Below are 115343 nucleotides of genomic sequence, written 5' to 3'. Positions count from 1 at the left end.
CCCTGGTGGTTGTTGCCTATCTCCGCGACGAGAAAGCAGGGTTCGCCGTGACCGATACGCCGGCCCGAAGCCAGACGGATGCTTTGCTCAGTGCTCATAGGCTCACCATCTCCATCCCCCGGGCGAGACACAGGGGCTCTAATTGTTGACGGATCTCGTCCCGTCGCCCGAAGGACGTGATCAAGACGGCCTGGCAGTCCACCATCTCAAGGACATGGGGCGGTGACACGACGTAGCCGTGAAACAGCGTGCCCTGCTTGGCCGGATCATTGTCCACCACGGCCAGGACCTTGACGGGCATGCCGCCAAGAACCGACAGGGCCACCTCGCAGGTTTCCGAGGCACCGAAAAGGGCGATCCGTTCGATGTTGTCGCGGGCGAGCCCCCCCAACCGCGCCCCGACCTGCCGCTTGAGGGCGGTGTAGATGCGGATGGCCTCGCTGGAAAAGTCCCGGGCCATGTCGGCCCGCAGGGCCTGGCCATCGGGCGTGGGGACATAGTGGTAACTCTTGCCGTTTCTGGCCTTGAAACGGATCAGCCCCCGCTCCTGCAACTCGCGCAGGTGCTGGTTGACCACCGCGCCGCTGACGCCGAGCTTGCGGGCCAGGTCGCGCTGGGAAAGGCCACTGTTGTGGCAAAGCGCGTCCAATATGGCCAGCACCCAGGTGTCGCGGCTGGGGGCGAAGTACTGGGTATCCAGGGGCAAGGCAGGCAAACTGCTCATAACGCGATCATTTTGTTGCACAAGCCTTTTCCTATCAGGGTCATCCCGCCAACACAACCCACCACGACAAATCCCGTCGTCACAACTGGCGAAACCCGTCCCCGGCCTTGTCCCGGATGGAAACGATCGTTCGCCTTCCAAACAGTTATCGGACACAGGCCGGAAAATCTTTACCGCGCGGCGCCCCCAGCAACAGGGCCGCATCGAGCATGGCCCGGGCCACGACATCCTGGGTCCGAGCCCGGCGCCGTCGCAGGGCCTTTTCCAGGCCGGCGGCGTCGCCATCCTGGCGCGGCAAGGCGTTATTTTGCAAGGTCCGGGCCAACCAGCCCGTAACCTCCCGCGCCTCGGCTGCGTCGCGGGCAAAGCCGGACAGGCCGGCCCCAAGCGCCCGGCCCCAGGCCGCCTTTCCCGGCCGGATCGCCTCGCGGGCGGCCGTTTCCCCGGCCCGGGCGCCAAAAACCAGACAGGCCGCCACCATGGACCCGCCCAGGCGATTGGCCCCGTGCATACCCGTGGCGCATTCGCCCACGGCCCAAAGCCCCGGCACATCCGTCCGCCCACGCTCGTCGATACGCGCTCCGCCATTGGTGGCATGGGCAAAAAGGGCCACCGGGAACGCCTCCCCGGCCCGATGCACGGCCACCACCCCATCGGGGCCGGCGGCATCGAGGAGCCAGCGGTCCAAGGCCGCGTCGGCAAAGCCATGCCCCAGGGGACAATGGCCGGCCCGGCCAGCGGCCAGCCTGGCCACGGCCTCTGGGAGCGCCGCATCGATGCGGGAGGTGGGTCCGAGCAGCTCCCACACAGGCCAGAAACGCCGGTCGGACAGGTGCGCCCACATCCATTGCAGGAAGGTGGTATTGGCCATGGCCGCCCCAACGGCGGCCAGCAGGCCGTGGCCGAAACCGACGCTTCCCGACGCCCCCTGGTGGCGGGTGAAAAGCGGGGCCGTGCCGCCCATGGCCGCGACCACCGCCCCGGCCGGCTGGGCGAAAAGCCGCCCCGAGGCGTCCTCGAGGAGCGCGCCGCAGACGGCCCCGCCGCCGTCGGGGTCGCGCAGCAGGCCGACGGCCGTGTTCCGGGGCAGATAAAGGCCCCCGGCCGCCGTCACCCGGTCGTGGAAAGCCCGGCCGAGGCCCGGCAGATCGGTCACCACGGCGGCCCGACGGGAATCGGGGCTGAAGCAGGAACCGTAGAGCCGCAAGGCCCCGTCCGGCTCGCGCTCGAAGGCCGCCCCCATGGCCTCCAGTTCACGGCGGCGCGGCAGGGCCTCGGCGGCCAGGGCCGCGACCAGGGCCGGATCGTAAAACCCCGGGCAGGCCAGGGCCGCGACCTCGCGGCAAAAGGCCTCGGCCGCGGCGGCACCGTCCGGGGCATGGATGCCCAGCCGCCCATTGACGTTGCAAAAGGAGGAACCACACGGCCCCAGGCCGGGCATGGCCACGGCCACGGCCGCCCCTGGCCGTGCCGCCAGGGCGGCCAGGGCGGCGCGCATGCCCCCAAGGCCGGCGCCAAGTACCAGGACATCCACCGGAGGCGACACTTCGGGCAAGGCAAGGGGGTGGGTCATGGGCCGCTCCGGGCTGCTTCGTCAAAAAAGCGGCGCCCCTTCCGGCGCGCCAACCGTTTGCCGCCACGGCCCGGGCTCACGGCCGGCCGCCCGGCTTGCGGTAAAAGACGCTGTACCCGGCGCCCGCGTACCCCTCTTCCCAGTCCGCCAGCCGGCCCATGGCCGCCCAGGCCTTTTCCGTTTTCTTGAGCACCACGATGTCCGCGCCGTAGCGGTCCAAAAACGCCCCGGCCTCCAGGCGGCCGCCCAGGAAGGCGAAATAGGCATCCGTATAGGCATCGTCATAGACTGTCTCATAGCGCCCGTCCATGCCGACCCGATAGGCCGGCGGCAGCGCCCACAGCAGGTACTCGCCCCACTCGAACTGGGGCATGATCCGGCCGGCCTGGCGCGTGCGCCGGATGTGGCGCATTCCGTCCAGGGGATAGGCGGTGACCCCCTGGCCGGGCGTGAAGGCCGCCATGTCCACGACCTGAAAAGAGACGATGTCCCGCTGCCACAGCCGCGTACCCTGCCACAGGCAATAGGCCGCCCCCAGCACCAGACAGCACGGCGCGAGCACGCGCCGGTACGGCCGGACCCGCTCCAGGAGCCGTTGCAGGTACGGGTCGACATAGGCCGGCACGTAGAGGACCACGGCCAGGCACAGGTAGGTCAGCAGGCGTACGGACTTGGCGGCGGCAAAGAGGAAACCGAAGAGCATCAGCAGCGACACGCCATCCCGACGGCCCTTGCCCAACAGGGCCGCCGCCACGACGATCAGGCCGAGGGTGGCGAAAAAAACGCCGAACTCCGGCCTGGCCGCGACGAAATGGAAAATGTTTTGCCACTCCAGGATGTCCGGCCGGGGATGCTTCCAGGCGTAGAGGAAAAACGTCCACATGGACGGGCCGTAGGGATTTATGAAGGTGACGGCGAAGCAGGCCAGCCCCAGGGCGCCGATGCCCACCCCCCGCCGGAAGTCGCGGTCCAGCAGCGCCCCGGCACCGTAGGCGCCAAAGGCCAGAAAACCCACGGCCACCTCGCCGTGCAGATTGGCCCAGAAGGCGAAAAGGGGCACGAGCAGCAGGCCGGGCAGCATACGCTTGCCCCGGCAGCGTTCCAGGGCCAGGACCGTCAGGACGAAAAAGAGGTGCGAAAAGACTTTGGCCCGGGTCGGGCTGGCGTTCATGGCGAAGACCGGCATCACGTAGGCGGCGGCAAGCCAGACAGCCGCCCGGCCCGCCCCGCGCAGCCGGGACACGGCAACCGCCAGGTACAGCGTGGCCAACAGCGCCGCGTATTTGAGGTATTGCAGGGCCTCGAAGCCGAAGACGCCCACGACCTTGTCGAAAAGCACGCCCAGCAGCCATTCGTGGTAGACCCAGACATCCTTGACCGGCGTGAAGGCGAAGACATCCTTATAAGGAAAGCCCCCCTCCCGAAAAAGCCGGCCAAAGGCGAGATAGCCCCACAAGTCGGGGTCGCCGACGGTCATGGCCGTCCTGCCGAGGAGCATAAGGCCCAAAGCCGCCCACAGGACGCACCGGCAGGCCGCCTCGATAAGGCGTTGGGTGTCTTGCGGCAACCACCGCGACATGGCCACTCCTTTCCCCGCCTGGCGGGGGTTGGCCCAGGGGCCGGACAACCGGCCGCCGCACCGGGAAAACGCGGCCGGGCATTGCCCGTTGGGCTACTTTGCGGCATACGGGAGACATATACGACACGAAACGAGGTCGCCTTGCCCCCATCCGCCCGCGAACTGCTGGCCCGCCTGGCCCCGGATTTCCCCGTCCGCCACGCCGGGGAAATCTGCACCGACACCACGGAATTCATGCGCATCGGCTACGGCGACGTCATCGCCGTGGGCGGGCGCCATTTCCTGGTCCTGCGCGACGAGGCCGAACGCCGCTTCGGCCTGGAGGACCCCAAGTACTGGGTCAAACGCTGCCGCGACCTGGATACCGGGGGCCGCAACCTGGTCAAGCTCGTGTTCCACGAGTCCTTTCCCATGACCATCGGCTCCATGGTCGTCAATTGCACCCGGAGCCCGCGCAAGGAATCGCGCATCCTGGATCTGGTACGCGGCGACGACCGGTTCATGCAAGGGGTGACCATCCCCGACACGGCGGGCAATCCGGTGCGCATCCTGGACGTGGTGCCGGGAAAACGCCTGGACGAAAAGATCGAGGCCCTGGACATGCCGCACCGGGACTATTTCCTCGAGCTTTTCCCGGACGTGCTGGCCCGGTTCATCGAGGCCTGCCAGGCCATCGCCTGGCTGCACGCGCACAACGAAAAGCACGGCGACGTGCGGCGCGACCACCTCTACGTGCGCTACGACACCGGCACCTACACCTGGATCGATTTCGACTACACCTTCGACTTCCAGGACAGCCCCTTCGGCCTGGACCTGTTCGGGCTGGGCAACATCCTCCAGTTCCTCGTCGGCATGGGCCAGCACACCACCCAGTCGGTCTCGCCGGAGGTGCGCGCGCGCATCGTCCCCGAGGACTGCTCGATCATGTTTCCCAACCGCATCGTCAACCTGCAAAAGCTCTTTCCCTACATCCCGGACGCGCTCACCACCGTGCTGGCGCATTTTTCCCTGGCGGCCAACGTCTTCTACGACGCCACGCCCGACCTCATCCGCGACCTCGCCAAGGCCCACGACGCCGTCGAGCGCCTGCGCCGAAGCCCTGCCTGACGGAGCTGCCATGAACATCGAAAAAATCCTCATCGCCTTCGACGGCTCGGAAAACTCCCACCGCGCCGTGGCCTACACCGCCGCCATGACCGGCCCCGGACCCGAGCGCCGCATCACCGTGGCGGCCATCGAGCGGCCGCCGGACCGCGACCTCTATCCCGATGACGCCTCCTGGAAAGCGGAATGCGCCCGGCGCGTGACCCACATCCGCGCCGCCCTGGACGCCGCCAGGGACAGGCTGCTCACGGCCGGCATACCGGCGGCGCGGGTGGAGACACGGTTCGTGGAAAGCTGCCGTTCGCCGCTTCGCGAAGCGCGGGAATGCAGCATCGGCACGAGCATCGCCCTGGAGATCCTGCGCCTGGCCGAGGACGGCGGCTTCGGCACCCTGGTGGTCGGCCGCCGGGGCGTGTCCAAGCAGGAGGAATTCCTCTTCGGCAGCGTCTCGACCAAGATCATCCAGGCGGCCAAGGGGTTGGCCGTGTGGGTGGTGGCCTAGAAACCGGTTCCCACCCGAGGGGCGGCGGGGTCATCCGGACCTGAAGGATACAGGAGCCAGACCCGCCGCTTGGCCGCCTTTTTCCCGAAGACCCGGTCAAAGGCCACGGCAAAGGCCGGATCGCCGTAGCGCATGGCGGCCAGGCGCAGGAGAAGCGCCGTGCCGCCGGCATGGCCCACGGGCGTGATCTGCCGGTACGGCCAGGGCGCGCCCTCGCCGAGAAAGGGCAACAGATACGCAAGCGCCCGCCGGGGATCGCCGCCGCCCGGCGCGGCGACGCGCCACAGGTCGAGGCCCAGCCTGTCGCCGAGAAGCATCAGGCGAAACAGCGCCTCCAGGTTGCTCAGGCTGTAGCTGAGCGATCTGGTGCGGGCCAGTTCGAGGGGCTGGGCGCCGTCCGGGGCGATCTGGCCGGCCAGCCGGGCCGGAAACCGGGCCAGGGCCTGGCGGGCCACTTCGGGACGGCCGCAAAAAAGGGCCAGGCCGGCGACCTGCACGTCGTACCAACTGCCGTGATTGTTGGCGGCATCCCTGGCTTGGCCGCCCTCGGGACTCTCGAGTAGCCAATCCAGGTAGGCGGAAAACCAGGCCACAAGCCCGTCCCTATCGGCCTGGCCAAAGGCCGGGGAGCCGGCCAGCAGCATTGCCGCGTCGCACAGTTCCGGCAGGCGGCGGGCGTCGATGATGCCGAATCCCGAGCCGTGTGGCCTGCCCGGGCGCATCTGGGCAAAGCGCAGGTGCGGCCGCATGGCCGTGGCCGGATCGAGGAAAAAGGTGCGCAGCAGCAACGCCGCCCGCTCGGCCAGGGCCGCCTGGCCGGTATAGTAATAGCCCAGGGCCAAGGTATCGACCGCCTCGACGAGCCCTTCGAGGGCGGCCACGTCGCCCTGACGCGAAGCCGGGTTGACCTCGCCGTCGCGGTGGACCGGCGGCAAGCCGTCGGCCGTGCCCGGATTGGGCCACCAGTACGGGGCCACGCTGGCGAAATCGTGGATATCGCCACCCGGAGGCGGTTGCCCCTTGGCCGTCACCGTGAAGGGCCCGGCGGCCAGGGCTTCGGTGCATTCCTCGGCCAGCCGGCCAAGGGCCGGGCCCATGGCCGGATCGCCGGCACGCGCCGCCTCCCGCCCCCGGGCCAGTTCGTCCCCCGACAGGAACACGAACCCGCCGCCCTGCCCGGCCAGGGCGGCCACCGCCCAGGCCAGCCACAGCAACAATGCCAGCGGCAGCGCACGGACGCGCCGACGCAGGCTTTCCGGCAACGGGAAACGCTTGGGCCGCGCCGTCATGACGCGGTTGCACTGCGGCCAGTCAGTTGCCGCGCCAGGTTCAAGGCCGCCCGCAGGCTGCCCGTGGCCGCCCGGCCCGTGCCCACCAGTTCGAAGGCCGTGCCATGGCCCACGGAGGTGCGCACGAAGGGCAGGCCCAGGGTCACGTTGACCGTCTCGTGGAAGTGCAACATTTTGAGGGGAGGCAGGCCCTGGTCGTGGTACATGGCCAGGATGGCGGAAAATTCGCCCGAAACGGCCCGGTGGAAGACCGTATCCGCCGGCAGCGGCCCCACGGCACCGATGCCCTTGGCCCGGGCCGCCTCCACGGCCGGGCGCACCACGGCCTCGTCCTCGCTGCCGAGCAACCCCCCTTCCCCGGCATGGGGATTGAGCCCGCACACGGCCACGGGCTTGGCGGCAAGCCCCAGCCGCTTCACGTACTCCCAGGTGAGCGCCAGGCACAAGGCCACTCGGTCGTAGGTCACAAGCGCAGGCACCTTGGCCAGGGGCGGATGGGTGGTGGCGAGGCTGACCCGCAACACCGGGCCGCACAGGTGCATGCACACCCCGGCCCGGCCCACCCCCGAACGCTCGGCCAGAAATTCCGTATGCCCCGGAAAGGCGAAGCCGGCGGCATTGAGGGCCGCCTTGGACAGCGGCCCGGTGACCAGCCCCCAATCGGGATGGCGGGCCAGGATGCCCACGGCGTATTCCAGGGACTGCCCGGCGGCCAGCCCGCCGGCCGGCGTTTCCCGGCCGGGCGTGGCCGGAAGCCCGTCCAGGCGCGGCGGCGTCAGCAGATAGACACCCGGGGCGCGGCCGGCCAGGGTGTCCGGCGCGGCGGCGTCAAGGGGCGTCCAGAACGAGGCCAGGCCAAGGCGCTGGCAATGCGCCCGCAAGGCCGCCTCGGGGCCGATGAGGCCGATGGGATTGGAGGCGGCGAGGCCAGGCTCGTCGGTAAAAAGCCGGCAGACGAGTTCCGGGCCGATGCCGTTGGCGTCGCCGAGGGTCAGGAGCAACGGCGGCGTGAACGGCGCGGCGGGCGCCGGGGCCATGGAGGGCGCGGCGGTTGCGGCGGACGTGGGGGACACGGGCTGCCTGGCGGACGTGGGAGGCGTGGGAGGTATCGGGGCGGATGTCGTCATGGGTGATGCGCCAATAAAGGTTAGGGTTGCGGGGATGAGAGAAGAGGGATGAGGTATGGGGTATGGGATGTCCTGGCCATGGGCACGTTTGTTTGTGGCGATGCCAAATGAAAAATGAAAAGACGCCTGGCCTGTCGGTTGGCCGGGGTGGGTTTGGGCCGGGGCGCAAGGCGCATATTGGAAGAATACGCCTCCCGCCCCGGCCCAAACCCACCCCGACCCTGTTGCCTTCGCCCAGCAACGGCCACGTGAAGAGGCAACCGAGCCGTCCCCCCAAAGGGTAGGCAAGTCCGTCCACGTCCGCAAGAGAGGAGGCAGACGGCGGCACTGCGTTACGACAGCATCCCCCTTCCAGGGGGTCCGGGGGGGATGCTCCCCCCCGGTGGAGGTGGACTTGGGAAGGAGGCAACGCCTCTTCCCAGATCCTACTCCGGCGTGAAGGCGACGGCGGCCAGGGGGGGCAGCGTCAGGGAGAGGTAATGGGGCCAACCGCCGTAGGTGGTGGGCCGGGCCATGATGCCGCCGTCGTTGCCGACGTCCGTGCCGCCGAAATAGGCGGAATCGGAATTGAGGATTTCCTTCCAGAAGCCCGGTGCGCGACAGCCCACGGCGTAGTTTTCCCGGGTCACGGGCGTGAAGTTGAAGGCCCACAGGATCTGGGAGCCATCGGGCGCCTTGCGCAGGAAGGTGATGACCGAGGAGGCGTAGTCAGAGAGGTCCACCCACTCGAAGCCCGTCCAGTCGTTGTCGCGGGCGTGCATGGCCGGGTAGGCCCCGTGCAGGGTGTTGAGCGCCCGCACCAGGTCCATGGCCCCCTGATGGTTGGGGAACTGGGTCAGCACCCAGTCGAGCTCCTCCCGGGCGTTCCATTCCTTCCACTGGCCGAATTCGCAGCCCATGAACAGCAGCTTTTTTCCGGGGTGGGCCCACATGTAGGACAAAAAAAGCCGCAGGTTGGCCATCTGCTGCCACTGGTCGCCCGGCATCTTGCCAATAAGCGAGCCCTTGCCGTGGGTGACCTCGTCGTGGGACAGGGGCAGGACGAAGTTCTCGTGAAAGGCGTAGAGCATGGAAAACGTCAGCTGGTTCTGGTGATAGGAACGGAAGACCGGGTCCTTGGCGAAGTAGTCCAGGGTATCGTTCATCCAGCCCATGTTCCACTTGAAGGTGAAGCCGAGTCCCCCGGTGTAGACCGGGCGCGAGACGCCGGCCCAGGAGGTGGACTCCTCGGCGATCATGGCCGCGCCGGGGAAATGCTCGTGGACCACGACGTTGAGCTCGCGCAGGAAATCGATGGCGTCGATGTTCTCCTTGCCGCCGTACTTGTTGGGGATCCACTCCCCTTCCTGCCGGGAGTAGTCGAGGTAGAGCATGCTGGCCACGGCATCGATGCGGATGCCGTCGATGTGGAATTCCTTGAACCAGTACAGGGCGTTGGCGAAAAGAAAATTGCGCACCTCGTGGCGGCCGTAATTGAAGACGTAGGTGCCCCAGTCCGGGTGTTCGCCCTGGCGCGGGTCCTCGTGCTCGTAGAGCCCGGTGCCGTCGAAGCGGCCCAACCCCCAGGAGTCCTTGGGGAAATGCCCGGGGACCCAGTCGAGGATGACGCCGATGCCGGCTTGGTGGCAGGTGTCGATGAGCAGGCGCAGGTCCTCGGGCGTGCCGAAGCGCGAGGTCGGGGCGAAATAATGCCCGGTCTGGTAGCCCCAGGACTCGTCCAGGGGGTGTTCGGCCAGGGGCATGAATTCGATGTGGGAAAAGCCCAGGTCGCGCACGTAGGGCACGAGGTGTTCGGCCAGGTCGCGATAGGAATAAAAAGAACCGTAATCCTTGGTCTTCCAGCGCCAGGAACCGGCGTGGACCTCGTAGACCGACACGGCGTCGTCCAGGGGCAGGCCTTTTTCCCGGCGGGCCTCCATCCAGGCGGCGTCGCTCCAGGCGTAGTCGTCGAGGTTCCAGGCCCGTGAGGCCACGCCCGGGCGCATCTCGGCGAAAAAGGCGAAGGGGTCGGTTTTTTCCACGGTTTCGCCGTCCTTGCCGGTCACGGCGAACTTGTAGAGCGCGCCGTGGGCAAACCCCGGGATGTAGCCGGCCCACACGCCCGAGGCGGCCACGGGGTGCAGGCCGTGGGCGTCCGGCGCCCAGGCGTTGAAATCGCCGACCACGGACACGGCTTGGGCATTGGGGGCCCAGACGGCGAAGCGGTAGCCGGGGCCCTCGGGGCCGTCATGGGGATGGGCGCCGAGGACGCGGTAGAGGTCCCAGTGCTGCCCCTGGCCGAAGAGGTAGATATCGAGTTCGCCGATGGTCACGGGCAGGCAGGGGGAAACGGTCGCTTGGCTGGCTGGCATGGATGGCTCCTTGGTTGGGCCGGCGGGAGGTCCGAGGCGCACAGTGGGCGCTGGTGGCGACGGTGCGATGTCGCTGCCGCGTCGATCGCGCCGCGCCCGCCGCGCCCGCCGGGCAGGCGACGGGGCGCCCTGCCCCGTGGTGCGCGCCAAGGTTGCTGGCGCTAGATGTCCGCGCCCAGTTCCCTATACAGGCTGATATAGTTTTTCGCCGCCTTTTCCCAGGAATAGTCGGCCCGCATGGCCCGCTTGACCATGCCGCGCCACTCCCCGGGCTGCTCCCACAGGGCCACGGCGTCGCACACGGCCCGGAAGAACTGGTCGGGGTCGGGTTCGCGGAAGGTGAACCCCGTGGCCTGCCCGTCGGGCCAGGGCACGATGGTGTCGCGCAGCCCGCCCACGGCCGTGGCCACGGGCGGGGTGCCGAAGCGCAGGGCATACATTTGCGTCAGCCCGCACGGCTCGTAGCGCGAGGGCATCAGGAAAATGTCGGAACCGGCCTGGATGCGGTGGGCGAGGTCCTCGGTGTAGCCGATGCGCACGACGAGCCGGCCGGGATAGGTCTCCATCATGTCGAGCAGCACGGCCTCGTAGTCGAGGCTGCCCTCGCCGAGCACCACCACGGCCACGTCCTTTTCCATCAGCCGGCCCATGATGTCGATGAGCAGGTCCACGCCCTTCTGGTCGCGGATGCGGCCGATGAACCCGAGGATGGGCCGCTTGAGGAAGCGGCGGTCGAGGCCGAGTTCGGCCACGAGGTTGCGCTTGCAGATATCCTTGCCCGACAGGTCGTCGGGGCTGTAGATGCTCGGCAGGTAGCGGTCGTTGATGGGGTCCCAGACGGTGTAGTCGGCGCCGTTAAGTATGCCGCGCAGCCGGTCGGCCCGCTTGGTCAGGATGCCCTCCAGGCCGCAGCCGAACTGGGGATAGAGGATTTCCAGGGCATAGGTGGGGCTGACGGTGGTGATGATGTCGGAGTAGGCGATGCCGGCCTTGAGCAGGTTGAAATCGCCCCAGAACTCGGCCCCGTCCATGGTCCAGGCCTCGCGCGGCAAGCCGCAGTCCCAGAAAAGCCGCGAGGCGAACCGGCCCTGGAAGGCCAGGTTGTGGATGGTCATGACGGTCTTGGTGTCGCGCCAGTACGGGGCGCCGGGGCGCAGGAAGCGCAGGTAGGCCGGCACCAGGGAGGCCTGCCAGTCGTGGGCGTGGACGATGGCCGGGGCGCCGTCCAGGCGGCTGGCCCAGGCCATGGTCGCCCGGCAAAAGAAGATGAAGCGTTCGCAGTTGTCGAAATAGTCGCCGTCGTGGGTGTTGTAGTAGAAGCGGCGGTCGAAGTATTCGCCGCGCTGGACGAAATAGACCGGCACGTCGTCGCAGGTGGCGGTATAGATGTCGGCCGTGATCGGCGCCCAGGGATAGCCGACGCGGAGCTTGGAATAGATCAGCCGCAACTGGTGGTCGCCGGTATTGAGCCGGCCGTAGTAGGGCGCGATCAGGGCGACGTTGACGCCCTGGCGCTTGAGTTCCTTGGGCAGCGCGCCCATGACGTCGCCAAGACCGCCGGTCTTGGAAAAGGGATACATCTCCGAAGCGACAAAGAGGACCTTGTGATGAAACTTCATCGCGCTCCTCGGCCTGGCCGGTTGCGTTGTCGGGCGCAAAAGGCCCTGTCCCTGGCGAAGACGGACGCCCATGCCGCCCGCGCGTCATGGCGTCCCTGGAAATCGGCGGTTCGCCCGGTTCCTTGCCGTTACCGAAACATCTTTTTATAAAGGATTGACGTTGGTAAAAAGCCTCGCATAATCATTGACGATGCGCTCGTGGTCGAAGCACAGCGGCCTGGGCCATTGGCCGATGGGAAAAACGGCCACTTCCCGGGCGTCGTCGCCGGCGGCCAGTTCGTCGGGGTCGAGGGCCTGGGCGAGATAGACCACGCTCAAGGTGTGCTGCCTGGGGTCGCGGGCCGGGTCGGAATAGACGCCCAAAAGCCCCGTCAGCTCCACCGTGAGGCCCGTTTCCTCCTTGGCTTCGCGGATGGCGGCTTTTTCGGCGCATTCGCCATAGTCCACGAAGCCCCCGGGCAAGGCCCAGCCATGAGGTTCGTTGAGGCGCTTGACGAACACGACGCCGCGCCCCGGAATGTGGATGAGGGCATCGACGGTGGGCACGGGATTGCGGTAGTGGACCACGGGCTGGCCGCAATGGGGGCAGGGTTTGGTGAGGGCCATGGGTCATCGGCTCCGGCAGGGCCCGAGGCGTCCTCCTGGCGGCCCGCCGGTCGGGCGGATGGGAAAGAGGCCTCAAGCGTTTATAAAAAAACGTCTTTTCTTAGCACAGAGAGTACGCGAAATGCCGCCCCCTGACAAGGTCGTTTTGGAACATGCCGGGGCTCTTGGGGATTTTCTTCTGGCCTGGCCCTTTTTCCTGTCCCTGGCCCGCCACTTCCGGGAAGTCCCGATCCATCAGGCCGTGCCGGCGGCCCATGCGCCCTTTCTGGCGCCCTGGGCCAGGCCCTGCCCGCCGGACATCCGTCGGGCCCTGGATGCCCGCTTCGCCGGCGAGGCCTGGCCGACGGCCCTGGAAAACACGCTGGTCGTCCGCCCGGGCCTGGGCAAGCGCCCGCCCGTGGCCGACAGCCCGTGGTTCTGGTTCGCTCCCGGCCTGACCCCGGGGAGCGACATCTCCCCGGCCGAACACTACCGCCAAGCCCTGGACGCGCGGGGCATTGCCTTTGCCGCCGATTTCGCCGGCGTTTTTCGGCAACATTTCGGCGGCCATGCGCCCCGGGGCGACACGGTGCTGCTGTTTCCCGGGGCCGGGCACACGGACAAGGCCTGGCCCCTGGGCCGGTTCGAACAACTGGCCGCGTTGCTGCGGGAACGCGGCCTGCGGCCGGTTTTCGTCATCGGGCCGGTGGAACGCGACCGCGGCCTCGACCTGGGGGAAAGCGACATCGTGGAGCCGCAAAACCTGGAAGCGCTTTCCCGGGTGCTGTGCGCGGCCCGCTTCGCCCTCGGCCCGGACAGCGGCCCCATGCATCTGGCCGGGTTGCACGGCGTGCCGGGGCTGGCCCTTTTCGGCCCGACCTCGCCCCGCCAATGGGGGCCGTTTGGCCTGGACGTGGTCACGGCGGGCCTGGCCTGCGCGCCCTGCACCGCCGTGACCTCGGGCGCCTTCGCCCCGGGCTGCCAGCGGCCGTTGCCGTGCCTGGCCGGGCTCACGGCCGAAGGCATCCTCACCCGCCTAGAAGGCCTCGGGCTCGTAGCCGGCCGCCCGTAGCGCGGCCGCCGTCACCGGCCCCTGGCGGAAAATCCGCAGCCGCCGGCCGCCGAGCAGCCCGGCCACGGTGGAGGCCAGCCCGCCGCCGGGCGGCGGCCCCGCGGCGACGAGCCCGCCCGCAGCGGCAACGACCGCCGCATCGAGGTCCTCGGCCCGGGCCGCCGGCGCCTCGCCGCTGACATTGGCGCTGGTGGCCACCAGCGCCCCGCCGGCCAGCCGGCACAAGGCCGCCGCCGCCGGGTGCGGCGTGAAACGCACCGACACCATGCCCAGCCCGTCCTTGACCGGTGCCGGCAGCGCCTGCCGGCACGGCACGACCAGCGACAGCGGCCCCGGCCAGAACCGCCCGGCCAGCTCCCGGAAATCCTCGCCGAGCGGCCCCTCCAGGAACCCCCGCGCCGCCACCCCGGCAAACTGGGCCATCTCGCCGATGACCAGCGGCAGGGGCTTGGTCGCCGGACGGGCCTTGATGGCCGCGATGCGGGCCAGGGCGTCCGCGTTTGCCGCCAGGGCGCCCAGGGCGAAAAACGTCTCCGTGGGATAGACCAGGCAGCCCCCGGCCCGAAGCAGCCGGGCTGCGGCGGAAATGTCGAGGCAGGGCAGAGGTGGTTCGGGGGGCATGGGGGGCATGGGGGGCATGGGCAAGAAGCCTCCGGCGACCAGGAGGGACACGGCCCCTCCTGGACCTCCCGCCTGGGGGGAAGTCGCATGGAGCGCCGCGGTCCGGTCGATGGACTTTTTAACGGGGTTTCCGTAGTGCGGTAGGCATCCTATCATTATCAGCCGCAAGGGAAAAGGCCATGCCCGCCGCGACCGTTTTCACGCCACCGCCCCTGCCCGCGCCCGGGCCGGGCTTTCTGGCCGAGGCCCTCAAGGCCCTGCCCATCTGGGCGCTTTCGGGCGAACAGAAGGAATTGCGCCTGTCCCTGTGCCGCATCCTGCTCGGCCAGGCCGACCCCGACTGCCTGGCCGCTGCCAAGGGCCTTTTGGCCTTGAGTTTCCAGGAAGACCCCTTCGACGCGGCCAGCCTGGCCCTGCTGGCCGAGGTCCAAGGCAGGCAGCCGTTTCTGCCGCCACGCGGCGCGGCCATGGCCCGTGTCGTCGCCGCCGCCCTGGCGAACATCCCGGACGACATCCCCTTCGAGGCCATCCGGGCCAGCGGTGATACGGACCTCGTCGCGCGCTACCTGGAAGTGGCGGCCAAGGACAAGGCGCACGCCCTGGCCCGCCTGGCCCCGGCTTTTGGCAGCCTGTGCCGGCTGCCCGACGCCGGCCTGGCCAGGCGGCTGCTCGACGGCTTCGCCCCGCACCTGCCCGCAACACTTTTCGCCCGCCTGTCGGCGGAACTGGCCTTCCTGCGCGGGACGCCCGAAGCCGCCCTCGAGGCCCTGGCCGGCCTGGACCCCACGGCCTGGGGCCTTTTCGCCGCCATCGCCGCCTCCCGCGCCCTGGAGCGCCTGGACGCGCGGGAACAGGCCCTGGCCGCCTGCCTGGCCGCCCGGGCCGCCCTGCCCCAGCACGTCAACCTGACGCTGCGCGCCTTCGAACTGGCGCGACCGCGCCCCGCCACCCCGCCGGCCCAGCGGGACGAGGCGGCGGTGTGCCTGTATTCCATGAACAAGGCGGAACTTTTCCGGGAGTGCCTGACGCACCTGGCCGCAACGGACCTCGGCGGGGCGCGCATCGCCGTGCTCAATAACGGCTCGACCGACGACACGGCCGCAGTCGTGGCCCAGGCCGCCGGGCTGTTCCCCGAGGGGCGTTTCCTGTCCGTCGGCCTGCCGGTCAATATCGGCGCGCCCGGCGCCCGCAACTGGCTGCTGTCCCTGCCCGAGGTGGCCGCCTGCCGGCACGTGGCCTTTCTCGACGACGACGCCTTTCCCCAGGCCGACTGGCTGCCGCGCCTGCTGGCCACCGCCCGCGACCGGCCCGAGGCCGGGACCGTGGGCTGCGCCATCGTGGACATGGAGGCGCCCCACGACCACCAGGCGGCCGATTTCAACCTGTTCCCGCCGCAGATGGGCGAGCAGAGCCTGCCGGAAACCAACGAACGGCTGTTCGTATGCGAGCCCTGCCGGGGCGCGGCCGATTACGGCCTGTACGCCTACGTGCGGCCGTGCCTGTCGGTTTCGGGCTGCTGCCATCTGCTGCCCCGGCGCACCATCGAAACCGTTGGCGGCTTCGACATCCGCTTCAACCCCACCCAGTTCGACGACCTCGACCGGGACATCCGGTCGTTTCTGGCCGGCGCGCCCTGCCTCTACGACGGCACGGTGCGCGTGGGCCACAAGCAGGGCTCGAGCCTGGCCATGGCCCAAACGCAGGCCCAGGTGGCCCACATCGTCGGCAACAAGATCAAGCTCGAATACAAGGTGTCCGACGCCGAGGCGGACCGGCTGTGGCGGGAAAACCTGGCCCTGCTCGGCCGGGACCTGCTGGCCAAGGACGCGGCCGTCGGCGAACTGGCCCGCAGCGTCGCGGCCAAACCGACGGCCTGACCGCGCCCCGGACAACGGAGCAGCCCATGCCCCTTCTCGATGACCGTTTTTTCGACCCCCTGCCCACGCCGGCCGAGATCGCCGGCTGGGACGCGGCCAGCCTGGCCGAATGCGGCATGTCCTTCCTGGCGCTCATGGAAAACGCCAGCCGCGAGGCCATGCACGCCCTTGTCGGCGAAATCGGCGAGGTGCGCGGCAAGGACGTGCTGCTTCTGGCCGGCCCGGGCAACAACGGCGGCGACGCCGTGGCCCTGGCCCGGCACCTGGCCGGCCGGGGGGCCAAGGTCCGCCTGGCCCTGGCCCGGCCGCGCGGCAACTACAAGGGCGCGGCCGGCTACAATGCCCGGCTCGCGGCCAAATTGGGGCTGCCCATGCTGCCTTTGGCCAAGGTCGATTGGCAAAAGGCCACGGCTCCGGACGTGATCGTGGACGGCCTGCTCGGCACGGGCTTTTCCGGCCAGTTGCGGCCGGAACTGGCGGCCATGGTCGAGGCCGTCAACGCCCTGGCCGGCCGCTCCTATATCTTCGCCCTGGACATTCCGTCCGGGCTTTGCGGCCAATCGGGCAGGCCCTCGCCCGTGGCCGTGCGGGCAACGGCCACCGTGGCCTTCGAGGCGGCCAAGACCGGCCTGGTCACGGCCGAGGCCGCGCCCTACGTGGGCAAGCTGCTCGTGCGCGAGATCGGCATTCCGCCCATCGTCAAGGAGCGCCATCCCTGCCGGGCCTACCGCATCGCCCCGGGCATCGCGCGGGCCTTGGGCGCGGTGTCGCCCACCCTGCACAAGGGCAGCGCCGGCCGGGTGGTGGTGGTCGGCGGCAGCAGGGGGCTTACGGGCGCGCCGCTTCTGGCGGCCCTTGGCGCCTTGCGTTCGGGCGCGGGCCTGGTCAGCGTGGCCTGCCCGGGGGCGGTGGAGATAGCGCTCAAGGCCGGCTTTCCCGACGTCATGACCATGCCCATCGGCCCGGGCGGGCATTTCACGGCCGACGACGCCTCGGCCGTGCGGGAATTCTGCGCCGGGGCCGGGGCGGTGGCCCTGGGACCGGGCCTTGGCCGGCACGAGGACTCGGCGGGTTTTCTGGAGGCGCTATTACCTTTGCCCTGCCGGCTGGTGCTCGACGCCGACGGGCTCTATTTCCTGGCCCACAACCCGGGGCTGGCCGCCAGGCTGTCCCCGGAAACGGTCCTCACGCCCCATCCCGGCGAGGCGGCCAGGCTTCTCGGCACGGACATCGCCACGGTCGAGGCCGACCGTTGCGCCTGCGCCCGGGAACTGGCCGCGCGCTTCGGCGCCGTGGCCGTGCTCAAGGGGCCGGCCACGGTTGTCGCCGCGCCCGACGGCACGGTGGCCGTGTCGCCGGTCATTGCCCCCAACCTGGCCGTGGGCGGGTCCGGGGACGTCTTATCCGGGCTTGCCGCCGCGCTTTTTTGCGGTCCGTATTCCCCCTTGCTTGCCGCCTGCCTTGCGGTGTATTGGCATGGGCTCGGCGGCGCGCGCCTGGCCGCCGCCTACCCCAGACGGGGCAACCTGGCTTCGGAAATCGCCGACATGCTGCCCCTGGCCTTCACGGAGTGACCATGCTTACAGCCAAGGACGTGATGACATCCGCCGTCGTCACCATCACCGAGGACACGGAAATCAGCGTCGCCGCCAAGCTCCTGTTCGACCAGGGCTTCAACGGCGTCCCCGTCCTCGACGCCGCCGGCGCGCTGACCGGCATCCTGTGCCAGGCCGACCTGGTGGCCCAACAGAAAAAGCTGTCCCTGCCCTCGGTCTTTTCGCTGCTCGACGGCTTCATTCCCCTGGGCTCCATGAAGGACCTGGACCGGGAAGTGGAAAAGATGTCGGCCCTGACCGCCTCCCACGCCATGACCCGGCACCCCACCGTGGTGACGCCGGAAACCGGCATCGACGAGGTGGCGACGCTTATGACCGACAAGGGCTTCCACACCGTTCCCGTGGTCGCGGCCGGCAAGGTCGTGGGCATCATCGGCATGCGCGACATCCTGGGCACGCTGCTGGAGAGGAAATAGCCCGGCCGCGATGGACCCCAGCCAACCGCTCGACCTGACGCTTCACGACGAGGCGTCCACCCTGACCCTGGGCCGCGCCCTGGCCGGCGCCCTGGCCGGGGTGGACAGCCGCGCCGCCCTGCTCTTGCGCGGCGGGCTGGGTTCGGGCAAAACCACGCTGGTCCGGGGACTCGCCCTGGCCCTTCCCGGTGGGGAAGAGGCCGAGGTGGCCAGCCCCAGTTTCAATATCGTCAATATCTATCCCACGCGCCCGACCGTCCGCCATGTGGACCTCTACCGGATTCCCGGCGGCGATCCCTGTGTCGAGGAACACCTGGAAGCCGGGGCCGAGCGCGACGACCTCGTCATCGTGGAGTGGGCCGAGTATCTTCCCGTCCTGGCCGTGCCGCCCGACCGGCTGGAAATCGAGTGGCTGCCGGCCGAGGCGGGCCGGCGCTGCCGGCTGACGGCGGCCGGCCCGCGCGGCCGGGCCGCCCTGGCCGCCCTGGCCGGGCTTTTGCCCGGGAGGCAAATGTGACGACGGCCCGGGGGAGCAAGGCCCCGGCCGTCCTATCGGAGGAACCCATGCGGATTATGGTGCAAAAATACGGCGGCACGTCGGTCAAGGGCCTGGAACGCATGCGTCTGGTCCTGGACCGGGTCCGCAAGTCCCATGCCCTGGGCTACAAAATGGTGGTGGCCCTGTCGGCCATGTCCGGCGAGACCAACCGGTTGCTCGCCCAGGCCAAGGAATTTTCCGCCGACCCCGACCCGGCCGAACTCGACGTGCTGGTCACCACCGGCGAGCAGGTCTCGGTGGCGCTTTTCACCATGCTGGCCAAGGACGCCGGGCTGCGCGCCCGCTCGCTTTTGGGCCACCAGATACCCATCACCACCAACTCCAACTTCACCCGAGCCCGGATCATGGAGATCGACGCCCATCGGATCAGGGCCATGCTGGAGGACTACGACCTGCTGGTGGTGGCCGGGTTCCAGGGCGTGGACTGCCACGGCCGCGTCACCACGCTGGGGCGCGGCGGCTCCGACACCACGGGCGTGGCCCTGGCCGCGGCGCTTTCCGCCGAGGTCTGCGAGATCTACACCGACGTCAACGGCGTCTACACCACCGACCCCAACCTGTGCCGCACGGCCCGCAAGCTCGACCGCATCACCTACGACGAGATGCTCGAGCTCTCGAGCCAGGGCGCCAAGGTCCTGCAGATCCGGTCGGTGGAGTTCGCCAAGAAATTCAATGTCCCGGTTCGGGTCCGTTCGACCTTCACCGACGACCCGGGCACACTGGTCACCGCGGAGGATACGGAAATGGAAGACGTCCTGGTTTCGGGAATCGCCTACGACAAGGACCAGTGCCGCATCACGGTCAGAAACGTCATGGACCGGCCCGGGGTCGCCGCCGCCATCTTCTCCCCCATCGCCGAAGCCGGCATCCTGGTGGACATGATCATCCAGAACACCGGCCGCGACGGCCGCACCGACATGACCTTCACCATTTCCCGGTCCAACCTCGACCGGACCATGGCCATCCTCGACAACCTGCGCCCGGTCATCGGCGCCGAGGAAATCCAGCACGACGTCAACGTCTGCAAGGTCTCGGTCATCGGCGTCGGCATGCGCAGCCATTCGGGCGTGGCCTCGACCATGTTTACGCTCATGAAAAAAGAGAACATCAACATCCTCATGATCGCCACGTCCGAGATCAAGATTACCTGCCTCATCGAGGAGAAGTACCTCGAACTGGCGGTGCGCACCCTGCACGACGCCTTCGGTCTGGCCGAGGGGCCGGCCAAGGCCTGCGCCTAGGCGGCGCGGCGTCTCGCAGACCCCGATACAACCCGCTCCCGGGCCGTGGCCGCGACATCCGGCCACGGCCCGGGCGACACGGCCGGCCGCGACCGTCCCCTCACCGGCTCCCGCGGCGGCGCTCCAGGATCCATCATGGCACCCGTGCTTTTATACGACACCACCCTTCGCGACGGCACCCAGGCCGAGGACATCAGCCTCACCACCGAGGACAAGCTGCGCATCGCGCTCAAGCTCGACGAACTGGGCCTGGCCTACGTCGAGGGCGGCTGGCCGGGATCGAACCCGACCGACAAGCGGTTTTTCCAGGAGATCCAGAACTACAGCCTCAAGTGCGCCAGCATCGCCGCCTTCGGCAGCACCCACAACCACCGGGGCACGGCCGAAACCGACCCCAACCTCAAGGCCCTGGCCGAGTCCGGCGCGCCCGTGGCCACCATTTTCGGCAAGTCCTGGGACATCCACGTCACCGAGGCCCTGGGCACCACGCTCGCCCGCAACCTCGACCTGGTGGGCGATTCCCTGGGCTGGCTGCGACCGCGTTTCCGGGAAGTCTTCTTCGACGCCGAGCACTTTTTCGACGGCTACAAGGCCAACCCCGACTACGCCCTGGCCGTGCTGCGGCGCGCCCAGGCCGCCGGGGCCGACGTGCTGGTGCTTTGCGACACCAACGGCGGCACCCTGCCCTCGGATTTCCGGGCCATCACGGCCGCGGTCATGGCCGCCCTGCCCGAGGCCACCTTCGGCGTCCACTGCCACAACGATTCGGGCGTGGCCGTGGCCAACTCCATCGAGGGCGTGGAACTCGGGGCCGCCCAGGTCCAGGGCACGGTCAACGGCTACGGCGAGCGCTGCGGCAACGCCAACCTGTGCTCCATCATCCCGTCGCTGATTCTCAAGCGCGGCGTCGACTGCCTGCCCCCCGGCAAGCTGGAACTGCTCACGCCCACGGCCCATTTCGTGTCGGAGATGGTCAACCAGCAGCCGCCCTCCTGCCAGCCCTACGTCGGCGACGGCGCCTTTGCCCACAAGGGCGGCATCCACGTCTCGGCCGTGGTCAAAAACCCGCTGACCTACGAGCACGTCACGCCCGAATCCGTGGGCAACGCCCGCCGGGTGCTGCTGTCCGACCTGTCGGGCCAGAGCAACATCCTGTACAAGGCCCGGGAATTCGGCTTCGAGCTGGACAAGAACGATCCCTTCGTGCTGGAGCTTCTGACCACCATCAAGGAGCGCGAGGCCCTGGGCTACGAATACACCGCCGCCGAGGCCTCCTACGAACTGCTGCTCAATCGCGTCCTCGGCCGGGCCCGCAGCTATTTCACCGTCACCCGTTACCGGGTCCTCGACGACAACGCCTACGAGTGCCTGGAACCGCTGACCGAGGCCACGGTCATGATCAAGGTGGGCGGCCGGGTCAAGCACACCGCCGCCACCGGGCGCGGCCCCATAAACGCCCTGGACAAGGCCATCCGCAAGGCCCTGCGCGGCTTCTACCCGCGCCTGGCCGAGATGCGGCTGCTCGACTTCAAGGTCCGGGTGCTGTCCGGCACGGTCGAGGACGAGAAATGCGGCAAGGGCGGCTGCGGCACGGCCTCCCATGTCCGGGTGCTGGTGGAATCCGGCGACGCGGCCAAGCGCTGGGTGACGGTGGGCGTGTCCCACAACGTCATCGAGGCCAGCTTCCAGGCCATGGAGGACGCCATCAACTACAAGCTTTTCAGCGACGACAAGGCAAAGCTCACCAAGGCCCTGCGGGGATAGCGCGCCAAGGCCCGGGACCGCCGCCGCGCGGCCCGGGCTTTTTTCGGGACGGACAACGACATGGGTCTGGTGCGATTTCTCCTGGCCGTAACGGTGGTCATCAACCACACCGGCCCGCTTTACGGCCTGGTCTTCACCGACGCCTACATGGCCATCAAGGTCTTCTTCATCATCTCGGGCTTCTACATGGCGCTCATCCTGTCCGAGAAGTACACCGGCCCGGGGCGCTGCCGGCTTTTCTACACCAACCGCTTCCTGCGCCTGTTCCCGGTCTACTGGGTGGTGCTTTGCGTCTCCCTGGCCGTGTCCCTGGCCTTCAAGTACGGCCTGCACACCGCCCTGCTGCTCGGGCCGTGGCAGACCTGGCTCGGGAGGCTCAGTCCCGGCACCGTGGCCGCGCTGGTGGCGGCCAATGTCGGCATCCTCGGCCAGGACCTCCTTTTTTTCAGCCACCTCGACCCGGCCACGGGCACGCTGTCCCTTGCCGCCGACGCCTTGTACCGGGCCGTCCCGGCCTGGTTTTTCCTGCTCATCCCCCAGGCCTGGACCATTTCCCTGGAACTGGTCTTCTATATGCTCGCGCCTTGGCTGGTTCGCCGCTCGACCGGCTTCCTGGTCGCGGCCATCACCGCAAGCCTGGCTCTGCGGGCCGGGGTCTACCTGGCGGACTTCCCCTTCGACCCCTGGAAGCAGCGGTTTTTCCCGGTGGAATGCGGCTTTTTCCTGTGCGGCATCCTGTCCTACCGCCTGTACGCGCGCCTCAAAACCGTGGCCGTTTCCCGGCGCGTCCTGTGGGCCGTGTCCGGGCTCTACCTGGCGGCCATCTGCGTCTACCAGTTCCTGCCCGGGGCCAAGGGCAAGGAATTCTACCTGTACGCGGCGACCATGGCCTCGATTCCCTTCCTGTTTTTGCTGACCAAAAAGATGCCCCTGGACCGGGCCATCGGCGAGCTGTCCTATCCCATCTACATCTCCCATTGGACGGTCATCATGGTGGCCGAGTATTGCCTCGGCAAAAAACACCTGCCCGTGGTGGCCTTGGCCGCGACCATCCTGTTTTGCCTGGCGCTCAACCGGCTGGTGGCCGACCCCATCGAGCGCCTGCGCCAGAGGCGGGTGCGGCGCGCCGGCTAACAGGCCGCCATGAAAAAGCATCTTTTGCTCGGCGCGGCGGCGTGCTAGTGTCGTTCGACCAGCAACCCGCAACCTCGAGGAGCAAAGCCCATGGTCGCAATCAAGACCATCGTGTGCGCCCTGGATTTTTCCGAAGTCAGCCCCAAGGTGGCCGCCTACGCCAAGACCCTGGCCGAGGCCTGCGGCGCCAAGGTCGTGGCCCTGTACGTGGCCCCGTCGCTCACCCAGTACGTGGAGTTCCACGTCCAGGCCAGCTACATCGACGACTTCGTCACCGGCATCGTCAGCGGCGCCTCGGACACCATGGACGCGTTTATCAAGGAATACTTCGCCGGTGTTCCCGTGGAAGGGCGGGTGGTGTCCGGCTATGCCGCCGAGGAGATCGTGAGCGTGGCCGAGGACGTGGGGGCCGACCTCATCGTGCTCGGCACCCACGGCCGCAAGGGTATCGACAAGATCCTTTTTGGCTCGGTGGCGGAAAAGGTCATCAAGACGGCCAAGGTGCCCGTGCTGTCCATGCGCCCGGAGACCAAGGCCCCCTAACGCCGCCTCGCGCCCGGTAGGGAAGCAACACCAGGCCGCCGGGAGTGCCCTGCCGTGCCGCAAGACGTCGCCTGCCTGCCCAGGCGCCACGGGAAAGCGCCTTACCGCATCGCGGTCCTCCACGGCGGCCCCGGGGCGGCCGGCGCGATGGCCCCGGTGGCCCAGGCCCTATCCCGGCAAGCGGGCGTACTGGAGCCGTGGCAGACGGCCGATTCCGTGGACGGGCAGATCGAGGAGCTGGCCGCCTGCCTGGGCGCGGCGGCCACGCCCCCGGTGGCCTGCGTCGGCCATTCCTGGGGCGCCTGGCTGGGCGTGCTGGTGGCCGCGCGCTATCCCGAGCTGGTGTGCCAGCTGATCCTGGTCGGCTGCGCCCCGTTTACGGAACGGTATGCCGCCGGCCTGACGCGCAAGCGCCTGGAACGCCTGGCACCCGAGGCGCGCCGGGAAGCCGAAGCCCTGCTGGCCGACGCCAACCCCAGCGATGCCGGCCTGGCCCGCCTTGGTGCCCTGTTCGCCCGGGCGGACGCCTACGATCCCCTGGATGATGGCGACGCGGTCGGCACCGGTTCGGGGGCGGGCCTGCGGGCGGACATTTTCGCCGCCGTCTGGCCCGAAGCCGCCGCCCTGCGGCGCAGCGGCCAGCTCCTGGCCCGGGCTCGCCGCCTGCGCTGCCCGGTGACCGCCATCCATGGCGCGCACGATCCCCATCCCGTTGCCGGCGTGTGCCGGCCCCTGGCGGCGTTGCCGCGCTTTCGTTGCGTCACCCTGCCGTGTTGCGGCCACACGCCCTGGCTCGAGCGCCAGGCGCGGGAGCCGTTTTTCCGGGAACTGGCCGCGGCCCTGGCGGCCTGCGCTCCTGCGGCCGGGGCCTGACACCCTTGCCCCGGCCTTGGCTGGCCGGCGCGCCTTTACACTCTTGACAACCTCCTTCATGTTCGAAAAAGGGCATTCATCCCCAACCCTTCACGCCTTTCGCGGAATTCCCCCTCGGCGGTCTCCACGCGTAACAACCTGATTATACAAAATTTAATGTTTGATATTATTTCCTTTTTCGCAGATTCCTTTTTTTGTCGTTGCTTTTTGCACCAGAAGCGTTAAGGGGTACCGGAGTCGAATTTTACTTTTTTTGTTAAACAGGAGCCCCCATGGACAAGTCGACCCTGGAAAAAGTCTTTGAATACGCTTCCTCCCCAGTTCACGGCACCCTGTCGCGCAAACTGCGCAAGGGTGTGAAAATTCAGGTCAACGATGGCACCGTTTTCGAGAACGCCACCCTGTTCCTCGGTGATGCCTTCGTGCGCGTCACCTCGAAAATCGGCGAGGAAACACGCAACACCTACTATGCCTGGGACAAAATCTGTTGCGTGACCACCATCGGCAAGGTCGAAGACTAGGACCGGCCGGCCAGGACCCGGGCCCACGCCCGGCCCCCGGCCCCGGTGTCCCTGAATTTGGTCCGCGCCGGCACCCCTCTCCCGACGTGGGCCATGCGCCGCCCCACCTCTCCACGGGGCGGCGTACTTTTTTCAAATCTGCAAATTCGCGCCTTCAGCTGGCCGCATCTTGCCCTGTTGTGGAAAATGATTATCACTATCGACAGAGGAGAGAGACCCTGGTGCACGGCCAAGGAGAACGCCATGGAGCGCTTGAGCACAACCTATAAGGGCTACCGGATCGAACTGACCCCGGGCGGCGAGTATTGCGCGAGTTTCAGCGCCGATATCCGCGACGGTTCCGGACGGGTCGTGTCGCACCTGGGCACGGCCGGCAACACCGAGGACCGGGCCGTTTCCCGCAGCCGGGAATGGGTCGATTTCGAGGAAGCCTACGCAAGCGGCCACTAGCCAAGCGCCCGGCGGCCCAGGCCGCCCCTGGCGCTTGTACCCGTATGATGCTACCCCCGGGGCCGACATCGACCCCGGGGAGAATACATGCCAGCCATTCCCGTCACCGTACTGACCGGCTTTCTCGGAGCCGGCAAGACCACCCTGCTCAACCGGATCCTCTCCGAGGACCACGGACGCAAATGCGCCGTCATCGTCAACGAATTCGGTGAAATCGGCATCGACAACCAACTGATTGTCTCCTCCGACGAGGAGATCTACCTGATGAACAACGGCTGCGTCTGCTGCTCCGTGCGCGGCGACCTCATCCGGGTCCTCGGCGGGCTGGCCAGGCGCCGCGGCGCCTTCGACGCCATCCTGCTCGAAACCACCGGCCTGGCCGACCCGGCCGCCATCATCCAGACCTTTGCCATGGACGAGGACACCGGCGACGCCTTCGTCCTCGACTCCGTGACCACGGTGGTGGACGCCGCCCACTTTCCCCGCCACGCCGCCGAGAACCGCCAGGCCCTGGAACAGGTGGTCTACGCCGACCTGATCCTGCTCAACAAGGCCGACGCCGTCAGCCCCGAAACCCTGGCCGCCATCGAGGGCCAAATCCGGCGCATCAACGACGTGGCCGAAATCGTCACCACCGTGCGCTGCGACCTGCCCGTGGCCAAACTGCTGGATCGCCGGGCCTTCGACATCGGCCGGCTGCTGTTCGGCCATCCCGCCCTGTCCGGCCCGGCCGGCGGCGGCCACGAACACGACCACGGCATCCAAAGCCTGAGCCTGAGCCTTGCCACGCCGCTGGACCCGGAAAAGCTCGGCGCGTTTTTGTCCACGCTCCTTCGCGAAAAGGGCCAGGACATCTACCGCTGCAAGGGCATCATGGACGTGGCCGGGGCCAGGCAGCGCTTCATCTTCCAGGGCGTGCACATGTACCTGGAAACGGCCTGGGGCCTGCCCTGGGCCGAGGGCGAGGCCAGGGAGAGCCTGGTGGTCTTCATCGGCCGGGGCCTCGACCGGGAAACCCTGGCCAGGGGGCTGGCCGGCTGCGCGGCCCAAAAAGGAGGCCCGGCATGAACTTTCGCCCCGACGACGCCGTCCCGGGATTTTTCACCGCGGCCCTGGGCGCCTACGTTTCCGGCTGCGCCCTTTCCCCGGACGGGGCCACGGCCGCCTACGCCCTGGGCGACGGCACCCTCGTGCTGTTCGACCCGGCAACGGGCGAGGCCAGGGCGGTTGCCGCCCACGCCGGCGCGGCCCTGTGCCTGGCCGCCACGCCCCAGGGCTTTGTCACGGGCGGCGACGACGGCCGCCTCGTCCTGACCCGGCCGGACGGCCGGACCACGGAGCTGGCCCACTTTCCCGGCCAGTGGATCGAGCATGTCGGGGCCAGCCGCGACGGGGCGGTCGTCGCCGCCGCCCGGGGCAAGGCCGTGGTGCTCTTTGCCGGGGAGGGCCTCGCCCCCCATGTCCTGCCGGAGCTGCCGGCCACCATCGGCGGGCTGGCCGTGTGCCCCGACGGCCGGGCCGTGGCCGCCGCCCACTACGATGGTGTTACGGTCTACGCCCCGCCTCGGCCGCAGACGCGCGGCAACACCTTCGACGGCCCGGGCGCCAACCTGACCCTGGCCTTCTCGCCCGACGGCGCCAAGATGGCCTGCGCCACCCAGGACAAGAGCGTGCGCGTCTACGACCTGGACCAGGCCGCCGGCTATCTGCTGGAGGGCTATCCGGCCAAGGTGCGCTGCCTGTCCTTTTCCCCGGACGGCAACATGCTGTGGACCGGCGGCGAACAGGCCTTCGTCGGCTGGCCCGTGGACGCGGCCGCCGATCCGGCCACCCGCGAGGCCGTGGTCTTCGGCGCCTTCGAACACGGGCTGCTCGGGGCCGTGGCCGCCCATCCGGTCCTGCCGCTGGTGGCCGGCGGCTTCGACGGCGGCGTGATTTTTCTCGGCAGCCCCGAACGACGGGGCGCGGCGCCGCTGCTGGTGCTGGAAAACAGGCGCGTCACCGGCCTCACCTGGTCGGCCGACGGCCGCCGGCTGGCCGGCGGCGGCGATGGCGGCGCGGCCTTTTACATGGACATGGCCGGCTAACGCGGCGTCCCTTCAAAAATACGCTGTAATTTTTGAAGGAAAATAATCATTCTCGAATGTTATACCTAAATAACGCTCTGTCCTTTCAAGGGATGCACTACTAGCTCGGGCCGGCCGGGGGCGGCCCCCCCGGCTCCCGGCCGGCCAGCAGTTCCCGGACGGCCCGCTGCAACTCGGACAGGTCTTCGAGCACCTTGGCGGCGCCCTGGCGGCAGGCGGCGACATCGTCGGCCAAGGCGGCCGCCTGGAGGCGGCGGGCATTCTCGGCCAGCCCCCGGGCTCGCAGCGGCACGGCCATGCCAAGCAAGGCATGGGCCTGGTCGCCGGCGGCCCGGCAATTCCCGGCCCCGGCGGCCATCTCCAGGGCCACGGCCACGGCCGGGCTTTCCTCCAAAAACAGCCGGCAGATCTCCCGGGCGAATTCGCTTTTGCCCCGCTTCTCGTAATAGGCCATGTCCATGGGCTCCGGGCGGGAGGCCGCCACGGCCGTAGCGCCACGGCCGGTGCGTTCCAGGACCCGGCGCATGACCAGGAACAGCTCCTCCACATCCACGGGCTTGGACACGTAGTCGTCCAGGCCGGCCGACAGGAAGCGCTCCCGGTCGCCCTTCATGCTGTAGGCGGTCAGGGCCACGATGGGCAGCCCCCGGGCCGCCTCGCCGACCGCGCCCCCCCGGATGCGCCGGGTGGCCTCCAGGCCGTCCATCTCCGGCATCTGGATGTCCATGAGCACCATGTCCACCGGCTCCAGGCCAAGGACGGCCAGGGCCTCGCCGCCGGAACCGGCCAGGCGGACATCGCAGCCGGCCTCGGCCAGAAAATGCTTGAGAAACAGGCGGTTGACCTGGTTGTCTTCGGCTAGCAGCAGGCGCAGGCCGGCGAAGCTGCCAACGGTTGCCGGCTTGTCCCGGCCCTCCCGGTCCGGCGCGGCCTCCAGGGCCGGGCGCAGGGAGACCGTGAAGCGAAAATCGCTGCCCTCGCCGGCCCGGCTGGTCAGGCCGATGGTGCCGCCCATCATCTCCACCAGCCGCCGGCTGATGGCCAGCCCCAGGCCCGTGCCGCCGTAGAGCCGGGCCCGGGGGGTCTCGAGCTGGGAAAAGACCTGGAACAGCTCGCCCTGCCGCGCTTCGGGGATGCCGATGCCGGTGTCGCGCACCGAGCAGGTCATCAGCAACGGGTCGCCCGGCCGCTCCAGGCGCACGGTCACGGCCACTTCGCCCCGGTCCGTGAACTTCAGCGCGTTGCCGACCAGGTTGCGCACCACCTGGGCGATGCGGTCAGGATCGCCGTGCACGACCTCGGGCAGGGCCGGCTCCAGGCGCAGCGAGAGCTTGAGCCCCTTTTGCCGGGCCGAGAAATGGAACGGCTTCAGGGCCCGGTCGAAGGCCTCGCGCAGGTCGAAATCCACCGGCGAAAACTCCATCTTGCCGGCCTCGATCTTGGAAAAGTCCAGGATGTCGTTGACGATGCCGAGCAGCGACCGGGAGGAGTCGAGGATCATTTCCAGGTGTTCGCGCAGGTCCTGGCGCGGCGCCTGGCCCAGGGTCATCTGGGCCAGGCCGATGATGCCCGACAGGGGCGTGCGGATCTCGTGGCTCATGTTGGCCAGAAAGCCGCTCTTGGCCTGGCTGGCCGCCTCGGCTTCGCGCCGGGCCCGCTCCAGGTCGGCCTCGCGGCGACGGTCCTTGACGTGGCCGAGCACGCCTTCCCCCAGCAGGCTCAAACGGCCCACATCGGCCTCGCCATAGGCCTCGGGCTTGTCCACCACGGCCAAAAGCAGCCGCAGGCCCGGGCCGTCGGCCACCGGGACGACCAGGGAACGCCTTTTGCGGCCCGCCGCGCCGGCCATTTCCGGGCCGGCGGCCACATTGTCCACCACGGGCTTGAGCGTTTCCCACTGGGCCCCGAAAAGGCCCACGGCATCGAGGCTCAGGGCCGCGGCCCCGGCCGGCAGGCCAAAGGCGGCCAAGGCGGCGGGATCGGCGGCAAGCAGCGAGAAACCGCCCTTGCCCGCGTCGTACAAGGCGCAGATGCCGGCCTGGCTGCCGGTCAGGGACAGGGCCTGGGACAGGGCGTAGGCGCCCAGTTCCTCCAGGCTGGCCTCGCGCATGCGGCCCAGGCGCAGCAGGGCTTCCAGGGTGCGGGTATGCAGGGCCCGTTCCTCGGCCAGCCGCCGGGACTCGGTGACGTCGAGCAGGTGGCAGATGAAATACAGCGGCCCCCCCTCGGCGTCCCGGGCCAGCCGGGCCGAAACCCGGCCCCAGATCTCCCGGCCCGAGGCATGGACGTAGCGCGTCTCGTACCGGAAATGCTCGCGCTTGCCGGCCAGGGCCAGGGCGATGAGCCGGGGGCTTATGCCCCGGTCCTCGGGATGGGTCAGATCGCCCACGCACATGGTCAAAAGCCGTTCCCGGGGCAGGCCGAAAAAGCGGCTCACCGCCTCGTTGACCCGCAAAAACCGCCCGTCCACGGCCACGATGCACAGACCCTCGCTGGCCCCCTCGAAGGCCATGCGCAGCAGGTCCTCCCCGGCGGCCAGGGCGGCCTCAGCCCGGCGACGCTCGGTCACGTCCGTCACGGCGGAAATCGTGCGCACGAACCGGCCCGCCGCGTCGCACTCGCCGGTCCCGGAAATGAGGACGTCCAGGATGCGCCCATCCCGGGCCACCATCCGGTAGTTGACCTCCATGTGGCCCGGTGCGGCCACGATCCGGGCCAGGGCTTCCCGGAAGGCCTGGCGCGAGTCCGGCGTCAGGAAATCCCCCAGGTTGCGGCCGAGCACCTCCCCCTCGCCGTAGCCAAGCGTGGCCAGCCAGCGGGCGTTGACCGAAAGCAGCCGGCCGGCCGCGTCCACGGAATGCAACATGACGGGGACCTTGTGGTAAAACGTCTCCAGGCGCGCCAGCGCCGCCCCGCGCCCTTGCCCTGCGTCCATGCCGCCTCTCACCTCCCGCCTGATCTTGCCCTCTTCCCCTAGCCCAGCCACGGGCCGATGACAACTCGCCCGTGGCCGAAAACGGCCCGAGGCAGCGTCCGCTTGTCCCCGGGACGGCTTTTGGTCTACACTGCCGCCGCCGGGCCGACCGCCGACCCGATCCGACTCCGGAGGACCCCATGCAAAAAACCCAATGCCTGATCATCGGCGCCGGCCCGGCCGGCCTGTCCGCGGCCATCTACACGGCCCGGGCCGGCATGGACACCGTGGTCGCCGGCTGCGAACCGAAAATCGCCGGCGATTACGACATCGACAATTATTTCGGCTTTCCCGAGACCATCTCCGGCCGGGAACTCATCGAGCGGGGCCTGCGCCAGGCCCAGCGCTTCGGCGCGCGCATCGTCTGCCAACGGGTGCTTGCCGTGCACATGGACGCGGACGGCGCCTTCGAGGTCAAGACCGACCAGGACACCTTCGCGGCCCAGGCAGTGGTCATCGCCGCCGGCGTGGCCCGGGTGCGGCCCGGCATCGCCAACCTGGCCGCCTACGAGGGCAAGGGCGTGTCCTACTGCGTCAGCTGCGACGGGTTTTTCTTCCGGGGCCGCACCGTCGCCGTGGTGGGCGAGGGCAACTACGCCGCCAACCAGGCCCTGGAGCTGACCAACTTCACCTCGGCCATCACCATCTACACCCAGGGCAAGGAGCCGGCCATGGGCGAAGTTTTCACCGGCAAGCTGGCCGAGGTCGGCATTGCCGTGTCCACGGCCAAGGTCGACCGCCTGACCGGGGAGGCGGCCCTGACCGGCCTGGTGCTGGCCGATGGGGGCGAAGCCCCGGCCGAGGGGCTTTTCGTGGCCATGGGCCAGGCCTCGGCCCTGGATTTCGCCAAGACCCTGGGGGTGCTGGCCAAGGGGGCGTTCATCGAGGCGGACAGCGAACAGAAGACCAACGTGCCGGGCGTGTTCGCGGCCGGGGACTGCGTGGGGCATTTCATGCAGATCAGCGTGGCCGTGGGCGAGGGGGCCAAGGCCGGCCGGGCGGCCATCGCCCATGTCAAGGAGCGGGCGGGCAAGGCCGACGGCTAGTGCGGCGCCCCATAATAAAGGAGACGGTTGCCCAATAACAGTCCGGGAAAAGCCTCCGGCGGCCAACGGGCTTGCGCCCCTTGGCATCCCCCGCGCGGGCAACACCGCCCGATGCGCCTGTTGCGGCAATCCGCCCACGCTGTTCCGGTGACGGCGCGCGAGGCGGCCGGGCGGCCCAGGCCCTTGACAGCAGGCTTCGATTCGGCTTAAGAAATAGAGTTTGCGAATACGGCATGGGCCTATAGCTCAGTTGGTAGAGCCACCGGCTCATAACCGGCAGGTCCCAGGTTCGAATCCTGGTAGGCCCACCACGAAGGATACATGGCCACCCCCACGCTTGCCACCGCCAACGTTTCCCCCGCCAGCCGGGCGGCGACCATGACGCAACAAAGGCGCTTGCGGGCCGCCTCGGTCCTCCAAGGCGCCTTTTTCATGGCCCCATGCGCGTAAACGCCCTCCTTGCCGTCATCGAGGCCACGGCCGACCCCGGCCGCGCCGCCTCCTGGGACCGCTCGGGCGTGCAGGTCGCCGGCACGGCCGCGGACTGCGACAAGCTGGCCGTGGCCCTGGACCCGAGCCCCGAACTGGCCCGCCAGGCCCTGGCCTGGGGCGCCCAGGTCATCCTCACCCACCACCCGGTGGGCCTGACCCCGCGCCTGCCCGACCGCCTGGACGATTTCCACCGCCTGCTGACGCTGGTCCTGTCGCGCGGAGCCTGGCTCTACGCCGCCCACACCTCCCTGGACACGGCCATGGACGGGCCGCCGGCCTGGCTGGCCGAGGCCCTGGAACTGACCGGCCGGCGCATCCTGGAACCGGCCGGCCGCACCCCGTACCTGGCCGCCCGCTGGCGGGCCGCCTCGCCCCCGTCGGGCCGGGCCGCCCTTGGCGGGCTGACCGGGGTTTCGGTCATGCTGCTGGGCAACGACTTGCTCGAGGTCGTCTTTCCCCGGCGCCTGACGGCCCGGGTCCGGGCCATGGTGGCCACGGCCTGCCCCGACGCCCGACTGGTTTGCCAAAGCGTCCTGGACGAACCGGCCGAGGCCTACGGCTACGGCCTGGTGGGGACCCTGCCCGCCCCCCTGTCCCTGGACGCGCTCCTGGACCGGCTGGCCGCCCTGCTGCCCCGCCGCTTTTTCCTGCTTGCCGGCAGCAAGCCCGAAACGGTGTCGCGCGTGGCCTATTGCCCCGGTTCCGGCGCGGACATGGCCGGGCGCGCCTTTGCCGCCGGGGCCGAGGCCTACCTCACCGGCGACCTCAAATACCATCAGGCCCTTGAGGTGCCGGCCGGCCGGTGTGTCGTCGATGTGGGGCATTTCTCCCTGGAAGAGGTCATGATGCGCCGCTTCGCCGAGTCCCTGGCCGCCGAACTGGGGCCGGACGGGCCGGCCGTGCGCTATTTTCCCGGAAACGACCCGTTTTCGGCGCATGTCCCCGGGGGTGCTCTGCCCCGGCGGACCGAATAACAACGCGGAGAACTCGCATGTATTTGAAACAGATCGAACAGCTGGTGGTCTTACAGAAGGTGGACGACGAGATCGTCCTGCTTCAGGATGAACTCAAACGGGCTCCCCAGCGCATTATCGAGCTCGAAAAGCGCCGCCAGGAGATCGAGGACAACGCCGAAATCGTCCGCGACAAGCTCAAGTACCTGACCGACCAGCAAAAGCGCCTGGAAACCGAGATCGAAACCGATTCCATGCGGCTGAAAAAAAGCAAAAGCAAGATGATGCAGGTCGGCAACAGCAAGGAATACCACGCCATGATGCGTGAGATGGACAACCTGGAGAAGCAAAACCGCGGCCGCGAGGAAGAAAAAGTCACCGTGGCCGAGGAGCTGGCCCGCCAGAACCTGGAGCTCAAGTCCACCGAGGAAAACTCCCAGGAGCTCGATACCGAGCTGGCCGGCGCCCGCCAGAGCCTGGACGAGCGCCTGGCCGTGGCCAAGGCCCGCCTGGCCGAACTCGACGCCCGCCGCCGCGAAGCCGGCACCGCCGTGCCCAAACCCATCCTGCAGCGCTACGAATTCATCCGCTCGCGGCTCAAAAACCCGGTCATCGTGCCCGTCAACGCCGGCATCTGCTCCGGCTGCCACATCTCCATCCCGCCCCAGTCGTTTATCGAGCTGCAAAAGGGCATCCAGATCTTAAGCTGCCCCAACTGCCAGCGCCTGATCTACTGGAGCGACCACATCGCGCCCGAGCCCGAGCCGGAAACCGATCAGCCCGGGGCCGACAGCCCGGCCGAAACCCAAGCCCAGTAATTCCAGGGGACGCCGGCGGGCCAACGTCGGCGTCCCTACTCCCATGCCCGCCCCGGTCAAACCCATCGTTATCGGCCACCGCGGCGCCTGCGGCTACCTCCCCGAGCATACCCTGGCCTCCTACGAGCGGGCCATCGACCTCGGCGCGGACTCTATCGAGCCCGACCTCGTGGCCACCAGGGACGGCGTGCTCATCGCCCGCCACGAGAACAACATCGCCGAAATCACCGACGTGGCCGCCAAATTCCCCCAGCGCCAGGCCGTCAAGCACATCGACGGCCGAGCGGTGGCAGGCTTTTTCACCGAGGATTTGAGCCTGGCCGAGATCAAGTCCCTGCGGGCCAGGGAGCGCCTGCCCTTCCGGGACCATGGGCACGACGGCCTGTACGCGGTCCCCACCTTCGAGGAGATCATCGCCCTGGTTCGGCGCAAGCAACGGGAGACCGGCCGGGTCATCGGGATCTATCCCGAAACCAAGCACCCCACCTATTTCCGGTCCATCGGCCTGCCCCTGGAAGAGCCCCTCGTGGCCGAGCTTCGCGCCAACGGCTACGACGCGCCGGACGCGCCGGTGTGCATCCAGTCCTTCGAGCTGTCCAACCTGCGGGCGCTACGCCCCCTGACCAAGGCCCGGCTGGTCTTTTTGTACGAGGCGGCGGACAAACGGCCCTACGACGGCGTCCTTTCCGGCGACGGCCGCACCTACGGCGACCTGCTCGCCCCGGCCGCCCTGGCCGAAATCGCCGCCTTCGCCCAGGGCATCGGCCCCGTTAAAGGGCTTATCCTCCCGCCCAACCCGGACGGCAGCCTCGGCCCGGCCACAACGCTCGTGGCCGACGCCCATGCCGCCGGGCTGTTCGTCCACCCCTACACCTTCCGCAACGAACCCCGCTTCCTCGCCCCGGAGTACGGCGGCGACCCGGCCAAGGAATACCGGCGCTTCTTCGAGCTCGGTGTGGACGGCTTGTTCTCGGATTTCCCGGACACGGCCGTGGCCGCCCGGGACGCGTTCCTGGCCAACCGCTGAGGCGCCGGCCACCGCGGTCCTTCGGGCTTGGCCATACGCTCCGGCCTGGCCTTACGCATACGCTCCGGCCTGGCCTTACGCATACGCTCCGGCCTGGCCTTACGCATACGCTCCGGCCTGGCCTTGCGATCCGGCCTGACCTGACCGTCCCTCGTGGTGCGCCTTGCCCGGGAAACATGCGCGGCCGCAACTTGATGCGAAGCCGGGTACCCGGGCATTCGGCTTCGTGTTGCCGCATCCCCCCGCGCCGCCATACCCTCGCGGCGGCCGGCCCTCCCCCTGGAGATGGCATCGCCATCACCGCAACAACGACGTCATGCCGGTATCCGGCATGTATATCGACATTTCGTAATATGCCTACGGGACGTCGCGTCAAGTCGACACGCCGCCGAGATAACCACAAGGCGCAACAAGCGCTTGCTCATCCTTCACGAAACTTGCTAGGTGAAAAAGAACAAGCTTTCCGTCCAGGCAACGCACCAGCGCGCGATAGGGTGCTCACGAGGGAAAACACCTTTCCAACGACAGGAGATGGCCATGCACCGATCGGTCCGGACCCTTGTCTTTTTTGTCTTGTTGCTGTGTTGCGTCGCCATTCGCCCCGGCGTCGCCGGGCAATGGGAGGTCGCCTGGCGCACAACCGGCCTCGATGCCCCGGCGGCCGCCATCCATGACCCCGCCACGGGCGCCGTGTACGTGTCCAGCCACGACAGCCCGGGCGGCTCCGTGGCCAAACTCGATCCCGCAACCGGCGCCGTGCTCAGCCGCCATTTCATCGGCGACGGCACGGCCGCAAGCCCGCTGACCGCCCCCAAGGGGCTGGCCGTGCTCGGCGAAGTCCTGTTCGTGGCCGACGGCGACAGCCTCAAGGCCTTTTCCCTGCCCGGGCAGCAGCAGACGGGCGCCTGGACCGTCACGGGCGGGCAACTGAGCGACGTGACCCTTGGCCCGGGACGGGACCTGTTCGTCTCGAACACCATCGACGGCGAGCTCTACCGCCTGACCTGGAGCAACTATACCTACACCCTGTCGCTTTTTTACGGCCCCCTGGCCGCGCCCGGCCCCCTTCGCCTCATGGGGCCCAACCTGCTTGTCGGGCTTGGCTCCGATGCCGACACGGCCGTGATGAAGGTCGATATTTCCGTCCACGAAGCCTTCCCCTACGTGGACAGAAATCCCGGCGACCTCACGCCCGGCGGCCTTGACTGCGACGACGCCGGCGGCATCTTTTTCACCAGCGGCCCGGACATCCGCCAGGCCGACCGCGACGGCGCGAGTACGGTGCTTTTGAGCGAATCCGGCAGGCCGGCCGGCCTGTCCTATGCCAAGGCCCTGGGCCTGCTGCTCGTGGCCAATCCCGAGGCCGGCAGCGTGACCGCCTACCGCCTGACAAACCTTCCTCCCACGCCGGTTGCGCCAGGGTTGCATCCCTTTGCCGCCGGCGGCGAACATGGCCTGGCCCTGCCCGGGCGACGCGAACTGCGCGGCTTCGGCTACAACAGCTACAACCAGGCCTCCATCACTTCCACGGCCAACGCCGTAGCCCCGCCCGAGCGCCTCGACGCCTCGGGCGACTGGCGCCTGCTGGCCGGCGGCTGGCAGCACAGCCTCGGGATCAAGGCCGACGGCAGCCTGTGGGGCTGGGGCTGGAACTGGTTCGGCCAGCTTGGCCTGGGCAGCCAGGGCACGAGCCACCAGACCGTGGCTGCCCTCAGCCGGGTGGGGACGGACACGGGCTGGACGGACGTCTCCGGGGGCGACGCCCACACCCTGGCCATCCGCAACGGGGCGCTTTACGCCTTCGGCTGGGACGATTTCGGCCAGATCGGCGCCGAGCACGACCCCATCACCCCGGATAACCGGCCCACTCCGGTCCTGGTCGATGCCGGCGGGGAAAACCCCTGGGCGCAGGTCGCTGCCGGCGGCGAGCACAGCCTGGCCCTGCGGGCCGACGGCTCCTTGTACGCCTGGGGCAGCAACGACCGGGGCCAGCTCGGCCTTGCCCGGCAAAGCCTCATCGACTACCGCGCCGAGCCGTCCCTGGTGGACGCCGGGCCGTGGCGCAAGGTCTGTGGCGGCGGCAGCTTCGGCGCCGGGGTCAAGGCCGACGGCAGCCTCTGGGCCTGGGGCGAGAATACCTATGGCCAGCTCGGCCAGGGCAGCACCGGCGGCTTCCTCGACCATCCGACAAGGGTGGGAGCGGACAGCGACTGGACCGATCTGGCCTGCGGCAAGAACTTCGTGCTGGCCCTGCGGGGCCAGGGTTCGCTGTGGGGGTTTGGCAGCAACAACAACGGCCAGTTGGGGCTCGGCGACCTCAATGACCGGGCGGCGCCTACGCGCGTCGGGCTGCGCGACGATTGGCGCGCCCTCGCCTGCGGCTTCAAGCACAGCCTGGCCATGGCCCGCGACGGCAAGCTCTACGGTTTCGGCGACAACGGCCTGTATCAGCTGGGCCTGACGGGCGTGATCACCCAGCGCACCCCCACGCCCCTTGGCCTGGGGCTTCTGCCCCAGGCGAGCGCGGCGCTCCTGATGCTCCTGTCGGCCGAATGACGCGCCGGCCCGGGGCGCCAAAACGAACGCCGGCCCGGGCATCCGTCCCGGACCGGCGTTCGGTCGTGAAAAAAGCGGCGGTATGGCGGCGGCCGCCAGCCGGAGTGCGGACTACAGCAGCGTCTGCAACAGCCCCATGGGCGTGCCGGAGGGCAAGGGCAGGCGCTTGTCCGGCAGCAGGCGCAGGGCCAGCAAGGTCAGCCACTGGCGGGAGAAGGTCACGGCCTCGAAGGTCAGGTAGCCGCGCCCCGAGCCGTCGGTGGCCAGGCCGTAGCCGAAGACCGTGACCCGGATGGGCTCGCGCTCGCCGAGCGGCAAGACCGAAACCGTGATGCTGCGGGCGGCGGAATCAAGGGCCAGGTCCTCGACCTCGCCGTATTCGCGCAGGTACTGCCTGGCCGAGGACAGCAGCAGCTTGGAGAGGGACTTGTCCTTGGCCCCGGCAAAATCGATATTGAGGTTCAAACCCATGGCCGTTACCAGGAAAGGGCCAGGGTCACGTCGTCCAGACAGTTCTTGAGCCCCTCGCCGCAGGGCTGGATGATGTAGTTGCCGTCGAAGCAGGCCAGGCAGTACGGCGGTTCCCCGCTGTTGCCGCGCACGGATTCGAGCAGGCCCTCGATGGACAGGTAGTGCAGCGAATCGAGGCCGATGAACTTGGCGATCTCGTCCACGCTCTGGTGGGCGGCGATGAGTTCGCCCTTGGACGAGAAGTCGATGCCGTAAAAGCAGGGATAGCGGATGGGCGGGCAGGAGACCCGCATGTGGATCTCGCGGGCACCCAGTTCCCGCAGCCGCTTGACCCGGGTGCGGATGGTGGTGCCGCGCACGATGGAATCCTCGACGATGAGGATGCGCTTGCCCTTGATCATGCTCTTGACCGGGTTGAGCTTCACCCGGACGCTGAAATCGCGCATGTCCTGGGAGGGCTGGATGAAGGTGCGGCCCACGTAGTGGTTGCGCACCATGCTCATCTCGAAGGGCAGGCCCGAGGCCTGGGAATAGCCGATGGCGGCGTAGAAGCCGGAATCGGGAAAGGGCATGACGTAGTCGGCGTCCACCGGCGCTTCCGCGGCCAGCGTCGACCCCATCTGCTTGCGCCGCTCGTAGACCACCTCGCCGAACACTTCCGAGTCGGGCCGGGCGAAATAGATGAGCTCGAAGATGCACTGGCGCACGGGCTGGGGGTCGCTGATGCGGTAGGATTGCAGCCGGCGGTCCTGGATGACCAGCATCTCGCCCGGGGCGACCGACCGGATGGCCTCGGCCTCCATGAGGTCGAAGGCGCAGGTCTCGGAGGCCAGGACATAGGCGTCGCCCATGCGGCCGAGCATCAAGGGCCGGATGCCGTGGGGGTCGCGCACGGCGATGATCTTGTCGTTGGCCAGAAGCAGGATGGAATAGGCGCCCTTGACCTTGGCGCAGGCCTTGATGACGGCCTCTTCCAGGGAGTTGCCGTTTAAGTACTTGGCGATCAGGTGGACGAAGACTTCCGAGTCGATGGTGGTCTGGAAGATGGAACCCGTGGCTTCCAGTTCGGCCCGCAGCTCCATGGTGTTGACCAGGTTGCCGTTGTGGGCGATGGCCAGGTGGTAGTCGCCGAAGCGCACGAGAAAGGGCTGGCAGTTGCGGAGTAGCGACGCGCCGGTGGTGGAATAGCGGATGTGCCCCACGGCGACCGTTCCCTTGAGCTCCTTGCCCAGGTGGCGCTCGGAGAACACGTCGGCGACCAGGCCCATGCCCCGCTGTTCGCGGATGCGCGTGCCGTCCCAGGTGACGATGCCGGCCGATTCCTGCCCCCGGTGCTGGAGGGCGTAGAGGCCGAAATAGGTCATCCGTGCCGCTTCGGGATGGCCGTAGATGCCGAACAGTCCGCAGTATTCCTTTTTCATGACGCGTCGCCCGGGCCTAGTTGGCCCCGTAATACTCCTGCAAGCTTTTGACCGAAAGCCCCTGCCCCTTCATCGCCCGGATGGCTTGCGCCATGGCCTTGGCCCCGGCCGCGGTGGTCGTGTAGGGGATGCCGTAGAGAAGCGCCGTTTGGCGGATGACCAGGGAGTCCCGCACCGTGCGCTTGTCCGAAACGAGGTTGACGACCAGGTGGATTTCCCGGTTCTTCATGTGGTCGACCACGTGGGGCCGGCCTTCGAAAACCTTCATGACCGGGGTCACGGCGATGCCCTTGGCCTGGAGGTAGGCGGCCGTGCCCTTGGTGGCCATGATGTTGAACCCGACTTCGCTTAAAATTTGCGCCGCCGGCAGCACGTCGTCTTTGGCGTCGTCGGCCACGGAGATGAAAACCGTCCCTTCCAGGGGCAGTTTCTGGCCGGCGCCGAGCTGGCTTTTCATGAAGGCCAGGCCGACGGACTCGTCGATGCCCATGACCTCGCCGGTGGAGCGCATTTCCGGCCCGAGCAGCACGTCCACGCCCGGGAAGCGGTTGAACGGGAAGACCGATTCCTTGACCGAGTAGTAGCCGGTCTTGCGCTGAGACCAGGGGTCGAGGTCGGCCAGCTTGCGGCCCATGATGACGTTGGTGGCCAGTTTGGCCAGGGGCACGCCCGTGGCCTTGGACACGAAGGGCGAAGTGCGCGAGGCGCGCGGGTTGACTTCGAGGATGTAGATGTCGCCGTCCTTGACCGCGAACTGGATGTTCATCAGCCCAATGACGCCGAGTTCGGCGGCCAGGGCCTTGGTCTGGCGCTCGATCTCGGCAATGAGCTCCGGCGAGAGGCTGTGGGGCGGCAGCACGCAGGCCGAATCGCCCGAGTGGATGCCGGCTTCCTCGATGTGCTCCATGACGCCGGCCACGTAGGTGTCCGTGCCGTCGGACACGGCGTCCACGTCCACCTCGATGGCATTGACCAGGAACTTGTCGATGAGGATGGGGTGCTTGCCCGAGGCGACCACGGCGACCTTGAAGTAGTTCTCCAGGTCCTTGCGGTCGTAGACGATCTCCATGGCCCGACCGCCCAGCACATAGGAGGGCCGCACCACCACCGGATAGCCGATGCGTTCGGCGATCTCGGCCGCCTCGTCCACGGCGAAGGCCGTGCCGTTGGCCGGCTGGCGCAGGTCGAGCTTGGTTAAAAGCGCCTGGAAGCGCTCGCGGTCCTCGGCCCGGTCGATGCTGTCGGGCGAGGTGCCGAGGATACGCACCCCGGCGTTTAAAAGCGGCACGGCCAGGTTGAGCGGCGTCTGGCCGCCGAACTGGACGATGACGCCCTCGGGCTTTTCGTGCTCGAGGATGGACAGCACGTCCTCGAAGGTCAGCGGCTCGAAATAGAGGCGGTCGGAAGTGTCGTAGTCGGTGGAGACCGTCTCGGGGTTGGAGTTGACCATGATGGACTCCACGCCCATGTCGCGCAGGGCGTAGGAGGCGTGGCAGCAGCAGTAGTCGAACTCGATGCCCTGGCCGATGCGGTTGGGCCCGCCGCCGAGGATGACCACCTTGCGGGTGGGCTTGGCGGCCACTTCCTTGCCGGTCTCGTAGGTGGAATAATAGTACGGGGTATAGGCCTCGAACTCGGCGGCGCAGGTGTCGACCAGGTAGTAGGTGGGGTTGATGCCCATGGCCTGGCGCAGTTTGCGGGCGTCGAGGCTGGACGGCAGCCCGAACAGTTTGGCCAGTTGCGGATCGGAAAAACCGTTTTTCTTGGCGGCCAGCACCAGTTCCTGGCAGTCCGCGTCGGCCGGGGAAACCTTCTCCCTGGGGAAGGCCTCGATGGCCGCCTCCATGTCCACGATCTCCCGCATCTGGCGCAGGAACCAGGGATCGATCCAGGTGGCCTCGAAGATCTCCTCCAGGCTCACGCCGCAGCGCATGGCCTGGCGGATCTGAAACAGGCGCCTGGAATTGGGCTTGCGCATGTCGGCCAGGAGTTGTTCGCGGTCGGGATCGCAGGCCGGATCGTCGGGGCCCAGGCCCATGGCGCCGATCTCCAGGGAGCGCAGGCCCTTTTGCAGGGCCTCCTTGAAATTGCGGCCGATGCTCATGGCCTCGCCCACGCTCTTCATGGCCGTGGTCAGGTAGTCCTCGGAGCCGGGGAATTTTTCGAAGGTAAAACGCGGGATCTTGACCACGCAGTAGTCGATGGTCGGCTCGAAGGAGGCCATGGTCTCGCGGGTGATGTCGTTGGGGATCTCGTCGAGGGTGTAGCCCACGGCCAGCTTGGCGGCGATTTTGGCGATGGGGAAGCCCGTGGCCTTACTGGCCAGGGCCGAGGACCGCGACACGCGCGGGTTCATCTCGATGACCACCATCTCGCCGTTTTCCGGGTTGACGGCGAACTGGACGTTGGAGCCGCCGGTCTCGACGCCGATCTCGCGCATGATGGCCAAAGACGCGTTTCGCATCTTCTGGTATTCGTCGTCGGTGAGCGTTTGCGCCGGGGCGACGGTGGCCGAGTCGCCGGTGTGCACGCCCATGGGGTCGATATTTTCAATCGAGCAGATGATCACGCAGTTGTCGGCCCGGTCGCGCATGACCTCGAGCTCGAATTCCTTCCAGCCGAGCACCGAGCGCTCCAGCATGATCTCGCTTTTCATGCTGGCGGCCAGGCCCACGGCGGAAATTGTCTCCAGGTCTTCCATGTTGTAGGCCACGCCCCCGCCCGTGCCGCCGAGCGTGTAGGCCGGGCGCACGATGATGGGGAAGGGGATGCGCTTGCCCCACTCGCGCACGTCGTCCATGTTGTGGCAGATGCCGCTTTGGGGGATGGTCAGGCCGATGTTTTCCATGGCCTGGCGGAAAAGCTCGCGGGACTCGGCCTTCTTGATGACGTCCTGGGACGCGCCGATGAGCTCCACACCGTGTTCGGCCAAAACGCCCATCTCGGCCAGGGCCAGGGCCGTGTTGAGCCCGGTCTGGCCGCCGAGGGTGGGCAGGACGGCGTCGGGCTTTTCCCGGGCGATGATGCGGGCCACGGTGCCGGGCTCGATGGGCTCGATATAGGTGCGGTCGGCCAACCCGGGGTCGGTCATGATGGTGGCCGGGTTGGAATTGACCAGGACCACCTCGTAGCCTTCTTCCTTGAGGGCCTTGGCAGCCTGGGAACCGGAATAGTCGAACTCACAGGCCTGTCCGATGACGATGGGCCCCGAGCCGATGATCATGATCTTCTTGATGTCCGTCCGTTTGGGCATGGCGTGGGTCTGCGGGGTAAAAGGTGGTGAGCAAAGGCCTCGAACCCGGTAGGAATAAGCCGTTTCGGCCCGGTTCGCAAGGGGTTTGCGCGCCGGCCCTCCCCGGGAGGGCCGGCACGGCCCCAGCCGGCCGAAATGGCGTCAAAAGGCGTGTACCCGGCGGCCAGGCCCCGGATGGCCCGAAGGCTAGCGGCTTTTGACGCGCTGCACGGCGACCAGGGATTCGAGATTGAACTTTTTCACCCGGTAGCCCATCTGGCGGGGGGTGATGCCCAGTTCCCTGGCGGCCTTGTGCTGGATGCCGCCGCTGCGGCGCAGCGCGTCGATGATGACGGATTTTTCCAGGCTCTTGAGCGACGGCGCGCCCTCGCCTTCCTCGCCGTCCCCGGCATAGGCGTCCTCGCGCGACGCGATGGTCAGGTAGGGGCGGATGAGGTCGGCGTCGATGCGCTCGTTTTCGGCCAGGATCACCAGCCGCTCGACCAGGTTCTCCATCTCCCGGACGTTGCCCGGCCAGTCGTACTCCTTGAGCACGGCCAGGGCCTCGGTGGAGAAGGTCAGCTTTCGCGCGTATTCCTTGGAGACCTTGTTGAGGAAGTGGATGATCAGCGAGGGGATGTCTTCCTTGCGCTCGCGAAGGGGCGGGGCGTTGAGGGGAAAGACGTTGAGGCGGTAGTAGAGGTCGGGCCGAAAGGAACCCTCCTCGGCCAGGGTGGCCAGGTCCTTGTTGGTGGCGGCGATGATGCGCACGTCGGCCTGGCGGGTCTTGTTGCTGCCCAGGCGCTCGAATTCCTTGTCCTGGAGCACGCGCAGGAGTTTGGCTTGCAGGCCCAGAGGCAGCTCGCCGATCTCGTCGAGGAACAGCGTCCCCTTGTTGGCTTCCTCGAACCGGCCGGGCTTGGTCTGGTCCGCGCCGGTGAAGGCGCCCTTTTCGTAGCCGAACAGTTCGGACTCCAGGAGGTTTTCCGGGATCGAGGCGCAGTTGACCTTGATGAAGGGAAAATCCTTGCGCTCGGACAGGTCGTGGATGATGCGGCCAATGAGCGTCTTGCCGGTGCCGGATTCGCCTAAAAGCAGCACCGTGGCCCTTGTCGGCGCGACCTTCTCGATCTGGCGCTGGACATCCTGCATGGCCAGGCTCTTGCCGACGATGTACAGCCCCTGGGTTTCCTGGGACAACTTGTACTTAAGCGAGACGTTTTCGCGCTTGAGGTTGGCGACCTTGGCCTCGTACTTCTGGTTGAGGCTCATGAACTGGGCAATCAGCGTGGCCACGACGGTCAAGAAGGCCACGTCCTCCTCGTAGTCCACCTCGTCGCCGAACAGCCGGTCGACGTTCAATACGCCGATGGGCTGGCCGTTGAGCAAAATGGGCACGCCGACGAAGGAGATGCGGTCGCGCTCGATCTTGCGCGACTGGGTCTTGTCGAGGAACAGCGGTTCCTCGCGGATGTCCGGCACCACGTAGGGCTTGGCGGTCTGGAAGATGAGCCCGGTCACCCCCTCGTCCAGGCCGTAGACGCCCCGGCTTTTTTCCTCGGCCGACAGCCCCTGGGAAACGCTGATGACGAGCTTGCCCGTGGAGCGGTCGACCAGGGTGATGGTGGCCCGTTTCATGGAAAGCTGTTCGGCCAGGATGCGCAGGATATCCTGGAGCGACTGTTCGAGGTCCAGCGCCTTGTCGATGATGCCGCTTATGGCCGAAAGACAAGACAGCTGGAGATTTAGCGTTTTTGAAGCCATCGGGAAAGGTCCGCCATCTGGATGGTCACGGATTCGGGACCCGTGCCGCCGGGTCCGTTGCGTCTGGCCACGGCGGTTTCATACCGCAGCGCCTCGAAAACATCCTGCTCCATGGCCGGAAAAAATACACACAATTCCTCAAGCGTCAATTGCTCAAGGGGCTTGCCCGCCGATTCGGCGTAGGCCACCGCCCGGCCGGTGATGTGGTGGGCCTCACGAAAGGGCACGCCCTTGGCCGCCAGGTAATCGGCCAGCTCGGTGGCGTTCAGGTAGCCCTGCGACAGCGCCTGGCGCATGCGCTCGGGCCGGAAGACAAGCCCCCTGAGCATGCCGGCCATCACCCGAAGGCTCGCCCGCACGGTGTCGTCGGCGTCGAAAAGCGGCTCCTTGTCTTCCTGGAGATCGCGATTGTAGGTCAACGGCAAGCCCTTGACCACCGTGAGCAGGCCCATCAAGTCGCCGTAGACCCGCCCCACCCGGCCGCGCATGAGCTCGGCGGCATCGGGGTTCTTTTTCTGCGGCATGATGCTCGACCCGGTAGCGTAGGTGTCGGGCAAGGCCACGAAGCCGAAACGCGGGTTGGCCCACAGGATGATCTCCTCGCAAAAACGGCTCAAATGGGCCATGACCACCGAGGCGATAAAGAGGGCTTCCAACACGAAATCGCGGTCGGAAACGGCGTCCATGCTGTTGGCGAAGGCGTGGCTGAAGCCGACCGAGCGGGCCACGGCCCCCGGGTCGAGGGGATAGGTCGTGCCGGCCAGGGCGGCCGCGCCCAGGGGCGAGACCTTCACGCGCCGCAGCGCATCGTCCATGCGTTCGCAGTCGCGCCGCAGCATCCAGGCGTAGGCCAAAAGGTGCTGGGCCAGGCTCACGGGCTGGGCCGGCTGGAGGTGGGTGCAGCCGGGCAGGAGCGTGTCCTTGTGTTCCTCGGCCCGGGCCATGAAAACGCCGATGAGTTCCCGGGCCAGGCGGCCCCAGGTCTCCAGGCTCTCGGCCACGTAGAGGCGAAAATCCAGTGCCACCTGGTCGTTGCGGCTGCGCCCGGTGTGGAGCTTGCCGCCAAGGGGCCCGATGAGTTCGGTCAGGCGCTGCTCCACGTTCATGTGAACGTCTTCGAATTCCATGCGCCAGGGAAACGCCCCGGCCTCGATCTCGTCAAGGACCTGGTCGAGCCCGGCCACGATGCGCTCGGCCTCTTCGCCCGCCAGCACGCCGCGCTTGGCCAGCATCTTGGCGTGGGCCTTGGAGCCGGCGATATCCTGGCGGTACATGCGGCGGTCGTAGGAAACGGATTCGCTGTAGGCCTCCATCAAGGCCCCCGTCCCCTCGCCAAACCGCCCACCCCACATTTTCGTGGACATATCGATTTCCTCCGGGAAAGGAGAGGAACCAGGGGGAGGGAACCCCTTTTTTGCAAAAAAGGGGTTCCCTCCCCCTGGACCCCCTCCCTCCCTAAAAAACTCTCAAAGGGGGATACGGTCTCCCCTCTTCCCCTGCGGCGCTTCGCCGCTGGCGCACCTTGTGGGCGCGATTTCGGGCAACGTGCTGGCCGGCTTTGCGGCCTGCGGGTTGCCCGAAATCGCGCCCACAATCCGGTCGTCGTCCCGCCGCCCGGCGGTCCCGACCCAACCCCCGCCCGCCCCGTCGGGGAGGGTCCGGGAGGGGATCATCCCCTCCCGGCGGGTCCAGGGCAGAGCCCTGGCCGCCGGAGGCATTCTTCTCTTGTCTGTCTTGCCTTGCCTTGCCTTGCCGCCCTACTCGCCCAAACCCCGCAACCGCAGCCCGACCAGCCGGATGAACCCGGTGGCGTCGGCCTGGTTGTAGACCTCGTCCTTTTCGAAGGTGGCGAGCTTGGGGTTGTACAGGCTGTTGGGCGACTTGCGGCCCAGGGGATAGGCCTGGCCCTTGTACAGTTTGACGCGCACGGTGCCGGTGACACGCCGGGACGCTTCGTCGATCATGGCCTGCAGGGCCTTGCGTTCCGGGGCGTACCAGAAGCCGTTGTAGACCATCTCGGCGTAGCGCGGGATAAGCGAATCGCGCAGGTGCATGACTTCGCGGTCGAGGCAAATGCCTTCCAGGTCGCGCTTGGCGACGTGCAGGATGGTGCCGCCCGGGGTTTCGTAGATGCCGCGGGACTTCATGCCGACGAAGCGGTTTTCGACCATGTCGATGCGGCCGATGCCGTGCTTGCCACCGAGCGTATTGAGTTTTTTGATCAGCGCCGCAGGCGAGAGCTTCTCGCCGTCAACGGCCACCGGATCGCCGTGCTCGAAGTCGATGGTGACGACGTCGGCGGTGTCCGGGGCTTTTTCCACGGGCACGGTCAGCAGGTAGGTGTCCTGGCTCGGCTCGTTCCAGGGGTCTTCCAGTTCGCCGCCCTCGAAGCTCAAGTGCAGGAGGTTGCGGTCCATGCTGTGGTCCGAGCCCTTCTTGTCCGAGGGCACGGGGATGCCGTTTTCCTTGGCGAAATTGAGCAGGTCGGTGCGCGAGGCGAAATCCCATTCGCGCCAGGGGGCGATGGTGCGCAGGTCCGGGGCGAGCACGCCCGTGGTCAGTTCGAAGCGGACCTGGTCATTGCCCTTGCCGGTGGCGCCGTGGGCCACGGCCTGGGCGCCCTCGGCCCGGGCCACCTCGACCAGGCGCTTGGCGATCAGCGGCCGGGCGATGGAGGTGCCAAGCAGGTAGCGGCCCTCGTAGACGGCCCCGGCCCGCAGCATGGGGAAGATGAAATCCTTGGCGAATTCCTCGCGCAGGTCGTCGATGTAGGCTTTGCTGGCGCCGGTGCGCAGGGCCTTGTCCTCCAGGCCCTCGAGCTCCTCTTCCTGGCCCAGGTCGCAGGTGACGGTGATGACCTCGCAGGCGTAGGTCTTCTTGATCCATTTGAGGATGACCGAGGTATCGAGGCCCCCGGAGTAGGCCAGCACGACCTTCGTGATGTTGCTGCTCATGGCGATGTCCTTATCGAACGGGCGGTTAGCCTTTGGTAAAAATCCATTCCAGAATGGCCTTCTGGACGTGCAGGCGGTTTTCGGCCTCGTCCCAGACGATGGAGGCCGGGCCTTCCATGACGGCGTCGGTGATCTCCTCGCCCCGGTGGGCCGGCAGGCAGTGGAGCACCTTGGCCCCGGGCGCGGCCAGGGCGAGCAGGCCGTCGTTGATCTGGAAACCGGCAAAGGCCTTGGCCCGCTTTTCGCGTTCGGCTTCCTGGCCCATGGAGGCCCAGACGTCGGTATACAGGTAATTGGCGCCGGCGGCCGCCTCCACCGGGTCGTTGACCACGGCGACATCGGCACCCTGGCCGCGCGCCTTGTCCACGATGGCCGGGTCGGGCTCGTAGCCCTTGGGCGCGGCCACCACCACCCGGATGGGGAAACGGGCGGCGGCGTTGATAAGGGAATGGGCGATGTTGTTGCCGTCGCCGACAAAGGCCACGGTGAGCCCGTCCAGGCAGCCGGACTGCTCGCGCATGGTGAGCAGGTCGGCCATGATCTGGCAGGGATGGTATTCGTCGGACAGGGCGTTGACCACGGGGATGGAGCCGTTTGCCGCCAGTTCCTCGAGCTTGTGGTGGCCGAAGGTGCGCACGATGAGGCAGTCGGCGTAGCGCGACAGCACGCGGGCGGTGTCGCGGATGGGCTCGTCGCGGCCGAGCTGGGAATCGTTTTGGGTCATGAAGATGGGCCAGCCGCCCAAGTGGCGCACGGCCACCTCGAAGGAAACGCGGGTACGGGTGGAGGCCTTTTCGAAAACAAGGATGCAGGTCTTGCCGCCCAGCAGGTCGCAGCGGTAGTCGGCGGCCTTCATGGCGGCGGCCCGGTCGAGGATCGCGGAGGCCTCGTCGCGGCTGAAATCCAGAATGGTCAGGAAATGCTGGGGCATAGCGGTATCCTTGGGGCGCGAAATCCCTGGTGGTGGAAAAAGGATGTTATCTACTCCTTTTGACTGGGCCTTGTAAAGGCGCTTGCCCGGCTCGCGGCGCGGGAACGTTGACCCCGACGCTGAAAAAAGGCTACTTTGGAACATGGTCCCATCCGCCCCGGCCATCGGCAGGGCCGGGGCGCACGCGGCACTTCCGCCGGGACCAAAGGGGGAGGAACGTTCATGAAGGCGGCAAAAAATTGGTGTTTGCTGGCGATGTTGGGCGTGGTTGCCGTGCTTTCGGGCTGCGTGGTCGCGGCCGGTCCGGCCTATTACGCGGCGCCGCCGCCCTGCCCGGCCGGCTACTACTGGTCGCCGGGCTACGGCTGCGTGGCCGCGCCGGTGGATGTGGTCGTGCCGCCGGACCCGGTCTACGCCGTGGTCAACATCGACGGCCTGAACCTGCGCTCCTGCCCGACCACCCAGTGCGGCGTGGTGACGGGCCTCAGTCGCGGCGAGCAGGTGCAGGTCCTGGCCCACGAGGGCAACTGGACCCATGTCTGGGCGTTCACCCGCAACCTGGAAGGCTGGGTCGCCTCGCGCTACCTCGACTGAGGCCCGCCCGACACGGCACAACCCCAACCGGCGAGGTTTCCATGGCAACCGCAACACGCATCTTCGTTTTCATGGCGGCCGCATTGTTCCTGGCGGCCGTGTCCACGCTCCCGCCGGCCCTGGCCGGCGACACCACGGTGCTGTTGGCCCAGCAGGGTCCGTTGGGCACACCGCCCCAGGCTGGCCAGGGCGGCAAACGGCAACCCCAGGGCGGCCAGCAACCGGCCCAGCCCGGCACCATGCAGCCACAAGCCCAGCCCGGCGCCATGCAGCAACCGGCCCAGCCCGGCGGCGACGCCAACGGCTGCATGCAAAGCTACCAGCGCTGCGTCATGATGTGCGCCGGGGTGGCCAACTGCATCAACAACTGCAACGTCGGCTACGCCGTGTGCACCCAGCCCCAGGGCGGCCGCCCGGGCGGCAGCTGATCCGATTGGCCCGGCCCAAGGGAGCGGCAGCCGGGGTGGGATGAGAAATGGGCCAAGCGGGACAAGCTGATCCGATTGGCCCGGCCAAGGGTGCGGCAGCCCTGGCTGCGCTGGCGGCTACCGCTCCCGAAAGACAAGCGCCCGCCCTCCCGGCATCCGGAGGGCGGGCACTTCGTTGCAGGACCCATCGGGCTGCTCGTGTCGCGCCCGCGCTCGGGACTGAGCGCATTGCGACACAACACCCGAGAATAATACCTTTTTTCAACAAACACCAACGTGTTTTCAGGGGCGCGCCAGTCCCACTGTTGCGGTCCCCCGGCAAAGCGGGGGCCCATGGGATTAACGCCTGAGCTCCTCTTCCGGCAGGAGCTTTTCCAGGTCGAGCAGGATCAGCAGGCGGTTTTCCAGCTTGCCGACGCCGCGGATGTATTCGGAATCGATGCCCGACACCACCGGGGGCGGCGGCTCCACGGTGTCCGATTGCAGCCGCAGGACCTCCGAGACGGCATCCACCACGAAGCCGACGGTGGTGCCGTGCAGGTCGAGGACGATGATGCGGGTCTGCCTGTCGTGGTCACGCGAGGCCATGTCGAAGCGGCAGCGCAGATCGATGACCGGGATCACCTTGCCCCGCAGGTTGATGACGCCCTCCACGTGCGGCGGGGAATTCGGCACCTTGGTGATGTCCATGATGCGGATGATTTCCTGCACCTTGAGGATGTCGATGCCGAACTCCTCCTCGCCGATGGCGAAGGTGACGAGTTGGAGCAGCTCGTTTTCCAGTCTCTGGCTCGTGGTGACATCCATGGGAATCCCGCCTGTTACCTGTTGCGACCGGGCAATCCCGGCCGCGAGGGCAAAGCCATCGCCCGCCGGCCCGCGGGCAGGGCGACGCCCGCGCCGGCCTGGCCGGACTGGCCCTGCATTTCCAGGATCATGGCATCGAGCTCCTGGGCCTGTTGGGCCATGTCGGAAACGGCGTCGGCGGACTGGCGCAAGGCGTCCAGGGTCTCGGCCGCGATACGGTTGACCTCCTCGACGGAGCGGTTGATCTCCTCGCTGGCCGAGGACTGCTCTTCGGAGGCCGTGGCTATGGAATGCACCTGATCCGTGCTCAAGTCAACGAAGCGCACGATCTCGGTCAGCACATCGCCCGAGGAGCGGGCCAGGTCCGTGGCTTCGTCGATCTTTCGGACGGTCCGGTCGACATTGTCGATGTTCTTGCGGGTACCGTTTTGGATCTGCTGGATGGCCTCGCCGACCTCCTTGGTGGCGGACATGGTCTTTTCGGCCAGCTTGCGGACCTCGTCGGCCACCACGGCGAAGCCGCGGCCGGCCTCGCCGGCCCGGGCGGCCTCGATGGCGGCGTTTAAGGCCAGCAGGTTCGTCTGGTCGGCGATGTCGGAAATGACGTTCATGACGTGGCCGATGCCCTCGGCCTGCTTGCCCAGGGAGGTCATGTCCGCCTTGAGCTCCAGGGACTGGTGCTGGACCTCGCCGATGCCGGCAAGGACCTTATTGACGATATTGGCGCCTTCCTGGGCCTTGTTCTTGGCCTTTTCCGACGTTTCGGTGGCCTGGGAGGCATTCTTGGCCACTTCCAGCACCGTGGCGTTCATTTCCTCCATGGCCGTGGCGGTCTCGGACAGGCGCTTGGACTGGTCTTCGGCGCCGTGGCTCGATTGCTCGATCTGGGCCGAAAGCTGCTCGGAGGCGGAGGAAACGACACTGACCACGGAAGACAGCCGGTCCGCGGCCTGGAGCATGCCTTCCTCCTTGGCCCGTTCGGCCTGCTGCTTGGCGGCCTCGGCCTCCTGGGTGGCGACCCTGGCCTTGCTGGCCTCCTCGGTGGCGTTGCGGCTTTCCACGGCCGCCTCCTCGATCTTCGTCTTGAGCGTGGCCACCATCTTGCGCAGGGCCTCGGCCAGGACGCCGATCTCGTCCTTCTGGTCGATATCCAGGTTGCGGCCGAAGTCGCCGCCGGCGATGGCCGTGGCGAATTCGACGCCCTTGACCACGGGCCGGCTGATGAGCGAGGCGAGGCCGATGGCGATGACCAGGCCCAACAGGACCGCGACGGCCACCGTGACGACGATGATGGTGTTGGCCTGCTGCGTCAGTTGCTGGGCGGCGCCCTTGGCCTCGTCGAGCTTCTTGTATCCGGCCTCCTCGGCGGCCAGGGCCTGCTTGATGACGTTCTCGCCCAACAATTGCATGTCGTGCAGGATCGCCTTGAGATTGTCATCCGTGGCGATCCAGCGTTCGGCGGCCTTCTGGTAAACCTCGGTGGCCTTCTCGGCCTCCTTGATGAGCTTCAATTGCTCGGCGTCGGTCGTCACGGTTTCCAGTTTTTCATAAAGCTTCATCAGCTCGGGCAGGAGCTGCTGCATGAGCTTGTAGGCTTTTCGATCGCTGTAGTTCACCTCTTCCTTCTCGGCCCGCATGATCTTGAGGGCCGTTTCGTAGATATTGGTCGTCACGATGTACCGTTGGACATACTGATCCAAGGCGGCCGCGTCGGCCCCGCCTTTCTTGGCCTTGGTATAATCGGCCACCTGGATCTCCAGGAATTTCTTTGCCGCGTCGCCAACGATGTTGCCGTTCTTGATCATCTCCTCGACGGCCAGTTTGTTGTTCTTGAACCCAGAAACACAGGCATTCATTTTATCTTCATATTCTTTTGTCGCCCGGCGCGCTATTTTCGACTGATCAAATAACGAGCCGAGGCCATACTTCCCTGCAATATCATCAACCTTATCTAAATACGTGTATAGTGTTTTCAGATGCTTTTCGACATCACTACGTACGGATTCCGATTGCTCAGTAATATAAATACGCCAACTCAAGCGCGTTTCTAAAGCAGCTCTTTCAACACCTGTCGCATATTCCACGGCTTTTGCATCGATATCTGTTATAAAAACCAACGCGCCAGAAACTTTACCTATATAGATATAAGACAATATACCAAATATAATTGTAATGGCAACGAGTGCCAAGGCCCCTCCAAGTATCTTCACCTTGATTTTTAAGTCACGAAATCGCATATATTCCCTCATTGCTAAAATGTTAGCGAATAACATCTTCAAAAAACGGTTCTTGATGTATAAACGGCTAGCACGATCCCTGCCTCGTGTAAAGCAATATTTAGGCAATTTCAGCAACACAACACGCAATAATCATGCCGATTCCAGTCGGCTCTCCTGCAAAAAGACCGCGCCACACACGTTCCGCGGCCATTTCCGTGCGCATCACGTTGCAAAACGCAACATCTTAAGTCTCGCAAGAACCTCAAGGAACCAACAGACCGTCCGGCGCATGCGCCCTGTGCCGGCCATGCGGACAGCGCCGGGCGATGGGCCGATGCGGCACCGGAGCCGTCAGGGGGTCGCGTCCGCCGCGTAGACGGCCGTGGCGATCTCGGCGGGAAACCGCCCGGACATGCCGTCCGGGGTGGTGTTGGTCAGCACCACCACGGACAGGCCGGCCTGGCGGTCCAGGAAGAAATGGCTGCCGTACACGCCGCTCCAGGCCCACTGCCCGACGTTTGCCGGCTGGCCGGCCTGCCGCTCGACGAGCACGGCGGCGCCGAAGCCGAACCCGCGCCCGTGGCCGGCCAGGGCCGGTCGGAGGTCGCCGATCTGGTTGGCCGTCATGGCCCGGGCGGTCTGCGGGGCGAGCACCCCGCCGCCGTCGCGGCGCACGGCCTCCAGGAAACGCAGATAGTCGTCGGCCGTGCCGACCAGGCCCGCGCCGCCCGAGGGGTAGGCCTGGGCGTCCGTGGCCCGGGACGGGGAAAAGCGCACGCCCGAGGCCTTGTTGGCCATGACCTCGGGATCGGCCATGCGGTGCGGCCCGCCCGGTCCGGCCGCGTAGGGCACGGACAACCGTTCCCTGCTCGCCGCGACGAAGGCCGTGTCGGCCATGCCCAGCGGCCCGGTCAGCACCCGGGCCACCACCTCGGGCAGCTCGCCGCCGCCGGCCGCGGCCACCACCGCGCCGAGGACATCGATGGACAGGGAATAGCCCCAATCCGTGCCGGGCGGGAAAGAAAGCGGCACCGTGGCCAGCCGGCGCAGGTTCTCGGCCAGGCTGATGCCCGGCCGGTCCAGGCCGTCCGAGACGCCGGCCCGGGCCAGCGGCCCGTCCGGCGGCTCGAGAAAGCCGTAGGACAGCCCGGCGGTATGGGTGAGCAGTTGGCGCACGGTAATCGTGGCCGGACTGCCGTCGGCCAGGCGGGCCTGGAAATAGGGCAGCCACCGGGTCACCGGATCGTCCAGGGAGAGCCGGCCCTGGTCGGCCAGGGCCAGGGCGGCGGCACTGACCAGCGGCTTGCTCATGGAGGCCAGGCGGAAGAGGGTGTCCGGCCGGGCCGGCCGGCCGGCCTCCCGGTCGGCCAGGCCGAAGGCCTTGCGGTAGGCCACCTGCCCGTCCCGGGCCACCACGACCACGCCGCCGACGATCCGGTTTTCCGCCACGGCCTGGGCCACGACCGCGTCGAGCCGCGCGTTGAGTGTGTCGGCCCGGGACTCCCCGGCGAGCGGGCGCGGCAGGAGGGCCAGCACCACCAGCAGCAGCAGCGGCCAGCGGCCAAACATTCGTTTCGGGTCACGCATGGGTTTCACCTCCACAGTCGGGGCACCATTCAGCGATGCCGTAGGGCGTCCCGTGCCTGGGGATTCCACCTCCACTGCCGGGGCACCATTGCCGCATCCAGCCCTGCGACGGCCACGGCACCTCGCCGGCCACCGGCGGCGCCCAGGGCAACGCGGGCTCAAAAGTGCCGGGCAAGGTCGGCGCCTGGGGCCTTGGCCCGGGCACGTTCACCGGGTCGACCACGGCGTGAGCCCGCCGCACCGTGGGCAGCCTCCCCAAGGGCTGGCCGCGCCGCCTGGCCAGCCCTTCAGCGCCCGGCCAGGGGCACGGGGAAGAAAAAAGCGTCGATGCCCTCCCGGGGCGCCACAGCGGCCGGATCGCCCTGGCCGGGCACGGTCTCGATCCAGTTGACGGCCCCGGCCAGATGTTCCTGGGAAAGGCGCTCGTAAAACGCCACCTGGCCGGCCCCGGGCTGGCCTTCGCGGCTGTCCCAGAGCAGGTCGAAATAGTGCCGGTAGGCGGTGAAAAGCTGCCGCGCGGCGGCCTTTTCGCCGCTCCAGGCCCCGCTGCCCGGCCGGGCCGAGACGATGGTCCCGGCCTGCCACAGCCGGCCGCTGCCCTGGCCAGGGGTGTCCAGGTTCGACGAGGTCACGTAGATACGCCGCGCCTCCTCGTGGCCGGGCACGTCGAGGAGCAGGAACTTGTTGTGCATGTCGCGCGGCGTGGTCGGGTTGACGGCGATGCCCGCCGCGTCGAGCACCGGCCAGACCCGGGCCATCTCCAGGGCGTAGGTGTTGCCCGTGGCCGGATCGGTGCGGCGGATGGCGGACGGCCCCCGCAGCAAGGCGGCCGTGGCGGTCCGGGCCGCCTCCCCGCCGCTTTGGAACTGCCACAGGAAACGCACGGACAGCCGGCCCGGCCGGGTCGTGGCCAGGCGGACGTCACTGGCGCGGTCCTCGATCCGCCCACCGGCAAAGCCCTCCTCCACGAAGCGAAACAGGTTCTCCACGAACCAGGCCGTCTGGCCGATCTCGAAGACGGCGATGTCCAGGCGCACGTCACGGCCCAGGCGCAACTGGGCGGCGGCATCGAAAAGCGCCGCGTCGTACCAGTTGACCACGCCGTCGTCGTGCTGGCCGGCGTACGGGGCGTTGAGGTAGCGCGGCCAGGCCTGGCCGGACGTGGCCGGGCCGCCGCCGACAAAGCCCTGGCCCCGGCCGGCGTAGAAGGACACCAGGTAGTCGCCGACGGGCACGGGCGCCATGTCCGTGCCGCTCGAATCGGCGCCGCCCCGCCCGCCCGGAAACAGCCCCAGGCCGCTGCCCGCGCCGGCCGCCCGGGCCAGGGCGGCAAAGGCGGCGTACAGGGCCGGCCGGCGCTCCACGAAGCGCAGGGCGTTGTTGCCCTTGCAGGTCAACCCCACGGTCTGGAGGTTGAGCGAACCGTGGACGGTGGTGTGCTCGTCCTTGCCGTCGGAAAGCTGGAGCACCTTGGCGTGGGTTTCGGGGTTGCCCCAGTGGCCGTGCCGCTTGCCCTCCATAACCAGGGCGGCCGCCCCGGCCCGGGGCAACAGCGCCCGGATGCCGTCCGGCGAGATGTTGCCCACGCCGTAGCGGATGGCCAGCGACGTCACGGTGGCCAGACTGTCAAGCAGTTCGAACACCCGGCGCGTCACATCGCCGGCGGCGGTGGTGCCGCCCCGGTTCTTGACGAAATCCACGCCACTGCCCGGCACGACCGCGCAGAAATAGTCGGTGTTGCAAAAGCCCATGTGGATGTCGCAGGCATAGGTGCCCTGGCGGCCGGCAAAACGCAGCAGCGGCCAGACCCAGGGATTGTAGCCGGGGTCGTTGGGCAAAAATGTCGCCCCGACCGGCCAGTCGGGCCCGGTTTTCCCGGGGGAAGCCCCGGGCAATCCCCTGGGCACGGCCAGGGCCGTCGCAAGACAGGCCAGGATCAGGAAGAAAATCCGTCGCATACGAGGCCTCGCTTGGCTTGGGGCGATCGTTCCGCGCGCCGCCTTAGGATCCAGCCGCCGCCGCGCGCACGAAACGGCGGCCGGACGTCTTCGGGACAGGTCCCCATGGGGGACGCCGTCGCGCGACCGGGCGCAGGCGACTGCTTCGCCCCCCGACCGGGCGCTCCTCCCACCGCGCAGGCCTTTGGAGGCACGGCTGCGGTCACGGGTTGGTGTCAACGACGCTCGCTGCCGCGCGGGCAAAGCGAAGGGCCTGCCACCCCGCCGCGTTTCCTTCGTCAGTTTCGCAGGGGCGTGGCCTGGGCCGTGGTGTCGGGATAGTCCACGCCAATGAAGACCGGAATGGTCTGGATACCCTTGGCCGAGGAAAAGGCCTTGGCCAGGTCCACGTAGCGCCAGTTCTTGTTGCCCATGCTGCGGTAGTAGTAGCGCAGGCGCGACGTGTCGGCCACCACGGACCAGATGGTCTTGTCGAAGCGCTCCTCCTTGCCCTCGTAACCGCGCACCGAGCCGAGCGGGATATCCACGTTGTCCAGGATGGTGATGGCCTGGTTGAGCCCCGCGTCGGCGCCCTTGGCCGGCAGGACGGCCTGGCTTAAGGCCACCATGCGCACGAAGCGGCTGGGCGGGCTGTAGTCGCCCGGCAGGCCGTACAGCCCCGACCCCTGGCCAAACGACTTCAGGGTCAGGCCCTTGAGTTCCTTTTGGGGCACGTTGAAGGTGGACAGGTTGATGTAGTTGTCGAGGTTGGTGAGCATCCAGTCGAAGGTGGGGGAATTGGTCATCACACCCAGCGGGTTATCGTAAAGCGCCACCTTGCCGGCCGTGTACTCGATGACCACGCAGTCGCCCGAGGGGTCGTGGACCACGTAGTGCAGGGGCAAGGGGCCGGCATCGCCGACCGGGCCCTGGCAGACGCGCACGTCGCGGTAGCCCTGGCGCACTTCGGCCACGCTGCCGAACTGGGACAACAGCCAGGTGCCGAACTCGTACTGGGCCAGGGTCTTTCCGGCCTTGGCGCGCTCGAAGGGTTCGTAGGCGGCATAGCCCGGCAAAAAGAGCTGCCCCACCACCAGGCCCTTCTCGTTCATGCCGTCCGAGGCCAGGGGCTGGCCGAAATCGAACATGCCGACAAAGGCGTATTTGTTTTTCCAGGCTACGCCCTTGGCCGCACCGTCGGGCAGGGTGCCCCGGAAGGCCGTGCCCCGGGGCACGATGCCGAGCACCGTCTGCAAGGTCCATTCGCCCTCCATGGTCCGGGCGTAGAAGACCTGGTTGTCGGCGGTTTTGATGTGCACGCTGGTGCAGGCCGGGGCCTTGGACACGGGGAAGGCGAGCAGCGTCAACAGGAAGAGCGAGATGAAGGCGCGCCGGCGCATGGACATTCCCTCCGCGACAGGTTTTGGGGGACAACACGCCCGGCAACCTGGCCGGGCGCCTCTTGCCAAGCCGATGGGGACAGCGCCGCCAATGCAACACTCCCATTCGCATCCGCATGGCGGCAACAAAGCGGCAACGGTCCGAAGCATGGCTGCTTGAGCATGCCGTTTCGCGGCAACTCCATGACGTTACTCCGGAGCCGGCCGGATTGTGCAGCAAAAAGGCTTTACCGGCAACACCCCAACCCGTTGCCGCACACCCTTGCCCCGTCAGCCAGGGAGGCCGCGCATTTCATCCTGCTCCCTGCCCAGCCCCGGCTGTCCGACCGGCTGTACCAACCGCGACCTTGCCGCGCCGCTCTTGCGTTCCCCGTGGCGCGCCACCCCGTTCAGCGGCGGGAAGCCCCCGTAGCCCGCACTGGACCACAGCCCGACCTGCGTCGCCGGCCGGCGAACGTCCAGGCCTGCCTGCGTGCCCCAGCGGGATGGCGGCAAGCCGTGCCGGCGCGGCCAGCGTCAGCCGTCCTCCAGCAACAGCGTGGTGGCGGGCACGGACGGGGCGACCCGGACGAATTGTTCGTAATTTTCCAGGAGCAGCTTTGGCGAGGCGGTGTCCATGTCCGCGAAACGCACCGGCAAGAACATGGGAAAGTTCTCGGGATAACCCGGCAGCAGGGCGACAAAGGCATCCGCTTCGCCGGTCGGCACCAGGGAGGCGCGCATCCGGCGCGGCCCCATCACCACGGACAAGCCCCCGTCGGCCATCTCCACCGCGAACAGGCCGTACGCCGGATGGACATAGGCGCCGACATAGCGTTCCGGGGCGCGCGTGGCGGCCGGTTGGGCCCGGGGCGGCGGCACCACCGAGGCGGCCGGGGCCGGGGCGGTCACCTCGCCGAGCCGGCGGATGTTGGATTCGAAATCCTCCGCCGGCACCGTGCGGTTGACGAACAGATCGTAGAACTTGACCGCGATGCGCAGGCTCACCTGGCTTTTGGCCGTGGTGGCCTCGGTCTTGAAATAATCCGACCCGACGTTGGTCAAAACCACGATGCCGCCGGAGCCCAAGCCGTCGTCATTGCCGAAAACGAGGCCCACGGACGAGGTGAACCCCACGTCGCCGCCGCCATGGTAGTAAAAAGGACGCGGCGTGTAGCCGAGGTAGCCCCAGCCGGAAGCGTACAGGAACGGCCCGGCGTATTTCCCGTCGAGGCTCTCGGTCCAGGGGGAAATGACCGTCTTGGGCGCGAGCAGGGCACGCAGGGTGTCCTTGCCGATCAGGCGCTGGCCGTCGATGGCCCCCAGGCCCAGATTGAAGCGCAGCCATCGGGCCATGTCGTTGGCGCTGGAACGGATGGAGCCGGCGCCCTGGCCAAGGTCGAAAATGAAGTTGTTCCCCCAGTCGGCCGGCAGGACGTCCAGGCTGCCGTCCGGGGCGATGGTGTGGCCGAGGGCGGCGTTGCCCTTGGCGTTCATTGCGGCCTGGGTGGTGACGCTGCGGCGCATGCCAAGTGGCGTGAACAGGCGCGCCGCCAGGTCTTCGGCCCAGCTGCGCCCGTTTATGGCCGCCACGAGGGCCGACGCCGCCATGTACATGTCGTTTTGGTAGGCATAGGCGGTGCGGAAACTCGTCAGCGGCTTTTCGTGGCGAATGGCCCCCACCGTGGCGGCCGTGGGAAAGCCCAGGAGGATCATGCTGGATAGGGACTGTTCCCGCAGACCGGTCCGGTGGTTGAGCAGGTCCCCGGCCTGGAAGTTGGCGTTGACCCAGGGGTCGTACATGCCGAAGGCCGGCAGGTACCTGGCCGGAGGATCGGTCCAGGCCAGCCGGGCCTCGTCGACCAGCATGCCCATTTGCGTGGCCACGAAGGCCTTGGAGCAGGAGCCGATGTGGAAAAGCGTATCGGCGTCCACCGGCGCGGCCGCGGGTCCGTTGCTGACGGCGCCAAAACCCTTGGCATAGACCAGTTGCCCGTCCTGGACGACGGCCATGGCCAAGCCAGGCACGCCTTGCGCCGTCATCTCCTGCACGGCGTAGCCTTCCAGATCGGCCAGCCAGTCGGCCCGGGGCGCCCCGGGATGCAGCAACAAGGGCAGGATCGGGACAAGCGCCAACAACAAAGCCTGTCCCCATGGCCTGTTGCGAGGTGCCATACGCAGTTCCCTCACGGCATGTCGGCATGATGCCTGTTACGGAAAGGATAGCGTTTTCCCAAACCCCGCGCAATGCCGGCAGCATCGGTGCGGCCGTTTTTGCATCCCCCACCGTCGAGGCGTAGTGAAAGGCGCCCCCGTCCATCCCGCGTCCCCATGCATGGACGACAACGCGCCAACCCGCCGTCACGCAGTCCCTGCCCGCCTCTCGGCCAACGGAAACATTTCTGACGGCTGCATCGACCGGGAGCATACGACCCAGGCCGACGCAAGACGAGCCAGTCGCGGTCGTTGCTTCAATGGCAACGGTCGTTGCCGGCCGCAGCGGCCGGTCGCCCTTCCCGGCTGGCGAGCGCCGTTCCGGGATGCAGCCAACCACGAAAAGGACGGTGACTTTTCCGCTATTTCCTACTATAATATTCGAATCAACGATCATTTCTTGATGCCATTTTATTCCTCCGGCGGCCCCATCGACCGTTGCGCCGGAAACAGACGTCAAAGGAAACGCTTGTGTCGGCCGCCTTGCCCACCGCCCCGACCATGCCCAACTTCGCCAGTTGGCTGGCGATCGCCCTGCTCCTCTGTGTCCTCACGCTGACCGGGTGTTCCGGGGACGACCAGGCCGCCTACGCCCCGACCTATTCCAGCACGCCGCCGACGCTGTCCACGCGTTGCGTCCTCGGCGTCCACCCTTTGCATAACCCGCAGAAACTCTTCGAAATTTACGAACCGCTGCTGCGACACCTCAACGCGCGCCTCGGCATCCCCCATGTCCGGCTCGTCCTGGAAGCCTCCAACACCTATCAGGATTTCGACGCCAAACTGGCCCGGCGCGCCCTGCACTTCGCCCTGCCCAACCCCTACCGGACCCTCACCGGCCAGGACTGCGGCTACCGCATCTTCGCCAAGATGGACAACGACGAGGACTTCCGGGGCGTCATCATCCTGCGCAAGGACAGCGACATCCGCGCCGTGGCCGATCTGCGCGGCAAATCCATCTCCTGCCCGGCCCCGACCGCCCTGGCCGCCACCATGATGCCCCAACTCTACCTGCGCCAACACGGCCTGGCCTCCCTTGACGAGGTGGAAACCCTCTATGTGGGCACCCACGATTCGGCCCTCATGAACGTCCTTTTGGGCCGAACGTCCGCCGCCTCCACCTGGCCTCCAGCCTGGCGCGCCTTCCTGGCCGAGCGGCCCGAGGCCCGGGGGATACTGGAAGTGCGCTGGCAAACGGACACCCTGCCCAGCAACGGCCTGCTCGTGCGCGACGACGTCCCGGCCGCCGTCGCCGACAGGGTGCGCGACCTGATCCTGGGGCTGGACGCCTCGCCGGAAGGCCGGGACATCCTGCGCCGGATCGGCATCCCCCGTTTCGTGGCCGCCGACAGCCAAACCTTCGCTCCCGTCGCCGCGTTTCTGCGGGAGTTCGAAGGCCTGGTCCGGCCCCTGCCGGATTGAGTCGGGACAACCTGGAAACGGCACGGCGCGCCGCCGGCGGCGCCTGGACCCCGATCTGGGCGGAACACCAAGGAACTATGACGGTCATCGATCTCACCCGAAACATGACGGTAGGCCTGCGGCGGTCCCTGGGCCGCGCCGCCGAGGCCTTCTGGTTCCGGTCCGTGCGCCGGCAGTTGGTGCTGGGCGTGGCCGTGGTGCATGCCGTGCTCATGACGCTTTTCATCGTCGACCTCACCGCGCGCCAGCAGGACTTCCTCCATCGGGAGAGCCTCTCCCGGGCCGAGGGCCTGGCCCACGTCCTGGGGGTCAACAGCCTCACCTGGTCCCTGTCCGGGGATTACGTGGGGCTTGGCGAAAACATTTCCGCCTTGAAGGACTTCCCGGACCTGGACTACGCCATGCTCCTGGACCCCGACGGCCGGGTCCTGGCCCACACCAACCCCGGCCTGGTGGGACACTACGTCAGCGACGCGCCGAGCCGGGACATGCTGACCAAGAACGCCCCGGTCCGCCTGGCCGTGGACAGCCGGACCATCGACATCGCCGTGCCCATGGTGCTTGGCGACACGACCATCGGCTGGGCCAGGGTGGCGCTCAATACGAGGGGACAGCGCGTGGAGCTGGCCCAGGTCAGGCGCAACGGCCTCCTGTATACCCTTTTGGCCATCATCGCCGGTACGGTGCTGGCCCTGGTCATCGCCCGGCGCCTCACTTCCGGCCTCACCGGCCTGATGGCCGTGTCGGCCCTGGTCCAGCAGGGCCGGCGGGACGTGCGCGCCGACGCCGCGCGCCGGGACGAGATCGGTTCCCTGGCCCGGGATTTCAACACCATGATCGCCGCCGTGGCCGCGTCGGAGCACAAGCTGGCCGCCTCCCTGGAATGGAAGCGCGTCATCCTGGACACCAGCGCCGCCGGCATCCTGGTCATGGACGCGACAGGCCACGTGATGGAAATCAACGCCACCTTCGCCGACATGTTCGGCTGCAACCCCGGGGACATCCTCGGTCACGACACGGCCAGGCTCCACCCGAGCCGCGAGGCGTTCCTGCGCACCCGGCAGGCCGTCCGGGAGCGGCTGCGGGAAAACCCCACCGTGGATATGGAGCTTGGCCTGCGCACCGCCGCCGGCCGCCCCATCTGGTGCCGGGTCACCGGCCGGATGGTGGACGCGGCCCAGCCGTCCCGGGGCATGATCTGGCTTTTCGTGGACGTCACCACCCGCAAGCGGGCCGAAACGGCCCTGCGCCAGAGCGAGGAACGGTTCCGCTCCATCGCCAACTTCACCTTCGACTGGGAATACTGGCAGGGGGTCGACGGACGCCTGCTGTGGGTCTCGCCGTCCTGCCTGCGGGTGACGGGCTACGCCGCCGGGGAATTCCTGGCCGACCCGGGCCTTTTTTTGGGCATCGTCCACCCCGACGACCTGCCGGCCGTGGCCGCGCACATGGACCAGACCCTTTCCGACCACCCGCCTGGCCCTTGCGACTTCGACTACCGCGTACACGCCAAGTCGGGCGAGACCGTCTGGGTCAACCACTGCTGCCGGCCCATCACCGACACCGCCGGCCAACCCCTGGGCCGACGGGGCTGCCTGCGCGACGTGACCGAGGCCAAACGGGCCCGGGCCGAACTCGTCGCGGCCAAGGAGCACGCCGAGGCCGCCAGCGCCGCCAAGGACCATTTCCTGGCCATCATGAGCCACGAGATCCGCACGCCCTTAAACGGCATCATGGGCATGCTCCAACTGCTGCGCGACGCCGACTTGCCGGCGGAACAGCGGGAATTCGTCTCCATCGCCCTGGACTCCGCGGACAAGCTGCTCACCCTCCTGTCCGACATCCTGGACATCACCCGCATCCAGGCCGGCCGGGTGCAACTGTGCGCCGTGCCGACCCGGCCCAGGCGGATGCTTGCCGCCGTGGCCGAACTGTTCCGCAACCAGCTGCGGCAAAAACAGCTCGACCTGACCCTGGAAATCGACCCGGCCACGCCGGAATGCGTTCTGTGCGACGAGGGCAGACTGCGCCAGATCCTGTTCAACCTGATCGGCAACTCCGTGAAATTCACCGATACCGGCGGCATCAGGCTGGGATTGTACCGCCTGCCGGTGTCGCCCGGACCCAACCGCATGCGGCTGCTCTTCACCGTGGCCGACACCGGCATCGGCATCGATGCCGACAAGATCGACGACGTCTTCGAGACCTTCACCCAGGCGGACGGCCGGGGCTTTTCCCGGCGTTTCGGCGGACTGGGCCTGGGGCTGTCCATCGTGCGCGGCTTCGTGCGGCTCCTGGGCGGCTGCCTGTCCGTGGAAAGCGCCCCTGGCGAGGGCACCACCTTTTACTTCACCATCACGGCCGACCTGCCCCAGCCGGACGCGAAGGCCCCCCTGTCGCCGGCCTCGCCCGAGGCGCCGCCCCCATCCCCGCCCGCCGGGCTGCGCATCCTCCTGGCCGAAGACGAACCCATCAACCAGTTGGCGGCCCGAAAACTGCTCGAAAAAATGGGCCACCGCCCGGACATCGCCCCCGACGGGGCAACCGCCCTCCACCTGGCCGCCTCCCATGATTTCGACCTGATCCTCATGGACATCCAGATGCCGGAGCTCGACGGCATGGAAGCCACCCGCCGCATCCGGGCCCTTCCCGCGCCCCGGTCGGCCGTGCCCATCGTGGCCTTAACGGCCCATGCCATGCGCGGCGACAAGGAGCTTTTCTTAAGCGCCGGCATGGACGGCTACCTGCCCAAGCCCCTGATCAAGGAGGAACTACGCCGGCTCATCGACAGGCTGTGCCTCGGCCGGGCTCCCCGACCCCCGGCCTGAGACGCGACATTACCCCTTTCCGCCGACGCCGATCGGGCCTATCCTGCGCCTCCCGCGCGGCCTGGCCGCGATACCCATGCACCCCGCAACGACGCCCGAGGGATACCATGCGCTGCCTGCTGCTGCCCGATACGGATCCGGCCCGCAACCTGGCCACCGAGGAATGGCTGCTGCGCCACGGCCGGGAAAACGTCTTCATGCTCTGGCGCAACGCCGCCGCCATCATCGTCGGCCGCAACCAGAACACCCGCGCCCAGATCAACGAGGAATACGTGCGGGCCCACGGCATTCCCGTGGTCCGGCGCCTGACCGGCGGCGGCGCCGTCTTCCACGACCTCGGCAACGTCAACTTCACCTTCATCGACATAGACAACCCGTCGGGCCGCCTGGATTTCGCCCGCTACACCGCGCCCATCCTCACCGCCCTGGCCGGCCTCGGCCTGGACGCCCGCTTCGACGGCCGCAACGACCTGGCCCTGGGCGGCCAGAAAATCTCCGGCAACGCCCAGTTCCTCCACGGCAACCGCATCCTGCACCACGGGACGCTGCTTTTTTCCGCCTCCATCACCGACCTGTCGGCCGCCCTGCTGGTCGACCCCCTCAAATACCGGGACAAGGCCGTCAAAAGCGTGGCCAAGCGCGTGACCAACATCAGCGCCCACCTGCCGCGCCCCCTTGGCGTGGCGGACTTCATGGACCGGATCATGGCGGCGGTGGCCGGCCAGGGCGCCGTGGCGGAGGCACCGTTCACTCCCGAGGAGCAGGCCCAGATCGAGACCCTGGCCGCGGTCAAATACCGCTCCTATGACTGGAATTTCGGCTATTCGCCGGATTACGCCTTCTCCAAGGCCATGCGCACGGCCGGGGGCATGGTGGAGACGCATTTCGACGTCAGGCAGGGCGTGCTCACGTCCCTGCGCTTTTGCGGGGATTTTTTCGGCACGCGCGACGTGGCCGGGCTGGAGGCCGCCCTTGTCGGCTGCCCCCACGAGCGCCAGGCCCTGCTGGGGCGCCTCGACCAGGTGCCGCTGGAGGATTTCATGCTGGGCGTCACGGCGGCGGCCCTGGTCGAGGGGTTTTTCTGAAGGCTCAGTCCACGCGGTAGTGGCAGCCGAGCGATCGCCTGTTTTGCATGGCGGCGATGGTGATGGTGTAGGCGGCCTGGCAGCCGTGGAACAGGTCCACGATGGCCTTGGAAAGCGGCGTTTCGCGGTAGAAGTCGTGGATGTGCTTGTTGAGTTCCCGCAGGTCCTCGAAAGCGCGCTTTAAGCGCGAGCCCGAGCGGTTGATGCCCACGTAGTTCCACATGGTGTTGCGGATGGTGGCCCAGTCCTGGGCAATGAGCGCCGGGTCCTCGTTGCGGTTGGAGCCGGGGCTGACCCAATCCGGGATGCTTTCCACCAGCCGCCGGCCCAGGGCGGCCTTTTTCCCGGCCCGCTTGCCGATGTCCTGGCCCACGCTGTGGCCCCACAGCAGGCATTCCAGAAGCGAGGTGCTGGCCAGGCGGTTGGCGCCGTGGATGCCGGTGCAGGCGCATTCGCCGGCGGCGTAGAGCCGCTCCAGGGTGGTGCGGCCGGTGATGTCGGTGAGCACCCCGCCGCAGAAGTAGTGGGCCGCCGGCACCACCGGGATGGGCTGCTTGGTGATGTCGATGCCCAGCTGCAGGCAGCCCTTGTGGACGGTTGGGAAATGGGCTTCCAGGTTTTTCACGTAATTGGCCACGTCGAGGTAGACGCAGTCCTGGTCGGTCTTGAGCATCTCGGCCAGGATGGCCCGGGTCACGATGTCGCGCGGGGCCAGGTCGGCCCGGGGGTCGTAGCGCTGCATGAAGGGCTCGCCGGCGTCGTTGACGAGCCTGGCCCCCTCGCCGCGCAGGGCTTCGGTGACCAGCAGGCGCCGCTCGGCCCGATGAAACAGCGTGGTCGGGTGGAACTGCACGTACTCCACGTTCATGACCTTGGCGAAGGCGCGCGAGGCCATGGCCAGGGCCGAGCCGATGGAAGAGCGGGTGTTGGAGGTGTGCAGGAAAAGCCGGCCGCAACCGCCCGTGGCCAGGACCGTGAAATCGGCCAGGATCGTCTCCACCTGGCCCGAGACCTCGTTTAGGACGTAGGCCCCCAGGCACTGGTTGAGCAGCTGGTACTTGAATTCCAGCAGCGTGGCGTGGTGGTTGGAGGTCAGCAGGTCCACGGCCGTGCGCCGCACCAGGACCTTGATGGCCGGATGGGCCTTGACCGCGGCCATGAGCCCTTCCATGATGGCCCGGCCGGTGCGGTCGGCCATGTGCAGGATGCGGGCGACGCTGTGGCCGCCCTCCTTGCCCAGGTGCCAGTCCGAGCCGTCGCTCTTGCGGTCGAACGGCAGGCCCAGGCGGTCGATGAGCAGCTCCTGGACCACCTGCGGGCCGCGCTTGGCCAGGTACTTGACGGCCCGGGGATAATTGTGCCGCCAGCCGCAGGTGAACATGTCGCGCTCGAGCAGTTGCGGCGAATCTTCGGCGCCGCGAAAGACGATGCCGCCCTGGGCCAGGGCGCTGTTGCCGTCGTCGAGGTCCTCGCCCGAGGTGAGCAGGATCACCTCCAGGCCGTAATCGGCCAGGGTCAGCGCGGCCGTCAGGCCGGCCAGGCCGGAGCCCACCACCAACGCGCCCGCATGCATGCGGTAAACCATGGCGCCTTCTCCCTTGCGGTCCGTTACCGGGCCGAGACTTCGAGCATTTTTTCCACGGCCGCCGTGGCCGGGCCACGCACGTCCTCGGGCACGGTCACGGGGGCGGCGGTGTCCAGGGAGGCGAGCGCGGCCAGCAGGTTTTCCTCGGTCCCCTTGGCCATGTTGGAGCAGCCCGACAGGCACAGCGGCCGGATGGCCTTTTCGCCCTGGTAGCGCCGGGCCAGCCGGGAAACGAGGTTTATTTCCGTGCCGATGAAAATTTCGGCCCCGGCCGGGGCCTCGGCCACGTACTTGATGATAAACGAGGTGGAGCCGGCCGCGTCGGCGGCCTGGACCGTCTCGGGCGCGCACTCCGGGTGGACCACCACCCTGGCCCCGGGATGGGCGGCGCGCACGGCGGCGATGTCGCGGGCCTTGAACCGCGAATGGATGACGCACTGGCCGGGCCACAGAAGCACCTCGGCCCCGGCCGCCGCCGCCAGGTCCAGCTGCGCCCCGCCGGCGCGGATGTCCAGGATGTGGCGTTTGTCCGCCGGCACCCCCAGGGCGTCGCAGGTATTTTGGCCGAGCATCTTATCCGGCAAAAAGAGCACCCCGCGCCCCTGGTCCAGGGCCCAGCGCAACATTTTCGCGGCATTGGCCGAGGTGCACACCGAGCCGCCGCAGGCGCCGACCACAGCCTTCACCGCGGCCGAAGAGTTGACGTAGGTCAGCGGCAGCACGTCGCGGCCGGTTGCCCGCAGCCTGCCGAGCACCGTGGCGGCCAGGGCGGCCGGGGCCATCTCGGACATGACGCAGGCGGCGTCCGGGGCCGGGATGTGCACGCGCTGGCCGGGCCCCGCCAGCATGGCCGCGGTCTCGGCCATGAAAAAGACGCCGCAAAAAACGATGTCTCGGGCCGACAGCCCGGCCACCTTGCGCGACAGTTCCAGGGAATCGCCCAGGATGTCGGCGTGGGCGACCACGGCGTCGCACTGGTAGTGGTGGGCCAGGATGGCCAGGGAGTCGCCGCGGCTGCGGCGGATTGCGGTGATTTTGTCCGTCGTGGATGCGTCCATCAGCCCTTGGCCTCCGTAATAAGCATGCTGAAATCGGCACTCGGCGCGGAGTGGGTCACGCGCCCCACGGACACGAAGTCCGGCCCGAGCGCCGCGATGCCGGCCAGGGCCGGCAGGTCCACCCCGCCGCTGACCTCGGTCTCGATGCCCGTCGGCACCAGGGCCAGGGCCTGGCGCATGGTGTCGGCGTCCATGTTGTCAAGCATGATCCGTGCCGGCTTCTCGGCCAGGGCCTCGGCGACCTCGGCCAGGGTGCGGCATTCGATCTCGACCGGGGGCATGGCCTCCAGGCGGCCCTGGTAGGCCCGGCGCAGGGCGGCCATGGCTTGCGGGATGCCGCCGGCCCGGTCGATGTGGTTGTCCTTGAACATGAGCATTTCGGACAGGTTCTTGCGGTGGTTGACGCCGCCGCCGACGGTCACGGCGTATTTCTCGGGATAGCGCAGGCCCGGCAGGGTCTTGCGGGTGTCGAGCAGCCGCGTTTTCGAGCCGGCCAGGGCCGAGACGGCCGTGGCCACCCGGTTGGCGATGCCCGAAAGGTGGCACAGGAAATTGAGCATCACGCGCTCGGCCGTCAGCAGCGTCACGGCCGGGCCGTCGATGACGGCCACCACCGTGCGGTCGGGCACGGCATCGCCGTCGGCGGCGAAAAAACGGACGTCGCAACGCGCCGCCGCGCCCATCCGTTCCAGGACCAGGGGCAGGATGGGCAACCCGGCCACCAGGGTGTCCTGCTTGGCCACGATGCGGGCGGTGAGCCGGTCGGCCGGGGAAAAAACGGCCAGGGAGGTCAGGTCCTCGCCGTCCTCCTCCAGGGCCAGGTCGATGGCCCGCAGCAGGAATTCCCGGGCGGGTCCGGTGAAATAGGCCTCGAAACGGGGATCGGTCATGGCACTCCCGCCTTGACGACTTGGGCCGGGCCTGGGCGCGCCTGTCAGGCCGGGGCCGGGGTGGGAAAAGGCCGCCAGGAAACCCCGCGCCGGGAGCCCTGGCGGACAGGCGGCGGCGCAACCCGCCAGCCGCCCGGAATTCAGTAACGTTTTTGCGCCCTTCGGGCAAGGGACGAGCCTGGCGCCTTTTGTCCCGCCCCGGCCTGGCCCAAGGCCGGCCGAAAGCTGCAAGGGGCCGGCATCCTTGAGCCAACCCGGTGCGTCAAAATGACTCGCGCGCGGTCACCGAACGGACAAATGGCCCGACAACGCCCCGATCAGCCCCGCTGCTTGCGCAGCCGGGCCAGCCGGGCGGCCAGGCGTGGCTCCAGCCCCTGGTCCTTGGCCGTGTAGTACTGCCGGCCGGCCAGCTCCTCGGGCAGGTAGTCCTGGTCCACCCAGGCCTCGGGATAGGCGTGGGGATACTTGTAGCCCTGGCCGAAGCCCCATTCCCGCTGGAGCCGGGTGGAGGGGTTGCGCAGGTGCAGGGGCACGGGCCTCACCCCGGACTGCATGATGTCCTTTTTGGCGGCCAGATAGGCGGCGTAGGAGCTGTTGCTCTTGGGCGCCAGGGCCAGATAGACGGCGGTCTGGGCCAGGGGGATAAATCCCTCGGGCATGCCGATGCGCTCCACGGCCTCGGCCGCGGACACGGCCAGGGGCAGGGCCATGGGATCGGCCAGGCCGACATCCTCGGAAGCGGAAATCATGAGCCGGCGGCAGCAGAAGCGCGGGTCCTCGCCGGATTCGAGCAGGCAGGCCAGGTAGTACAGGGCCGCGTCCGGGTCGCTGCCCCGGATGGACTTGATCATGGCCGAGGCCAGTTCGTAGTGGGAATCGCCGTCGCGGTCGCCCCGGGCCAGGGCCTCGGGCAGCTGCTTTTTGAGTTCCTCGGCCGAGCGCTTGTCCTCGGGCAGGGCGGCGGCGAATTCCACGAGGTTGAGCAGCGTGCGGCCGTCGCCCGAGGATAAAAGCGCGATGATCTCCAGCCCCTCGGGCGAAAGTTCCAGCCCGGCCTCCTTGGCTCCCCGCTCGGCCAGAAGGAGCAGTTCGGCGTGGGACAGCGGCCGCAGCCGAAAGACGTGGAGCCGCGACAGGAGCTGGCGCGTCACGGAAAACGACGGGTTCTCGGTGGTGGTGGCCAGCAGCACGATCTCGCCGGTTTCCAGCAGCGGCAGGAAGAAATCCTGCTGGGCCTTGGAAAAGCGGTGCAGCTCGTCGAGGATGAGGATTTCCTTGCCCTTGATCAGTTCGCGCAAGGCGGCCAGGCCGGCCTCCGGGGCGCTGACCCGCACGTAGGGCCGGCCCTTGGCCCGGGCCAGTATCAGGGCCAGGGTGGACTTGCCGCAGCCCGGCGGGCCGAAAAAGAGCAGGCTCGGCAGGCGCGGCGCGGCCAGCATGGTGGTCAGGCGCGAGATGACGTGGGTTTGGCCGACGAATTCGGCCAGGGCCGCCGGCCGTATGCGTTCGGCCAGGGGGCGTTTTTCGTTGCCCAGGAGATCCATGGTTCCCTTTTTCTTGGCTTGCTGACGGCGGTGCCGGCCACCACCGTCGGTTACGGGACGCGGGCCGCCGCGCCGGTTTCCCCCGGCGGTTCCCGCCCGGAGGGGGGCGGTCATGGGGCCAGGGCGGCGTCCTCGGCCGAGCCCGGCGTTTCCCGGCCCGCCCGATCGGCCGGGTCGCCGGCTGCGGCCAGGCGCGCGGCCGTGGGGCGATGGCGCAACACCAACCGGGGCGGCCCGTCGGCGGGCGTTTCCAACACGACGTCGGCCTCGCCGGCGCGCCACAGGCACACTGCCAGCCCGGGCGTTTCGCGGCAATAGGGCGGTCCGTGGCCGCGGGTCAAGTCCCGGCGCAGGGCCTCGGCCGCCTCGCGCGAGTCCAGGCCGGCGCTGACGGTGAAAAACCGGCCCTGGTAAAAGCCGTAGACCGGGTCGTGCAGGGCCGCGCCCAGGTATTGCCCGCCCCGGCCCTGCAAGGTGCAATAGGCCAGGCTTTCGGCCAGTGCATGGGGCAGGGGGATGTCCACGGCGGCGCAGGCGGCTGGCCTGGGATCGCCGAAGGCCAGGCCGCCCAAACCGGTGACCGGTTCGGCCGGACCCGAGCAGGCAACGAGAACGGCCAGCGCGAGCCCGGCCAGCATCGCCCCCGCTCCGGCCAGGACCCGCCCCGGACGATCGGCCCTGGCCGCCAGCGGCGAAAACGGCCGGTGCCGCGCCCTGGGACAACAGGACATGGGCTTTGCTGTGCGCAACGTCATAAAACCACTGTTTTTCCTGAAAAAACTACATCAAATCTTCAAGAGGCACAACACGAGCCCCAGGGCGGCCAGGAAACGGCTGGCCAGTGACCCTGGCCCGACGGATTCCCGTTGCCAAGCCGGAAAATGAACATTTGTTCATTCCCCATTCGGCTCCCGGACGGAATGCGGGGCCACTCCCAAAGGGCGTGCTCCCCATCGAGCCCGTCCGCTTCCCGGTCCGGCGCGTTCCCCCGATCCCTGGCGGGGAACGTGCCGGCCGCTCGCGCCGGGAAGCACGCTGCGCCCCCGCAAGCCCCACTCCCCCCCAAACGCCCGGCCAGGCCGGGCCAGCCCTGAGGAGTCCCATGCGCTTACGGAAACGAAAAGGCAGTTCCCGGATTTTCGTACGCCCCGGACGGCGCCTGAGGGTCTTCCTCGTCACGGCCGTGCTCGTGGTGGCTCTTTCGGCCGTCCTGGACACGCACCAGCCCCGGCCGGTGCCGGTGGGGCCGCCGGCTCCCGTGGCCCTCGACTGCCCGACCTGGGCCGAGGGCCTTGGCGAGCCACGCGACAACCTCTTCGCCCGGGCCGAGGAAGACCCGGACAAGGAAGTGCTGGCCGGTTCGGTCCGGCCCGGCCAGACCCTGGGCGCCCTCCTCGGCGGCTACGTCGATCCCGAGGAACTGGCCGGCCTGGAACCGCCGCCGGATTTTTCCTTCGCCGACATCCGCTCCGGCCGACCCTACCGCATGACCCTTCGCGACGAGGAATTCGTGGCCTTCGAATACGACCTGAGCCCGACCGAAACGCTGGTCATCGACGGCGTCGACGGCGAATTGGCCGCCAAGCTCGAGACCAGGCAGTGCGAAGTCCGCCAGGCCGTCATGGCCGGCACCGTGGAGTCGAGCCTGTTCGCCGCCGTGACCGCGGCCGGCGGCAATGCCGAAACGGCCGTGGCCCTGGCCGACATCTTCGCCTCGGACATCGACTTCTGCCGGGATGTCCAGCCCGGGGACACCTTCCGGGCGGTGGTGGAAAAGCGCTCCCTGGAGGGCGAATTCATCGGCACGGGCCGGGTGCTGGCGGCGCGCTTCGTCAACCAGGGCAAGGTCCACGAAGGGTTCGCCATGCTCGGCCCGTCCGGCAGGACGGAATACTTCGACGCCGACGGCCGGCCGCTGCGCAAGGCCTTCCTGCGGGCGCCGCTGTCGTTTCTGCGCATCACCTCGCGCTTTTCCGGTTCGCGGCTGCATCCCATCCTCAAGGTGCGCAAGGCCCATTTCGGCGAGGACTACGCCGCCCCCACCGGCACGCCGGTGTGGAGCGTGGGCGACGGCGTGGTGGTGGAACGCGGCCGCAACGCCGCCGCCGGCAACTACCTCACCGTGCGCCACGGCAAGACCTGGGTCACGCGCTACAACCACCTCAGCCGCTTCGCCAAGGGGATCGCCAAGGGCACCACCGTCGACCAGGGCCAGGTCATCGGCTACGTCGGCCAGACGGGCTACGCCACCGGGCCGCACCTGGATTTCCGCATCTACAAGAATGGCCAGCCGGTCAACGCCCTGGCCAATCCCGAGATGCGGGCCGAGCCGCTGCCGGGGGCACAGCTCGTCCGGTTGCGGCGCGAGGCGGCCCGCCTGACGGCGCTGCTGGACAACCCGGCCCGCCCCCGGGCCGTGGCCGACCGCGAGCGCACCGCCACGGGGACGTATCAGTAGGCGAGGCGTTCGAGGATGACGTTGCTGACCAGGAAGCCGTTTTTCGTCAGCCGCAGATGGCCGGAACTTAAGCGGATGAGCCCGTTTTGGCGCAGGGCCGTGATCAGCGCCTCGTTGTCCTTGATGAAATCGCGGCCCGTGGCCTTGCGGTAGGCGCGAAGCGGCAGCCCCTTGGCCGTGCGCAGCGACAGCATGACCATTTCCCGGGCTTTTTGCCCATCCGTGAGGGCCTCGCCGCCCTGGCCGACCGTGCCGCGGCGCACCCGGGCGGCCCAGTCGGCCTGTTCCCCGGGGTTTTCGAAACGCACCCCGCGAAGGGTCGAGACGGCCGCCGGCCCCAGGCCCAGGTAGTCCCGGCCTTCCCAGTAGCCGCTGTTGTGGCGACTGACAAAGCCCATGCGGGCGAAGTTCGAGACCTCGTACTGGAGATAGCCCTGCTCCTCCAGGTACTCGGCCCCATGCACGTACATGCGGCCCTGCTCGCTCTCCCCGGGCAGGATCAGGCCGCCGGCGGCCGCTTCCGCGGCCAGGGGCGTGCCCTCCTCCACGGTCAGGCCGTAACAGGACAGGTGCTCGGGCCGCATCCGCACGGCCAGCTTGAGCTGCTCCAGCCACTGGCTCTCGCGCTGGCCGGGCAGGCCCCAGATGAAATCCAGGCTGATGTTGGCGAAACCGGCCTGGCGGGCCAGGCAATAGGCGGCCACGGCCTGGCCGGCGTCGTGGGGCCGGCCGAGGAAGCGCAGGTCGTCGTCGGCCAGGCTCTGCACGCCGAGGCTTAAGCGATTGACGCCGTACTTGAGGAGCGATTCGAGGTACTGGCTGTCCAGGGCCGAGTCCGGGTTGGCCTCGAAGGTCCATTCCACGGCTGCGTCCAGGTCGAACTGGCGGCGCAGCTCGGGCATGAGGCGCGAAAGGGCCCAGGGCGGCAGCAGGCTCGGCGTGCCGCCCCCGAAATAGACCGTCTCCACCTTGGGATGCTCGAGTTTCCTGCCCCAAAGCCGCATCTCGGCCGCCAGGCTCGCGGCGTAGGCCTCCACGGCGGCCATGTCGAAAGGCCGGGACACGAAGGAGCAGTAACGGCACTTGCCCCGGCAAAACGGCACATGGATGTAGAGCAGCATGCGACGGCGGCATGGGCCCGGCCGCCCGACCGCGGGCTTGGGTCGGGCGGTGGCCGGCGGTTATTGGGTCGGTTTCTTGTGCAGGCCGCAGGGGCCGGCATGGCCTTCGTGGCTGCCGGTTCGCTCGAAATCCGTCAGGTAGTCCAGGAGTTTTTTCGTCTTGGCGCCGCTTTGGGCGTCGCCGATCTCCTCGAACAGGGCGATGGCCCGGGCGTACCAGACCTTGGCCGCCTCCAGGTCGCCCTGGAGGTTGGCCGTGAGCCCCAACTGATGGGTGGTCTTGGCCTCGCCGGGGACGTTGCCGAGTTTTTCCTCCAGGGCCAGGGCGCGCTCGTAATGCGCCTTGGCCGTCTCGTAGTCCTCGGACAACTGGGCCACCACGCCCAGCTGGTGGCTGGTGACCATGAGGCCGCCTTCCAGGCCCTCGGCTTCGCTGACGGCCAGGGACGATTCGAGCCAGGTGCGGGCCGCGGCCAGGTCGCCGGATTCCTGGGCGGTCAGCCCCAGGTTGTGGCGGGTCATGGCCTGGCCCACGGGGTCGCCGCCCTGGCTGAAGGCTTCCAGGGCGCGCAGGAACCCGTCCTTGGCCGCGTCCAGTTCCTTGCGTTCCATGGCTTCCAGGGCGGCCTGGTGCAGGGCTTCGGCCTGGGCCAGGGCCGCGTCGTCGGCGTGGCTGGTGTCCAAATCGTCCTCCGTAAGGCCGCCGGACGCCTTGCGCCCCGGGGCCGGCTGCGATGCGCTGTTGGGATGCCGCAGGGCCTGGGTGACGCGCTTTGGGCTTGGGGTCAAGGCTTTTCGGCGTCCGGGCCGCCGGGTTCGGCGGCCGCCTTTTGCGGGCGCAGGCAGGCCAGCACGCGCTCTTCGGCCTCCCGGAAGGCTGCGTCGGCCAGGGCCGGAACCTCCCCGCGCGCGACGTAGTGGATGGCCCCGCAGGGGCACATGGCCACGCAGGCCGGCTCCTGGCCCATTTGCCGCCTGGCCGCGCACAGGTCGCACTTGACGAGCATGACGCCCTTGTCGGTCTCGAAGATGGCCATGTACGGGCAGGCCAGCATGCACTGGCGCGACTCGCAGCCCCGGCACAGCATGGGCAGAAGCACCATGGCCCCGTCCACGTCGCGCCGGATGGCGCCGCGCTTGCAGACCTTGGCGCAGTTGGCCTGCTCGCAGTGGCGGCAGTACAAGGGGGCCATGAGCCCCGAGGCGGCCCGGATCATGTGGATGCGCGGCACGTCGTGGACGAACCGGCAGACGTATTCGCAGGTTTCGCAGCCGATACATTTCGAATAGTCGATGCAAAGCGTCTTTTGCCTGTCCATGTCCCCTCCCCCCAGGGAAAGCCCTATGAACCCCGCACCCGAGGGGCGTCCTTGAAGCCGCCGCCCGGGAAGCGGTCGGCCTCGCGGCTGATGAGCCCGTCGCCGGAAAATTCCGTCTGGCGGTTTTGGGCCTTGAGCTCCAGCCAGTTGCCGAGCGACCGGGCCGCTCGCAAGCCGGAGTAGATGGCCTTGCCGATCTTGCTCGGGCCGGTTAAGGCATCGCCGGCCACGAACACGTTCTCGATGGCCGTCATGTTGAGCCAGCGCACCTCGCCCTTGCGCACGGATTCCAGGCCCAGCTCCCTGGCGAAGGGCGGCGTGGCCACCTCGCCGATGGCCGTGACCACCACCTCGGCGGCAAGGGTGTCCAGCCGGTCGCCGCCCGGGACCCGGCGGCGGAATTCGAGGCCCGAAACCGCCTCCGAACCGAGGATGCGCGTCGGGGCGCAGCCCTCGACCCAGCGCACCCCGGCCGCCTCCAGCCGCTCGATTTCCAGTGTGCCGCACGGGGCTTCCTGGCGCGTGCGCCGGTAGAGCATGGTCACCTCGGCCGCGCCCAGGGCCACGGCGCCGTGGGCCGCGTCCACGGCCGAATGCCCGGCGCCGATGACCACGACGCGCTTGCCGGCCACGTCCGGCGCCGTCACCCCCGGGGCGCAGTAGCGGGCCGCCCGGATGGGAAAGAGGAATTCCAGGCCCGAGAGCACGCCGGCGAGGTCCTCGCCCGCAACCTCCAGCCGCCGCGACCGCCAGGAGCCCGTGGCGATCATGATGGCGTCGTGTTTTTTGACCATGTCGCCAAGCCCCCGCATGTCGGTGGCGAAATGGTCGCCGGCCTCCTCGAACAGCGGCGCGCTGCAGCAGATCTTGGTGCAGGTGTGAAAAACCACGCCGTAGCGCCGGGCCAGGCGCAAGGTGCCGGCCTCGATGCGCCCGCTGGGGATGCGGTGGCCGGGGATGCCGAAGAGCATCAGCCCGCCGGGCTTGGGCATCTTGTCGTAGACCTCCACGGCATGGCCCAGGCAGGACAGGTAGCCGGCGGCGGCCAGGCCCGAGGGCCCGGCACCGATGATGCCCACCGACGCGCCGCTTGGCGGTGGTGGCTCGTCACACAGGAAATTGAAGTTCATGGCCTCCACGGCGGCCTCCTTTTGCTGCCAGCCTACGCCAAAGCCCGGTGCGCTTCAACGCGGCCGTCGACTTTGGGCCGGGTTTGTGCCACCACCGGAAACCTTGCCACGGGAGAAGGGCACCGGCGTGACACGCATCTACGTAAAACTCATCGGCTCGGCCGTGCTCTGGGGCGGCACCTGGGTGGCCGGGCGCATCCTCGGCCGGTATATGGGGCCGTTTTCGGCCGCCTTTTTGCGTTTCGCCCTGGCCTCGGCCTTTCTCGTCTTCCTGACGGCCCGGCTCGAAGGCGGCCTGCCGCGCCTGACCCGGGCCAATTTTCCCTGGCTGCTGGCCCTGGCCGCCACGGGCATCTTCGCCTACAACGCCCTGTTTTTCGCCGGCCTGCGCACGGTCCCGGCCGGCCGGGCGGCGCTGATCGTGGCCGCCATCCCGGCCGTGGTGGCGCTTTTTTCCGCCATCGTGTTCAAGGAACGCTTCACGCCCCTGAAGATGCTCGGCCTGGCCCTGTCGTTTGGCGGCGTGGGGCTCATCGTCTCGGACGGCGACCCGGGCAGGCTCCTGGCCTCGGGGCTTTCGGCCGGCGATGCCTGCATCTTCGGCTGCGTGGCCACCTGGGCGGCCTACACGCTGATCGGCAAGAAGGCCATGGAACGGGTGGCCCCGTACGGCGCCGTGGCCTGGTCGTGCATCCTGGGCGCGGCCATGCTACTGCCGCCGGCCCTGGCCACGGGGCTTTGGCCGGACCTGCGCACCGCCGGGCCGGTCGCCTGGGGCTGCCTGGCCTTTTTCGGCGTCCTGGCCACCGGTTTCGGATTTTCCTGGTATTACGAGGGGGTCAAGGCCATCGGCCCGACCAAGGCCGGGGTCTTTATCAACCTCGTGCCGGTCGTCGCCGTTTTTTTGGGCTGGCTCATGCTGGGCGAGCCCCTTTCGCACGCCTTGGCTCTCGGCGGAATCTGCGTGCTTTCCGGGGTTTGGCTGACCAACCGCCGCGCGAAGCCTGCGGAAAGCCGATAACGGCCTTGCGCTTGGGCCATCAAGCGGCTAGACCATCCCCAACCCCCCGCCAGGAGTCCTTCCTATGGATATGCCCGACTACCCGGCAACGGTCCTTATTGTCGACGACGCGCCGTCCAACTTGGCCATCCTGACCGAAAGCCTGCGCGACGAATTCGACGTGCGCATCGCCACCAGCGGTGCCGAGGCCCTGCGCATCGTGGCCGAGACGCCCCCGGACCTGATCCTGCTCGATATCCTCATGCCCGGCCTGGACGGTTACGCGGTCTGCCGCCAGCTCAAGGCGGACTACACCACCAAAAACATTCCCGTCATCTTCCTCACGGCCAAGGGCGATGTGGCCGACGAGACCCTGGGGCTGTCACTTGGGGCCGTGGACTACATCAGCAAGCCCTTCACCGTGCCCGTGGTCAAGGCCCGGGTGCGGGCTCACGTGGAGCTCAAGCGCCGGGGTGACCTGCTGGAGAGCCTGTCCATGCGCGACGGCCTAACCGGCATCCCCAACCGCCGCCGTTTCGACGAATACCTCGACCGGGCCTGGCGCCACGCGTTGCGCTGCGCCACGCCGATCTCGATCATCATGGCCGACATCGACGACTTCAAGGCCTACAACGACGCCTACGGCCACATGGCCGGCGACGCCTGCCTGCGGGCCGTGGCCCGGGCCCTGGCCGGGGTGCTGCGCCGCCCCGGGGACCTGGCCGCGCGTTTCGGCGGCGAGGAGTTCGCCATGATCCTCGAAGACACGGGCACCTCGGGCGCCGCGCACCTGGCCGAGGCCATGCGTCAGGCCGTGCGGGACCTGGAGATGGCCCACTCGGGCTCCCGGGTGGCCGACATCGTCACGGTGAGCCTGGGCGTGGCCTGCGCCACCCCCGTGGCCGGCCTGTCCCCGGAATCGCTGCTGCGCGCCGCCGACCGCATGCTGTACCAGGCCAAGCTGGCCGGCCGCGACCAGGTCGTGGCCGATCGCTTCCCCATGGCCTGCTAGTCCATCCGCTCCCCGCGGCCGCCAGGCGTGGCCGCCCTTGATCGGCGGCGGCAACTCTGCTATTCGGTTACGGTTTCCAAGCGTTATCACGGCAACACGCGCCGGAGCCTCCGGCGGCGTCGGATACGGCCTTGGCCCCGCCTTTCCACCTCAACCCGGGAGCGTACCATGCGCAAACGTCTTGGCCTTCTGTTGGCCGCCCTGGCCGTCTTTGTCCTCGCCTTTGGTGGCTTGGCCGCGGCCGAGGAAAAAGTCTACGTCAACGGCATCGACTTCGGCTTTCCGCCCTTCGGCTTCGTGGACAAGGACGGCAAGCCCACGGGCTTCGACGTCGAGTCCCTGGACTGGATCGCCAACAAGATGGGTTTCAAGGTCAAACACCAGCCCATGGACTGGGACGGCATCATCCCGGCCCTGCTCGCCAAAAAGATCGACATCATCGCCTCGGGCATGAGCGCCACGGCCGAACGCGCCCAGAAGGTCGACTTCTCCATTCCCTACTATGAAGTCACCCAGGTGCTGGTGGTGCCGGCCAAGGAAACCGCCTCCCTGGACACCCTGCTCAAGTCCGGCAAGAAGCTCGGCGTGCAGCGCGGCACGGTCACGGCCAAGCTGCTCGAAGAGCTGGTCACCAAGCCCGGCTACAAGTTCGAGGTCGTGCCCTACGATTCCACGGACCTGTCCATGGAAGACGTGAAAATCGGCCGTATCGCCGGCTCGGGCATGGACAGCACCATCGCCCAGGAAGTCCTGAAGGCCCCCGGCAACAAGGTCGCCGGCACCTTCGACGCCGCCCCGGAAAAATACGGCTACGCCATGCGCAAGGAAGACAAGGACTTCCAGGACAAGGTCAACAAGGGCCTCAAAATGCTCATGGCCGACCCCTACTGGAAGGAACTCAAGGCCAAGTACGGCCTGTAGATCCCCGACCCCGCGCCCGCGGGCCGCGCCCACAGGCGGCCCGCGGGTGAAACCCCGCCCCGGATACAGGTTTCATGGAAGGATTCATCCAAGCCGCCCAGGCTTCCTGGGACGCCCTGCCCTACATCCTGGGCGGGTTGTGGTGGACGGCCGGGCTCATCCTCGGGGCCATGGCCGTGGGGCTTGCGCTCGGCGTGCCGCTGGCCGTGGCCCACGTCTACGGCGGCCGCCTGGCGCGCCGCCTGGTTTCGGGCTATGTCTGGCTTTTTCGCGGCGTGCCCATCCTGGTGCAGCTCTACCTGTTCTATTTCGGCATCCTGGCCTACTTGAGCGAAATCCCGGCCCTGTCGTTTCTGCCCCTGTCCTCGGGGTTCGTCTCGGCCGTGGTCGTGCTGGGCCTGACCAGCGCCGCCTATCAATCGCAGATTTTCCGGGGGGCCATGCAAAGCCTGCCGGCCGGCCAGCTCAAGGCCGCCCGGGCCCTGGGCTTAAGCGATGCCCAGGCCATCCGGACCATCATCCTGCCCCAGGCGCTGCGCCTGTCCATCCCGGCCTGGTCCAACGAATATTCCATCCTGCTCAAGGATTCGGCCCTGGCGTTTACCATCGGCGTTCTTGAGGTCATGGCCCGCACCCGGTCCGTGGCGGCCGTCACCCACCAGCCGCTGCCCCTGTCCATCCTGGCCGGCGCGCTTTTTTTCTTTCTGACCTGGGCCGGCATCAAGGCCCTCAAACACCTGGAAGCCAAGGTGCGCATCCCCGGCTACGCGCACCAGGGAACGCTGTAGCATGGACGAACCGGTCATTTTGCGCGTCGAGAATGTCGTCAAGACCATCGGCGGGCAGCGCATCCTCGACGACGTGTCCTTTTCCGTCAAAAAGGGCGGGCTCAAGGTGCTCATCGGCCCGTCCGGCGCCGGCAAGTCCACCCTGCTGTCCTGCATCAATTTTCTCTCGCCCCCCGATTCCGGCACGGTTTCCCTGGGCGGCCAGGCGGTCAACCCCAAGAGCAAGCGGGAACTTTTAGCCCTGCGCCAGCAGGTCGGCATGATCTTCCAGGACTTCAACCTGTTCGATCACCTGTCGGCCATGGAAAACGTGCGCGTGGCCCTGATCAAGGTCAAAAAGCTCGACAAGCGCGCCGCCACCAACCGGGCCATGGAGGAGTTGGCCCGCGTGGGCCTGGCCGACAAGGGCACGCTCTATCCGGCCCAGCTGTCCGGCGGCCAGAAACAGCGCGTTTCCGTGGCCCGGGCCCTGGCGCTCGACCCCAAGGTGCTGCTTCTGGACGAGCCGACCTCGGCGCTGGACCCGGAACTCATCGGCGAGGTCCTCACCGTCATCCGCGACTTGGCCGACGAGGGCATGACCATGGTCATGGCCACGCACCAGATCAGCTTTTCGGCCTCGCTGGCCGACGAATTCCTGTTCATGGAACGCGGGCGCATCGTGGAGCGCGGCGCGCCGGCCATCCTGCTCGCCCGCAACTCCGGCAGCCGCACCCAGTCGTTTTGCGCCAAGCTCAGCGAATTGGCCGGCGACGCTTCCTGCGAAATCCCGGCTTAGGGCGCTGCCAGCATGGACGGTTTCCTCGATTTCGCCATAAGCCGCATCATCCCGGCCCTGGACGCCGGGCTGTGGACGAGCGTACTGCTCATCGTGCCGGCCTCGCTTTTGGGCATCGCCATCGGCGTCACCGTGGGCACGGCCCGGGTCTACGGCCCCCGGCCGGTGGTGCGCGCCCTGGACGGGTACGTCTCCCTCTTTCGCGGCACGCCCCTGGTCGTGCAGCTCTACTTCTGGTACTTCGCCCTGCCCTACGTCTCCATCGGCGGGGTCAGCCTCGTGCTCTCGCCGGTGTGGGCCTCCATCATCGGCTTCGCCCTGTGCAGCGGCGCCTACCAGTCCGAGTACATCCGGGGCGGGCTGCTTTCCATCAAGCGCGGGCAGTTGCGCGCCGCCCAGGCCCTGGGCATGACGCCGCTGACCACCATCACCGCGGTGGTCCTGCCCCAGGCCTTCCGCCGGGCCCTGCCCGGCTGCGGCAACGAGATCATCTACCTCATCAAGTATTCGTCCCTGGCCTCCATCATCACGGTCAACGAACTGACCGGCATGGGCCGCAGCCTGGCCAAGTCCACCTTCCGCAACACCGAGGTCTTCGTGGTGGTGGGGCTGTACTACCTGGCCCTGGTCACCGTGGCCACCTTCGTGCTGCGCGCCGTGGAAAAGCGGCTGGAGCTGCCGGGCTTCGAAACCAAAAAGGACTAGTATTGCGTCCCTTAAAAAATACATGGTATTTTTTAAGACAAAAATTGGCATTCTCATTCGTTACGCTTCAATAAGTAATGTCTTTTTCGAGGACGCGACACTAGCCAGGCGGCCGTCCCCGGCGCCTGCCTCTGCCGGGCGGCGACCGGACGGGCCACGCCGCCGGGCTACTTGCCCAAGGACAGGCTGCCATGCTCGATACCGCCCTGCTCGACGACCTTGGCCGCGCCCTCGGCCCGGGGCTGCGCCTGGACCAGGCCGCCCTCGAGGCCGCCGCAACCGACGATTCCGGGCTGCGCCACCCGCCCCAGGCCGTTTTTTTTCCGCGAAACGCCGACGAAATCGCCCGGCTCATGGGCCTGTCCACCCGGTACGGCTTTCCCGTCACCCCGCGCGGGGCCGGCACCGGCCTGTGCGGCGGCTGCCTGGCCCGGGAAGGCGGCCTGGTGGTCGATACCACGGCCATGGCCCGCATCCTGTCCGTGGATACCATCAACGGCGTGGCCGTGGTCGAGCCGGGGGTGGTCACCAAGACCCTGCGCGATGCCGCCGCCACGGTCGGGCTGTTCTACCCCCCCGACCCGGCCAGCTTCGCCACCTGCACCCTCGGCGGCAACGCGGCCACCAACGCCGGCGGCCCGGCCTGCGTCAAGTACGGCGTCACCCGCGACTATGTCCTGGGGCTGACGGCGGTATTGCCGGACGGGGAGATCCTCAAAACGGGCGTGGCCACACGCAAGGGCGTGGTGGGCTACGACCTGGCCGGGCTGCTCGTGGGCAGCGAAGGCACGCTCGGGATCATCACGGAGCTGACCCTCAAGCTCATTCCCCACCCGCGCGAGGTGCGCACGGCCGTGGCGCTTTTTGCCGATGCCCGGGCGGCGGTGGCCGCCGTTTCGGCCGTCATGACCAGCGGCATCTGCCCCTCGGCCGTGGAATTCCTGGACCGGGCCTGCCTGGGGCTGGTTACGGAACTGCTTCCCTTTAAACTCCCGGGAGACGATGCGGCCTTGTTGCTGCTCGAGGTCGACGGCGACCCGGACACGGCCGCCCGGGACATCGGGCGCGTGGCGGCCATCTGCCGCGACAGCCGGGCCTTGTCCGTGCTGCCGGCCGACGACGCCGCCCGGCGCGAGCAACTCTGGGACATCCGCCGCCAGACCTCCACCCGCATCCACGAGAGCGCGCCGGTCTACCTGTCCGAGGACACGGTGGTGCCCATCGCCCGCATCCCGGACCTCATCGACGCCCTGCCGGGGCTGGCGCAGCGATTCGGTTTGACGGTCTACGCCTTCGGCCATGCCGGCGACGGCAACATCCACGTCAACGTGACCGGCGAGGCCGGCAGCCGGGAACGGGGCCACGCGCTCGTGCGCGCCCTGGTCGCGGCCGTGCTGTCCCTGGGCGGCACCATGTCCGGCGAGCACGGCGTGGGCATCACCAAGCAGCCCTTCATCGACATGGAGCTCTCCCCGCGGTCGCTGGCCCTGCAACAGGGCCTCAAGCGGCTCTTCGACCCCGATTCACGGCTCAACCCGGGCAAGGTGCTCCCCCGCTAACGGGCCAGGCCTTGCCGGTATGGCCCAGCCGGACCCGAGGCCGGCTTCCCGGCCAACGCCGTCGCCCGGCCGCCGGCTTGCCGCCCTGCCACCGGGACGGGGGCTTGGCTGCCGACACCCGATCCGTGGCTAACCCATGGCTGCCGCCCCTCCCGTACAGCCTCCGAAACCGTAGGAACCGGCAGCCCGACTGCATTTCGTGTCCAAAGGGACAAAGGCATTGACCGGCGCATGAAATTGGATACCATGTTGCATGAATAAAAAACTTGCGACTCGGTCTCCCCGCCCGGCCAGGTCGTTGTGGAATGCGGCAGCACAGCCGTAAAAGAGGCTCGTTTCCCGGGGAACAACATGTTTACAAGTAACAGATGGCAAACACCCCTGATCATAACGAGCACTTTCGTTCTTCTGTCCTTTTTCATTGCCTGGATGTCCCATAGCCTCATCCTCGAATACCGGGAAAATATCAACACGGGGCTAAAATTCACCCTGAATACGGCCCGGATGATCCGTGACAATACGGAGAAGATCCTTTCTAATGCCGATCAGATCCTGTTGTTTCTGAAATACGAATACGAACACTCCCCGGAGACCTTCAACATCTCCTCCCTGGAGCGTGACGGATTCATCAATTTAAAAAACTACGCCCAGGTTGGCGTCATCGACAAAAACGGCATTTACGTCAAAAGCAATATTTTCAATTTCTCGCCGGTCGATCTGTCCGGACGGGAGCATTTCCAGGTCCACAAGAATACGAATAGCCGCAACCTCTACATAAGCAAACCAATCATAGGTAAAGTCACAGGAAAAACGACCCTGCAACTTACGCGGCGGCTCAACAGCCGCGATGGGACATTCGACGGTGTCATCGTTATTTCCATAGAGCAGGGAGTCCTCGAGGAGGACTACCGCAACATCAATTTCGGCTACAATAGCCTGATCGCCCTCGCTGGTTCCGGTTGGGCCTTCATCGCCGGTGAACCCGCCGGCGGCCCCACACCGCCCGCCCCTCTCGACTTCGCACCGCTGGTCGCGGCTGCCGAGGCCGCGCCGGAACACAGCCTCGTGGACAACCGCCTGGATGACAAGACATCACGCGTGTACAGCTACGCAAAACTGAAAAATTATCCCCTCATCGCTGTCTTCGGGGTCACCAAGAAACAGGCCCTCGAAGAGTACAACGACACCTTCCGCACGACCCTCGTCTCGACGACCTTTATCGTCGTCTCCGTGACCCTGCTCATGACGTTCGTCTTGAAATATGTTCGATCCAAACAGGGAGAACTCCAACAAGCCCAGGCCAACGAACGGCTCGCCAAACAGGCCAATCAGCTCAAGACGGATTTCCTGGCCAAGGTCACCCACGAAATCCGCACCCCCATGAACGCCATCAAGGGCATGACCGAGTACCTGATGCAAACGTCGCTCAACCTGGAACAAAAAGACTGCATCAACACCATACTCGATGCCAACATGCATCTGCTCAACGTGGTCAACGACCTCCTCGACCTTTCCAAGATCGAGGCCGGCAAGCTCGAATTGGAACAGATCGAGTTCAACCTCTTCAACCTGATCGAATCGACCATCCGCATCCTCAAGCCGCTGGCGGACCGCAAAAACATCCAGCTCCACTACCACTACAAGGGCGTTGCCCAGGCCATCATCAAGAGCGATCCGGCCAGGATCCGGCAGCTCATTTTCAACCTGACCCACAACTCCCTCAAATTCACCACCATCGGCGAAGTGACCGTCGGCTGCCACGTCACGGACCTCCAAACCGGCCTGTACCGCGTCGCCATCAGCATCAAGGACACCGGGGTCGGCATCGCCAGGGAATATCTGGACAAGTTGTTCGACCCCTTTTCCCAGGCCACCGACGCGACCACGCGCCTGTACGGCGGGACGGGCCTTGGGCTGACCGTGTGCAAGCAGCTCATCGACTTGATGCAGGGCACGATCGACGTCACCAGCATCGAGGGGATCGGCAGCGAATTCCTCGTGCGCTTCGAGGCCCCCATCGGCAGCGTCGACCGGTTGGGCCGGGAGCAAGCCACGTCACTGGACGCTTTGCCGTCCCTGCCACCGCTGAAAATCCTCATCGTGGACGACAACGCCATCAACCTGAAAGTCGCCACCAAGGTCTTCTCCCTGCTCAACCAGCAGCCCACCTGCGTGGACAGCGGGGCCAAAGCCATTGAAACCCTGCAACACGACGTCTTCGACCTCATCTTCATGGATGTGGAAATGCCCGTGCTCAACGGCTTCGAAACCACGAAACGCATCCGCGATGGCGTAACGACACCAGGCAATCAGGACATCCCCATCATTGCCATGACCGCCTATTCCTTGAACTCCTATAAGCAGCAATGCCTCGAATCGGGCATGAACGATTTCATCACAAAACCCATCGACATCCAGGCCCTCCATGGCGTGCTGCACAACTATCTGCGCGGTTCCGCAAAAGCCTGCCTCCTGTCGGATAACGACAATGGCCCCAACAACACTGCCTCGAACGAACACCTTCCCGACATGGCGGCCATCCCACCCCTCGTTGCCGAGGAAGCCATCCGCCGCCTTGGCTTCGACAGGGGGCTCTACATCGATATCTGCATCGATTTCCTCGAAAAATTTAACGCGGAAAAATTCAAAATCCTTTTCATCGACCAGAAGCCGCAACAGGGCACGCTGCTCCTTTTTGCCCACACCCTGTCCGGCGTGGCCCGCAGCATCGGCGCGGAGCGTGTCTCCCACGTGGCCCAAAACCTGGAAGCCCTGGCCCGCAGCGAAAACATGGAAAACCTCGACACGCTCCTGCAATCGCTCCAAGCGGAATTGCAGCGGGTGGAACAGGCACTCGAGGGCCTGATCACGGACGACTTTCACGCCGGCAGCCATATCTGACCCCTCCCCCCCAGGCACACATCAAACGGCCCGCCTTGCCTGCCGCCCCAAGGGGCTGCTGCTGCGCGGCGACCCGCCCCACGCCAAACGAAGCGGCCCGCCTCGCCCCCGGAATGGGCAAAGCAGGCCGCTTCTCGCCGAAAACCTCGGCTTGCCTGGGCGTCTGCCCTTCTCGGCGGCGGGCTTATTCCTCGGCGGCCAGCCGCTGGAGCCGAGCCAGCAAATCGATCTTGAACTCCTGGCGATCGAAACGGACCATGTACGGATTGTCCGAAAACTGGAGCGAATCCACCGGGCAGGTCTTGGCGCATTGGCCGCACAGGCTGCACAGCGAGAAATCCACGATGAACACGCCCGGGGTCTTGCTGCCCTTTTGCGGGGCCGGCCCCATCTTGACCTCCCCGGCCGCCTCGCCTTCCTTGGCCGCCACCGGGCACAGGATGGTGAGGCAGTTGGACGGGCAGGCCTTGACGCAGGCGCCGCAGGCCACGCACTTGGGCACGGCCGGGTCCTCGTCCTTGCCGATGAGCTCCACATGCCCGCGGAAGGAGCCCATGTTTTCCGGCTCCACCTCCTGCATGGGATACAGGACCGTGATGCCCGGCTGGGTGAGTGCCTTGCCCGTCACGCCAAGGCCGATGACCAGGCTTTTAAGCCCGGTGTAGGCCTCCTGGAAAAGCTCGGTAACAGACATGTCAACCTCCAAATCCGGCCACGATCACGGCCAGGGCCAGGTCGATAAGCGCCAGGGGGGTGAGCCACTTCCAGCTCAGGTTGAGCAGCTGGTCGAAGCGCACGCGCGGATAGGTCCAGCGCAGCCAGATGATGAAAAACAGGATGCAGTAGATCTTGACCAGGAACCAGAAGATGCCGGGTAAGATCGGCCCCTGCCAGCCGCCCAGGAACAGCGCGGCGGCCACGCCCGACACGATGATCATGTTGGCGTATTCGGCCAGGAAAAAAAGGCCAAAGCCCATGCCCGAATACTCGGTGTGGAAGCCGGCCGTGAGCTCCGATTCGGCCTCGGGCAAATCGAAGGGGGCGCGGTTGGTCTCGGCCACGGCGCACACCAGGAAGATGAAGAAGGCCAGCGGGTTTTGGACGCCGTACCACTGCCACGGCCAGGCGCCCTGCTTGGCCGTGATGACGTAGAGGTCCAGGGAGCCGGCCGTCAGGGCCACGGCCATGACGGAGAGCAGCAGCGGCACTTCGTAGGCCAGGGCCTGGGCCACGGACCGGGCGGCGCCAAGTAGGCCCCACTTGTTGTTGGAGCCCCAGCCGGCCAGAATCAGGGACAGCACGCCCAGGCCCGAGAAGGCCAGGATGAGCACGAGGCCGAGGTTCATGGGGATGGGCTGGAGGTTGGGGTCGAAGGGCAAGGGCAGGAAGCAGACCGTCACCGGGGCAAAGGCCAGCAGCGGCGCGGCCCAGTAGAGGATCTTGTCCGCCCCGGCCGGGGCCACGAGCTGCTTGCCCACGAGCTTGACCGCGTCCACGATGGGCTGGAGCAGGCCGTGGGGGCCGACGTGCAAGGGGCCGGGGCGCAACTGGCAATGACCGGCCACCTTGCGCTCGACCCAGACCAGCACGAGCCCGTTGAGCCCGACGAAGGCAAACAGGCACAACAGCCCGATCACCAGACGCGTGAGGGGATAATCGAGGCTTAGGAGCGCATCGAGGTTCATCGGTCGATCTCCGGGATGACGAGGTCCAGGCTGCCCAGGATGGACACGGCGTCGGCGAGCAAGGTCCCGCGCGACAGTTCGCAAAAGACACTCAGGTTGGAAAAGCCCGGGGCGCGCAGTTTGACCCGATAGGGCTTGGGGCCGCCGTCGGAGCGCACGTGGATGAGGATCTTGCCGCGCGCGCCTTCCACGGCGAAGCTGGCCTCGCCCTTGGGCGGCTTGACCGTCTTGCCGACCTTGGCCTGGATGGGGCCTTCGGGAAGGGCCGAAACGGCCTGGTCGATGATATCGCAACTCGTGACCAGTTCGTCCATGCGCACCATGTAGCGGGCCATGGCGTCGCCCTGGCCGTAGGTCGGGATGCCAAACTCCAGGCGGTCGTAGACGCCGTAGGGCTCGGCCCGGCGGGTGTCCACCGGGGCGCCCGAGCCGCGGATGACCGGGCCGGTGGCGCCGTAGCGCCGGGCCAGGTCCACGTCCATCTCGCCGATGCCCTCGCAGCGGCCGCGCAGGATGACGTTGTCCGTGACCAGGTCGCGGTACATGGGCAGCCGCGAACGCAGATGCCGGGTAAAGGCCAGGCAGCGCGTGGCGAAGTCGGCCGGCACGTCGCCGTAGACACCGCCGATGGTGAAGTAGGAGTAGGTCAGGCGCGAGCCGGTCACGGCCTGGAGGATATCCAGGATCATCTCGCGGTCGTCGAAGGCGTACATGATGGGGGTAAAGGCCCCGAGGTCCAGCAGGTAGGCCCCCCACCACAGCAGGTGAGAGCTGATGCGGTTAAGCTCCGTGACGGCCACCCGGACGTACTCGGCCCGCTCGGGGACCTCCACGCCCATGAGCCGCTCCACCGCGCCGGCATAGGCCCAGTTCCAGGCCATGGCGTGCAGGTAGTCGACGCGGCCCATGTTGGGCATGAACTGCATGTAGGTCTTCTGCTCGGCCATCCACTCGTGCATGCGGTGGATGTAGCCGAGCACCGGTTCGGCGCGCACGATGTATTCGCCGTCGAGTTCGAGCATGATGCGCAGCACGCCGTGGGTGGACGGGTGCTGGGGGCCCATGCTGAGGATCAATTTGTCGTCGGTGGGGCCCGGCTCGAACCGGGCCGCCGCCAGGTCGCCCCGAAGGGCCGTGGGATCGAAGGCTTGCATGATTCCTCCTTGGCCCTACGCGTCGTTGGAAGCGGGGGAAGCGGCCTTGGCCACCGGTTTGGGCTTGGCCTTGGGCTCGGGTTCGGGCTCGGCCAGGCCGCAGTCCACGAGGTAGGACAGCGGCACCAGGTCGGCCAGGGACTTGCGGGCCTTTGGCGCCTTGACCAGCGGATGGCCGTCGAAGTCCTCGGGCAACAGCAGGTAGTGCAGGTTGGGATGGCCGACGAAGTCGATGCCGTAGAAGTCGAAGCACTCGCGCTCGTGCCAGTCGGCGCCGGGGTAGATGTCGCTTATGGTCGGAACCTTGGGGGCGTCGTGGGGCACGGTCAGGCGCAGGACCACGCGGTTGGCCCCGTCGAGGAGGCTTAGGTGATACAGCACTTCGAAGCCTTCCTGGAGGTCCGAGGCCATGACGTCCTCGAGCAGGTAGCCTTCCTTGTCCATGACGGCCACGGCGTCATGGATGGTTTCCGGGGTCAGGGTCACGGACAGCACGCAGCCCGTGGCGGCGAAATCGAGGGGCGCCGAGCAGGCCGCGCCGAGTTTGGCCACGAAATCGGGAATCATTGCTGGCCTCCCTTGGGGACCTGCCACCAGCGCTTGCCGGTGATTTTCTGCTGGAGCGCGAACAGCCCTTCAAGCAGCGCCTCGGGCCGGGGCGGACAGCCGGGCACGTAGACGTCGACCGGAATGAGCGTGTCCACGCCCTGGACCACGCCGTATTGGCCTTCGATGTTGAACGGGCCGCCGGAGATGGCGCAGTTGCCCAGGGCCATGACGTAGCGCGGGGCCGGCATCTGCTCGTAGAGCCGCACCACGGCCGGGGCGATCTTCTTGTTGACCGTGCCGGCCACGATCATCAGGTCCGACTGGCGCGGCGAGGGCCGGAAGACCTCGGCGCCGAACCGGGCGATGTCGAAACGGGCCATGCCCACGGCCATCATCTCGATGGCGCAACAGGCGAGACCGAAGGTCATGGGCCAGATGGACATGGCCCGGCACACATCCACCAGCTTCTGGACGGCCGGTGTGGCGACAAGCGCGGGGTCGACCGTATTTACGGCCGGGGCGCAACCTGGATTCTGCGGGGCCATGTGAACACTCCCTTGCGCATGAAGTAGATGATGGCGGCGGCGAGCACCGCGAGGAACACCAACAGCTTGACCGCGGCGGCCAGGCCCTGGGGCGTGGCATACAGCGCGGCGATGGGAAAGAGGTAGAGGATGTCCACCTCGAAGGCCAAGAAGATCAGGGCGTAGAAGTAGTAGTTGATGCCGAACTTGACCCAGGTGCGGCCGTGGGTGGGCACGCCGCATTCGTAGGTCTCGGCCATGGCGCCGCCGTGTGCCTTGGGCGCGATGAGCAGCGACCCGAGCAGCGGCCCGGCCCCGAAGGCGATGCCGCCGAGGAAAAACAGCAGGATCGCCGCTTGTAACCAGGTAAAGACCATATGTCTTCGCCTCCTTGCCTTGCGGTACGCGCGCCCCGGCTAGGGGTGCAGTTGGGTTCCGGCCATGGCCGCCAGGTCATACAGCGGGGCCGGCAGGATGCCGAGCAACAAAACCAGGGCGGCCAGCACGCCGCCGAAGACCAGCGCCCCCCTGGGCACGGCGATGGCCGGGGCCTCGGATTCGCCGGTGTAGGCGTGGCGCACGAGGCTTAAGTAGTAGTAGATGGAAATCGCCGTATTGAGCACGGCCACGATGACCAGCCAGTGATAGCCCTGGTCCCAGGCGGCCGAAAGCAGGAAGAGCTTGCCGGTGAATCCGGCGGTGGGCGGCAGGCCGACCAAGGCGAAGGCGGCCACGGCCAGGATCATGGCCAGGGCCGGAGCGCGCTTGTACAGGCCGTCGAGGTCGTCGAGGCTGGGGTTCTCGCCGCCGGTGGCCATGGTGCAGACCACGTAGAAGGCGGCCAGGTTCATGAGGATGTAGGCCAGGCTGTAGAAGGCCGCGGCCGAGAGCCCGGCGGCCGAGCCGGCGGCCAGCCCGAGCATGACGTAGCCGGCATGGGCGACCGAGGAGTAGCCGAGCAGCCGCTTGACGTCGCGCTGAACCAGGGCGGCCAGGTTGCCGGCGGTCATGGACACGGCGCCGAGGATGGCCAGCACGTTGGTCACTTCCATGTGCGGGGTGACGAAGGCGGCCAGGCGCACCAGCACCACCACGGCCCCGAGCTTGGGAATGGTGGCCACGTAGGCGGCGGTCTCGTTTTTGGCGCCCTGGTAGACGTCCGGGCACCAGAAGTGGAACGGGAACAGCGCCAGCTTATAGAAGAAGCCGGCCAAGAACAGCGTGAGGCCAACCACGGCCAGGGGCGCGTCGGCGAAGCTCCAGGAGCTGGCGGCCAAGGCGGCGATATAGGTCGTGTGCTTGGCGGCCATGATGTAGGACAGGCCGAACAGGGCCAGGGCCGTGACGGCGGCGCCAAAAAGGATGTACTTGATGCCGGCCTCGGCCGCCCTTCTGTCCTGGCCCCGCAGCGGGATCAAGGCGTAGAGGCTGTAGGACGAGAGCTCCAGGGCCAGGTAGAGCGTGACCAGCTCCACGCAGGAGGCCAGGAGCATGAGCCCCCAGGCCGACAGGGCCAGGAGCATGTAGTAGTCCGGGGTCATGTCCGCATCGTCCTTCTTGCCAGCGGCGATGCCGGCGACGATGGCGAAGCCCAGGGCGATGACGAACTTGAAGAACTGGGACAGGGCGTCGAGCTTGTAGGTGGCGTAGAGCATGTCGCCCCGGGCGGAAATCCCGGCCAGGGCGGCCAGCACGCCGATGGCGGCGGCCACGGGCAGCCAGCCCGCCACGGTCTTCACGCCTTTGACGCTGGCCACGAACAGGGCGCAGACCAGGCCCAGCAGCCACAGTTCCGGCAAGAGCATGGTGATGGTCATGGAAGCTCCTTAGCGGGCCAGGCCGGCGGATTGGGCCACGGTGAGCGGCGCACCGAGTTCCATACGCTCGGCGAGCGGCATGTCGTGCGTCAGGCCCATGGCCTCGTTTTTCGCGTTCATGGCGGACAGCACCCGCTCGATGGACGGCTCGATGGTCCTGATGGCCAGGGACGGGGCCAGGCCGATGTAGAAGACAAGCAGGGCCAAGGGGATGAGCGTGGCCCATTCCCGGATACCCAGGTCGTACCAGCCCTTCTTGAAGGAAGTGGGCTCGCCCCAGGTCACGCGCTGCAGCAGGCGCAGCATGTAGGCGGCGGCCAGCATGGCCCCGGGCACGGCGGCAAAGCCGACCCAGGTGTTGCCGGCAAAGGCGCCGATGAGGACCAGCACCTCGCCCACGAAGCTGTTGGTGCCGGGGAAGGCCAGGGAGGAGAGGGAGAAGACGCCGAACAGGAACATGAAGGCCGGCATGAACTTGCCCAGGCCCTGGTTGTCGGCGATATCCCGGCTGTGGCTGCGCTCGTAGAGCAGGCCGATCATCATGAACAGGCCACCGGTGGTGATGCCGTGGTTGAGCATCTGGAGGATGGCCCCGGAGACGCCCTTGACGCTGAACAGGAAGATGCCGAGCGTCACAAAGCCCATGTGGCCCACGGAGGAGTAGGCGATCAGTTTCTTGATGTCCGACTGGCCCAGGGCGATGCAGCCGCCGTAGAGGATGGAGGCGATGGAGATGGCGATCATGATGGGCGCGGCCGTCACCGAGGCGGCCGGGGTCAGCGGCAGGCAGAAGCGCAGGAAGCCGTACGTGCCCATCTTGAGCAGGATGGCGGCCAGCAGCACGCTGCCCGCGGCCGGGGCCTCGACGTGGGCGGCCGGCAGCCAGGTGTGGAACGGGAACATGGGCACCTTGATGGCGAAAGCCAGCGCCATGGCCAGGAAGGCCCACATCTGGAAGCGGAAGGAATAGGTCTTTTCCATCAGCTCCGGTATGGCGAAGGTGCCGCCGACCTGGCGGAAGGCGACGATGGCGGCCAGAAGCAGGGTCGAGCCGGCCAGCGTATACAGGAAGAACTTGATGGAGGCGTAGCGCCGCCGGGGACCGCCCCACACGGCGATGAGCAGGTACATCGGCACGAGCATGGCTTCCCAGAAGACGTAGAAGAGCACGAAATCCAGGGCAGCGAAGACGCCGATGCAGGCCGAGGTCATCAGCAACAGGCAGAAGTGGAACTCCGTGACCCGCTTACTGATGTAGGTCCAGGACCCGAGCACGCACAAGGGCAGCATCAGGGCGGTCAAAAGGATCATGTACAGGCTCAGGCCGTCCACGCCCAGGTGATAGGACATGCCCAGGGCCGGCAGCCAGGGGGCGTGTTCCACGAACTGGAAGGCCGGGCCGGTGGGCGAATAGGACAGCAGCGGCAGGGCCAGCAGGCATTCGAGAATCCCCGCGCCAAGCGTCACGAGCCTCGTGGTGTGTTCGTTTCGCCGCAGGACCAAAAGGACCACGGCGGCAACCAGCGGCAGGACGATCAAGGCCGTCACCACCGGGAATCCGTTGTGCGTCGTCATGCAAAGCTCCCTTGTTGGCCTTGGCGGTTAACCGACAAACCAGACGATGGCGAAGATGACCAGGCCGATGGTCACGGCGGCGGCCAGGTAATCCTGGAGCCGCCCGGTCTGGCTGCGGGCCACGCCGGCCCCGCCGACCTCGCGCACGCCCCTGGCCGAACCGTCGAGCACGCCGTCGATGACCTTGCCGTCAAAGACGCTGGTGCCGAGCCCGGCTTCAATCAGGGCCTTGAGGCCGACCTTCTCGTAGACATCCGTCCAGACGTTATCGATGGCCGCCACGGGGTAGGAGACGACCTTCACGAAGCCCCGGCCGACAAGCCGGTACAGGAAGTCGAAGTCCAGGTTGCGGCTGGGGTGCGGCGGAATGACCTTGCGCATGAGGTAGAAGCCCAGGCCGGTGAAGCCGAGGATGCAGCAGGCCTGGAGTACGTGCCAGGGCGTATAGGGCTCGTACTCCGTGGGAAAGGGCAGCAGGGAGTACAGGGTCTGGGGAAACAGGCCGATGCCCAGGCACAACAGCGAGGAGATGCCCATGCCGACGTACATGTTCCAGGGGATGGGCTTTATTTCGACGGTGCTCTTGGGCTTGGCCCAGAAGGCGAAGTACGGGAGCTTGATACCGACGGATAAAAACGTGCCCACGGCGGCCAGCTCCATGCCCAGCGCCAGCCAGGTGCGATGGGCCTCGGCCGCGCCGGCGATGGTCATGGTCTTGGACACGAAGCCGTTGAAAAGCGGCATGCCCGAGATGGAGACCGCGCCGACCATGTAGCCGATCATGACCAGGGGCAGGCGCGAGGCCAGGCCGCCCAGTTCCGTCAGCTTGGCCGTGCCCACGGCGTAGAGCAGGCAGCCCGTGCCCATAAACAGCAGGCCCTTGTAGAGGATGTGGGCATAGGCGTGGGCACAGGCGCCGTCGATGGTCATGGCCGTGCCGATGCCGATGCCGCAGACCATGTACCCGACCTGGGAGACGATGTGGTAGGACAGGATACGCCGGGCGTTATTCTCGATGGTCGCGTAGAAAACACCGTAGAGGCACATGATGCAGCCGCCGATGGCCAGGACCTCGAAGCCGGCGTAGCCGCGGGCCAGGACGTAGACGGCGGTCTTGGTGGTAAAGGCGCTCATGAAGACCGCGCCGGTGACCGTGGCTTCGGGGTAGGCGTCGGGCAGCCAGGCGTGCAGGGGCACGAAGGCCGCGTTGACCAGGAAGCCGATGAGGATGATGTAGTCGAAGTAGCGGGCGGCGTCCGGGGCCACGGCGGTGAAGTCGAAGGTGCCGATGGCGGCGTAGCGCAGCAGCAGCCCGGCCAGCAGGAACAGGCCGCCGAAGATGTGGAACAGGAAGTAGCGGAAGCCGGCGGCCGTGGCCTGCGGCGTGCCGCGCAGCCAGACCAGGAAGACCGAGCCGATGCTCATGAGCTCCCAGAAGATAAAAAGCGTGATGTAGTCCCCGGCGAAGACGCAGCCGAACCCGCCGGCCACGTACAGGCAGGCGGCCATGTGCTGGCCCCGGTCGGGCACGTGCAAGGCGTAGATGAAGCCGATCAGCGACTGGATGGCGAAGACGCTGGCGAAAATAAGGGCCAGGGCGTCCACTCGGCCAAGCAGCAGCGTGTGGCCGAGGTAGGGGATGGCGGCCAGCTGCCTGGCGCCGTCGGGGCCAAGCGTCAGGCAGACCACCGAGGCGATGGCCACCACCGGCGGGGCCAAAAGCAGCCAGCGCCAAGTCTTGTAGGTTTCGTTGGACAAAAAGGCCATGACCAGGGCCAGGGCCAGAAAGCCGATGGACGGGTGCAGGAAGTGGATGCCCGCTATCTGATCAAGACCGGCCATTGTCGTCCTCCGGACGGGCAAGAATGGGGTAGACGATTTTTTTGAGCACCACGACCATGACGATGGTCGCGGCCAGGGCGAAGATTTCCCAGAAGCCGGGCAGACCTTCGCCGGTGAAATGGGGATGGTGCGGGGTAATGAAGAGGTTTAATACCACGAATATCCCCAGCACGATAAACAGTGCCTTTTTCCAGCCGTTGGCGTTTTCCCTGGCTCTGTCGAGCCAGTCGCCGAGCCGTTGCGGTTCCCGCATGGATCGCTTCCTCCATCGTTGCCGGGCGGCCCGGGCCGCCTCGGTGCCGCGCGGGGCGCGGCCGTTCGTTCACGCGCCGGACAGGCCCGGCCTTCCGGTTAGAACTTGCCGAACGCGTCCACGAACGACGCGAAGATTTGCGGAAAAAGGCCCAGGGCCACGGAGATGACGGCCGTGAGGCACAAGGGCACCACCATGACCAGGGGGGCTTCCTTGAAATGGCTGTGGTCCACGCCCTCGGCCGGCGGCCGGAAAAAGGCCCGGTAGATGACGGGCACGAAGTAGCCGGCGTTTAAGAGCGTGGAGGCCAGAAGGGCCAGCAGCAGGATGTACTGGTGGATGCTGACCGCCCCGTTGGCCAGGTACCACTTGGTGACAAAACCGCACACCGGCGGCACGCCGATCATGGACAGCGAGGCCACGGCAAAGGCGCCGAAGGTGAACGGCAGCTTGCGCCCAAGGCCGTCCATGAGCGGGATCTTTTTCAGGTGCGTGGCCACGTAGATGGCGCCGGCGGCGAAAAACAGCGTGATCTTGGCAAAGGCGTGGTGGGCGATGTGGAGCAGCCCGCCCTTGACGGCCAGGGGGGTGAGCATGGCCACGCCTATTATAATGTAGGAGAGCTGGCTGACCGTGGAGTAGGCCAGCCGGGCCTTGAGGTCCTCCTTGGTCAGGGCGATGACCGAGGCCACGACGATGGTGAAGGCGGCCAGGTAGGCGGTAATGAGGCCAAGGCCCAGGTTGGACAGCAGGTCCACGCCGAAGCAGGAGAGCATCACGCGCGACACCGAGAACACGCCCGCCTTGACCACGGCCACGGCGTGCAGCAGGGCCGAGACGGGCGTTGGCGCGACCATGGCCGAGGGCAGCCAGTTGTGCAGCGGCATGATGGCCGCTTTGGCCAGGCCGAACAGGAACAGGAAGTAGGTGATGGACACCAGGGTCGGGTCGGCGCCCGGGGGGAAAATGCCGTGGCTGATGTCGGTCAGGTTGAAGTCCAGGGTGCCGCACTGGACGTAGGTGAGGATCATGGCCGGCAGCAGGAAGAGCTTGGAGGTGCCCATCAAGTAGACCAGGTACTTACGCGCGCCGTGGTAGCCTTCCGCGTCCTGGTGGTGGGCGACCAGGGGATAGGTGAAGACGGTGATGACCTCGTAGAAGAGGTAAAGCGTGGCGATGGTGCCGGAAAAGGCCACGCCGACCGCGCCGAAGATGGCCACGGCGAAGCAGAAGTAGTAGCGCGTCTGGGCGTGTTCCTTAAGCGACCGCATGTAGCCGATGTTGTAGCTCGTGGCGAAAAACCACAGGAAGGTGGCCACCACGGCGAAGATGCAGGAAAGCCCGTCCACGGCGAAGGTGATGGAGACGCCGGGGAAGAAGGTGACCAGGTGGTAGGTCCACACGGCCCCGTCGAGCACGGCCGGGACCATGGAAATGACCGAAGCGAAGGCCATGGCCGCGGCGGCGAACGATACCCCTTCGCGCAGGTCCTGGTTCTTGCGCAAAAACCACAAGGCAAAGGGCGCCACGAAGGTGATGACAAGGGGTGCGAGCACCCGGGCGCTTTCAATGGTATGGGCGACGGCCATGGATTACCCCTTGAGTTCGCTGGGGCCGTCGGCGGCGGCATCCCCGAAGCGTTTGGTGACGACCAGGACAATGGCCAAGACGAGGGTGGCCTCGGCGGCGGCGAGCCCCATGACCAGCAGCGCGCCGAGCTGGCCGAGGACGGCGTCCATGGGCGTGAGCTGGGCAGCGGCCACGATGGACAGGCCGGCGCCGTTGAGCATCAGCTCCACGCCGATGAGCATGCCGATAAGCGTGCGCCGCGCGACCAGGGCATACAGCCCCAGGCACAGCAGCAGCACGGCCACAACCTGATACAGCAACAGCGGACTCATCATCCGGCCCTCCTCTTTTCAAAGGCAAGCAACACCGCGCCGGCCATGGCGGCCAACAGCACCACGGAAATCAACTCGAAGGCCAGGGTATAGGGCCCGAGCAGCCCCGCCCCGAGCTGCTCGGGGCTGACGTTTTTGGGTGTGGGAAAACCGACGGTGCCGTAGACGGCCAGAAACGGCACGAGGATTCCCGCCGGCACGAGAAAGACGGGGATGGCGCGCAGGACGCCGGCGACACCCGGCCCTTCGGCCTCCTGGCCATCGGCGGCCCGGGTGAGCATGATGGCGAAAAAGATCAGCACGGTGACGGCGCCGACATAGATCAGGATCTGCATGAGGGCGACGAAGTCGGCCAAAAGCAGCAGATAGAGGCCGGCCACGCCGAACAGGGAGACGACGAGGCCGATCATGGCCCGCACGAGGTTGGCGGCGGACACGGCGAGGACGCCTCCGGCCAGGATGATGAGCGCGTAGAGCGCGAAAGCGTATTGCCCGAGATACATTTCATTCATAGACGCCACACTCCCCATGGTACCGGCCGGCACGTCGCAGTATTTCCAGGAACGTTCAACAGACAACAAACCGCCCCAACGCCTGCGCCGACCCAAGGCGGCGCATCGAACAGCAAAAACAAGCAAGCATAAAATCAAACAACACTATTAACAGAACTTTAACAAACATATTTTGCAAAATGAAACCAGTATATTCACACTACTGCAATCTTACTTCAGAATTTTGCGAGAAAAGAAGGCCGATCTTTCTTCAAAACTCATTTCAAACAACCAATCAACATGCGTGCCATTGCATACAGACAGCAAGCTACTTGGCCTTATCTACCTTTAACACCATGCACAATCTTGTCTGCAGCGTCAATATTGATCGTATTTTCACAATTTGCGGCCAGATTTGCCGCAGTGATCGCCGACTGCTTGTATCAGACAAGAACTTACAAAGAGCACACACATGAAGCGTGCCATCGTTTTGAAAAACCGTGCTACGACAGCGGCAAAGCTTATAAGCCCCTTCCCCCACGCCAGTCAAGGAGGAAAAGTGGGCATATCATAGCATATCAACAGCCGCCTCGCCAGCCATGTCCGGCTTTTCACACGGGGCGGCTGTGGCCAAGCCACAGCCATAAAATTCCAACCACCTAAAAAAGAATAACTAATTAGAAATGCAAAACGTGAGAAAAAATTACACATCCCCCCAAGCCGCCACCGCAAAGCCAGGCGACGCAGCAGCCAGATGGCCGACGCGGCGCCTCTGGAACGCGAACAGACACGGATGCAACGCCCTCAGCGCCAAGGGGAAGGATATTGTGAAATTTTTCCGAATAACACGCCTTGACCATCCGGCCGGGACACCGGACATACGCGCCTTGCCGCACACCAAGCCCGCCCTCGAAAAAGAAATGCACTTTCCCGCCCGCCGCCCCTTGCCCTGGCCGGCCGATTCATGCCATAGGCGCTGACCCGGTGTGCATGATGCCTCGGCCCGCATGCGGCGACGCAACGCGTTTCATGCTCCCTACCGGCAGTCCCGTCGCCTGCAGCTTCGCGTTTTGCGACGACGCGCCTGCGCCGCCAAGGCCGCCCCTTCGGGATCCGCCCCAACGGTCGGATCCCTTTTGGATATCGAAGCCCCGCGCCCAGGATCGGAGGATACGCTCGGCCGGCGCGGTGACTGGCAATCCCGCCGCCAACCCAAGCCTTCGGAGTCCCCTTGTCGTTCCCCACGTTAACCATCGGCGATCTGTCCATCGCCCGGGCCATCATCCAGGGTGGCATGGGCGTCGGCATCTCCCTGTCCGGCCTGGCCTCGGCCGTGGCCGCCGCCGGCGGCTTCGGCGTCATCTCCGCCGCCGGCATCGGCATGAACGAACCGGACTTCGCCTCCGACTACATCGTTGCCAATAACCGTGCCCTGGCCGGTGAAATCCGCAAGGCCCGCGCCGCCACCTCCGGCGCCATCGGCGTCAACATCATGGTGGCCATGGCCAATTTCGCCGACCTGGTCAGAACCGCCATCAAGGAGAACGTCGACGCCATCTTTTCCGGCGCCGGCCTGCCCCTGGACCTGCCCTCCTACCTGACCGAAGGCTCCAAGACCAAGCTCGTGCCCATCGTGTCCTCGGCCCGGGCGGCGGTCATCATCTGCAAGAAATGGCTCTCGCGCTTCGGCCGCACCCCCGACGCCTTCGTGGTCGAAGGCCCCCTGGCCGGCGGCCACCTGGGCTTCAAGCCCGAACAGCTCGACCACCCCGACTTCGGCCTGGAAAAACTCGTCGGCGAAGTGGTCCAGGGCGTCGCCCCCTACACCGCCCCCAACGGCGCGCCCATCCCCGTCATCGCCGCCGGCGGCGTCTACACCGGGGAGGATATCCACCGCTTCATCCAGCTCGGTGCGGCCGGCGTGCAACTCGGCACCCGCTTCGTCGCCACCCACGAATGCGACGCCGACCCGGCCTTCAAACAACGCTACGTCGACGCCACCGAAAAAGACGTCACCATCATCAAAAGCCCGGTGGGCATGCCCGGACGCGCCATCCACAACGAATTCCTCGACCAGGCCGCCCTGGGCGAAAAAACACCCCAACGCTGCCCCTACCGCTGCATCCATACCTGCGATTACCAAAAAGCCCCCTACTGCATCACCCTGGCCCTGGCCAACGCCAAGAAAGGCCGCTTCAAACACGGCTTCGCCTTCGCCGGCCAAAACGCCTGGCGCATCGACCGCATCATGGCCGTGGCCGAACTGTTCGAGGAGCTCGTCTCCCAATACGCCGCCGCCGAAACCGCGGCCATGGCCTAGCCAAGCGGCGGGTCGAGACGGCGAGAGGGGAAGCGGAAGGGAAACGGACGAGAAGGGACGGAAAGCGAAGATGCCTCCGGCGGCCAGGAGGGGATGATCCCCTCCTGGACCTCCCCGACGGGGCGGGCGGGAAGTCGGTCGCAGCTGTCGGGCGGCGGGGCCTCGGCCGGTTGGTGGCGGGAATGGGGGCAACCCGCAGGCCGCAAAGCCGGCCAGCACGTTGCCCCCATTCCCGCCACCAAGGGGCGCCAGCGGCGAAGCGCCGCATGGGAAGAAATACCGGCGCGTCCGACGTCGGTAACGACCGCGCAACAAACGCAAGAGCCTTTCAAAAGGCTTCCAAAGCAAAAAATCCAAAACCTCGGCCCGAAGGGCCGACGGCTGGGCGAGGCCGGAATTTCGCCTTTCGAGCCAGGGGCGCAGCGACGGCATCGAAAGGCGCAATTCCGGCCTCGCGTCTTCGCACCGCACCCGCCAAGCCCTTCCGGTGCCCGCAGCCCCTCCCACCCGCCACAGCCAAACGGGGGGGCCTGGGGGGCGTCACGCCCCCCAGTGGGGTGGTCCAGGAGGGGCAACGCCCCTCCTGGTGGGGTTCAGGGGCAACGCCCCTCCTGGTGGGGTTCAGGGGCAACGCCCCTCCTGGTGGGGTTCAGGGGCAACGCCCCTGACCGCCGGAGGCTTCCCCCCGTCTTGCGCCTAAACCGAAGTCTAAGCCTAATACGCCGCCACGGGGAAGTCTTCCACGGTGCCGGGCACGCCGGTGGTGGGCGTTTGCTCGCCGTGGGTGAGTTCCTTGACGCGCTCGGAGATGTACAGGTCGAGCATCTTGAAGGTGACACGGCCGGTCTGGCGCGTATCGGCCCGGCCCTTGACGCCTTCCACCAGGGCTTTGGTGAAGGCGCCGTTTTGCCATTCCGGCTTTTCCAGCGAGTATTGCCGGCCGGTGGAGGCGGCAAAGACCACGGCGCCGTTTCCGGCGCTGGCCAGTTCGTTGATGACGCCGTTTAAGTCCCCCATGCCGCGCCGGCCCGAGCCCATGATGGAGCCGCTGTGGCAGCTGTCGACAAAAAACAGCGTCTTGCCGGCGATGTTGCGGATGGTTTTCTGGATTTCCAGGAAGGGCAGCCCCGTGGCGCGCAGTTTTTCCAGGTCCACGGAGGTGGGCAGGAAGTAGTAGTCGCCGTTTTTGTCGTTGACGCCGTGGCCGGCCAGGAAAATCATGGCCACGTCGTGCTGGGTGGTCTGGCGCTCGATCCAGTCGAGGCCTTCGAGGATGGCTTCCTTGGTGGCCGCGCCGTCGGTGAGCACCCGGATGGTGACGTCGCCGTAGAGCCGGCCTTTCTGGGCGGCCATGGCCTCGGCGAAATCCCGGGCGTCCTTGGCCGGGAACTGCAGCGACAGGGACTTGTCGGCGTAGTCGCCCGCGCCGATGGCCAGCACGTAGAGCTTCGACGCCGGTGCGGCCGGCGCGGCGGCCTTGCCGGCCCACTTGAGCTTGACCGTGGCCGGGGCCGAGGGGCCATTCTTGTTGTCCGCCGCCACGGACAGGACCACATCGCGCTGGGGCAGCGTCACCTTGGATTGCAGCACGCTCGGCTCGAAGCCGCGCCCGGCGATGGCCGGATGGTCCTCGGCCACGCGCGCGCCGTCGACGAGCAGGCGCACGGCGGTGACGTCTTCGCCGCCGGGGCTGCGCACGGCGAATTTGACGGTCATATCGGGCGAGGTGAAGGCGTCGCCCGGGGCCGGGGAAAGGATTTCCACCACGGGCGGACGGGCCGTAAGCACCGAGGGCGAGCGCACGTCGCCGCCCCGGGCGGCGTTGGCCGCGGCCAGGGCCCGGTCCTCGTCCAGGGTGCGCAGGGCCAGGTCCACCACGTCCGGCCGGTGGAAGGCGTCGCGAAAACGCGAGGCCGGGAAGAAGTCGGCGGCGTGTTCCGGGCCGTTGTTGACATTCCAGCCGATCATGTCCTCGCCGCCCGAGGAGGCGTCGTAGTAGCCGGCCGGGGTCCACAGCACCCAGCGCCGGCCGTCGGCGTTGGGGAAGTAGGACAGGATCTCGCGGCCGTCCTCCATGCGGTACCAGCGGATGGAGCCGTCGCCCATGGCCGCGGCGACCAGGCGCCCGTCACCGCTGACATTGACCGCCCAGACCGTATCCGGCGCGGGCGTCTGCCACAGGGGCTGGCCGTTCGCGCCGTAGGCCCGGACGTTCCAGGAGGTACCGAGCACCAGCCGCCGGTTGTCCGGGGCGATGGCCAGGGAAAAGGCCGTTTCGAAGTCCTTGAGCTTAAGCGGCTGGCCGTTCAGCATAGGCGAGCGGCTGCCTTCGTAGCCGGTGACGGTCAGGCCCGGGGCGACCGTGCGCGGCGCGGCCAGGTCGGGCGTGGGCGCGTCGATTAAGCGCAGGTCACGGCCGGGCAGGGCGAAGCGGTAGAAGCCCTTTTTGGGCGTGGCGGCGTAGGCGATGGTTTCGCCGGTGCGGTCGACGAGGAAGTTCTTGGCCGAGGTGCGGTAGTCGCGGATGGCCGGGGAGCGGGTCATGCCGAAGGAGCCGTCCGGGCGCAGCACGCCCCAGCGCGGGGCGACCGTGCCGTAGGCGATGCCGCCGTCGGGCAGCGGGCACAGGGTGACCACGGCGGCCTTGCCGGTATCCAGGTCCTTGTATTCCACGAAATCGGCCGGCTTGAACTTGCGCACCGGGCAGCCCCGGTCCGTGACCCAGCGGCCGGCGGCCAGAAGCGACCCGTCGGCGGCGAAGGCGACCGTGGCCATGTTGCCGTTGTCCACGCCCGCGAGGTTGGGCGCGCCAAGCAGCGACAGCGTCTCGCCGTCGAGGACCGTGACCACCGGGGTATCGGTAAAGCCCACGGCGAGCTGGGCGCCGTCCGGGGAAAAGGCCACGGAAAACGGCCGCGTGCCGCCCTGGACGCGGGTTTTGGCCAGAAGCGACAGGCCCGTGTCGCTGACCTTGTACAGGCGCACCGCGCCGTCGTAGCAGGCCGTGGCCAGGTGGCCCTTGCCGTCGAAGGCGGCGCCGTAGGCTTCGCCGCCGTAGTCCTTGTCGCCGCCGACCAGGGACAGGTCGGACAGGCGCCAGACGCGCACGCCCTCCTCGCCCATGGCCGCGGCCAGGTAGTCGCCGTCGTGGGAGACGGAGAGGTGGTTGACCACGCTCGGCAGGCCGGTCAGGCGCTTGACCAGCCGGCCGGACTCGCGCTCGAAGATGTAGACGCTGTGGGTCTTGTCCCAGCCGTAGCCGGTCCAGCCGGCGCAAAAGACGTAGCGGCCGTCGGGGCTCATGGCCACGCTGTACAGCCGCCCTTCGTAGTCGTGGCCGATGGGCGGGCGCAGGACGCGCAGTTCCTCGCCGGTCTTGATGTCCCAGACGCGGCAGGTCTTGTCGTCGGAGGCCGTGGCCAGGTAGCGGCCCAGGCCATCCACGGCGATGCGTTTAATCAGCGCCGTGTGCATGCCGGTTTCGATGCGCAGGATCGGTTCGGCGGGCGGCGTGCCGGCGGCGGCGGGGTTGCAGGCGAAAAGAAGCAGCAGGACGGTTGGCAGGCAGACGCGAAGGCGCATGGGATCACTCCTCGCCCGGCAATGGGCGGCGCGCATTCTTGTCCCGGCGCCATACGGCGTCAAGAGGCAGGGCACGCCGCCGCGCCCCGCAAGCCGCGCCGGCCGGGCATCGCGTCCATTCTTAACAATTGATGAAATCTACAGGGGGTTATGCAAAAAGGGCCGGGGAGAAGTCCCCGGCGGGCAAAGGGCTCCCCGATTTCTAGAATAAAGTAGTTATTTCAATAATTTATTTTTTTTACTGCCAATCCGCTCCCGGGGAATTCGTATTATTACAAAACCCTCTCCATGGGCCCCTTTTCGGGAGGTCCAGGAGGGGCCTCGCCCCTCCTGGCCGCCGGAGGCCTCTCCCCCACCCCTTCCTCGCCGCGCCCCGGCCATGTCCTCTCCCCTTGCCTAGTCCGCCTTGGCGCGGCTGGTGCGGTCCACCAGGTAGACGATGGACTGGTAGGGCACCCCCGAGTGGTGGGACAGGCCGATTTCGCAGGTGCGGCTGTTGCAGTAGCCGGCCGTGGTCGACCCCGGCAACTGCCCCCGCAAGTCGGCCAGGGCGGCGGCGTTGAGTTCGGGATAGAAAAAGCCCCGGTCGCCGGCGAAGCCGCAGCAGTGGATGCCGCGCGGCACGACCACTTCCCGGGCGCAGGCCCGGGCCAGGGCGTTGAACCGGGCCGAAAGCCCCATCTTGACCGAGGAACAGGACACGTGCAGGGCCACCGTCTCGTCCACGGGGGTGATGTCGAGGTATTCCAGGCAGTGGTCGTGGATGAATTCCACGGGCTCGTGGAGCTTGAGCTTGGGTTCCATCTTGCAGCGCATGGCGTAGAGGCAGGGGCTGGCGTCGCACAGGATGGGGATGGCCCCGTCGCCGCTGGCCAGGCGCAGGGCCCCTTCCAGCTCGGCCGCCTTGCGGTCGGCCTCGTCCTTCATGCCCTTGGATTCGAGCGTCAGCCCGCAGCACAGCTCCTTCATCCCCTCGGGGAAGATGACGTCGTAGCCGGCCTTGGCCAGAACGGACATGACCGCCTCGTAAAGCCCCCGCTGGTCCGGGTCCAGGGCCGAGGGGCCCATGGCCCGGGTGGTGCAGCTCGGGAAATAGACCACCTGGCGCCCCTTGCCGGCCACGGTGTCGCGCAGGCAGGTCTTGGGCGCGCCCTTGGGGGCGTAGGGCGTCCAATAGGGCACGAGCCCCGGCGCGAGCCGGCGCAGGCCGTGGGTCATGGCGGTCATGGCCCGGGTGCCGAGCAGGCCGTGGACGGCCTGGGACAGCCGCAGGCCCTGGCGGGACAGGGTCGTGACCAGGCCGTAGTGGTCGGCCACCCACTTGCCGATGGCCCGGCCGCGCTCGGTGGACTCGCGGTGGCGGTAATCCTTGGTGAAAACGCCCGTGTCCACGCCGACCGGGCAAACCGTGGCGCACAGGCCGTCGGCGGCGCAGGTCTGGTTGCCGCCGTAGGCGTAGGCATCGTGAACGAGGTCGTACTGCGGCTTGTCGCCCTTGGCGGCGGCCAGGGCCATGTGGCGCTGCAGGGTGATGCGCTGGCGGGGGGTGGTGGTGACGTTGCGCGAGGGGCACACCGATTCGCAGTAGCCGCACTCGATGCAGGGGTCGATGAGCGGGCTCACCGGCGGCAGCGACTTCAGGTTTTTCATGTGCACTTGCGGGTCGTCGGTGAGGATCACGCCGGGGTTGAGGAGGTTTTGCGGATCAAAGGCGCGCTTTAAGCGCCGCATCAGCGCATAGGCGGTCTTGCCCCACTCCATTTCCACGAACGGGGCCATGTTGCGGCCCGTGCCGTGTTCGCCCTTGAGCGAGCCGTCGTAGCGGCCGACGACCATGGCGGTGACGTCGTTGACGAGTTTTTCGTAGTTGGCAACGGACACCGGGTCGGCGAAATCCGGGCAGAAGACGAAATGCAGGTTGCCCTCCAGGGCGTGGCCGAAAATGATGCCCTCGGGGAAGCCGTGGCCGGCCATGAGGCGCTGGAGCTCCACCGTGCCCTCGGCCAGGTGCTCGATGGGGAAGACCACGTCCTCGATGATGACGGCGCTGCCGGGCTTGCGCGCCCCGCCCACGGACGTGAAAAGCCCCCGGCGGATGTTCCACAGCTTCTCGTAGTCGTCCTTTTTGTCCATGAACACGAGGGGAAACAGCGGCTCGATGCCCGAGACGCGCGACAGTGCCTCCTCGATGCGGGAAAGCAACTCCGCCTTGTCCGCGCCCCGGACCTCGACCAGGATGGCGGCCGCGTCCGGGCCAAGCTCCTTCAGGAAAGCCGGCATGCCGGGCTTGTCCTCGACACTGCGCAACGAGGCCCGGTCCATGAGCTCCACGGCCGAGACGGTGCCGGTTTTAAGGGCCATGGTCGCCCGGCAGGCCTCGGCGATGGTGGGGTAGAACATCAGCGCCGAGGCCTTGAAGGGATGCTCGACGACGGTGCGGTAGGTGACCTCACTGATAAAGGCCAGGGTGCCCTCGGAGCCGATGACGAGGTGGAGCAGGATGTCGAAGGGGTCCTCGAAATCGACGAAGGCGTTTATGCCGTAGCCGGTGGTGTTCTTGATCTTGAACTTGCGCCGGATGCGCGCGGCCAGTTCCGGGTCGGCCAGGATCTCGGCGCGGATGGCCGACAGTTCGGAAAGGAGCGCCGCGTGGGTCACGGCGAAGCGGGCTTTCGAGACGGGGTCGGCGGTGTCCAGGCTGTCGCCGTCCGCGAACACGAGTTTCATGGATTCCACGGTCTTGTAGCTGTTTTCCGCCGTGCCGCAACACATGCCCGAGGAGTTGTTGGCGGCGATGCCGCCGATCATGCAGGCGCCGATGGAGGCCGGGTCCGGGCCGATCTTGCGGCCGAAGGGCGCCAGCAGGACGTTGGCCTCGGCACCGATGACGCCGGGTTCCAGGCTCACGTGGCCGGCGCCGGGGTGGATGCGGGCGCCGCGAAACCGGCCGGCCAGGTAGACCAGGACGGAATCGGTCAGGGCCTGGCCCGAGAGGCTCGTGCCGGCGGTGCGAAAGGTGACGGCCACCTTGGTATCTGAGGCGGCGCGCAACAGCCAGGCCACTTCCCGGGCGTCTTTGACCTTGACCACGATCTTGGGCACGAGCCGGTAGAAACTGGCGTCGTCACCCAGGGCCAGGGTGTGGAACGGCCCCAGGAAAATACGGTCGGCGGGGATGAAGCCGCTGACGCGGTCGTGGAAATCCTTATGGGCGGCGGGCAGGCTTGCGGCATGAGGGGCTGACATGGCTTGCTCCTTGGATCGAGGGGGGGCACCTCGCGGTTGTGCCAGGATAGGCTTCCATGCCACGAAATTCATCCTTCCGGCAACAATTCGACACGGATCGGCGCAAACGAGACAAACAAGAGGCTTATTGCCCGAATTGATTTCATACGCCCCAGTCCGGGCGTGACAACGGGCCTGTTTGTGTTTATCATTCCCGTCTAGGTAGGCAATAGTTTCCATAGGAACATTGGACGAGGTATACGACCTTGTTGTTTGGACTCTTCACTCCCCGCGAAACCCCGCTTCCGCCGTCGTTTCGCATAGCGCCAAATACGGATACGAAGATCATGTCGCTGCCCAATGCGTACTCCTTGAAAACAGCCAGTATCCCTGCCTATTTTGAATGCATAATGAAGGCTGACATACCGGATGTTTTCGATGTCTCGTTCATGACGAGCATCGGGTTTCGTTATGCTATCGATAGATCCTTTATCGACATCCTCAAGGAACTGCATTTCCTCAGCGACAACGGCATGCCGACCAAGCGCTACATCGATTTCCACCACCGCAACCAGGCCAGAACCGCCCTTCTCGACGGCATCCACGAAGCCTATTCGAAACTGTTCGACCAGCAGCCCCAGGCCGACAGCCTTTCCGACCAGGAAATCATCGGGGTCCTCAAGCAGCTCTATGGCGGCAAGAAAACGGATATGATGGTCAACGGCATCGCCAACACGTTCCTGGCCCTTTGCCGCTATGCCAAGGAGGCGGATTTCAGCCCGGCCCCGGCCGAGCCCCAGGCAGCCTCGGCGACACACACCGCCGGCGACGACGGCCCCTCCGTGGCCGCTTCGCTACGGTCCCAGGCCCGGGAGAACGCCGTCAGGGAAACGTCGGAGGCCGCGCCTTCCCCGCAAAGCCCCTCGCCGCTCCCCACGCCCGAACCGGGTCCGCAACCGGAGGCGGCGGCGCCGCAAGCAGCACCGAGGGCACCGGACCAAGGCCGCCACGCCCCGGCGGACCTGCCGCCCCCCCTGGTCCTGGAACCGGAAGCGGACCGGCCCATCGCCGACCCAGCCGAGCCCGGTCTTCCCGCCGCGGCCGAGACTTTGGCACCCTCGCAACGGCCCGAACCGGTCCAGGCGCAGCCCCTCGTCCTGGAACTGGAGCCCCTCGAGCCGGCTGCCCCACCGTTGGCGCCGCAGACGGCGACGGAAACGGAAGCCACCCCGAGGTTTGTGCCGGAAATGGAACTGCCGCTTGTCCTCGAACTGGAGTCCGAAGCCGCGCCCCCAAACGTCACCCCCACTGCCGCCTCCGGGCCGGCCGCACCGCTTTTCTTCGAACTGGAGCCGGAAGACCCGCCGCACACGGCCCGGGAGGCCGACCCAGTGGGGGCTGTAACCCCACCGGCCCCAGCCGAGGCCAGCGGGCCACTTGCCCTGGAACTGGAACCCGAAGCCGCGCTTTTAGCGACCGGGGCCGCGACAACGGTTCCCAGCGCCTCCCCGCTGCCACCGCCGGCCACCGTCCAGGCCGGCCAGGGCCAGCCCAACACCCTGGACCCGACACCCGCCGCCGCGCCCCGGAAAACGGAACCGGCCAGGCCAGTCACGCCCCCCTTGTCGGACGGCCCCCTGGCGGCGACCACAACGCCTGACGCCCAGGCCGGCGCGGCGCACTCGCCGACCGCCAGCCCGCACACCGAGCCAGGGGAGACCGTGGCCGGCCCGCAACCGCCTTTGGCGGCACAGGCGCCGGCCGAGCCCGAAAACGCCCCGTCCCACGCGGAGCGCCCCGACCGGCCGTCCGGCGCGACCGTGCCCCACCCCCTGCTCTTTCACCTTGAAATCCCGGCCCCCCCGGCCGACGCCGCGGCAACGTCAGCCGCGCCCCAGGCCGCCCCGGACGTCGCGTCCCCTTCGGCCGATTCCCCGTTGCGCCACTCCACCGGCAACGGCGCGGCCAAGCCCCAGCGCTGCCCCATCCAGATCGTCCTGCCCGAAAGCCGCGACGAGGCCGTCTACGACGCCATCTTCGCCAGTCTCAAGCGGCATCTGTTCCCCCTGGGCAAATAGCCCCGCTTGCCTCAATAAAAAGGCGTCCCCCGGCCGGGGGACGCCTTTTATCAAGCCGCGCGGACACCGCGCCAGGGTCACATCGCCCGGACCACCTCCAGGAGCACGTTCGTGACCTTCTCGGCGTTCTCCTTGAATATCGTGACGATTTCCTCCCAATTGACCGGCGGTTCGTCCGTCTTCCAGCAGTCGTAGTCCGTGCTCATGGCCACGGCGGCGTAGGGCAGGCCGGCCTCCACGGCCAGGGCGCACTCCGTGGCCACGCTCATGTTGATGACATCGGCGCCCCAGGCCCGGAACATGTTGGATTCGGCCCGGGTGGAAAAACGCGGCCCTTCGATGGTCACCACCGTGCCCTTGTCGTGGTGGCGGTAGCCGAACTTGCGGCAGGCGGCGATGAGCAACTGGCGCAGCGGTTCGGAAAACGGATCGGCCATGGGCGTATGGGCCGGGTTGTGCGGTTCGAAGCGCTCGTGGAAGGTCAGGTGGCGGCGCTTGGTGAAGTCGATGAACTGGTCGAGGATGACCAGGTCGCCCCGGCCGATCTCCTGGCGCAGGGACCCCACGGCCGTGGTGGACAGGATGGCCGCGCAGCCGATCTTGCGCAGGGCGTGGATGTTGGCCCGGTAGTTGACGTGGCTGGGCGTGGCCGTGTGGGAACGGCCGTGGCGGGCCAGCAGCACCACGTCCTTGCCGCCGAGCCGGCCCTGGCGCAGCGTCGAGTTGGGCGGCCCGTAGGGGGTGTCCAGCTCGATGTCGGAGACGTTGTCGAGGATATTGGGGTCGTCCAGGCCGCTGCCGCCGATGATGCCGATTTTCATGGTTTTCCTTCCATCGCTTCCGCCAGCCAGGGCGGACGGTTGCATGTCGTCGAAAGGGTAAGCCCCAGCGCCGCGACCGGGCCGGAAGCGGCCCGGCGGCCCGACGCCGCACCCGGCCCCGAGGCCGGCGCCAAAGGGGAACGAGGCTACGCGATCTGCAGGATGCTCTCGCAGCCGTAGGTTTTGAACTGCTCCCGGCCGTTTAAAAACGACAGTTCGATGACCACGCCGATGCCGGCGATCTGGGCGCCGAAGTCCTCCACCAGCTTGACGACGCCCGAGAGCGTGCCGCCGGTGGCCAGCAAGTCGTCGATGACCAGGACCTTCTCGCCCCGCAGCAGGGCGTCCTCGTGCATGCACAGCGTGTCCGAGCCGTATTCCAGGTCATAGGACACGGACCTTGTCTTGTAGGGAAGCTTGCCGGGCTTGCGCACGGGCACGAAGCCGATGCCCATCTTGTAGGCCAGGGCGGCGCCGAAAATGAAGCCCCGGGCCTCGGCGGCCACGATCTTGGTGGCCTTGGAATCGGCGAAACGTTGGGCCAGCAGATCCACGGCCTGGCGAAAGCCGTCGGGATCGCCCAGAAGCGGCGTGATATCGAAAAAGAGGATGCCCTGCTTGGGATAGTCGGGGATGTCGCGAACGAGTTTGCGCAGATCCATGGCCGTCTCCTTGAAAATACGGACTGGTACGGTACCCGGATAGGGATTTTGGGCAACCCGGTCAAGCCGGGCTTGGCCGGGCCGGCAAGGTAGGCTAGGACACGACCCATGGAACACACCCCCCTGCCCTGCGACACCCTGGTCACGGCCGGCCTGATCGTCACCCAGGACGACGAGCGGCGCCTGTTGCCTAACGCCGCCCTGGCCATAACCGACGGCCGCATCGCCGCCCTGGGGCCGGCGGAGGAACTATCCCGGCGCTTCGTTCCCGCCGCGGCCCTGGACCTCTCGGGCTGCCTGGTCCTGCCGGGGCTTGTCAACACCCACACCCACGCGGCCATGACCCTGCTGCGGGGCCTGTGCGACGACGCGCCGCTTACGACCTGGCTCTCCGCGCATATCTGGCCGGCCGAGGCCAGGCTCACGGCCGAGGCCGTGCGCCTGGGCACGGCCCTTGCCTGCGCCGAAATGCTGGCCTCGGGCACGACCTGCTTCCTGGACGCCTACCTTTTCGTGGATGCCGTGGCCGACGCGGCCGCGGCGTCGGGCCTGCGGGCCGTGCTGTGCCAGGGCGTGTTCGAGATCGAAAACGCCGGGTTCAAGACCGTGGACGCGGCCTTCGCCTCGGCCGCCGCCCTGGCCGACCGGCTGGCCGGCCACGACCGGCTGCGCCCCGCCATCTTCCCCCACGCCGTCTACACCTGCTCGGCGGCGACCCTTACCCGTTGCGCCGCCTTCGCCCGGGACAGGCAGGTGCTCCTGTCCACCCACGCCGCCGAGACGGCCAAGGAAAACGAGGATTGCCGCGCCGCCAACGGCACCCGGGTCATCCCCTACCTCCACGGCCTGGGGCTGCTCGGCCCGGGCCGGCTGCTGGCCCACGGCGTGGCCCTGGACGCGGCCGACATGGGCCTGCTGGCCGCAACCGGCACGGCCGTGGCCCATTGCCCGAAAAGCAACCTGAAGCTGGCCAGCGGCATCGCCCCCGTGGAGGCCCTGCGCCGGGCGGGCGTGACCGTGGGCCTGGGTACCGACGGCGCGGCCAGCAACAATGCCCTGAACCTTTTCGGGGAGATGGGCACGGCGGCGCTTGTGCAGAAAGTGGCCACCGGCGACCCCACGGCCCTGGAGGCCGGGGCCGCCCTGGACATGGCCACGCGCGACGGGGCGGCCGCCCTCGGCTGGCCGGAGCTTGGCCGGCTGACCGTGGGCGGCCCGGCCGACCTGTGCGCCCTGGACCGGTCGCGGCCGCAACTGGCCCCGGGGCTCGACCCCGTGTCCGACTGCGTCTACGCGGCCAGCGGCGGCGAGGTCTGCTGCACCATGGTGGCGGGCAAGGTGCTCTACCGCGACGGCGCCTTCCCCGGCCTCGACTACCCCGGGCTGCTGCGGGCCTTCCGGGAGGCCTCCGGCAGGATCACCGGCCGCACCCCTTGACAAGGCCGCCGGGCTCCATAATAAAGGCTGGCTTTGCGCTGAAAACTTTCCCGCGCCCTTTCCCGCGCGGTCCGGAGGGTATCCCAATGTCCCAGGTCATCACCATCAATGGCGTCGAATGCCATCCCATCGTGGAAAAATGCGTGGGCTGCGACCGCGTCCTGGAGCAGGACGGAGGCAAATACTGTAAGAGCTATCCCCTGCCCGAACGCAAATGGGCGCAGAAGGTCTGCAACTTCGCCACCCACGTCAAACTCGAAGTCGACAAGGGCGGCAAGGTCAACATCAACCCCTTGAAGGCTTCCAAGCGCGCCGCCCGCGGCCGCTAGGCGACCGACACCCCATCCGTACGCCCTGCCGGGAGGTTCGCGCCTCCCGGCTTTTTGCGTTGCGCACATCCGGTTTGCCATCCCCCGGCCCAGGCGTTATGAGGGGACGGTTCGCCTCCCCTTTCGACAACCCCTTCCCGGAGCTCGTATGTTAGACGCCCTGCTTTCCCGCCTTGCCGACAAACGCGACCTGGTCATCGACCTGCAACGCGAACTGACCGCCATCCCGGCCCTGGGGCCGGACAACGGCGGCCCCGGCGAACGGGAAAAGGCCGACCGGCTCAAAACCCTCCTGGCCGCCATGGGCTTCCCCGAGCCCCGCGAAATAAACGCCCCCGACCCGCGCGTGCCCTGCGGCCACCGGCCCAACCTGGCCGTGGTCCTCCCCGGCGCCGACACCTCCCGCACCTTCTGGGTCATCTCCCACCTCGACATCGTGCCCCCGGGCGACCGTGCCCTGTGGCGCGGCGACCCCTACACCCTGGAAGTGGACGGCGACCTCCTCTACGGGCGCGGCGTCGAGGACAACCAGCAGGCCGTGGTCAGCTCCATCCTCCTCGGCAAGGCCCTGCTCGAAACCGGCACCACGCCCCCCATCAATTACGGCATGCTGTTCGTGGCCGACGAGGAAACCGGCAGCAAATACGGCCTGGACTACGTGGCCGCCCACCACGACGGGCTTTTCACCAGGGAAGACCTCTTCCTCGTGCCCGATTTCGGCCTGCCCAGCAGCGAGATGGTGGAAGTCGCCGAAAAAAGCATGTTGTGGTACAAGGTCATCGTCAAGGGCAAGCAGTGCCATGCCTCCACCCCCGAGGACGGCATCAACTCCCTGTCCGCGGCCGCGCTTTTCATCCTCAAGATCCCCAAGCTCTACGAACGCTTCCCGGCCAAAAATCCGCTGTTCCAGCCGGCCAATTCCACCTTCGAGCCGACGAAAAAGGAAGCCAACGTGGACAACGTCAACACCATCCCCGGCCGGGACGTCTTCTACGTCGATTGCCGGGTCCTGCCCGAATACAACCTCGACGACGTGACGGCGGCCATCCGGGCCTACGGCCGCGAGGTCGAGGCCGCCTGCGGCGTGACCATCGACTACGAGGTCGTCCAGCAGGAACAAGCCGCCCCGGCCACGCCCGAGGACGCACCCATCGTGCGCAAGGTCATGGACGGCATCCAGGCCGTCTACGCCGGCGCCCAGCCGCGCCCCATGGGCATCGGCGGCGGCACCGTGGCCGCCTACCTGCGCCGGCGCGGCTACCCGGCCGTGGTCTGGGCCACCCTCGAACACAACGCCCACCAGCCCAACGAACGCACCAGCATCGCCAAGACCATCGGCGACGCCCAGGTCATGGCCCACGTGCTGGCCGGGGCGTAAGGCGCAAGACGGAAGAGGGAAGAGGAAAGATGCCTCCGGCGGCCAGGAGGGGCCTGAGGCCCCTCCTGGACCACCCCCAAAGGGGGCAAGGGACGACGGCCATGGACATAAAGCGAGCCTGGAAAAAGCTGCTCATGGGGCAGTGCCGCCGGCCGGGGGGCATCCTCGGCGAATACATCGGCCGGCGCATGAATCGCAGCCATTTCGCGCTGACCACCTGGGGGCTGGCCCATGTGGCCATCGCCCCGGACGCCGACGTGCTCGACATCGGCTGCGGCGGCGGGCGCACCCTGGAGCGGCTGGCCGCGCTCGCCCCCAGGGGCCGCATCCACGGCATCGACGCCTCGGAAAAAAGCGTGGCCATGTCCCGGCGCCACAATGCCCAGGCCCTCGCCTCGGGCCGGATGGAGGTGCGCCTGGCCTCGGTTGCTGCCCTGCCCTTCGCGGACGCGACCTTCGACCTGGCCACGGCCGTGGAAACCCACTATTTCTGGCCAAACCTCGCCGCCGACCTGGCCGAGGTCCGGCGGGTGCTGCGCCCGGGCGGCCGGCTGCTTGTGCTCGGCGAAGTCTACGACACCCCGAAATTCGACGCCCGCAACCGGAAATGGCTGGAGCTGGTGCCCATGGCCTACCTGACCGTGGCCCAGTTCCGTACCCTTTTCGAAACCGCCGGCTTCACCGACATCGTCATCGACGAGGAAGCCGACCACGGCTGGATCTGTTGTGTCGGAAAAACCCCGGGAATCGCCTGAGCATCGCCTCTGTTGCCGGCAAGGACCGGTCGGAGGGCGGCCCGTGGCCAAGACGGGCCAGGGACCGCAACAGTGGGCATAGCCCAGCCAAGGCGCCGGATGTCGCCGCGTCTCACCGCGAGGAAGCATGAAGCCCGTACCGATCATCCACATGCATATCCCCAAGACGGCCGGCTCCACGACGACAACCATGCTGCTGCAATCGTTTCGTGACGAGGAGGTCTTTCTCTGCGGCAACAACAAATTCAATCTGAATCATTACCAGAGCAATATCTATTTCACATCGTTGCCTGACGAGGAAAAAGCCCGCTACAAGTTCATCGCCGGCCATGTGGAATTCGCATTGATCCAAAGCTACCCCGCCCCGCATTTCTCCTTCACTTTTTTGCGCAATCCGATTTCCCGAATCAATTCCATGTACTTCTACATAAAACAAAATCCCCGCCACCACCTCCATGCCCTGCTCGTCAACGACAACATCTCCATGGAAGCCTTCTGCCGCCTCAAACTGTGGCACGAACTGGACAACGGCATGTGCCGCCGCCTGTCCGGCCTGGCGGATGCCGTTCCCTATGGGCAATGCGACAGTGGGGTCCTGGAGCAGGCCAAGTACAACCTGACCAACAACATCAGCTTTTTTGGCTTGCAGGAGCGATTCAACGAATCCATTTTCCTGCTGCTTTACACCTTGGACGACCTGGCCTCGCTGGAATACCATCGCAAAAATACGACCAAGGTCAAAAAAAACGACCGCTCCCTGACCGGTTCCGAACACGAGGCCCTGGCCGAGTCCAACCAATACGACCTCCAGCTCTACGAATACGCCAGGGAACTGTATGCCGCGCGCAACAAGCCCCTGACCACGCTCCTCGCCAAACCGCTCAACAGCTATCTGCTGGCCATGAAAAAAAAGGAGCAGGCTTCCTGATGCCCCCCCTCGTTCACGGCAACATCGATTCCCCTTCTCCCCTGCCAGGGGGTCCGTGGGGGATGCTTCCCCCCGGCGGGGTCCAAGGGCAGCGCCCCTGGCCCCCGGAGGCTCTCCCCCATGCATGACTGCATCGTGGTCGGCGCCGGCCATGCCGGGTGCGAGGCGGCCATGGCCGCCGCCAGGCTCGGCCTGCGCACGCTGCTTGTGACCCAAAACGTGGACCGCATCGGCCACCTGTCCTGCAACCCGGCCATCGGCGGCCTGGCCAAGGGCCACATGGTGCGCGAGATCGACGCCCTGGGCGGCATGATGGGCCTGTGGGCCGACGCCGCCGGCATCCAGTTCCGCATCTTAAACACCCGCAAGGGGCCGGCCGTGCGCGCCACGCGGGCGCAAATCGACCGCGACGCCTACATGGCCGTGGTCAAGCGGGACGTCTTTGCCCAGGCGGGCCTCGACGTGCGCCAGGACACGGTGGAGGCGGTGCTGGCCGAGGGCGGCCGGGCGGCCGGGGTGCTGACGGGCTCGGGCGAGGCCTTTGGCGCCCGGGCGGTGCTGCTGACCACCGGCACGTTCCTCTGCGGCCTCATCCACATCGGCCTGACCCAACGGCGCGGCGGGCGCCTGGGTGACCCGGCGGCCGAGGGGCTCTCGGCCAGCCTTATCGGCCACGGCCTGCGCCTGGGGCGGCTTAAGACCGGCACCACGCCACGCCTTCTGGCCAGATCCATCGATTTCGCCGCGACCACGCCCCAGCCCGGCGACGACCCGCCGCCCGGCTTCAGCTTCCACGGCCCGGGGCCGGTGCTGCGCCAGGTGCCCTGCCACCTGACCTACACCAACGAACGCACCCACGCGGCCATCCGGGCCGGCTTCGACCGGTCGCCGCTTTTTACCGG

At 67.4% G+C, this 115343-nt stretch carries 93 protein-coding genes and 1 tRNA gene (2 of these 94 running past the window's edge); 44 read left to right on the top strand and 50 right to left on the bottom strand.

The features are described from left to right. The 4 genes from ACP59X_RS09755 to ACP59X_RS09740 form a co-directional block, all read right to left on the bottom strand. Positions 1 to 98 carry the start of an N-acetylneuraminate synthase family protein gene (locus tag ACP59X_RS09755; protein ID WP_428568632.1) on the bottom strand. It extends 1036 nt beyond the left edge of the window, so only the first 98 of its 1134 coding nucleotides appear in the window; the start codon lies at positions 96 to 98; the stop codon falls past the left edge of the window. Then, on the bottom strand, positions 95 to 724 hold the full coding sequence (locus ACP59X_RS09750) for a winged helix-turn-helix transcriptional regulator (protein WP_428568629.1): 630 nt from the start codon (positions 722 to 724) through the stop codon (positions 95 to 97). Before ACP59X_RS09750 ends, ACP59X_RS09755 begins: the two co-directional genes overlap by 4 nt. A gap of 145 nt (positions 725 to 869) precedes the next feature. Further along, entirely contained in the window at positions 870 to 2297 is a 1428-nt protein-coding gene (locus ACP59X_RS09745) for an FAD-binding protein (RefSeq protein WP_428568626.1), read from the bottom strand. Between the two features lie 76 nt (positions 2298 to 2373). After that, positions 2374 to 3876: a hypothetical protein gene (locus tag ACP59X_RS09740; RefSeq protein ID WP_428568623.1), complete on the bottom strand. Its 1503-nt coding sequence runs from the start codon at positions 3874 to 3876 to the stop codon at positions 2374 to 2376. A gap of 141 nt (positions 3877 to 4017) precedes the next feature. Between ACP59X_RS09740 and ACP59X_RS09735 the strand changes: the two genes are divergently transcribed. Together ACP59X_RS09735 and ACP59X_RS09730 are read left to right on the top strand one after the other, a co-directional pair. Continuing rightward, complete coding sequence (locus ACP59X_RS09735; protein WP_428568620.1) at positions 4018 to 4983, top strand: serine/threonine protein kinase; 966 nt, start codon at positions 4018 to 4020, stop codon at positions 4981 to 4983. A gap of 10 nt (positions 4984 to 4993) precedes the next feature. Then, positions 4994 to 5482, top strand: a complete 489-nt coding sequence (locus tag ACP59X_RS09730; RefSeq protein WP_428568617.1) for a universal stress protein — start codon at positions 4994 to 4996, stop codon at positions 5480 to 5482. Here the strand turns inward: ACP59X_RS09730 and ACP59X_RS09725 are convergent. From ACP59X_RS09725 to ACP59X_RS09705, 5 genes are all read right to left on the bottom strand, one after another. Beyond that, positions 5479 to 6771, bottom strand: coding sequence for an alginate lyase family protein (locus tag ACP59X_RS09725; protein ID WP_428568614.1), 1293 nt, complete (start codon positions 6769 to 6771; stop codon positions 5479 to 5481). The genes ACP59X_RS09730 and ACP59X_RS09725 overlap by 4 nt on opposite strands. Then, on the bottom strand, positions 6768 to 7808 hold the full coding sequence (gene pdxA, locus ACP59X_RS09720) for a 4-hydroxythreonine-4-phosphate dehydrogenase PdxA (protein ID WP_428569843.1): 1041 nt from the start codon (positions 7806 to 7808) through the stop codon (positions 6768 to 6770). Before pdxA ends, ACP59X_RS09725 begins: the two co-directional genes overlap by 4 nt. 515 nt (positions 7809 to 8323) lie before the next feature. Then, the gene (gene glgB, locus ACP59X_RS09715) at positions 8324 to 10249 is read right to left on the bottom strand and encodes a 1,4-alpha-glucan branching protein GlgB (protein ID WP_428568610.1); all 1926 of its coding nucleotides are present in this window, start codon (positions 10247 to 10249) and stop codon (positions 8324 to 8326) included. Between the two features lie 161 nt (positions 10250 to 10410). Next, a complete protein-coding gene (glgA, locus tag ACP59X_RS09710; RefSeq protein WP_428568608.1) occupies positions 10411 to 11868 on the bottom strand; it encodes a glycogen synthase GlgA in 1458 nt (485 codons plus the stop codon). 144 nt (positions 11869 to 12012) lie between these two features. Further along, complete coding sequence (locus ACP59X_RS09705; RefSeq protein ID WP_428568605.1) at positions 12013 to 12474, bottom strand: NUDIX domain-containing protein; 462 nt, start codon at positions 12472 to 12474, stop codon at positions 12013 to 12015. A 121-nt stretch (positions 12475 to 12595) separates the two neighbouring features. Here ACP59X_RS09705 and ACP59X_RS09700 point away from each other — a divergent pair, with 121 nt between their 5' ends. Then, positions 12596 to 13525 carry a glycosyltransferase family 9 protein gene (locus tag ACP59X_RS09700; RefSeq protein WP_428568602.1) on the top strand — a complete coding sequence of 310 codons (930 nt, stop codon included), beginning with the start codon at positions 12596 to 12598 and terminating at the stop codon, positions 13523 to 13525. Here ACP59X_RS09700 and ACP59X_RS09695 read toward each other — a convergent pair. Then, positions 13490 to 14197, bottom strand: a complete 708-nt coding sequence (locus ACP59X_RS09695) for an L-threonylcarbamoyladenylate synthase (protein WP_428568598.1) — start codon at positions 14195 to 14197, stop codon at positions 13490 to 13492. The two genes, ACP59X_RS09700 and ACP59X_RS09695, sit on opposite strands and share 36 nt — an antisense overlap. A gap of 128 nt (positions 14198 to 14325) precedes the next feature. On the opposite strand from ACP59X_RS09695, the gene ACP59X_RS09690 reads away from it, so the two are divergent. The 13 genes from ACP59X_RS09690 to ACP59X_RS09630 all read left to right on the top strand — a co-directional run bounded on the left by ACP59X_RS09690 (position 14326) and on the right by ACP59X_RS09630 (position 27227). Continuing rightward, entirely contained in the window at positions 14326 to 16023 is a 1698-nt protein-coding gene (locus ACP59X_RS09690; protein WP_428568595.1) for a glycosyltransferase family 2 protein, read from the top strand. A gap of 26 nt (positions 16024 to 16049) precedes the next feature. Then, a complete protein-coding gene (locus ACP59X_RS09685) occupies positions 16050 to 17597 on the top strand; it encodes an NAD(P)H-hydrate dehydratase (RefSeq protein WP_428568591.1) in 1548 nt (515 codons plus the stop codon). Positions 17598 to 17599: 2 nt separating this feature from the next. Next, on the top strand, positions 17600 to 18055 hold the full coding sequence (locus tag ACP59X_RS09680; RefSeq protein WP_428568589.1) for a CBS domain-containing protein: 456 nt from the start codon (positions 17600 to 17602) through the stop codon (positions 18053 to 18055). 10 nt (positions 18056 to 18065) lie between these two features. Next, on the top strand, positions 18066 to 18572 hold the full coding sequence (gene tsaE / locus ACP59X_RS09675) for a tRNA (adenosine(37)-N6)-threonylcarbamoyltransferase complex ATPase subunit type 1 TsaE (protein ID WP_428568584.1): 507 nt from the start codon (positions 18066 to 18068) through the stop codon (positions 18570 to 18572). 47 nt (positions 18573 to 18619) lie between these two features. Further along, the gene (locus tag ACP59X_RS09670; protein ID WP_428568581.1) at positions 18620 to 19855 is read left to right on the top strand and encodes an aspartate kinase; all 1236 of its coding nucleotides are present in this window, start codon (positions 18620 to 18622) and stop codon (positions 19853 to 19855) included. Positions 19856 to 19990: 135 nt separating this feature from the next. Beyond that, positions 19991 to 21619 carry a citramalate synthase gene (gene cimA, locus ACP59X_RS09665; RefSeq protein WP_428568578.1) on the top strand — a complete coding sequence of 543 codons (1629 nt, stop codon included), beginning with the start codon at positions 19991 to 19993 and terminating at the stop codon, positions 21617 to 21619. A 60-nt stretch (positions 21620 to 21679) separates the two neighbouring features. Next, complete coding sequence (locus tag ACP59X_RS09660; protein ID WP_428568575.1) at positions 21680 to 22753, top strand: acyltransferase family protein; 1074 nt, start codon at positions 21680 to 21682, stop codon at positions 22751 to 22753. Positions 22754 to 22843: 90 nt separating this feature from the next. After that, on the top strand, positions 22844 to 23296 hold the full coding sequence (locus ACP59X_RS09655; RefSeq protein WP_428568573.1) for a universal stress protein: 453 nt from the start codon (positions 22844 to 22846) through the stop codon (positions 23294 to 23296). Between the two features lie 54 nt (positions 23297 to 23350). Then, entirely contained in the window at positions 23351 to 24169 is an 819-nt protein-coding gene (locus ACP59X_RS09650) for an alpha/beta fold hydrolase (RefSeq protein WP_428568569.1), read from the top strand. Between the two features lie 272 nt (positions 24170 to 24441). After that, positions 24442 to 24690, top strand: coding sequence for a hypothetical protein (locus ACP59X_RS09645; RefSeq protein WP_428568566.1), 249 nt, complete (start codon positions 24442 to 24444; stop codon positions 24688 to 24690). 243 nt (positions 24691 to 24933) lie between these two features. Then, positions 24934 to 25140 carry a hypothetical protein gene (locus ACP59X_RS09640; protein WP_428568563.1) on the top strand — a complete coding sequence of 69 codons (207 nt, stop codon included), beginning with the start codon at positions 24934 to 24936 and terminating at the stop codon, positions 25138 to 25140. 87 nt (positions 25141 to 25227) lie between these two features. Beyond that, positions 25228 to 26208 (top strand): CobW family GTP-binding protein, encoded by a 981-nt coding sequence (locus ACP59X_RS09635; RefSeq protein WP_428568560.1) that lies wholly within the window; start codon positions 25228 to 25230, stop codon positions 26206 to 26208. Continuing rightward, positions 26205 to 27227 carry a WD40 repeat domain-containing protein gene (locus ACP59X_RS09630; RefSeq protein ID WP_428568555.1) on the top strand — a complete coding sequence of 341 codons (1023 nt, stop codon included), beginning with the start codon at positions 26205 to 26207 and terminating at the stop codon, positions 27225 to 27227. The genes ACP59X_RS09635 and ACP59X_RS09630 overlap by 4 nt, the downstream gene beginning before the upstream one ends. Positions 27228 to 27327: 100 nt before the next feature. On the opposite strand, the gene ACP59X_RS09625 is transcribed toward ACP59X_RS09630, so the two are convergent. Beyond that, positions 27328 to 30162, bottom strand: coding sequence for a PAS domain S-box protein (locus ACP59X_RS09625; protein ID WP_428568552.1), 2835 nt, complete (start codon positions 30160 to 30162; stop codon positions 27328 to 27330). A 179-nt stretch (positions 30163 to 30341) separates the two neighbouring features. Here ACP59X_RS09625 and ACP59X_RS09620 point away from each other — a divergent pair, with 179 nt between their 5' ends. The 6 genes from ACP59X_RS09620 to ACP59X_RS09595 all read left to right on the top strand — a co-directional run bounded on the left by ACP59X_RS09620 (position 30342) and on the right by ACP59X_RS09595 (position 37093). Beyond that, on the top strand, positions 30342 to 31247 hold the full coding sequence (locus ACP59X_RS09620) for an NAD(P)/FAD-dependent oxidoreductase (protein ID WP_428568549.1): 906 nt from the start codon (positions 30342 to 30344) through the stop codon (positions 31245 to 31247). 235 nt (positions 31248 to 31482) lie between these two features. Continuing rightward, a tRNA-Ile gene (locus ACP59X_RS09615) sits at positions 31483 to 31558 on the top strand. Between the two features lie 129 nt (positions 31559 to 31687). After that, on the top strand, positions 31688 to 32713 hold the full coding sequence (locus ACP59X_RS09610) for a Nif3-like dinuclear metal center hexameric protein (RefSeq protein ID WP_428568546.1): 1026 nt from the start codon (positions 31688 to 31690) through the stop codon (positions 32711 to 32713). Between the two features lie 17 nt (positions 32714 to 32730). After that, positions 32731 to 33510, top strand: coding sequence for a zinc ribbon domain-containing protein (locus ACP59X_RS09605; RefSeq protein WP_428568543.1), 780 nt, complete (start codon positions 32731 to 32733; stop codon positions 33508 to 33510). A 43-nt stretch (positions 33511 to 33553) separates the two neighbouring features. Continuing rightward, a complete protein-coding gene (locus tag ACP59X_RS09600) occupies positions 33554 to 34537 on the top strand; it encodes a glycerophosphodiester phosphodiesterase (protein ID WP_428568540.1) in 984 nt (327 codons plus the stop codon). A gap of 537 nt (positions 34538 to 35074) precedes the next feature. Next, positions 35075 to 37093, top strand: coding sequence for an RCC1 domain-containing protein (locus ACP59X_RS09595; protein WP_428568537.1), 2019 nt, complete (start codon positions 35075 to 35077; stop codon positions 37091 to 37093). 111 nt (positions 37094 to 37204) lie between these two features. Here ACP59X_RS09595 and ACP59X_RS09590 read toward each other — a convergent pair whose 3' ends face one another. The 7 genes from ACP59X_RS09590 to argF form a co-directional block, all read right to left on the bottom strand. After that, a complete protein-coding gene (locus ACP59X_RS09590) occupies positions 37205 to 37564 on the bottom strand; it encodes a hypothetical protein (protein WP_428568534.1) in 360 nt (119 codons plus the stop codon). A 5-nt stretch (positions 37565 to 37569) separates the two neighbouring features. Then, positions 37570 to 38985: an amidophosphoribosyltransferase gene (purF, locus tag ACP59X_RS09585; RefSeq protein ID WP_428568531.1), complete on the bottom strand. Its 1416-nt coding sequence runs from the start codon at positions 38983 to 38985 to the stop codon at positions 37570 to 37572. A gap of 16 nt (positions 38986 to 39001) precedes the next feature. Further along, the gene (gene carB, locus ACP59X_RS09580; protein ID WP_428568528.1) at positions 39002 to 42238 is read right to left on the bottom strand and encodes a carbamoyl-phosphate synthase large subunit; all 3237 of its coding nucleotides are present in this window, start codon (positions 42236 to 42238) and stop codon (positions 39002 to 39004) included. 186 nt (positions 42239 to 42424) lie between these two features. Next, positions 42425 to 43981 carry a sigma 54-interacting transcriptional regulator gene (locus ACP59X_RS09575; RefSeq protein ID WP_428568523.1) on the bottom strand — a complete coding sequence of 519 codons (1557 nt, stop codon included), beginning with the start codon at positions 43979 to 43981 and terminating at the stop codon, positions 42425 to 42427. Then, complete coding sequence (gene argH, locus ACP59X_RS09570) at positions 43963 to 45345, bottom strand: argininosuccinate lyase (protein ID WP_428568520.1); 1383 nt, start codon at positions 45343 to 45345, stop codon at positions 43963 to 43965. Before argH ends, ACP59X_RS09575 begins: the two co-directional genes overlap by 19 nt. Positions 45346 to 45738: 393 nt before the next feature. After that, entirely contained in the window at positions 45739 to 46935 is a 1197-nt protein-coding gene (locus ACP59X_RS09565) for an argininosuccinate synthase (protein WP_428568517.1), read from the bottom strand. A gap of 25 nt (positions 46936 to 46960) precedes the next feature. Further along, positions 46961 to 47866 (bottom strand): ornithine carbamoyltransferase, encoded by a 906-nt coding sequence (gene argF, locus ACP59X_RS09560; protein WP_428568514.1) that lies wholly within the window; start codon positions 47864 to 47866, stop codon positions 46961 to 46963. 222 nt (positions 47867 to 48088) lie between these two features. Between argF and ACP59X_RS09555 the strand changes: the two genes are divergently transcribed. Continuing rightward, positions 48089 to 48460, top strand: coding sequence for an SH3 domain-containing protein (locus ACP59X_RS09555; RefSeq protein WP_428568511.1), 372 nt, complete (start codon positions 48089 to 48091; stop codon positions 48458 to 48460). Positions 48461 to 48501: 41 nt separating this feature from the next. Continuing rightward, complete coding sequence (locus ACP59X_RS09550) at positions 48502 to 48888, top strand: hypothetical protein (protein ID WP_428568508.1); 387 nt, start codon at positions 48502 to 48504, stop codon at positions 48886 to 48888. A 339-nt stretch (positions 48889 to 49227) separates the two neighbouring features. Here the strand turns inward: ACP59X_RS09550 and ACP59X_RS09545 are convergent, their stop codons facing one another. The 6 genes from ACP59X_RS09545 to ACP59X_RS09520 form a co-directional block, all read right to left on the bottom strand. After that, complete coding sequence (locus tag ACP59X_RS09545; protein ID WP_428568504.1) at positions 49228 to 49695, bottom strand: chemotaxis protein CheW; 468 nt, start codon at positions 49693 to 49695, stop codon at positions 49228 to 49230. A 14-nt stretch (positions 49696 to 49709) separates the two neighbouring features. After that, complete coding sequence (locus ACP59X_RS09540; RefSeq protein WP_428568501.1) at positions 49710 to 51932, bottom strand: HAMP domain-containing methyl-accepting chemotaxis protein; 2223 nt, start codon at positions 51930 to 51932, stop codon at positions 49710 to 49712. 333 nt (positions 51933 to 52265) lie between these two features. Then, positions 52266 to 53501, bottom strand: coding sequence for a serine hydrolase domain-containing protein (locus ACP59X_RS09535; RefSeq protein WP_428568498.1), 1236 nt, complete (start codon positions 53499 to 53501; stop codon positions 52266 to 52268). Positions 53502 to 53788: 287 nt separating this feature from the next. Continuing rightward, a complete protein-coding gene (locus ACP59X_RS09530; protein ID WP_428568495.1) occupies positions 53789 to 55459 on the bottom strand; it encodes a hypothetical protein in 1671 nt (556 codons plus the stop codon). Between the two features lie 278 nt (positions 55460 to 55737). Further along, positions 55738 to 56838 carry a linear amide C-N hydrolase gene (locus ACP59X_RS09525; RefSeq protein WP_428568492.1) on the bottom strand — a complete coding sequence of 367 codons (1101 nt, stop codon included), beginning with the start codon at positions 56836 to 56838 and terminating at the stop codon, positions 55738 to 55740. 516 nt (positions 56839 to 57354) lie between these two features. Further along, on the bottom strand, positions 57355 to 58953 hold the full coding sequence (locus tag ACP59X_RS09520) for a serine hydrolase (RefSeq protein WP_428568489.1): 1599 nt from the start codon (positions 58951 to 58953) through the stop codon (positions 57355 to 57357). A gap of 549 nt (positions 58954 to 59502) precedes the next feature. Between ACP59X_RS09520 and ACP59X_RS09515 the strand changes: the two genes are divergently transcribed. From ACP59X_RS09515 to ACP59X_RS09505, 3 genes are all read left to right on the top strand, one after another. Further along, entirely contained in the window at positions 59503 to 60453 is a 951-nt protein-coding gene (locus ACP59X_RS09515; RefSeq protein WP_428568486.1) for a phosphate/phosphite/phosphonate ABC transporter substrate-binding protein, read from the top strand. Between the two features lie 77 nt (positions 60454 to 60530). Continuing rightward, a complete protein-coding gene (locus tag ACP59X_RS09510) occupies positions 60531 to 63281 on the top strand; it encodes a PAS domain S-box protein (protein ID WP_428568482.1) in 2751 nt (916 codons plus the stop codon). 107 nt (positions 63282 to 63388) lie between these two features. Then, a complete protein-coding gene (locus ACP59X_RS09505) occupies positions 63389 to 64366 on the top strand; it encodes a lipoate--protein ligase (RefSeq protein WP_428568479.1) in 978 nt (325 codons plus the stop codon). 4 nt (positions 64367 to 64370) lie between these two features. Here ACP59X_RS09505 and nadB read toward each other — a convergent pair whose 3' ends face one another. The 5 genes from nadB to ACP59X_RS09480 all read right to left on the bottom strand — a co-directional run bounded on the left by nadB (position 64371) and on the right by ACP59X_RS09480 (position 70081). Then, complete coding sequence (nadB, locus tag ACP59X_RS09500; protein WP_428568476.1) at positions 64371 to 65951, bottom strand: L-aspartate oxidase; 1581 nt, start codon at positions 65949 to 65951, stop codon at positions 64371 to 64373. A 23-nt stretch (positions 65952 to 65974) separates the two neighbouring features. Then, positions 65975 to 67009, bottom strand: a complete 1035-nt coding sequence (gene nadA / locus ACP59X_RS09495; RefSeq protein ID WP_428568473.1) for a quinolinate synthase NadA — start codon at positions 67007 to 67009, stop codon at positions 65975 to 65977. Continuing rightward, the gene (gene nadC / locus ACP59X_RS09490) at positions 67009 to 67899 is read right to left on the bottom strand and encodes a carboxylating nicotinate-nucleotide diphosphorylase (RefSeq protein WP_428568470.1); all 891 of its coding nucleotides are present in this window, start codon (positions 67897 to 67899) and stop codon (positions 67009 to 67011) included. Before nadC ends, nadA begins: the two co-directional genes overlap by 1 nt. Positions 67900 to 68216: 317 nt before the next feature. Further along, on the bottom strand, positions 68217 to 69443 hold the full coding sequence (locus ACP59X_RS09485; RefSeq protein WP_428568467.1) for a replication-associated recombination protein A: 1227 nt from the start codon (positions 69441 to 69443) through the stop codon (positions 68217 to 68219). A 110-nt stretch (positions 69444 to 69553) separates the two neighbouring features. After that, positions 69554 to 70081, bottom strand: a complete 528-nt coding sequence (locus ACP59X_RS09480; RefSeq protein WP_428568464.1) for a hypothetical protein — start codon at positions 70079 to 70081, stop codon at positions 69554 to 69556. Positions 70082 to 70545: 464 nt separating this feature from the next. Between ACP59X_RS09480 and ACP59X_RS09475 the strand changes: the two genes are divergently transcribed. Beyond that, positions 70546 to 71901, top strand: coding sequence for a M23 family metallopeptidase (locus tag ACP59X_RS09475; protein WP_428568461.1), 1356 nt, complete (start codon positions 70546 to 70548; stop codon positions 71899 to 71901). On the opposite strand, the gene hemW is transcribed toward ACP59X_RS09475, so the two are convergent. From hemW to ACP59X_RS09455, 4 genes are all read right to left on the bottom strand, one after another. Continuing rightward, positions 71895 to 73022, bottom strand: coding sequence for a radical SAM family heme chaperone HemW (gene hemW, locus ACP59X_RS09470; RefSeq protein WP_428568458.1), 1128 nt, complete (start codon positions 73020 to 73022; stop codon positions 71895 to 71897). The two genes, ACP59X_RS09475 and hemW, sit on opposite strands and share 7 nt — an antisense overlap. A 60-nt stretch (positions 73023 to 73082) precedes the next feature. Next, the gene (locus ACP59X_RS09465; protein ID WP_428568453.1) at positions 73083 to 73706 is read right to left on the bottom strand and encodes a tetratricopeptide repeat protein; all 624 of its coding nucleotides are present in this window, start codon (positions 73704 to 73706) and stop codon (positions 73083 to 73085) included. 101 nt (positions 73707 to 73807) lie between these two features. Next, positions 73808 to 74341: a 4Fe-4S dicluster domain-containing protein gene (locus ACP59X_RS09460; RefSeq protein WP_428568450.1), complete on the bottom strand. Its 534-nt coding sequence runs from the start codon at positions 74339 to 74341 to the stop codon at positions 73808 to 73810. Positions 74342 to 74364: 23 nt separating this feature from the next. Further along, positions 74365 to 75480, bottom strand: coding sequence for an FAD-dependent oxidoreductase (locus ACP59X_RS09455; RefSeq protein WP_428568447.1), 1116 nt, complete (start codon positions 75478 to 75480; stop codon positions 74365 to 74367). A gap of 118 nt (positions 75481 to 75598) precedes the next feature. Here ACP59X_RS09455 and ACP59X_RS09450 point away from each other — a divergent pair, with 118 nt between their 5' ends. The 8 genes from ACP59X_RS09450 (at position 75599) to ACP59X_RS09415 (ending at position 85135) form a co-directional block, all read left to right on the top strand. Then, on the top strand, positions 75599 to 76492 hold the full coding sequence (locus tag ACP59X_RS09450) for a DMT family transporter (protein ID WP_428568444.1): 894 nt from the start codon (positions 75599 to 75601) through the stop codon (positions 76490 to 76492). A gap of 64 nt (positions 76493 to 76556) precedes the next feature. Then, positions 76557 to 77483: a diguanylate cyclase gene (locus tag ACP59X_RS09445; protein ID WP_428568441.1), complete on the top strand. Its 927-nt coding sequence runs from the start codon at positions 76557 to 76559 to the stop codon at positions 77481 to 77483. Between the two features lie 168 nt (positions 77484 to 77651). Beyond that, positions 77652 to 78404, top strand: a complete 753-nt coding sequence (locus ACP59X_RS09440) for an ABC transporter substrate-binding protein (protein WP_428568437.1) — start codon at positions 77652 to 77654, stop codon at positions 78402 to 78404. Positions 78405 to 78478: 74 nt separating this feature from the next. Further along, positions 78479 to 79192, top strand: a complete 714-nt coding sequence (locus ACP59X_RS09435) for an amino acid ABC transporter permease (protein ID WP_428568433.1) — start codon at positions 78479 to 78481, stop codon at positions 79190 to 79192. A gap of 1 nt (position 79193) precedes the next feature. Next, a complete protein-coding gene (locus tag ACP59X_RS09430; RefSeq protein ID WP_428568430.1) occupies positions 79194 to 79970 on the top strand; it encodes an amino acid ABC transporter ATP-binding protein in 777 nt (258 codons plus the stop codon). Positions 79971 to 79982: 12 nt separating this feature from the next. Further along, on the top strand, positions 79983 to 80675 hold the full coding sequence (locus ACP59X_RS09425) for an amino acid ABC transporter permease (protein ID WP_428568427.1): 693 nt from the start codon (positions 79983 to 79985) through the stop codon (positions 80673 to 80675). Positions 80676 to 80866: 191 nt separating this feature from the next. Further along, positions 80867 to 82234: an FAD-binding oxidoreductase gene (locus ACP59X_RS09420; RefSeq protein ID WP_428568424.1), complete on the top strand. Its 1368-nt coding sequence runs from the start codon at positions 80867 to 80869 to the stop codon at positions 82232 to 82234. 300 nt (positions 82235 to 82534) lie between these two features. Next, complete coding sequence (locus ACP59X_RS09415) at positions 82535 to 85135, top strand: response regulator (protein ID WP_428568421.1); 2601 nt, start codon at positions 82535 to 82537, stop codon at positions 85133 to 85135. 184 nt (positions 85136 to 85319) lie between these two features. Here the strand turns inward: ACP59X_RS09415 and ACP59X_RS09410 are convergent, their stop codons facing one another. The 13 genes from ACP59X_RS09410 to ACP59X_RS09350 form a co-directional block, all read right to left on the bottom strand. Then, entirely contained in the window at positions 85320 to 85829 is a 510-nt protein-coding gene (locus tag ACP59X_RS09410; RefSeq protein WP_428568418.1) for a 4Fe-4S binding protein, read from the bottom strand. 1 nt (position 85830) lies between these two features. Further along, a complete protein-coding gene (gene nuoH, locus ACP59X_RS09405) occupies positions 85831 to 86820 on the bottom strand; it encodes an NADH-quinone oxidoreductase subunit NuoH (RefSeq protein ID WP_428568414.1) in 990 nt (329 codons plus the stop codon). Further along, entirely contained in the window at positions 86817 to 87974 is a 1158-nt protein-coding gene (locus ACP59X_RS09400; RefSeq protein ID WP_428568409.1) for an NADH-quinone oxidoreductase subunit D, read from the bottom strand. The genes nuoH and ACP59X_RS09400 overlap by 4 nt, the downstream gene beginning before the upstream one ends. Positions 87975 to 87989: 15 nt before the next feature. Continuing rightward, on the bottom strand, positions 87990 to 88541 hold the full coding sequence (locus ACP59X_RS09395) for an NADH-quinone oxidoreductase subunit C (RefSeq protein ID WP_428568405.1): 552 nt from the start codon (positions 88539 to 88541) through the stop codon (positions 87990 to 87992). Next, on the bottom strand, positions 88538 to 89068 hold the full coding sequence (locus tag ACP59X_RS09390; RefSeq protein ID WP_428568402.1) for an NADH-quinone oxidoreductase subunit B: 531 nt from the start codon (positions 89066 to 89068) through the stop codon (positions 88538 to 88540). Before ACP59X_RS09390 ends, ACP59X_RS09395 begins: the two co-directional genes overlap by 4 nt. Next, positions 89032 to 89424: an NADH-quinone oxidoreductase subunit A gene (locus ACP59X_RS09385; RefSeq protein WP_428568399.1), complete on the bottom strand. Its 393-nt coding sequence runs from the start codon at positions 89422 to 89424 to the stop codon at positions 89032 to 89034. The genes ACP59X_RS09390 and ACP59X_RS09385 overlap by 37 nt, the downstream gene beginning before the upstream one ends. A gap of 39 nt (positions 89425 to 89463) precedes the next feature. Then, positions 89464 to 90864 (bottom strand): NADH-quinone oxidoreductase subunit N, encoded by a 1401-nt coding sequence (locus ACP59X_RS09380; protein WP_428568397.1) that lies wholly within the window; start codon positions 90862 to 90864, stop codon positions 89464 to 89466. A 9-nt stretch (positions 90865 to 90873) separates the two neighbouring features. Next, positions 90874 to 92439, bottom strand: a complete 1566-nt coding sequence (locus tag ACP59X_RS09375; RefSeq protein WP_428568393.1) for a complex I subunit 4 family protein — start codon at positions 92437 to 92439, stop codon at positions 90874 to 90876. Between the two features lie 27 nt (positions 92440 to 92466). Beyond that, positions 92467 to 94281: a Na(+)/H(+) antiporter subunit D gene (locus tag ACP59X_RS09370; RefSeq protein ID WP_428568388.1), complete on the bottom strand. Its 1815-nt coding sequence runs from the start codon at positions 94279 to 94281 to the stop codon at positions 92467 to 92469. Continuing rightward, the gene (locus ACP59X_RS09365; protein WP_428568386.1) at positions 94268 to 94534 is read right to left on the bottom strand and encodes a hypothetical protein; all 267 of its coding nucleotides are present in this window, start codon (positions 94532 to 94534) and stop codon (positions 94268 to 94270) included. Before ACP59X_RS09365 ends, ACP59X_RS09370 begins: the two co-directional genes overlap by 14 nt. A gap of 98 nt (positions 94535 to 94632) precedes the next feature. Beyond that, positions 94633 to 96123: a monovalent cation/H+ antiporter subunit D family protein gene (locus ACP59X_RS09360; protein WP_428568383.1), complete on the bottom strand. Its 1491-nt coding sequence runs from the start codon at positions 96121 to 96123 to the stop codon at positions 94633 to 94635. Positions 96124 to 96126: 3 nt separating this feature from the next. Beyond that, positions 96127 to 96435, bottom strand: a complete 309-nt coding sequence (nuoK, locus tag ACP59X_RS09355) for an NADH-quinone oxidoreductase subunit NuoK (protein WP_428569840.1) — start codon at positions 96433 to 96435, stop codon at positions 96127 to 96129. Further along, positions 96435 to 96947 (bottom strand): NADH-quinone oxidoreductase subunit J family protein, encoded by a 513-nt coding sequence (locus ACP59X_RS09350; RefSeq protein ID WP_428568380.1) that lies wholly within the window; start codon positions 96945 to 96947, stop codon positions 96435 to 96437. The genes nuoK and ACP59X_RS09350 overlap by 1 nt, the downstream gene beginning before the upstream one ends. Positions 96948 to 98157: 1210 nt before the next feature. Here ACP59X_RS09350 and ACP59X_RS09345 point away from each other — a divergent pair. Continuing rightward, positions 98158 to 99246: an NAD(P)H-dependent flavin oxidoreductase gene (locus ACP59X_RS09345; RefSeq protein WP_428568377.1), complete on the top strand. Its 1089-nt coding sequence runs from the start codon at positions 98158 to 98160 to the stop codon at positions 99244 to 99246. Between the two features lie 714 nt (positions 99247 to 99960). Here the strand turns inward: ACP59X_RS09345 and ACP59X_RS09340 are convergent. Together ACP59X_RS09340 and ACP59X_RS09335 are read right to left on the bottom strand one after the other, a co-directional pair. Beyond that, positions 99961 to 102828: a caspase family protein gene (locus ACP59X_RS09340; protein ID WP_428568374.1), complete on the bottom strand. Its 2868-nt coding sequence runs from the start codon at positions 102826 to 102828 to the stop codon at positions 99961 to 99963. 396 nt (positions 102829 to 103224) lie between these two features. Continuing rightward, positions 103225 to 106074 carry an FAD-binding and (Fe-S)-binding domain-containing protein gene (locus ACP59X_RS09335; RefSeq protein ID WP_428568371.1) on the bottom strand — a complete coding sequence of 950 codons (2850 nt, stop codon included), beginning with the start codon at positions 106072 to 106074 and terminating at the stop codon, positions 103225 to 103227. Between the two features lie 326 nt (positions 106075 to 106400). Here ACP59X_RS09335 and ACP59X_RS09330 point away from each other — a divergent pair, with 326 nt between their 5' ends. After that, a complete protein-coding gene (locus tag ACP59X_RS09330) occupies positions 106401 to 108131 on the top strand; it encodes a DUF5343 domain-containing protein (protein WP_428568368.1) in 1731 nt (576 codons plus the stop codon). A 77-nt stretch (positions 108132 to 108208) separates the two neighbouring features. On the opposite strand, the gene mtnP is transcribed toward ACP59X_RS09330, so the two are convergent. Together mtnP and ACP59X_RS09320 are read right to left on the bottom strand one after the other, a co-directional pair. Further along, entirely contained in the window at positions 108209 to 108952 is a 744-nt protein-coding gene (gene mtnP / locus ACP59X_RS09325; RefSeq protein WP_428568365.1) for an S-methyl-5'-thioadenosine phosphorylase, read from the bottom strand. A 146-nt stretch (positions 108953 to 109098) separates the two neighbouring features. Then, the gene (locus ACP59X_RS09320; RefSeq protein WP_428568362.1) at positions 109099 to 109614 is read right to left on the bottom strand and encodes an adenine phosphoribosyltransferase; all 516 of its coding nucleotides are present in this window, start codon (positions 109612 to 109614) and stop codon (positions 109099 to 109101) included. A gap of 108 nt (positions 109615 to 109722) precedes the next feature. On the opposite strand from ACP59X_RS09320, the gene ACP59X_RS09315 reads away from it, so the two are divergent. From ACP59X_RS09315 to mnmG, 6 genes are all read left to right on the top strand, one after another. Then, positions 109723 to 111051, top strand: a complete 1329-nt coding sequence (locus ACP59X_RS09315; RefSeq protein ID WP_428568359.1) for an amidohydrolase — start codon at positions 109723 to 109725, stop codon at positions 111049 to 111051. 86 nt (positions 111052 to 111137) lie between these two features. After that, entirely contained in the window at positions 111138 to 111380 is a 243-nt protein-coding gene (locus tag ACP59X_RS09310) for a PxxKW family cysteine-rich protein (RefSeq protein ID WP_428568356.1), read from the top strand. A gap of 148 nt (positions 111381 to 111528) precedes the next feature. Beyond that, positions 111529 to 112758, top strand: a complete 1230-nt coding sequence (locus tag ACP59X_RS09305) for a M20 family metallo-hydrolase (protein ID WP_428568354.1) — start codon at positions 111529 to 111531, stop codon at positions 112756 to 112758. A 101-nt stretch (positions 112759 to 112859) separates the two neighbouring features. Further along, positions 112860 to 113513 carry a class I SAM-dependent methyltransferase gene (locus ACP59X_RS09300; protein ID WP_428568351.1) on the top strand — a complete coding sequence of 218 codons (654 nt, stop codon included), beginning with the start codon at positions 112860 to 112862 and terminating at the stop codon, positions 113511 to 113513. A 127-nt stretch (positions 113514 to 113640) separates the two neighbouring features. After that, positions 113641 to 114441, top strand: coding sequence for a sulfotransferase family 2 domain-containing protein (locus ACP59X_RS09295; RefSeq protein WP_428568348.1), 801 nt, complete (start codon positions 113641 to 113643; stop codon positions 114439 to 114441). A gap of 120 nt (positions 114442 to 114561) precedes the next feature. Further along, positions 114562 to 115343, top strand: partial view of a tRNA uridine-5-carboxymethylaminomethyl(34) synthesis enzyme MnmG gene (gene mnmG, locus ACP59X_RS09290; protein ID WP_428568345.1) — the beginning only. The gene runs 1093 nt beyond the window's last position; only the first 782 of its 1875 coding nucleotides appear in the window; its start codon is at positions 114562 to 114564; its stop codon lies beyond the right edge, outside the window.

Source organism: Solidesulfovibrio sp. DCME (assembly GCF_049995385.1).
Taxonomy (GTDB): Bacteria; Desulfobacterota; Desulfovibrionia; order Desulfovibrionales; family Desulfovibrionaceae; genus Solidesulfovibrio.
The sequence above is the reverse complement of the archived record's forward strand: the minus strand, read 5'-3'. Positions and strand labels throughout refer to the sequence as shown.

Coding starts and splice junctions, on each gene's coding strand:
- ACP59X_RS09700 (WP_428568602.1), top strand. CDS start 12,596: ATGCCGCCCCCTGACAAGGTCGTTTTGGAACATGCCGGGGCTCTTGGG.
- ACP59X_RS09535 (WP_428568498.1), bottom strand. CDS start 53,501: ATGCGTGACCCGAAACGAATGTTTGGCCGCTGGCCGCTGCTGCTGCTG.
- ACP59X_RS09460 (WP_428568450.1), bottom strand. CDS start 74,341: ATGGACAGGCAAAAGACGCTTTGCATCGACTATTCGAAATGTATCGGC.
- ACP59X_RS09400 (WP_428568409.1), bottom strand. CDS start 87,974: ATGCAAGCCTTCGATCCCACGGCCCTTCGGGGCGACCTGGCGGCGGCC.
- ACP59X_RS09530 (WP_428568495.1), bottom strand. CDS start 55,459: ATGCGACGGATTTTCTTCCTGATCCTGGCCTGTCTTGCGACGGCCCTG.
- mtnP (WP_428568365.1), bottom strand. CDS start 108,952: ATGAAAATCGGCATCATCGGCGGCAGCGGCCTGGACGACCCCAATATC.
- ACP59X_RS09605 (WP_428568543.1), top strand. CDS start 32,731: ATGTATTTGAAACAGATCGAACAGCTGGTGGTCTTACAGAAGGTGGAC.
- ACP59X_RS09430 (WP_428568430.1), top strand. CDS start 79,194: ATGGACGAACCGGTCATTTTGCGCGTCGAGAATGTCGTCAAGACCATC.
- ACP59X_RS09620 (WP_428568549.1), top strand. CDS start 30,342: ATGCAAAAAACCCAATGCCTGATCATCGGCGCCGGCCCGGCCGGCCTG.
- ACP59X_RS09385 (WP_428568399.1), bottom strand. CDS start 89,424: ATGGTCTTTACCTGGTTACAAGCGGCGATCCTGCTGTTTTTCCTCGGC.
- ACP59X_RS09740 (WP_428568623.1), bottom strand. CDS start 3,876: ATGTCGCGGTGGTTGCCGCAAGACACCCAACGCCTTATCGAGGCGGCC.
- ACP59X_RS09395 (WP_428568405.1), bottom strand. CDS start 88,541: ATGATTCCCGATTTCGTGGCCAAACTCGGCGCGGCCTGCTCGGCGCCC.
- ACP59X_RS09635 (WP_428568560.1), top strand. CDS start 25,228: ATGCCAGCCATTCCCGTCACCGTACTGACCGGCTTTCTCGGAGCCGGC.
- ACP59X_RS09360 (WP_428568383.1), bottom strand. CDS start 96,123: ATGGCCGTCGCCCATACCATTGAAAGCGCCCGGGTGCTCGCACCCCTT.
- ACP59X_RS09690 (WP_428568595.1), top strand. CDS start 14,326: ATGCCCGCCGCGACCGTTTTCACGCCACCGCCCCTGCCCGCGCCCGGG.
- ACP59X_RS09545 (WP_428568504.1), bottom strand. CDS start 49,695: ATGGATGTCACCACGAGCCAGAGACTGGAAAACGAGCTGCTCCAACTC.
- cimA (WP_428568578.1), top strand. CDS start 19,991: ATGGCACCCGTGCTTTTATACGACACCACCCTTCGCGACGGCACCCAG.
- ACP59X_RS09305 (WP_428568354.1), top strand. CDS start 111,529: ATGTTAGACGCCCTGCTTTCCCGCCTTGCCGACAAACGCGACCTGGTC.
- ACP59X_RS09365 (WP_428568386.1), bottom strand. CDS start 94,534: ATGCGGGAACCGCAACGGCTCGGCGACTGGCTCGACAGAGCCAGGGAA.
- nuoK (WP_428569840.1), bottom strand. CDS start 96,435: ATGAGTCCGCTGTTGCTGTATCAGGTTGTGGCCGTGCTGCTGCTGTGC.
- ACP59X_RS09420 (WP_428568424.1), top strand. CDS start 80,867: ATGCTCGATACCGCCCTGCTCGACGACCTTGGCCGCGCCCTCGGCCCG.
- ACP59X_RS09320 (WP_428568362.1), bottom strand. CDS start 109,614: ATGGATCTGCGCAAACTCGTTCGCGACATCCCCGACTATCCCAAGCAG.
- nadC (WP_428568470.1), bottom strand. CDS start 67,899: ATGACCGATCCCCGTTTCGAGGCCTATTTCACCGGACCCGCCCGGGAA.
- nuoH (WP_428568414.1), bottom strand. CDS start 86,820: ATGAACCTCGATGCGCTCCTAAGCCTCGATTATCCCCTCACGCGTCTG.
- ACP59X_RS09590 (WP_428568534.1), bottom strand. CDS start 37,564: ATGGGTTTGAACCTCAATATCGATTTTGCCGGGGCCAAGGACAAGTCC.
- ACP59X_RS09295 (WP_428568348.1), top strand. CDS start 113,641: ATGAAGCCCGTACCGATCATCCACATGCATATCCCCAAGACGGCCGGC.
- ACP59X_RS09375 (WP_428568393.1), bottom strand. CDS start 92,439: ATGACGACGCACAACGGATTCCCGGTGGTGACGGCCTTGATCGTCCTG.
- argH (WP_428568520.1), bottom strand. CDS start 45,345: ATGTCCACGAAAATGTGGGGTGGGCGGTTTGGCGAGGGGACGGGGGCC.
- ACP59X_RS09440 (WP_428568437.1), top strand. CDS start 77,652: ATGCGCAAACGTCTTGGCCTTCTGTTGGCCGCCCTGGCCGTCTTTGTC.
- ACP59X_RS09525 (WP_428568492.1), bottom strand. CDS start 56,838: ATGCGCCGGCGCGCCTTCATCTCGCTCTTCCTGTTGACGCTGCTCGCC.
- ACP59X_RS09575 (WP_428568523.1), bottom strand. CDS start 43,981: ATGGCTTCAAAAACGCTAAATCTCCAGCTGTCTTGTCTTTCGGCCATA.
- ACP59X_RS09725 (WP_428568614.1), bottom strand. CDS start 6,771: ATGACGGCGCGGCCCAAGCGTTTCCCGTTGCCGGAAAGCCTGCGTCGG.
- ACP59X_RS09480 (WP_428568464.1), bottom strand. CDS start 70,081: ATGCTGGCCGGGCTCGCGCTGGCCGTTCTCGTTGCCTGCTCGGGTCCG.
- ACP59X_RS09310 (WP_428568356.1), top strand. CDS start 111,138: ATGTCCCAGGTCATCACCATCAATGGCGTCGAATGCCATCCCATCGTG.
- tsaE (WP_428568584.1), top strand. CDS start 18,066: ATGGACCCCAGCCAACCGCTCGACCTGACGCTTCACGACGAGGCGTCC.
- pdxA (WP_428569843.1), bottom strand. CDS start 7,808: ATGGCCCCGGCGCCCGCCGCGCCGTTCACGCCGCCGTTGCTCCTGACC.
- carB (WP_428568528.1), bottom strand. CDS start 42,238: ATGCCCAAACGGACGGACATCAAGAAGATCATGATCATCGGCTCGGGG.
- ACP59X_RS09445 (WP_428568441.1), top strand. CDS start 76,557: ATGGATATGCCCGACTACCCGGCAACGGTCCTTATTGTCGACGACGCG.
- ACP59X_RS09315 (WP_428568359.1), top strand. CDS start 109,723: ATGGAACACACCCCCCTGCCCTGCGACACCCTGGTCACGGCCGGCCTG.
- ACP59X_RS09655 (WP_428568573.1), top strand. CDS start 22,844: ATGGTCGCAATCAAGACCATCGTGTGCGCCCTGGATTTTTCCGAAGTC.
- ACP59X_RS09680 (WP_428568589.1), top strand. CDS start 17,600: ATGCTTACAGCCAAGGACGTGATGACATCCGCCGTCGTCACCATCACC.
- ACP59X_RS09435 (WP_428568433.1), top strand. CDS start 78,479: ATGGAAGGATTCATCCAAGCCGCCCAGGCTTCCTGGGACGCCCTGCCC.
- ACP59X_RS09705 (WP_428568605.1), bottom strand. CDS start 12,474: ATGGCCCTCACCAAACCCTGCCCCCATTGCGGCCAGCCCGTGGTCCAC.
- ACP59X_RS09670 (WP_428568581.1), top strand. CDS start 18,620: ATGCGGATTATGGTGCAAAAATACGGCGGCACGTCGGTCAAGGGCCTG.
- glgA (WP_428568608.1), bottom strand. CDS start 11,868: ATGAAGTTTCATCACAAGGTCCTCTTTGTCGCTTCGGAGATGTATCCC.
- nadB (WP_428568476.1), bottom strand. CDS start 65,951: ATGGTTTACCGCATGCATGCGGGCGCGTTGGTGGTGGGCTCCGGCCTG.
- ACP59X_RS09730 (WP_428568617.1), top strand. CDS start 4,994: ATGAACATCGAAAAAATCCTCATCGCCTTCGACGGCTCGGAAAACTCC.
- ACP59X_RS09540 (WP_428568501.1), bottom strand. CDS start 51,932: ATGCGATTTCGTGACTTAAAAATCAAGGTGAAGATACTTGGAGGGGCC.
- ACP59X_RS09340 (WP_428568374.1), bottom strand. CDS start 102,828: ATGCGCCTTCGCGTCTGCCTGCCAACCGTCCTGCTGCTTCTTTTCGCC.
- ACP59X_RS09510 (WP_428568482.1), top strand. CDS start 60,531: ATGACGGTCATCGATCTCACCCGAAACATGACGGTAGGCCTGCGGCGG.
- ACP59X_RS09475 (WP_428568461.1), top strand. CDS start 70,546: ATGCGCTTACGGAAACGAAAAGGCAGTTCCCGGATTTTCGTACGCCCC.
- ACP59X_RS09630 (WP_428568555.1), top strand. CDS start 26,205: ATGAACTTTCGCCCCGACGACGCCGTCCCGGGATTTTTCACCGCGGCC.
- ACP59X_RS09595 (WP_428568537.1), top strand. CDS start 35,075: ATGCACCGATCGGTCCGGACCCTTGTCTTTTTTGTCTTGTTGCTGTGT.
- ACP59X_RS09745 (WP_428568626.1), bottom strand. CDS start 2,297: ATGACCCACCCCCTTGCCTTGCCCGAAGTGTCGCCTCCGGTGGATGTC.
- hemW (WP_428568458.1), bottom strand. CDS start 73,022: ATGCTGCTCTACATCCATGTGCCGTTTTGCCGGGGCAAGTGCCGTTAC.
- ACP59X_RS09350 (WP_428568380.1), bottom strand. CDS start 96,947: ATGAATGAAATGTATCTCGGGCAATACGCTTTCGCGCTCTACGCGCTC.
- argF (WP_428568514.1), bottom strand. CDS start 47,866: ATGCCCCAGCATTTCCTGACCATTCTGGATTTCAGCCGCGACGAGGCC.
- ACP59X_RS09600 (WP_428568540.1), top strand. CDS start 33,554: ATGCCCGCCCCGGTCAAACCCATCGTTATCGGCCACCGCGGCGCCTGC.
- ACP59X_RS09410 (WP_428568418.1), bottom strand. CDS start 85,829: ATGTCTGTTACCGAGCTTTTCCAGGAGGCCTACACCGGGCTTAAAAGC.
- ACP59X_RS09505 (WP_428568479.1), top strand. CDS start 63,389: ATGCGCTGCCTGCTGCTGCCCGATACGGATCCGGCCCGCAACCTGGCC.
- ACP59X_RS09380 (WP_428568397.1), bottom strand. CDS start 90,864: ATGACCATCACCATGCTCTTGCCGGAACTGTGGCTGCTGGGCCTGGTC.
- ACP59X_RS09625 (WP_428568552.1), bottom strand. CDS start 30,162: ATGGACGCAGGGCAAGGGCGCGGGGCGGCGCTGGCGCGCCTGGAGACG.
- ACP59X_RS09750 (WP_428568629.1), bottom strand. CDS start 724: ATGAGCAGTTTGCCTGCCTTGCCCCTGGATACCCAGTACTTCGCCCCC.
- ACP59X_RS09660 (WP_428568575.1), top strand. CDS start 21,680: ATGGGTCTGGTGCGATTTCTCCTGGCCGTAACGGTGGTCATCAACCAC.
- ACP59X_RS09390 (WP_428568402.1), bottom strand. CDS start 89,068: ATGGCCCCGCAGAATCCAGGTTGCGCCCCGGCCGTAAATACGGTCGAC.
- nadA (WP_428568473.1), bottom strand. CDS start 67,009: ATGGACGCATCCACGACGGACAAAATCACCGCAATCCGCCGCAGCCGC.
- ACP59X_RS09335 (WP_428568371.1), bottom strand. CDS start 106,074: ATGTCAGCCCCTCATGCCGCAAGCCTGCCCGCCGCCCATAAGGATTTC.
- ACP59X_RS09565 (WP_428568517.1), bottom strand. CDS start 46,935: ATGAGCAGCAACATCACGAAGGTCGTGCTGGCCTACTCCGGGGGCCTC.
- ACP59X_RS09640 (WP_428568563.1), top strand. CDS start 24,934: ATGGAGCGCTTGAGCACAACCTATAAGGGCTACCGGATCGAACTGACC.
- ACP59X_RS09685 (WP_428568591.1), top strand. CDS start 16,050: ATGCCCCTTCTCGATGACCGTTTTTTCGACCCCCTGCCCACGCCGGCC.
- ACP59X_RS09555 (WP_428568511.1), top strand. CDS start 48,089: ATGAAGGCGGCAAAAAATTGGTGTTTGCTGGCGATGTTGGGCGTGGTT.
- ACP59X_RS09485 (WP_428568467.1), bottom strand. CDS start 69,443: ATGGATCTCCTGGGCAACGAAAAACGCCCCCTGGCCGAACGCATACGG.
- ACP59X_RS09425 (WP_428568427.1), top strand. CDS start 79,983: ATGGACGGTTTCCTCGATTTCGCCATAAGCCGCATCATCCCGGCCCTG.
- purF (WP_428568531.1), bottom strand. CDS start 38,985: ATGAAAAAGGAATACTGCGGACTGTTCGGCATCTACGGCCATCCCGAA.
- ACP59X_RS09550 (WP_428568508.1), top strand. CDS start 48,502: ATGGCAACCGCAACACGCATCTTCGTTTTCATGGCGGCCGCATTGTTC.
- ACP59X_RS09610 (WP_428568546.1), top strand. CDS start 31,688: ATGCGCGTAAACGCCCTCCTTGCCGTCATCGAGGCCACGGCCGACCCC.
- ACP59X_RS09370 (WP_428568388.1), bottom strand. CDS start 94,281: ATGGCCGGTCTTGATCAGATAGCGGGCATCCACTTCCTGCACCCGTCC.
- ACP59X_RS09300 (WP_428568351.1), top strand. CDS start 112,860: ATGGACATAAAGCGAGCCTGGAAAAAGCTGCTCATGGGGCAGTGCCGC.
- glgB (WP_428568610.1), bottom strand. CDS start 10,249: ATGCCAGCCAGCCAAGCGACCGTTTCCCCCTGCCTGCCCGTGACCATC.
- ACP59X_RS09645 (WP_428568566.1), top strand. CDS start 24,442: ATGGACAAGTCGACCCTGGAAAAAGTCTTTGAATACGCTTCCTCCCCA.
- ACP59X_RS09330 (WP_428568368.1), top strand. CDS start 106,401: ATGTCGCTGCCCAATGCGTACTCCTTGAAAACAGCCAGTATCCCTGCC.